Origin of the sequence: Streptomyces sp. NPDC048436, from assembly GCF_043200355.1 — a bacterium.
Taxonomy (GTDB): domain Bacteria; phylum Actinomycetota; class Actinomycetes; order Streptomycetales; family Streptomycetaceae; genus Streptomyces.
Genome location: NZ_JBICXP010000001.1, coordinates 54348 through 165472, shown reverse-complemented (window position 1 = coordinate 165472; position 111125 = coordinate 54348). Strand labels below are relative to the sequence as shown.

Sequence of the window (111125 nt, the reverse complement as noted above, 5' to 3'; positions counted from 1 at the left end):
CTCCACGCTGTACATGTCCAACCAGCACGCGCGCGAGTGGATCACCCCCGAGATGACCCGCCGCCTGATGCACCACTACCTCGACAACTACGGCAAGGACCAGCGCATCACCAAGCTAGTGGACTCCACCGAGCTGTGGTTCGTGCTCTCCGCCAACCCCGACGGCTACGACTTCACGCACGCCCCCGACGGCGATCGCCAGTGGCGCAAGAACCTCCGCGACATCGACGGCGACGGCAAGATAGCCGCGGGCGACGGCGTCGACCTCAACCGCAACTTCACCTACAAGTGGGGCTACGACAACGAGGGTTCGTCCCCGGAGCCCTCATCGGAGACGTACCGCGGCACGGGACCCATGTCCGAGCCCGAGACGAAGGCCCTCGACCGCTTCGAGAAGCGCATCGGCTTCGAGTACGGCGTCAACTACCACTCGGCGGCCGAACTGCTCCTCTACGGAGTGGGCTGGCAGGTAGCCACGCCGAGCCCGGACGACGTCCTGTACAAGGCGCTGAACGGCACTCCCGAGAAGCCCGCCGTCCCCGGATACCACCCGCAGGTCTCCTCCGAGCTCTACACCACCAACGGCGAGGCCGACGGTCACGCGGGCAACGTCAACGGCATGTCGATGTTCACCCCGGAGATGTCCACCTGCCAGACGGCCTCCAACATCGACCCGAACGACGCCTGGAAGCCCGAGGACTGCGCCTCCATCTTCACCTTCCCGGACGACGAGAAGCTGATCCAGCAGGAGTTCATCAAGAACGTCCCCTACGCGCTCGCGGTCGCCGAGACGGCGCTCCACCCCGACCAGCCGGTCTCGGTCAACGGCATCGACGCCCCCGACTTCACCCCTGACGCCTTCACCGCGTCGTACGCGCGCGGCGGAGACCAGGAAGTCGCCGTCACCGCCCGCAAGTCGGTGCGCGACAAGGAGCTCAACTACCGCGTCAACGGCGGCCGTACGCACGACGAGAGCCTCAAGGCCTGGAAGGGCGGCGAGACGTACGGCGGTGAGGACAACCTCCACTTCGACCAGTACCGCGCCGACGTCGAGGGCGCGCGTGTGGGCGACAAGGTCGAGGTGTGGTTCACCGGCCGCACCAAGAACGCGGAGAAGGCGCGCTCGGAGAGCGAGCACTTCACGTACACCGTCACCGAACGCCCCAAGGCGAACACCCTCGTCGTGGCCGAAGAAGGAGCCACCGCGGCCCAGGCCCAGAAGTACGTCGACGCCCTGAAGGCCAACGGGCGCCCGGCCGTCGTCTGGGACGTCGCCAAGCAGGGCGCCCCGCACCCGCTCGGCGTCCTGTCGCACTTCTCCGCGGTCGTGCACTACACCGGCGACCCGGTGCCCGGCGCGGCCACCCAGCTCGCCCTGCGCGCCTACCTCAACGAGGGCGGCAAGCTGATCGAGTCCGGTGAGCGCACCGGCGGCAACGTGGACCTCGGCGAGGCACTCACCGACGACTTCGCGCAGTACTACCTGGGCGCGTACGAACGCCTCTCCGCACCCGGCGCCACCAGCTTCACCGGCAGCGGCGCGCTGAACGGCGTCCAGACGCCACTCGCCGCCGCCGACACCAACCCCCTGGACCGGGCGGGCCGTTACACCGTCACGTCCGACACCCTGCCCGCCGAGGAGTTCCCGCAGTTCAAGAGCGCGGCGGCAGGCACCTACCCCGGTCTCGCCAATCCGTACGCGCCCTTCGCGGGCCAGGGCATGGCGTCGGCGACCCACGCAGACCAGGACTGGAAGCGGCTGACCCGCACCATCGACCTGACCGGGGTCTCGGCCGCGGCCAAGCCGGAGCTGCGGTCCGCGCTCAACTGGAATCTGGAGCCCGGCTACGACCACGGCGTCCTGGAGGCGCACACCACCGGAGCCGACGACTGGACCACGCTCCCCGACCTGAACGGCAACTCCTCCACCGCCGTGCCCGCGGAGTGCGGGGCCGGGTTCTTCATCAACGGCCACCCCTTCCTGCGCCACTACCTGACGCAGTCGGCGACCGGCTGCACGGCGTCCGGCACCAGCGGCGCCTGGAACAGCTTCACCGGGTCATCCGGCGGCTGGAAGACCGTCGCCTTCGACCTGAGCGCCTACGCGGGCAAGAAGGTCGAGGTGTCGCTCAGCTCCATCACCGACCCCTCCAGCGGAGGCCGCGGCTTCTTTGCCGACAACGCGCAGCTTGTGATAAGCGGCAACGCGACGGAGACGGAGGGATTCGAAGCCGGTCTCGGCACCTGGGCGGTCTCGCCGGCACCCGCCGGAAGCCCCAACATCACCGGCGACTGGGCGCAAACGGGCGAGCTCTACAAGCCCCACGCGGCCGTCACAGCGCGTGACAGTGTCCTGCTCGGCTTCGGGTTCGAGCATGTGCCCGGAAGTGCCGAACGGGCCGCTCTTATGGGCGCATCCCTTGCACATCTGCGCCGCTGACGCTGCGTAATCACGACCTAGGTCCCGGTGGCCCGTGCCCCCTACTCGGGGGTACGGGCCATCGCGTCGATCACGGTCCCTGTCGATGTCACCCCAAGGCCTTCAGAGAGGTAGGGTCGGAGGCGGTCGGGGACATCCCATACAACTCGCCGGCGTCTAAAACCGGCGTACCAACGAGGAGATCGGTTTCGTGACGATCCGCGTAGGCATCAACGGCTTTGGCCGCATCGGTCGTAACTACTTCCGCGCGCTGCTTGAGCAGGGTGCTGACATCGAGATCGTGGCTGTCAACGACCTGGGTGACACCGCGACCACAGCGCATCTGCTGAAGTACGACACGATTCTCGGCCGTCTCAAGGCCGAGGTGTCGCACACCGAGGACACCATCACCGTCGACGGCCACACCATCAAGGTGCTGTCCGAGCGCAACCCCGCCGACATTCCGTGGGGCAAGCTCGGCGTCGACATCGTGATCGAGTCGACGGGCATCTTCACCAAGAAGGCCGACGCCGAGAAGCACATCGCGGGCGGCGCCAAGAAGGTCCTCATCTCGGCTCCGGCCAAGGACGAGGACATCACGATCGTGATGGGCGTCAACCAGGAGAAGTACGACGCGGCGAACCACCACGTCATCTCCAACGCGTCCTGCACCACCAACTGTGTGGCGCCGATGGCCAAGGTTCTCGACGAGAACTTCGGCATCGTCAAGGGCCTGATGACGACGGTTCACGCGTACACGAACGACCAGCGCATCCTGGACTTCCCGCACTCGGACCTGCGTCGCGCCCGCGCCGCCGCCGAGAACATCATCCCGACCACGACCGGTGCCGCCAAGGCCACCGCCCTGGTCCTGCCGCAGCTCAAGGGCAAGCTCGACGGCATCGCGATGCGCGTCCCGGTCCCGACCGGTTCGGCCACCGACCTGGTCGTGGACCTGCAGCGTGACGTCACCAAGGACGAGGTCAACGCCGCGTTCAAGAAGGCCGCCGACGACGGCGACCTCAAGGGCTTCCTCACGTACACCGAGGACCCGATCGTGTCCTCGGACATCGTCGGCGACCCGGCCTCCTGCACCTTCGACTCCTCCCTGACCATGGTCCAGGAGGGCAAGACGGTGAAGATCCTCGGCTGGTACGACAACGAGTGGGGCTACTCCAACCGCCTCGTCGACCTCACGGTCTTCGTCGGCGGTCAGCTCTGATCAGCGGAGCAGACACCTCGATGTGAGCACAGGGTCCGGACCGCGTAAAGTCACGCGGTCCGGACCTTCTTGCACGTCAGCCCTCCTAAGGAGTCCTGGAGTCCAGCCATGAAGACGATCGACGAACTACTCGCCGACGGGGTCGAAGGCAAGCGGGTCTTCGTCCGCGCCGACCTCAATGTGCCGCTCGCCGACGGCACCATCACCGACGACGGCCGCATCCGCGCCGTCCTGCCGACGATCACCAAGCTCGCCGAAGCCGGCGCCAAGGTGATCGTCGCCTCGCACCTCGGCCGCCCCAAGGGCGCCCCGGACCCGGTGTTCTCGCTGCTTCCCGCCGCCGAGCGCCTCGGCGAGCTCCTCGGCAAGCCCGTGGCGTTCGCCCAGGACACCGTCGGCCCCGCCGCACACGAAGCGGTCGACGGTCTTGAGCCCGGCCAGGTCGCCGTCATCGAGAACCTGCGCTTCAACGCGGGCGAGACGTCCAAGGACGACACCGAGCGCGGCGAGTTCGCCGACAAGCTCGCCGCCCTCGCCGACGTCTACGTAGGCGACGGTTTCGGTGCCGTGCACCGCAAGCACGCCTCCGTGTACGACCTTCCGGCGCGCCTTCCGCACTACGCGGGCTACCTCATCGCCACCGAGGTCGGCGTCCTGAAGAAGCTCACCGAGGACGTGAAGCGTCCGTACGTCGTCGCGCTCGGCGGCGCCAAGGTCTCCGACAAGCTGGCCGTCATCGACCAGCTCCTCGGCAAGGCCGACCGCCTCCTGATCGGCGGCGGCATGGCCTACACCTTCCTGAAGGCCCAGGGGCACGAGGTCGGCATCTCCCTCCTCCAGGAGGACCAGGTCCCGATCGTCCAGGAGTACATGAAGCGCGCCGAGAAGAACGGCGTCGAGCTCGTCCTCCCCGTCGACGTGCTGATCTCCACCGAGTTCCCGGACCTGAAGACCAAGGCCCCGGCCCACCCCACCACGGTCGCCGCGGACGCCATCCCGGCCGACCAGGAGGGTCTCGACATCGGACCCGAGACCCGCAAGCTCTACGCCTCGAAGCTCACCGACGCGGGCACCGTCTTCTGGAACGGCCCGATGGGCGTCTTCGAGCACCCCGACTACGCCGAGGGCACCAAGGCGGTCGCCCAGGCCCTCCTCGACTCCCCGGCCTTCACGGTCGTCGGCGGTGGCGACTCCGCCGCGGCCGTCCGGACCCTGGGTTTCGACGAGAACGCATTCGGCCACATTTCCACCGGCGGCGGCGCCTCCCTCGAATACCTCGAGGGCAAGACGCTCCCCGGCCTCGCCGCACTGGAGAACTGACACCTGATGACTACGCGTACCCCGCTGATGGCGGGCAACTGGAAGATGAACCTCAACCACCTCGAGGCCATCGCGCACGTCCAGAAGCTCGCCTTCGCCCTGGCCGACAAGGACTACGAGGCCGTCGAGGTCGCCGTCCTGGCCCCCTTCACCGACCTGCGTTCGGTGCAGACCCTGGTCGACGGCGACAAGCTCAAGATCAAGTACGGCGCCCAGGACATCTCGGCGCACGACTCCGGTGCGTACACCGGCGAGATCTCGGGCCCGATGCTGGCCAAGCTGAAGTGCACGTACGTGGCCGTCGGCCACTCCGAGCGCCGCCAGTACCACGACGAGTCCGACGAGATCTGCAACGGCAAGGTGAAGGCCGCCTACAAGCACGGCCTGACCCCCATCCTCTGCATCGGCGAGGGCCTGGACATCCGCGAGGCCGGCCAGCAGATCCAGTACACGCTGGCCCAGCTCGACGGCGGCCTCAAGGACCTGCCGGCCGAGCAGGCCGAGTCCATCGTCATCGCCTACGAGCCCGTCTGGGCCATCGGCACCGGCAAGGTCGCGACCCCCGAGGACGCCCAGGAGGTCTGCGGTGCGATCCGTGGCCGTCTGGCCGAGCTGTACTCCCAGGAGCTCGCCGACAAGGTGCGCATCCAGTACGGCGGCTCCGTGAAGTCCGGCAATGTCGCCGCGATCATGGCGCAGCCCGACGTCGACGGCGCCCTCGTGGGCGGCGCCGCGCTCGACACGGACGAGTTCGTCAAGATCGTCCGGTTCCGCGACCAGTGAGTATGCGGTAGCGCCGATACGTCGTACCCTTGCGGGGGCCGGGCGGCTTCGTACCACGAGGCACCGGCCCCCGTCGTCGATCCAGATCCGAGGAAGTTGGTCCAGCCGTGGTTATGGGGTTCTCGATCGCCCTGATCGTCTTCAGTGGGCTGATGATGCTGCTGGTGCTGATGCACAAGGGCAAGGGCGGCGGTCTCTCCGACATGTTCGGTGGCGGCATGCAGTCCTCCGTCGGCGGCTCGTCGGTCGCCGAGCGCAACCTCGACCGCATCACCGTCGTGGTCGGTCTTCTGTGGTTCGCGTGCATTGTCGTGCTCGGCCTGTTGATGAAGGTGAACAACTGACCGCGAAAGCGGCTTGATTGCTACCTTGCTAAAGCTTCGCTTAAAGCCCCATGTACGGTGCGCGCTCACAAGCGCGGATTATCATGGGGCTTGCGTGTCGGGGTGAGGGTGTAACTCCGAACACTGGACGCGCGTTGGGCCTTACGTAGACTGAGGCGCCCGCAGCAGCACCATCACGCAGGGAGTTACGACCGTGGCAAGTGGCAACGCGATCCGAGGAAGTCGGGTCGGGGCGGGGCCGATGGGCGAGGCCGAGCGCGGTGAGTCCGCGCCGCGTCTGCGCATCTCCTTCTGGTGCTCCAACGGGCACGAGACGCAGCCCAGCTTCGCCAGCGACGCGCAGGTTCCCGATACTTGGGACTGCCCCCGCTGCGGCTTCCCGGCCGGTCAGGACAGGGACAACCCGCCGGACCCGCCCCGCACCGAACCGTACAAGACGCATCTGGCGTACGTGCGTGAGCGGCGCACCGACGCGGACGGCGAGGCGATTCTCGCGGAGGCGCTCGCCAAACTGCGGGGCGAGATCTAGGACTTGCGATGGGGCCGGACATCTAAGGGTGTCCGGCCGCTGTGCTTTTCCGGACCTGTCCGCCTTTCACGTGACGTTTACCGTGACGTGTCCGGACAGACAGCTGCAGACATCTCATACCGGGCCCTGATCAATTAGGTTGGAACGTGCAGCGGGGCAAGGTACGTACACAGGTACGAGAGAAGGCTGAAGTCCGAGATGAACGCAGAAAGCCGCGCCAGGCTCAACCGGACGCCCGAGTGGGCGGCGATCAGCAAGCACCGGGAGCAGCTGGGGGAGGTGCAGCTGCGTGAGCTGTTCGCCAAGGATCCGGCGCGCGGCACGGGGTACACGCTCCAGGTCGGTGACCTGCACATCGACTACTCCAAGCACCTCGTCACCGACGAGACGCTGACGCTCCTGCGCGAGCTTGCCGTGGCGACCGATGTCTTCGGCCTGCGGGACGCCATGTTCCGCGGCGAGAAGATCAACACCACCGAGGACCGCGCGGTCCTGCACACGGCGCTGCGCGCGCCGCGGGACGCGGTGATCGAGGTCGACGGCGAGAACGTGGTGCCCGCCGTGCACGCCGTGCTCGACAAGATGGCCGCCTTCGCCGGCAAGGTCCGCTCCGGCGAGTGGACCGGGCACACCGGCAAGCGCATCAAGAACATCGTGAACGTCGGCATCGGCGGCTCCGACCTCGGTCCCGCCATGGCGTACGAGGCGCTCCGCGCGTTCACCGACCGGGACCTCACCGTGCGCTTCGTGTCGAACGTCGACGGCGCCGACCTGCACGAGGCCGTGCGGGACCTGGACCCGGCGGAGACGCTGTTCATCATCGCCTCGAAGACGTTCACCACAATCGAGACGATCACGAACGCGACCTCCGCGCGCGACTGGCTCCTGACCGGCCTGCGCGCCGACCAGAGCGCGGTCGCCAAGCACTTCGTGGCGCTGTCGACGAACGGCGGGAAGGTCTCCGACTTCGGCATCGACACGGCCAACATGTTCGAGTTCTGGGACTGGGTCGGCGGCCGTTACTCGTTCGACTCGGCGATCGGTCTCTCGCTGATGCTCGCGATCGGCCCGGACGCCTTCCGCGAGATGCTCGACGGCTTCCACCTCGTCGACGAGCACTTCCGCACGGCCCCCGCCGAGTCCAACGTGCCTCTCCTGCTTGGCCTGTTGGGCGTCTGGTACGGCAACTTCCACGACGCCCAGTCGCATGCCGTCCTGCCGTACTCGCACTACCTCTCCAAGTTCACCGCGTACCTCCAGCAGCTGGACATGGAGTCCAACGGCAAGTCGGTAGGCCGTGACGGCGAGCGGGTGGACTGGGAGACGGGCCCGGTGGTCTGGGGCACGCCGGGTACCAACGGGCAGCACGCGTACTACCAACTCATCCATCAGGGTACGAAGTTGATCCCGGCCGACTTCATCGGCTTCGCCGAGCCGGTCGCCGATCTGCTGCCGGGCCTGGTCGCCCAGCACGACCTCCTGATGGCCAACTTCTTCGCGCAGACGCAGGCGTTGGCCTTCGGCAAGACGCCCGACGAGGTGCGCGCCGAGGGAGTGCCGGAGGAGCTCGTCCCGCACAAGACGTTCCAGGGCAACCACCCGACGACGACGATCCTCGCCAAGGAACTCACGCCGTCCGTCCTCGGTCAGCTCATCGCGCTCTACGAACACAAGGTGTTCGTGCAGGGTGCCGTGTGGAACATCGACTCCTTCGACCAGTGGGGCGTCGAGCTCGGCAAGGTCCTCGCCAAGCGCATCGAGCCCGCGCTGACCGAGGGTGCCACCGTGCCGGGCCTCGACGAGTCGACGAAGGCGCTCGTCGCCAAGTACCGGACGCTCCGCGGGCGTTGAGCCGCTGAACAGTACGGCCCGGCCCGCCGAGAGGCGGACCGGGCCGTACTGCTGTGTGAACCGCTCAGGCTCAGGGAGAAGCCGGCGGATACAGGTCGCGCGGCAGCTGCGAGGCCGCCGCCGCGTCGAGCAGCCACAGCGTCCGTGACCTGCCGTACGCGCCCGCCGCGGGCGCCTGGACCTCGCCCGCGCCGGACAGGGCCATCGCCGCGGCGTTCGCCTTGTCCTCGCCCGCCGCGAGCAGCCACACCTCGCGTGCCGCCCGGATCGCCGGGAGCGTGAGCGTGATGCGGACGGGCGGCGGCTTGGGCGCGCCGTGCACGCCGACCACCGACCGCTCCGTCTCACGGACCGCGGGCAACTCCGGGAAGAGCGAGGCGACATGGGTGTCCGGGCCGACGCCCAGCATCAGCACGTCGAACGTCGGGACCGGACCGTGGTCCTCGGGCCCCGCCGCCGCGGTGAGCTCGGCGGCGTACATCTCGGCCGCCGCGTCCACCTCGTACGCGCCGTCCGACGCGGGCATCGGATGCACCCGGGCCGGGTTCAGCGGCACCGAGTCGAGCAGTGCCTCCTTGGCCTGGGTGTAGTTGCGCTCCGGGTCGCCGTCCGGCAGGAAGCGCTCGTCGCCCCACCACAGGTCGAGGCGCGACCAGTCGATCGCGTCCTTGGCCGGAGCCGAACTCAGCGCGGCAAGCAGGCCGTTGCCGTTGCGGCCACCGGTGAGGACCACCGACGCGTAGCCGCGGGCGGCCTGCGCGTCGACGATCTTCGTGATGAGGCGGGCCGCCGCGGCCTGCGCCATCAGCTCCTTGTCGCGGTGCACGACCAGCTGTGGGGCCGCGCTCACTTCGCCGCCGCCTTCTTGGCCGCGGTCTTCTTGGCGGGGGCGGACTTCTTCGCCGCCTCGGCCGGTTCTTCCACCGCGGGGACCGCGCTGCGCTCAGCCGGCTCACCCAGGCGGTCCACGCCGTACTTCAGCGCGGACGCGTAGGTGTCGTCCGGGTCGAGGCGGCGCAGCTCCTCGGCGATCAGCTCGGCCGTCTCGCGGCGCTTGAGCGCCACCGCACGGTCGGGCTGTCCCTGGATGGAGAGCGTCGCCAGCGAGCCGTCGGCCCGGCCGAGCACGATGGGACCGCAGTCGGTGTCCATGCGTACGCCGGTCAGGCCGGGGCCCGCCGAAAGCGAGCGCTTGACCGGGACGTTGAGCCGGCTCGCGAGCCACATGGCGAGCAGCTCGCAGCTCGGGTTGAACTCCTCGCCCTCCACCTCGACCGACGTCACCTTGCAGGCGATCTGGTCGAGGGCCGCCGCGAGCATCGAGCGCCACGGGGTGATCCGGGTCCAGGAGAGGTCCGTGTCGCCGGGGTGGTAGGCCTCGGCGCGCGCGGTCAGCTCGTGGATCGGCTGCTCCGCGGCGTACGTGTCCGTGACGCGGCGCTGGGCGAGCGCGCCCAGCGGGTCGTTGGCCGGGTCGAGCGGCGCGTTGACCGGCCACCACACGACCACGGGTGCGTCGGGAAGGAGCAGCGGCAGGACGACCGACTGGGCGTGGTTGATGACGTCGCCGTACAGCCGCAGGACCACCGTCTCGCCGGTGCCCGCCTCGACACCGACCCGTACCTCCGCGTCGAGGCGCGATGTCGTGCGGTCACGGGGCGAGCGCGCGGCGCGCTTGATGACGACCAGGGTGCGCGAGGGGTGCTCGCGGGACGCCTCGTTGGCGGACTTCAGGGCGTCGTAGGCGTTCTCCTCGTCGGTGACGATGACGAGGGTGAGCACCATGCCGACGGCTGGGGTGCCGATCGCCCTGCGCCCCTTCACGAGCGCCTTGTTGATCTTGCTGGACGTGGTGTCCGTAAGGTCGATCTTCATGGGCGACGCCAGCTCCGTCCGTCTCGTGCGAGCATTTCGTCCGCCTCGGACGGGCCCCAGGTCCCGGACGGGTACTGCGCGGGCTTGCCGTGCTTGTCCCAGTACTCCTCGATCGGGTCGAGGATGTTCCAGGACAGCTCGACCTCCTCCGTGCGCGGGAAGAGGTTGGCGTCGCCGAGCAGGACGTCCAGGATCAGGCGCTCGTACGCCTCCGGGCTGGACTCGGTGAAGGACTCGCCGTACGCGAAGTCCATCGACACGTCACGGATCTCCATCGAGGTGCCGGGCACCTTCGAGCCGAACCGGACCGTGATGCCCTCGTCGGGCTGGACGCGGATGACGATCGCGTTCTGGCCCAGCTCCTCCGTCGCCGTGTGGTCGAAGGGGGAGTGGGGCGCGCGCTGGAAGACGACCGCGATCTCCGTGACGCGACGGCCCAGGCGCTTGCCGGTGCGGAGGTAGAAGGGGACGCCCGCCCAGCGGCGGTTGTCCACCTCCAGCTTGATGGCCGCGTAGGTGTCGGTCTTCGACTTGGGGTCGATGCCCTCTTCCTGGAGGTAGCCGACGGCCTTCTCGCCGCCCTGCCACCCCGCGGCGTACTGACCGCGGACCGTGCTCTCGCCGAGGTCCTTGGGCAGCCGCACGGCGCCCAGGACCTTCGCCTTCTCGGCGACCAGCGCGTTCGCGTCGAAGGAGGCGGGCTCCTCCATCGCGGTCAGCGCCATCAGCTGGAGCAGGTGGTTCTGGATGACATCGCGGGCGGCGCCGATGCCGTCGTAGTAACCGGCACGGCCGCCGATACCGATGTCCTCGGCCATCGTGATCTGGATGTGGTCCACATACGACCGGTTCCAGATCGGCTCGAACATCTGGTTGGCGAAGCGGAGCGCCAGGATGTTCTGGACGGTCTCCTTGCCGAGGTAGTGGTCGATCCGGAACACCTGGTCCGGCGCGAACACCTCGTGCACGATCGAGTTGAGGTCCTTGGCCGAGGCCAGGTCGTGGCCGAAGGGCTTCTCGATGACCGCGCGGCGCCAGGAACCCTCGGGCGCGTCCGCCAGCTCGTGCTTCTTGAGCTGCTGGACGACCTGCGGGAAGAACTTCGGCGGCACCGACAGGTAGAAGGCGAAGTTGCCGCCCGTGCCCTGCGCCTTGTCGAGATCCTGGATGGTGGCCTTGAGCTGCTCGAAGGCGGCGTCGTCGTCGAAGTTTCCCTGGACGAAGCGCATGCCCTGGATGAGCTGCTGCCAGACCTCCTCGCGGAACGGCGTACGCGAGTGCTCCTTGACCGCGTCGTGGACGACCTGGGCGAAGTCCTCGTCCTCCCAGTCGCGACGCGCGAAGCCGATGAGTGAGAAGCCCGGCGGCAGAAGCCCTCGGTTGGCGAGGTCGTACACAGCGGGCATCAGCTTTTTACGGGACAAATCGCCCGTGACGCCAAAGATGACCAGGCCCGACGGCCCCGCGATACGCGGGAGCCGTCGGTCTGCGGCGTCACGCAGCGGATTGCTGCTTGACAAAGTGGTCAGCCCTTCGAAGGAGCGAGGCGCTTGAGCTCGGCCTCGGTCGACTTGAGCAGGTCGGTCCAGGAGGCCTCGAACTTGTCGACGCCCTCGTCCTCCAGGAGCTGCACGACCTCGTCGTACGAGATGCCGAGCTTCTCCACGGCGGCGATCTCGGCACGCGCCTGGTCGTAGGTGCCCGCGATCGTGTTGCCGGTGATCGAACCGTGGTCGGCGGTGGCCTCCAAAGTGGCCTCCGGCATCGTGTTCACCGTGTTCGGCGCGACCAGGTCGTCGACGTACAGGGTGTCCTTGTACGCCGGGTCCTTGACGCCGGTCGAGGCCCACAGCGGACGCTGCTTGTTGGCCTGCGCCTTGTCGAGGGCGGCCCAGCGGTCGGAGGAGAAGACCTCCTCGTACGCCTCGTAGGCGAGGCGGGCGTTGGCGAGTGCGGCCTTGCCCTTGGCGGACTTGGCCTCGTCCGTGCCGATGGCGTCGAGGCGCTTGTCGATCTCGGTGTCCACACGGGACACGAAGAAGGACGCCACCGAGTGGATCTTGGAGAGGTCGAGGCCGCGCTCCTTGGCCTTCTCCAGGCCCGCGATGTACGCGTCCATGACCATGCGGTAACGCTCGAGCGAGAAGATCAGCGTGACGTTGACGCTGATACCGAGGCCGATGACCTCGGTGATCGCCGGGATGCCCGCCTGGGTGGCAGGGATCTTGATGAGCGCGTTCGGACGGTCCACCAGCCAGGCGAGCTGCTTGGCCTCGGCCGTCGTGGCCTTCGTGTTGTGCGCCAGGCGCGGGTCGACCTCGATCGACACGCGGCCGTCCTGGCCGCCCGTCGCGTCGAACACCGGGCGCAGGATGTCGGCGGCGTCACGGACGTCCGCCGTCGTGATCATGCGGATGGCCTCTTCGACCGTGACCTCGCGGGTGGCGAGGTCGGAGAGCTGCGCGTCGTAGCCGTCGCCCTGCGAAATCGCCTTCTGGAAGATCGACGGGTTCGTCGTGACACCGACCACATGGCTCTGGTCGATCAGCTCGGCGAGGTTGCCGGACGTGATCCGCTTGCGCGACAGGTCGTCCAGCCAGATCGCGACGCCTTCGTCGGAGAGGCGCTTGAGTGCGTCTGTCATGGGGGTTACATCTCCTACTTCGTTCGTATGTCGGCGTCAGCGCTGTGCGGCGTCGATCGATTCCCGGGCGGCTGCGGCCACGTGGTCGGCGGTGAAGCCGAACTCGCGGAAGAGCACCTTGCCGTCGGCCGACGCACCGAAGTGCTCCAGCGAGACGATGCGCCCGGCGTCACCCACGAAGCGGTGCCAGGTCAGGCCGATGCCCGCCTCGACCGCCACGCGCGCCCTGACGGACGGCGGAAGGACGCTGTCGCGGTACCCCTGGTCCTGTGCCTCGAACCACTCGACGCACGGCATCGAGACGACACGCGTCGGAACGCCCGCGGCCTGGAGCTGCTCGCGTGCCTCGACGGCGAGCTGCACCTCGGAGCCGGTGCCGATGAGGACGGCCTCGGGAGCGCCGCCGTCGGCCTCGAACAGGACGTAACCGCCCTTGGCCGCGCCTTCGGTGACCTCGCGGTCGTACGTCGGGACGCCCTGGCGGGTCAGCGCGAGGCCGTGCGGGGCGCCCTTGCCGTACTCCTTGGTGAAGCGCTTGAGGATCTCGCGCCACACGACGGTCGTCTCGTTCGCGTCCGCGGGGCGCACGACGTTCAGGCCCGGGATGGCACGCAGCGAGGCCAGGTGCTCGACCGGCTGGTGCGTCGGGCCGTCCTCGCCGAGGCCGATGGAGTCGTGCGTCCACACGTACGTCACCGGGAGGTGCATCAGCGCGGAGAGGCGTACGGCGTTGCGCATGTAGTCGGAGAACACCAGGAAGGTGCCGCCGAAGATGCGGGTGTTGCCGTGCAGTGCGATGCCGTTCATCTCCGCGGCCATCGAGTGCTCGCGGATACCGAAGTGGATCGTACGGCCGTACGGGTCGGCCTCCGGGAGCGGATTGCCCACCGGGAGGAACGACGACGTCTTGTCGATCGTCGTGTTGTTCGAGCCGGCGAGGTCGGCGGAGCCGCCCCACAGCTCGGGGATGACCGGGCCGAGGGCCTGAAGGATCTTGCCGGACGCGGCACGCGTCGCGACACCCTTGCCCGTCTCGAAGACCGGGAGCTTCTCCTCCCAGCCGGCCGGCAGCTCACCCGAGGCGATGCGGTCGAACTCGGCGGCGCGCTCGGAGTTGGCGGTCCGCCAGGCGGCGAAGCTCTTCTCCCACTCGGCCTTGGCGTCACGGCCGCGGTCCAGCGCCGCACGCGTGTGCGTGAGGACCTCGTCGGAGACCGCGAAGTTCTGCTCCGGGTCGAAGCCGAGGACGCGCTTGGTGGCCGCGACCTCTTCGTCGCCGAGCGCCGAGCCGTGCGCGGCCTCGGTGTTCTGCGCGTTCGGTGCGGGCCAGGCGATGATCGAGCGCATCGCGATGAAGGACGGCTTGTCCGTGACGGCCTTCGCGGCCTGGATCGCCTTGTAGAGGGCGGCCGGGTCGAGGTCGCCGTTCTCCTTGGGCTCCACGCGCTGGACGTGCCAGCCGTAGGCCTCGTACCGCTTCATGGTGTCCTCGGACACCGCGGTCTCCGTGTCGCCCTCGATCGAGATGTGGTTGTCGTCCCACAGCAGTACGAGGTTGCCGAGCTTCTGGTGCCCGGCCATGGACGACGCCTCGCCGGAGATGCCCTCCTGGAGACAGCCGTCACCGGCGATCGCGAAGATGTGGTGGTCGAACGGCGACTCGCCCTCGGCGGCCTCCGGGTCGAACAGGCCACGCTCGTAACGGGCGGCCATCGCCATGCCCACGGCGTTCGCGACGCCCTGGCCCAGCGGGCCCGTCGTCGTCTCCACGCCCGTGGTGTGCCCGTACTCCGGGTGGCCGGGGGTCTTCGAACCCCAGGTGCGGAACGCCTCCAGGTCAGCGAGCTCCAGGCCGAAGCCGGCCAGGTAGAGCTGAATGTAGAGGGTCAGGGACGAGTGGCCCGCGGAAAGAACGAACCGGTCGCGTCCGGTCCAGTTGGCGTCCGCGGGGTCGTGCCGCATCACCTTCTGGAAGAGGGTGTACGCGGCAGGCGCGAGGCTCATGGCCGTACCCGGATGGCCGTTGCCGACCTTCTGTACGGAGTCCATGGCCAGGACGCGGGCGGTATCAACGGCCCGCTGGTCCAGTTCGGTCCACTCGAGGTCTGTGGTGGTCGGCTTGGTGCTCACCCTGAGTCAGGGCTCCTCTCCACATGTCGAATGCCGGCGATGTAGATCCCACCGGCCGCTGTCGAGCCTACCGCTGTAAAGACGTGCATTTTTTCGAGTCATTCCAGACTGCGGGTGCCGCCCGCGATCCGCCTCCCGAAAGGGATCCACGGTGTTCACCATGTGATGTCAGGGCCGCTCATCTGGACTGTCGGAACGAGTGCGGGACCGCTCATCTGAATGGGTGGCGGGCCGTGTTTTCGGCTGCCCGACATGTCGCTCAACACGACCCCACCCCCGCGATGGGCGAGGTATGGGCAACGTCTACAGTGGCGTGGTACGCGCGAGCCTTTACCGGATCTTCATGTCTGAACGTCCGACGCGGCTTGCTGGGAAGTCTCTGTCAGGGGTGTGCGTGACGGCCGTTGAATCCCGTCCAGCGGGGTCGCTCGGGACGAGCTCAAGCCCAAGCCACCGGCCGCTCGGGGCCCGTGTCATGGCGTTCGTGGCGCTCACCAAGCCGCGGATCATCGAACTCCTCCTCATCACCACCGTTCCGGTGATGTTCCTCGCCGAGCAGGGGGTGCCCGACCTCTGGCTCGTCTTCGTGACCTGCCTGGGCGGTTACCTCTCGGCGGGCGGCGCGAACGCGCTCAACATGTACATCGACCGTGACATCGACGCCCTCATGGACCGTACGTCCCAGCGGCCGCTCGTCACGGGAATGGTGAGCCCGCGGGAGTGCCTGGCGTTCGGCATCGCGCTCGCCATCGCCTCCACCCTGCTGTTCGGCCTCGCCGTCAACTGGCTGTCGGCCTGGCTCGCGTTGGGTGCGCTGCTCTTCTACGTGGTCGTCTACACGATGATCCTTAAGCGCCGCACCTCGCAGAACATCGTCTGGGGCGGCATCGCGGGCTGTATGCCGGTCCTCATCGGCTGGTCCGCGGTCACCAATTCCATGGCCTGGGCGCCGGTCATCCTCTTCCTGGTCATGTTCTTCTGGACGCCGCCGCACTACTGGCCGCTGTCGATGAAGGTGAAGGACGACTACGCGCGCGTGGGCGTGCCGATGCTGCCGGTCGTCGCCTCGAACAAGGTGGTCGCGCGGCAGATCGTCCTCTACAGCTGGGTGATGGTCGCCGTCTCGCTGCTGCTCCAGCCCCTCGGCTACACCGGCTGGTTCTACACGGCGGTCGCCTTCGTGACCGGCGGCTACTGGCTGTGGGAGGCCCATGGCCTGCAGAACCGCGCCAAGGCGGAGGCCACCGGCGGCAAGCTCAAGGAGATGCGGCTCTTCCACTGGTCGATCACCTACGTCTCGCTGCTCTTCGTGGCGGTCGCGGTGGACCCCTTCCTGCGCTAGGCGCTCCGCTGGGAGACCGGCGCACCCCCTGCGGGCCGTCGGTGGCTGATCGCGCAGTTCCCCGCGCCCCTTACGGGGCGCGGTTTGCTGCGTGGCCCACGCCACGCCACCCGCCCGTCGCCAGACGACCTACCCGTCGGTAGCATCTGCGCATGGCAGAGACGCAGCAGCATGAGGACAGCAAGTACGCCGCCAAGGCCGAGCGCCGAGCGGCCAAGCTGGCCAAGGAGATCGGCGCCTTCGCCCGGGCGCACGGCGGTGCCGAGGGGCAGCTCGCGTACATCGGGCACGAGGGCACCCGCATCGTCCTGGTAGGCGATGACGGCGGCTGGGGCGACCTGGTGGCGCCCAGTTACGCGATCGCGCAGAGCGCCGTCGAGAAGGCCGGGATCACCGTCCACGAGACCTTCGACGGCGAGTTCGCGGCCAAGGTGAAGACCGGCCCCTACGAGTGGACGCGCATGGCGGGCATTCAGGTCGGCGGTCCGAGCAACGGCTGAGGCCGTCACGGACAGACCGGCCGCAAGCAACACCTGACGCCCGGGTCACCCGTTAGGACCGTAGGAGCACGGTCCGCCTACAGGGAGCCCGGATGATCGAAACGCCGTCCCTGGTCGACCAGTACTGCCACGGAGTGCTGCGCACGGAGCTGGGCCTTGGCACCTTCGAGGCCCACCTCGGCCGCGGCGAGGGACCGCCCGCGCCCGGCACCACGTTCTTCGACACCCAGACGGGCTTCGCCGTACGCCGCTGGTGCCCGCCGCTGCTCGGCCTCGAACCGCACTGCCCGCCCGCCCGCTATCTCGCCAGGCGTCGCGAACTCGGCGTACTGGAGTCGGGGCGGCGGCTGTTGCGGGGGAGCGGCATCACCACGTATCTCGTCGACACGGGTCTGCCGGGGGATCTGACGGGGCCCGGCGAGATGGCGTCCACCGGCGACGCCGAAGCCCGCGAGATCGTCCGCCTGGAGTTACTGGCCGAACAGGTGGCCGACACCTCCGGGACCGTCGACTCCTTCCTCGCCAACCTCGCCGAATCCGTGCACGCCGCCGCCGCGGGAGCCGTCGCCTTCACCTCCGTCGCGGGCGTGCGGCGCGGCATCGCCCTGGCCCCCGAACCGCCGGGGCCCGGCGAGGTGCGGGGCGCCGCGGGCCGCTGGCTTGCGGGGCGTCAGGTGGGCGGCGCGCTCCAGGACCCCGTACTGCTGAGGCATCTGCTGTGGATCGCGGTCGCTTCGGGGCGCCCGTTGCAACTGCACGCCGGGACCGGTGACCCGCAGACCTACCTGGGCGGCTTCGCGCGGGCGACCGCGGGGCTCGGCACGGACCTGGTGCTGCTGCACGGCTACCCCTACCACCGCAACGCCGCGGACCTCGCGGGCCTCTTCCCGCACGTGTACGCCGATCTGGGCCCCGCCCTGGTGCGTACGGGCGCCCGCGCGGCGGCCGTGCTCGCGGAGATCCTGGAGCTCGCGCCCTTCGGCAAGCTGCTGTTCTCCAGCGGCGCGCACGGACTTCCCGAGCTGCACGTGGTGGGGGCGCGGCTCTTCGGGGCGGCGCTGGGAAAGGTGCTCGGCGGCTGGGTCGCCGACGGGGCGTGGTCGCTGCCGGACGCGCAGCGGGTGGCGCAGCTCGTCGCGGCGGGCAACGCGCGCCGCGTGTACGGGCTTTCGGAGGGCGGCTGAGCGGCTGGGCTCAGACGGCCGAAAGCCGGGAGTCGCCCGTCTGGGACGGCACATCGGCCGTGACGTAGGGCCGTTCGCGCAGCGAGAGCAGGACGCGCATCACGCCGATCCAGACCACGCACGAGCCGAACATGTGCAGGCCCACCAGGACCTCGGGCAGGTCCGTGAAGTACTGGACGTAGCCGATCGCGCCCTGGGCAAGCAGGATCAGGAACAGGTCGCGGGTGCGGTGCAGCGGGCCCTTGGGGGCGTCGACCGCCTTGAGGACGAACCACAGGGCGAACGTGAGCGTCACCACGATCCAGGCGAGCACGGCGTGCAGTTTGCTGACGGTCTCCCAGTCGAAGCCCATCCTCGGCACCTCGCTGGAGTCGCCCGCGTGCGGCCCCGAGCCGGTCACGACCGTGCCGACGGCGATGAGCAGCACCGAGGCCGCGACCAGGAACCACACCAGCTGCGCCACGGCCGTCCCGACCAGCGGGCGCGCATCGGCGTCGCCCTCGCGGGTGCGCTGCCACATCGTGACGGCGACCGCGATCAGGGCGGTGGAGAGCAGGAAGTGCGCCGCGACCGTGTACGGGTTCAGGCCGACGAGGACCACGATGCCGCCGAGCACCGCGTTGCCCATGACCAGCCAGAACTGGGTCCAGCCGAGCCGCGTCAGGCTGCGCCGCATCGGCTTCTGCGAGCGCGCCGTGATGATGGCCCAGCCGACGGCCGCGCACAGCACGTACGTCAGCATGCGGTTGCCGAACTCGATGGCTCCGTGGAAGCCCATCTCGTGGGTGGCCGTCAGGGAGTCGTCCGTGCACTTGGGCCAGGTCGGGCAGCCGAGGCCCGATCCCGTCAGCCGGACGGCGCCGCCGGTGACCACGATGCACACCGTCATCGCCAGCGAGATGAGGGCCGCGCGCTGGACGGTCCGCTGTGTCGGGGTCCAGCGTTCGGCGATGAAGGCGAGCGGGTTGCGCACGGCGGAGACGGCGTCGGCTCGGGTCACGTTTGGCACGGGCCCCATCGTAGGGGGCCGCTTGTGCACGGCTTCACGAGGGGGACGTATCCGGTGGTTCTGTGACGCGGCTTACGCCGGTCGCCGCTCCCGGACGCTATTCCCAGCGGAAGAACTTGCCCGCCGCCGCGAGCCCCAACACCGCCCAGACCGCGAGGATCCCGAGATCCCCCCACGGCATCCCGGCGCCGTGCTGCAGCACGTCCCGCAGGCCGTCCGAGAGGGCGGAGATCGGCAGCAGGCCGAGCACCGACTGGGCGGCGTCCGGGAACTTGTCGAGGGGCACGATGACGCCGCCGCCGACCAGCAGGAGCAGGAAGACGAGGTTCGCTGCGGCCAGCGTCGCCTCCGCCTTGAGGGTGCCGGCCATCAGCAGGCCGAGCCCGGAGAAGGCCGCGGTGCCGAGGACCAGGAGGAGGAGTACGGCGAAGGGGCTGCCCTGCGGCGACCAGCCGAGCGCGAAGGCGATCACCGTCAGGAGCACGATCTGCAGGACCTCGGTGACCAGGACCGACAGGGTCTTGGCCGCCATGAGGCCCCAGCGGGGCAGCGGCGAGGCGCCGAGCCGCTTGAGCACTCCGTAGCGCCGCTCGAAGCCCGTCGCGATGGCCTGCCCGGTGAACGCCGTGGACATCACGGCGAGCGCGAGGATGCCGGGCGCGAGGAAGTCCACGGCTTCGCCCTTACCCCCCGCAGTTTCAGTAGGCACAGTGACGATGTCGACCGCGCTGAACAGCACGAGCAGGAGGGTCGGGATCACGACCGTCAGGAGCAGTTGCTCGCCGTTGCGCAGCAGCATCTTCGTCTCGAGGGCCGCCTGCGCGCCGATCATGCGGGGGAGCGGGGCGGCGCCCGGCTTCGGGGTGTACGTACCGGCGGCGCTCATCCGCGCAGCTCCTTGCCTGTGAGCTCCAGGAAGACATCTTCGAGTGTGTGGCGTTCGACGGCGATCTTCTCCGGCATCACGCCGTGCTGCGCGCACCAGGAGGTGACCGTGGCCAGCAGCTGCGGGTCGACCGTGCCGCTGACGCGGTAGGCGCCCGGGGTGAGTTCGGCCGCGGCCGAGTCCGGCGGGAGCGCCTTGAGGAGGGAGCCGACGTCGAGTCCGGGGCGCCCGGAGAAGCGCAGGGTGTTCTCGGCGCCGCCGCGGCACAGCTCCTCCGGGGTGCCCTCGGCGATGACCTTGCCCGCGTCGATGATCGCGACCTCGTCGGCGAGCTGCTCGGCCTCGTCCATGTGGTGCGTGGTGAGGATGACGCTGACGCCGTCGGTGCGCAGATCGCGTACGAGATCCCAGGTGGCCCGGCGTGCCTGCGGGTCGAGGCCCGCGGTCGGCTCGTCCAGGAAGACAAGTTCGGGCCGTCCGACCACGGCCATGGCGAGCGCGAGGCGCTGCTGCTGGCCGCCGGAAAGGCGCCGGTAGGTGGTGCGGCCGCAGCTCTCCAGGCCCAGGCGCTCGATCAGCGCGCCCACGTCCAGGGGGTGCGCGTGCAGCTTCGCCATGTGGCGCAGCATCTCGTCGGCGCGGGCGCCGGAGTAGACGCCGCCGGACTGCAGCATCACGCCGATGCGGGGCCGCAGCGCGCCGGCCTCGCGGACCGGGTCGAGGCCGAGGACGCGGACCGTGCCCGCGTCCGGCCTGCGGTAGCCCTCGCAGGTCTCGATGGTGGTGGTCTTGCCTGCGCCGTTCGGGCCGAGGACCGCGGTGACGGTGCCCGCGCGGACGCTCAGGTCGAGGCCGTCCACCGCGGTCTTCTTGCCGTACCGCTTGACCAGTCCCGTGACCTGGACGACGGACTCATTTCCCATGGCGGGAAGTCTAGAGAGCGTCCCGGGTCCGGCGGGCAGGGGGCTGCTGCCCCCGCCGACTACCCGGCCCACTCGGCCCGTGAGCGGTGGGTCTCCAGCCACTTCTCCGCGTACGCGACCGCATCCGCGACCGGGAAGAGCCTGGCCGTCGCCCCGCCCACCGTTCCCCGCACCACGGGGCGGTCCCGCTCGAAGTCGGCGCCGAGTTCGTCGAAGCGCTCCTCGGAGATCGAGGGTTCGCGCACGGTCGTCCAGCGGCGGCCCTCCGGCGTCATGACCGCGAAGGAGTTGGCCACTTCGGGCGCCGGGAGTCGGTACTCGGCCAGGTGGAAGGAGGTGCAGGAGGCGAATCCCGCGCCGAGCAGCAGGACGCGGGCGCCTGTTTCCTCCAGGCGGGCCAGCGGGCTTCGCTCACCGAGGCGGCAGTCAAGGGCGTGCCCCTCCAGGAGGGCCTGCGCGCGGGGGCCGACCGCGGCGAAGGAGGTCTGGGGGTGGGCGCTGCGCAGGGCGCCGGGCCAGGTCCGTACGGTCTCGGGGATCACGCCGACGCCTCGGGTGGGCGTGGTGCGGGGGTCGTAGGCGGGGATGGACGCCCGGATCTCGGGCCACCAGGACTCGGGCACGGGCGGGGCCTGCCACTCGGCCGGGTCGGAGTTGTCGCTGGACTGGGTGGGGACCACCAATGTGCCCTTTTGGCCCAGTGTGTCCAGGAGCGCCTGGACGACCGTTACAGGGCCTCCGCTGACCCACCCAAGGGCGCTCAGCGAGGAGTGCGCGAGGAGGGTCTCCCCGGGGGTCACGCCGAGCGCGCGGAGGTCGGCGGCGAGGGACGCCCGCGTACACAAAGGGCCGGTCGGAGGGGGTGTGGGCATGGTCAGCGAGTCTCCTCGCCCGGGCCTGCCCGCGCCACCCATTTGATCGATCAGTGATCATTTCCGCAGGTCAGCTTAGGTATGCCTAAGTGACACACCGCACCGGACCGTGATCCGGACGCGGGTTGTCAGGCTCTGAGGAATTACGCAACAATGGCGTTGTGAAAAACGTTGGCGAGGCTCCGCAGGAGGAACTCGCGACCGGGGAGCGGTCTACGCGCAACCGGGTCGCGCGCTCCATCCTGGACAACGGCCCGTCCACGGTGGCCGACCTCGCCACCCGCCTCGGCCTGACCCAGGCGGCCGTGCGCAGGCACCTCGACGCACTCGCCCATGAGAACGTCGTCGAGCCCCGTGAGCAGCGGGTCTACGGCGCGCGCACGCGTGGCCGCCCCGCCAAGGTCTTCGCGCTCACCGACTGCGGCCGGGACGCCTTCGACCAGTCGTACGACAAGCTCGCCGCCGACGCCCTGCGCTGGATCAGCGAGCGGCACGGCGAAGGAGCGGTCGTCGAATTCGCCCGCGAGCGGATCGCCGCCCAGGCCCTGGCCTACCGGAAAGCCATCGACGCGGCGCCCCCCGAGCAGCGCACCGAGGCTCTCGCGAAGGCGTTGACCGCCGACGGGTACGCTGCTACGGCTCGCAGCGCCCCGGTAGGTGAGCAGCTGTGCCAGCACCACTGCCCGGTCGCCCACGTCGCCGAGCAGTACCCACAACTCTGCGAGGCGGAGACGGAGATCTTCTCCATCCTGCTGGGGACACACGTCCAGCGGCTCGCCACCATCGCCCACGGCGACGGCGTCTGCACGACGTTCATTCCCCGCAACGCCTCACAGCCCCCGCACACCACTGATATCGCATCCGCAAGCACGGCCGGGAGGAACCCCGCATGACGCTCCCCACGGAGACTGCCCACCCCGAACTCGAGGGCCTGGGTACGTACGAATACGGCTGGGCCGACTCCGACGCGGCTGGTGCCTCTGCCAAGCGCGGCATCAATGAAGACGTCGTCAAGGACATCTCGGCCAAGAAGTCCGAGCCGGAGTGGATGACCAAGCTGCGCCTCAAGGGCCTGCGGCTCTTCGGCAAGAAGCCCATGCCCAACTGGGGCTCCGACCTCTCGGGCATCGACTTCGACAACATCAAGTACTTCGTGCGGTCCACGGAGAAGCAGGCGGCGTCCTGGGAGGACCTGCCCGAGGACATCAAGAACACGTACGACAAGCTCGGCATCCCCGAGGCGGAGAAGCAGCGCCTCGTCGCCGGTGTCGCGGCCCAGTACGAGTCCGAGGTCGTCTACCACCAGATCCGTGAGGACCTGGAGGAGCAGGGCGTCATCTTCATGGACACCGACACGGCGCTGAAGGAGCACCCGGAGCTCTTCAAGGAGTACTTCGGCACGGTCATCCCGGTCGGCGACAACAAGTTCGCGTCGCTGAACACCGCCGTGTGGTCCGGTGGATCCTTCATCTACGTCCCCAAGGGCGTGCAGGTCGAGATCCCGCTCCAGGCCTACTTCCGCATCAACACGGAGAACATGGGCCAGTTCGAGCGGACCCTGATCATCGTGGACGAGGACGCCTACGTTCACTACGTCGAGGGCTGCACGGCGCCGATCTACAAGTCGGACTCCCTGCACTCCGCCGTCGTCGAGATCATCGTCAAGAAGGGCGGCCGCTGCCGCTACACGACGATCCAGAACTGGTCGAACAACGTCTACAACCTGGTCACCAAGCGCGCCGTGGCGTACGAGGGCGCGACCATGGAGTGGATCGACGGCAACATCGGCTCCAAGGTGACGATGAAGTACCCCGCCGTCTACCTCATGGGCGAGCACGCCAAGGGCGAGACCCTGTCCATCGCCTTCGCGGGCGAGGGCCAGCACCAGGACGCCGGCTCCAAGATGGTCCACATGGCGCCGAACACCTCCTCGAACATCGTCTCCAAGTCGGTGGCCCGAGGCGGCGGCCGCACCTCGTACCGCGGTCTGGTCGAGATCGGCGAGGGCGCTCACGGCTCGAAGTCGAACGTGCTCTGTGACGCGCTGCTCGTCGACACGATCTCGCGTTCGGACACCTACCCGTACGTCGACGTCCGCGAGGACGACGTGTCGATGGGCCACGAGGCGACCGTCTCCAAGGTCTCCGACGACCAGCTCTTCTACCTGATGAGCCGCGGTATGACGGAGTTCGAGGCCATGGCGATGATCGTGCGCGGCTTCGTCGAGCCGATCGCCAAGGAGCTGCCCATGGAGTACGCCCTGGAGCTGAACCGGCTGATCGAGCTGCAGATGGAGGGCTCGGTCGGTTAAGACCGGCCGCCGTCCCCCGCAGCAGCGACTGACTTCTTACGCAGAGAGAGAGCACGACGACAGCCATGGCTGAGGCTCAGAATATTCCGGTCGGGTCCACGACCGCCGGGTCCATCGCGGTGGCCGCCGAGTCCACCGTCGCCACCCGCATGAGCGCGCCCCCGTCCTTCGACGTGGCGGACTTCCCCGTCCCCCACGGCCGCGAGGAGGAGTGGCGGTTCACTCCGCTGGAGCGCCTGCGCGGGCTGCACGACGGCACGGCGGTCGCCACCGGCGGCATCCGCGTCGAGGTGAGCGCCCCGGCCGGTGTGGTCCAGGAGACCGTCGGCCGTGACGACGCGCGCGTGGGCAAGGCGGGCAAGCCCGTCGACCGCGTCGCCGCGCAGGCCTTCAGCTCCTTCGAGAAGGCCTCGGTCGTGACCGTCCCCAAGGAGACGGTCCTCACGGAGCCGATCCGGATCGCCGTGCACGGCGAGGGCGGGACCGCCTTCGCGCACCAGGTCATCGAGGTGGGCGCGTTCGCCGAGGCCCTCGTCGTCATCGACCACACCGGTGACGCCGTGCTCGCCGCGAACGTCGACTACCTCCTGGGCGACGGCGCCAAGCTGACCGTCGTCTCCGTCCAGGACTGGGACGACAAGGCCGTCCACGTCGCCCAGCACAACGCGCTTGTCGGCCGGGACGCCTCCTTCAAGTCGGTCGTCGTGACCTTCGGCGGCGACGTCGTCCGCCTGCACCCCCGCGTCGAGTACGCGGGCACGGGCGGCGAGGCCGAGTTCTTCGGCCTGTACGTCACCGACGCGGGCCAGCACCAGGAGCACCGCCTCCTGGTCGACCACAACATGCCGCACTGCAAGTCGAACGTCGTCTACAAGGGCGCGCTCCAGGGCCAGGACGCCCACGCGGTGTGGATCGGCGACGTCCTCATCGAGGCCGCGGCCGAGGGCACGGACACGTACGAGATGAACCGCAACCTGGTTCTGACCGACGGCGCCCGCGTCGACTCCGTGCCGAACCTCGAGATCGAGACCGGCGAGATCGTCGGAGCGGGTCACGCGTCGGCGACCGGCCGCTTCGACGACGAGCAGCTCTTCTACCTCCAGTCGCGCGGCATCCCGCAGGACGAGGCGCGCCGCCTCGTGGTCCGCGGGTTCTTCGCCGAGCTGATCCAGCAGATCGGTCTGCCCGACATCGAAGAGCGCCTCCTCGCCAAGATCGAAGAGGAGCTGGAGGCGTCGGCCGCATGACCTACGTACGCGCCTGTGGACTGAGCGAGCTGACGGAGGACACCCCGAAGCGGGTGGAACTCGACGGCACGCCGGTCTCGGTCGTCCACACCGAGGGCGAGGTGTTCGCGATCAACGACATCTGCTCGCACGCGAACGTCTCCCTCTCCGAGGGAGAGGTGGAGGACTGTCAGATCGAATGCTGGCTGCACGGCTCCGCCTTCGACCTCCGCACCGGCAAGCCGTCCGGCCTCCCCGCGACGCGCCCCGTCCCCGTATACCCCGTAAAGATCGAAGGGGACGATGTGCTCGTCTCCCTCACCCAGGAGTCCTGAGGCACATGGCAACGCTTGAAATCCGAGACCTGCACGTGACCGTCGAGGTCGACAACGGCACCAAGGAAATCCTCAAGGGTGTCGACCTGACCGTGAAGCAGGGCGAGACGCACGCCATCATGGGCCCGAACGGCTCCGGCAAGTCGACGCTCGCCTACTCCGTCGCGGGTCACCCCAAGTACACGATCACGCAGGGCACCGTCACCCTCGACGGCGAGAACGTCCTTGAGATGTCCGTCGACGAGCGCGCCCGCGCCGGCCTGTTCCTGGCCATGCAGTACCCGGTCGAGGTCCCCGGCGTCTCGGTCTCCAACTTCCTGCGTACGTCGGCGACGGCGATCCGCGGCGAGGCCCCCAAGCTGCGCACCTGGGTGAAGGAGGTCAAGGCCGCGATGGAGAAGCTCCACATGGACCCGGCCTTCGCCGAGCGCAACGTGAACGAGGGCTTCTCCGGCGGTGAGAAGAAGCGCCACGAGATCCTCCAGATGGAGCTCCTCAAGCCGAAGATCGCGATCCTCGACGAGACGGACTCCGGCCTGGACGTCGACGCCCTGCGTCAGGTCTCCGACGGCGTCAACCGCATCCGTGAGTCCGGCGAGGTCGGCACCCTGCTGATCACGCACTACACGCGCATCCTGCGCTACATCAAGCCCGACTTCGTGCACGTCTTCGCGAACGGCCGCATCGCCGAGTCCGGCGGCGCCGAGCTCGCCGACAAGCTCGAGGCCGAGGGCTACGAGGCTTACACGAAGGGTGGCGTATCCGCGTGACAGTGGCCCACCAGGGGCTCTCCGGCCTCCTCGACACCGAGGCGATCCGCAAGGACTTCCCGATCCTGGATCGCACGATCCACGACGGCAAGAAGCTTGTGTACCTGGACAACGCGGCCACGTCCCAGACGCCGCGCCAGGTGCTCGACGTACTCAACGAGTACTACGAGAAGCACAACGCCAACGTCCACCGCGGCGTGCACGTCCTCGCGGAAGAGGCCACGGAGCTGTACGAGGGCGCCCGTGACAAGGTCGCGGCCTTCATCAACGCTCCGAGCCGCGACGAGGTGATCTTCACCAAGAACGCCTCGGAGTCGCTCAACCTCGTGGCCAACATGCTCGGCTGGGCCGACGAGCCCTACCGCGTGGACCACGAGACCGAGATCGTCATCACGGAGATGGAGCACCACTCGAACATCGTGCCGTGGCAGCTGCTCTCGCAGCGCACGGGCGCGAAGCTGAAGTGGTTCGGTCTCACGGACGACGGCCGGCTCGACCTGTCCAACATGAACGAGATCATCACGGAGAAGACGAAGATCGTCTCCTTCGTCCTGGTCTCGAACATCCTGGGCACGCACAACCCCGTCGAGGCGATCGTCCGCCGTGCGCAGGAGGTCGGCGCGCTCGTCCTCATCGACGCCTCGCAGGCCGCCCCGCACATGGTGCTCGACGTGCAGGCGCTGCAGGCCGACTTCGTGGCCTTCACCGGCCACAAGATGCTGGCCACGACGGGCATCGGCGTCCTGTGGGGCCGGCAGGAACTCCTTGAGGACCTGCCGCCGTTCCTCGGTGGCGGCGAGATGATCGAGACGGTCTCGATGAGCTCGTCGACGTACGCTCCCGCGCCGCACAAGTTCGAGGCGGGCACGCCCCCGGTCTCCCAGGCCGTCGGCCTCGGCGCGGCCGTGGACTACCTCACCGCGATCGGCATGGACAAGATCGCCGCTCATGAGCACGCGATCACCGAGTACGCGATCAAGCGCCTCCTGGAGGTCCCCGACCTCCGGATCATCGGCCCGGCATCGGCCGAGGACCGCGGCGCCGCGATCTCCTTCGCGCTCGGCGACATCCACCCGCACGACGTGGGCCAGGTTCTGGACGAGGAAGGCATCGCGGTCCGCGTGGGACACCACTGCGCCCGCCCCGTCTGCCTCCGGTACGGAATTCCTGCGACCACGCGAGCGTCGTTCTATCTGTACTCCACGCCCGGCGAGATCGACGCGCTGATCGACGGCCTGGAGCACGTACGGAACTTCTTCGGCTGAGGGGCTGACCGGGATCGTGAAGCTGGATTCGATGTACCAGGAAGTCATCCTGGACCACTACAAGCACCCTCACGGGCGCGGTCTGCGCGACGGTGACGCCGAGGTGCACCACGTCAACCCGACGTGCGGCGACGAGATCACGCTGCGCGTCAAGTACGACGGGTCGACGATCGCCGACGTGTCGTACGAGGGGCAGGGCTGCTCCATCAGCCAGGCCAGCGCGAGTGTCCTGAACGACCTGCTTGTCGGCAAGGAGCTCGCCGAGGCGCAGAAGGTCCAGGAGGTCTTCCTGGAGCTGATGCAGTCCAAGGGCAAGCTGGTGCCGGACGACGCCATGGAGGAGGTCCTGGAGGACGCGGTCGCGTTCGCCGGGGTCTCGAAGTACCCGGCGCGGGTGAAGTGCGCTCTCCTGAGCTGGATGGCGTGGAAGGACGCGACGGCCCAGGCACTTGGTACGGACGACGTCGCTGAGAGGAAGACCGCATGAGCGAGAACGAGACCCTGACCAAGCCGGCTTCGGAAGAAGAGGTCCGCGAGGCGCTGTACGACGTGGTCGACCCCGAGCTGGGCATCGACGTCGTCAACCTCGGCCTGATCTACGGCATCCACGTCGACGACGCGAACATCGCGACGATCGACATGACGCTCACGTCGGCGGCCTGCCCGCTGACGGACGTCATCGAGGACCAGGCGAAGTCCGCCACCGACGGCATCGTCAACGAGCTGCGGATCAACTGGGTCTGGATGCCGCCGTGGGGCCCGGACAAGATCACGGACGACGGCCGCGAGCAGCTGCGTGCGCTCGGGTTCAACGTCTGAGGTGTGACAGGTAGTTCTTGAGGTTCGGCCCCCCGTGCTGGTGCGCGGGGGGCCGAACCGCGTTCAGCTGCCTTGCGTGGACGCGGCCTGCGCCAGCGTGTGCGCGAGGCCCTCCTTGCGGATGCGCTGGTCGATGTAGAGCACGGCGGTCACCAGCGGCAGGAACACGCTGGCGGCCAGTTGCGTGACGAACGAGGCGACCAGCGTGAACACGGCGTACAGGCCGAACTGGGAGCGCAGTTGGTCGAGCAGGACCGCGGAGGTGGAGCTGCCCGGGTCCACCGGATGCGGGGTCGGCGCGGCGAACTGCAAGGGGAGGCGCACGGCCAGGGAGACGGCGCCCACGATCATCCCGGCAAGGAGTGAGATGCCGAATATCCGCCACCAGGCGCCGCGGACCAGGCGTACGGAGCGGCGCAGCGCCTGAAGCGGGCCCGCCGTTTCCAGGGACGCGGCGGCGGGGGCGAAGGCGAAGAGGACGTACAGCCAGGCCGCCAGCGGGGTCACGACGAGCAGCAGCAGGAAGATCAGGCCGAAGGGCACGGCGGACTGCGTCAGGACGGTCACGAAGAAGGAGACGAAGAGCAGTACACACGTCGCCGCCGGCAGCAGCAGGATCACGGCCAGGAGGACGGTCACACCCATGACCGACGGTGTCCGTGACCACGCCCTGCGCCAGATCGCGCCGAACGTCGCCGGGCGGCCGAGCACCGCCTCGTGCAGTGTGGCCGCGCACGAGGCCTGGATGAACGAATTGACGGCCAGGGTGGCGAGCAGGGTGAGCAGCCACACCACGCCGAAGGCGATCAGGACGGGCCTGCCGTCGTCCCAGGAGAACGTGCCCCCGGGTTCGGAGAGGGCGCGCCAGTGGTCCCGGACGGAGACGTACGCGAGGACGGCCGCCGCCGTCATCACCACGGCCACCAGACCGTACGCCGCGACCGCGGTGCCGAACAGCGGCTTCGCGTACCGTCGCATCGTGGCGAAGGTGCCGCCGAGTATGTGATCGACGCCCAGCGGTGCCAGGGGGATGACGCCCGGCTTGGGCGGCGGCGGTGGCGGCGTCCAGCCGTTCCAGCCATACGGGCCATACGGGCCCTGTGGGCCGTACGGCCCGTACTGGCCCCGCGGCCCCTGTGGTCCCCACCCCGATGTGTCCGACATCGCTCTTGTGCTCCGTAGCGTCGTGCGGTTCTCGCCGCGAGTTCTCTGTGGCCCCCCACAGTGATCGCGTCACCTTAACCGGTTGGCCGAGCTCTTTTGCGTACACCCGTACACAACGTTATGTACTCTCGTACACATGGGATACGGACTGCTGGCCGCGGCCATCGCGGCGGAGGTGGCCGGGACGACGGCCATGAAGTACAGCGAGGGGTTCAGCAGGCTCTGGCCTTCGCTGATCACCGTCGCCGGATATCTGATCGCCTTCACGTTGCTCGCGCAGACCCTCAAGACGCTGTCCGTCGGAACCGCGTACGCGATCTGGGCGGGGGCCGGGACCGCCGCTGTCGCCGCCATCGGGATGGTGTTCCTGGGGGAGTCCGCCGGTCTGGTCAAGATCGCGGGGATCGTCCTCGTGATCGCTGGCGTCGTCGTGCTCAATCTGGGCGGTGCCCACTGATGGCCCGCCGGTACGACCCCGAGCGGCGGCAGCGGATCATCGACGCCGCGATCCGGGTGGTGGGGGAGAAGGGGGTCGGCGGGCTCAGCCACCGGTCGGCCGCCGCCGAGGCCGATGTGCCGCTCGGCTCGACCACCTATCACTTCAAGACGCTCGACGAACTGCTGCTCGCCGCCCTGGAGCAGGCCAACGAGGGCTTCGCGAAGGTGGTCGCGAGCCGGGGCGGCTTCCAGGACCCGCGGGTCGACCTCGCCGGTGAGATCGCCGCGGTGCTCGGGATGTGGCTCGGCCAGGAACGCGCGGGCATCGAGCTCGAGTACGAGCTGTATCTGGCCGCGTTGCGCAGGCCCGCGCTGCGGCCGGTCGCCGCCTGCTGGTGCGACGGACTCGCCGGGGTCTTCGCCGAACGCACCGACCCGGCCACCGCGCGTGCCCTGGTCGCGCTGATGGACGGGATCTGTCTGCAGGTGCTGCTCACGGACGGCGTCTACGACGAGGCATACGCGCGTGACATGCTCAACCGGCTGATTCCGTCGGAGGGTTGACCGGCGGGGACGGTGGGCCGTCGGCGGCTTCGACCCGGTGCCCTCGGTGGCGTCCCCTGCCGGGCGCACCGCCCCGTGGCCCGGTCGCTGAGACCGGTTCGCCCGCGCGCCGCACCTCCGGTTAGGTTTCACCCATGACCGACACGACTGCATCTCGCACCACCGGCGCCGTCGCCGCAGGCCTCGCCACCGTCGCCGCCGACGGCACCGTCCTCGACACCTGGTTCCCCGCGCCCGAGCTCTCCGCCGAGCCCGGCCCCGCCGGCACGGAGCGGCTCACCGCCGAGCGTGCCGTGCAGCTGCTCGGTGAGGGCGCCGCCAAGGCCATCCGCCTTGACTCCCGCCGTGGCGTGGAGATCATCGCCGTACGTACGGTCATCGCGTCCCTCGACGACAAGCCGCTGGACGCCCACGACGTCTACCTGCGTCTGCACCTGCTCAGCCACCGCCTGGTCAAGCCGCACGGCGTGAACCTCGACGGCCAGTTCGCCTTCCTCGCCAACGTCGCCTGGACCTCGCTCGGCCCGGTCGCCGTGGACGATGTCGAGAAGGTGCGGCTGAACGCCCGCGCCGAGGGCCTGCACCTCGCCGTGACGTCCGTCGACAAGTTCCCCCGCATGACGGACTACGTCACCCCGAAGGGCGTCCGTATCGCCGACGCCGACCGGGTCCGGCTCGGCGCGCACCTCGCCGAGGGCACCACGGTCATGCACGAGGGCTTCGTGAACTTCAACGCGGGCACGCTCGGCACCTCCATGGTCGAGGGCCGTATCTCCGCCGGTGTCGTCGTCGGCGACGGCTCGGACATCGGCGGCGGCGCCTCCACGATGGGCACCCTCTCCGGCGGTGGCAACGTCCGCATCGTCATCGGCGAGCGCTGCCTGATCGGCGCCGAGGCGGGCGTGGGCATCGCGCTCGGCGACGAGTGCGTCGTCGAGGCCGGGCTCTACGTCACCGCGGGCACCCGCGTGTCCATGCCCGACGGGCAGATCGTCAAGGCCCGCGAGCTCTCCGGCGCCTCGAACATTCTCTTCCGCCGCAACTCGGTCACCGGCGCCGTCGAGGCCCGCCCGAACAACGCAGTGTGGGGCGGCCTGAACGACGTACTGCACAGCCACAACTGATGTGCGGGGCGGCCGCCACCACCGCGGCCGCCCACGCGTCGGGATCCGGTGCGGACGGCGATGTCGAGAATCCGTGCTCTGCTCCGTCCCTGGGGTGAAGCGGCCACAATGGGCCGCACCAGAACCCAGGAGAGACATCATGGCCAAGTACTTGCTGCTCAAGCACTACCGAGGCGCCCCGGCTTCGGTCAACGACGTCACGATGGACCAGTGGACGCCGGACGAGATCTCGGCCCACTTGCAGTACATGAACGACTTCGCGGCCCGTCTCGAGCAGACCGGGGAGTTCGTCGACAGCCAGGCGCTCGCCCCCGAGGGGACCTTCGTCCGCTACGACGGCGAGGGCCGCCCGCCGGTCACCGACGGACCCTTCGCCGAGACCAAGGACCTCATCGCCGGCTGGATGGTCATCGACGTCGACAGTCACGAGCGCGCCCTTGAGCTGGCCGGGGAGCTGTCCGCCGCCCCGGGGGCGGGCGGGAAGCCGATCCACGAGTGGCTTGAGCTGCGCCCGTTCCTGGCCGCGTCGCCCACGGTCACCGAGTGCCCGCACCGATGAACGAGGCCCTGCTCCGGAGCCTCACGCCGAGCGTGCTCGGGGTCCTCGTCCGCCGCGGAGCCGACTTCGCGGCGGCCGAGGACGCCGTACAGGAGGCGCTCATCGAGGCGGTCCGCGGCCGGCAGGACGAGCAGCCGAGGGACCTGAAGGGCTGGCTCGTCACCGTGGCCTGGCGCAAGTTCCTCGACGCCACCCGCGCGGACACCGCCCGCCGCCGGCGCGAGGACCTCGTCGACGAGCAGCCGGCGGCCGGGCCCGCGCCCGCGGTGGACGACACCCTCCAGCTCTACTTCCTGTGCGCCCACCCCTCGCTGACACCGTCGTCCGCGGTCGCGCTCACGCTGCGCGCGGTCGGCGGGCTCACAACCCGCCAGATCGCCCAGGCCTACCTGGTGCCCGAGGCGACCATGGCCCAGCGCATCAGCCGGGCCAAGCGCACCATCTCCGGGGTGCGGTTCGATCAGCCAGGTGATGTCGCCACCGTGCTGCGCGTCCTCTACCTGGTCTTCAACGAGGGCTACTCCGGCGACATCGACCTCGCCGCCGAGGCCATCCGGCTCACCCGGCAGCTCGCGGCCGCGATCGACCACCCTGAGGTGGCGGGGCTGCTCGCCCTCATGCTGCTCCACCACGCCCGGCGCGCCGCCCGCACCGCGCCCGACGGCAGCCTGGTGCCGCTCGCCGAGCAGGACCGCGGCCGGTGGGACACCGGGGTGATCGCCGAGGGCGTCCAGATCTTGCAGGCGGCCCTCGCCCGCGACCGCCTGGGCGAGTTCCAGGCCCAGGCCGCCGTCGCGGCACTCCACGCCGACGCGCCCACCGCCGACGAGACCGACTGGACGCAGATCGTCGAGTGGTACGACGAGCTCACGCGCCTGACCGACAACCCGGTCGTCCGGCTCAACCGCGCGGTGGCCCTGGGCGAGGCGGACGGACCGCGGGCAGGCCTGGCGGCGCTCGCGGCCCTTGATGCCTCGCTGCCCCGACACACGGCGGCGGAGGCGTACCTCCACGAGCGTGACGGCGACCTGGAGACGGCGGCACGGCTGTACGCCGAGGCAGCGCGGAAGGCGTCCAACCTCGCCGAGCGCGACCACCTGACGCGCCAGGCCGCCCGGCTCAACTCCCGCCGCAACCGCTGACGGACGGCGCCTCGAACGCGCACGGTGACTCCCCTGGGGCTGCTGTGCGCCGCTGTGCCTGCGTAAGCTGCGTCTGCGTAAGCTGCGCTGCCACGGGGGCGTAGGCCGCCCGGGACGACAGGAGAGCGACATGCACCGAACGGGGATCCGGGCCCTGGCCCTGGGTGGAGTGGCGGTACTCGGTCTTGTGGCCGGGTGCGGGCAGAGCGCCGGGCAGGCGCAGGACAGCGGGCGGGGGGCGGCGCAGGAGGTCAGCCCGATCTCCACCGGCGGCCACAGCTATCCGCTGCAGAAGAGCGACATTCCCTGGAGCGGGAGCCCGAGCCCGTTCAACGCGCAGGTCAAGCTCCCCGACGGGCGCCGCGTGGCCATGCATTACCTGCGGGACAAGGGGCTCTTCGTGCAGGACTACAGCCCCAAGGCCAAGGGCTGGTCCAAGTCCGCGGTGGTCTACAAGACGAAGACCGACGCCTGCCAGGGCATCACGCTCAAGGCAAAGGACGGCACCGTCGCGGCCTTCGGGGACTTCGGTGTGTACTGCGCGGACGGCGAGCCGCCGACCGAGTCGGTCGCGGCAGTCGCCACGGGCAAGCTGACGAAGTGGGACACGCACCTCACGAAGAACTTCGACGGCTGGGAGAAGATCGCCGTCGCCACCGGGGGGAAGAAGGTCACGTTCAGCAGGGGCGGCGACACCCTCCTCTGGACCAAGGCGAAGGGCTTCCCGAAGGCGCCTGTCGCGGGCTGAGTTGGCGGCGACTTCCGCACGGCGCCGGCCGGCCATCCGGGCCGCCGGTCACCCGTGTTCCCCTCAGGCTGACGCCAGTTGGGCCTGCCGCAGCCCTTCGTACGCGGCGAGCAGCCCGTCGGTCGCCTCGCGTCCGGCGGGCCGCAGCGGTGCGCGGACCGGGCCCGCGGGCAGCCCGAGCGCGCCGAGCAGCGCCTTCGATGTGACCGCGCCCGGCAGGCCCGAGCCCATCATCAACTCGATGAGCTCCATCGCCTGGAGCTGTGACTGCCGGGCCCCTGCCGTGTCACCGGCGTCGAACGCGGCGACAATCGAGCTGAGTTGGCGGGGCACGGCATTGGCCACCGTACTGATGTAGCCGACGCCGCCCGCCGCGTACAGCGCGAGGGTGAACTCGTCGCAACCGCTGTAGTACGCCAAGTCGGTGCGGGCCATGACCTTCTGAGTCCCCATCATGTCGTACGCACAGTCCTTCACGGCGACGATGCGGGGATGCTCCGCGAGCCGCAGCATCGTCTCCGGTTCGATGCGCGTGCCGGTGCGCTCCGGGATGTCGTACAGCGCGAGCGGGAGGCCCGAGGCGTCTGCGACCTCCAGGAAGTGCGCCTCGACGGCGTCCTGGGGCGGCTTGCTGTAATAGGGAGTGACCACCAACAGGCCGTCCGCGCCCGCCTGTTCGGCCTGACGGGCCAGCTCGACGGTGTGCCGGGTGTCGAAGCTGCCGACGCCCGCGACGACGGAGGCCCGGTCGCCGACGGCCTCGGCGACGGCGCGGACGAGCGCGGCCTTCTCGTCGTCGGAGGTGGTGGGTGACTCTCCGGTGGTACCGGAGAGCACGAGCCCGTCGCAGCCCTCGGCCACCAGGCGTGCGGCGAGCGACCGGGCGCCGTCGAGGTCGAGCAGACCCTCGTCCGTGAAGGGGGTGACCATCGCGCAGAGGGCGCGGCCGAAGGGGGCGGAGGGCGCGGAGAGGGAAGAGGGTGAGGTCATAGGGGCAGTGTCGGTACACCGACGCTGAAGCGCCACTTAATTCTGCTACGAGATATGCGACAGGAACGCTACGAGGTGGCCGCGAGCGGGCCAGGCCCGGGCCCGCCGTTGTGAAGAGCCCTACAGGGCCAGCTTGAAACCGTCGTGGCTGCGCGCGAACCCCAGCGAGGCGTAGAAGCGGTGCGCCTCCGTGCGCCGTTTGTCGCTCGTCAGCTGGACCAGCGCGCAGCCACGCGCGCGTGCCCGCGCCACGGCAAGCTCCATCAGCAGCCGCCCGAGCCCGCTCCCACGTCGGTCGGCCCGCACCCGCACGGCCTCTACGAGGGCCCGCTCGACGCCCCCTTTGCCGAGCCCCGGGATGTAGGTGACCTGGAGACATCCGACCACCGGGCCGGGCGCATCGGCCTCCGGGTCCTCCAGCACGAGAACCTCGTTGCGGGGGTCCTCGTCGATCGAGGCGAAGGCGTCCTCGTAGGCGGCGGTGACCACGACCGAAGCCGGGTCCACCACCCGCTCCTCGTCGGAGAGGAGGGCGAGAACGGCGGGCAGGTCGGCGCGGGTCGCGGGGCGCAGGGCAGGCATGGCCGGAGTGTGGCACGGCTCCTGAACGGGCTCGGCTTGACCTCAAGTTGAGTTGAGGTCACAGGGTGTGCGTAACGGGTTCGGCCCATCCGCGCAGGGTTCAGCCCATCCGCGCGGGGCTCGGCCCATTCACGCAGGGCTCTCAGCCCGTCCCCCACGCACCGAAGGAGCCCGCAATGAAGACACGCACCGATGCCGCCACCCTCCCCGACCCGGCCTACGTGGACGGCGGCCTCGTCTTCCTCAGTACCTGGAGCACCGGCACGCCGGAGCGGCAGCGGGCCGCGGCCGACGCGATCGCCGAGGCCTGGGAGAGCCGTCCGTGGCCGCATGAGGGGCTGCTCTCGTACACCGTGTACGCCGGAGCGGACGGCTCGACGCTGGCCCACCGGTCGCACTGGCGGGACGAAGAGGCGTACGAGGACTTCTTCGCCCACGGCAGGGACGCGCGGAACGCCGACATCGACCGGGCCGTGCCGGGCATCGAGCGGCTCGGGCTGCACAAGACGCGGCTGCGGGGCGGGGTGGCGCGGGCGGACGGTGACGACCGGGTGGCCGGGGCGATCGTGATCGGGGAGGTGGACGCCGAAGCGCAGGATTCTGAAGCGACGGCGGGGACGGCGCCGGGGCTGATCTCCGTGCACTTCCACGTGACGACGGACGGCGCGCGGGTCATCCGGTACGCGGAGTGGGCGAGCGGCGAGGGGCTGCCCGAGGCGGGCAGGTACCGCTTGGCGTACGGCTTCACGCCGCGCTGAGGCGTTACCGCAGGAGCGCACGTCACCCTCCCTGCCCGGTAACCACGCCGCGACCACCCTGCACTCCATCACCGACAACAACGTTCCCCTGGACGAAAATAATTGTCGGTGAGACGGTGGGGTCATGTTGGACGTCACGGTGATCGAGGACCCGGCCGCCGCCGCCGCGTCACTCGACCCCATCAGGGCAGGGATCCTTGCCGAGCTGGCAGCGGGGCCCGCGTCGGCCGCGATGCTCGCGGGCCGGGTCGGGCTGCCCCGGCAGAAGATCAACTACCACCTCAAAGCGCTGGAGCGGCACGGGCTCGTCGAGCTGGCGGGGGAGCGGCGCAAGGGGAACGTGACGGAGCGGCTGATGCGGGCGTCGGCTGCCTCGTACGTCATCTCGCCGACCGCCCTCGGCGCCGTCCAGCCCGATCCCGGGCGGGCAAGGGACCAGCTCTCCGCTCGGTGGCTCCTCGCGGTGGCCGCGCGGCTCGTGCGGGACGTCGGAGCGCTGATCACGGGGGCGGCGAAAGCGCGGCAGGGGCTTGCCACGTACGCCTTGGACGGCGAGGTCCGGTTCGCGTCGGCGGCGGACCGGGCGGCGTTCATCGCGGAACTCACCGACGGCGTCGGGAACTTGATCAGCAAGTACGGCGCGGAGGCGGGGGCCGAGGGCGGCCGGGACCACCGCGTGGTGGTCGCCGTGCACCCCTCGGTCCGCGACCCGCAGCAGGCTCCCCCGGCGGGCCACGCCATGGACCCGCAGCCCCCCACCCCCGCAGAAAGCAGCAACGGAGTCGCACAGCACAGACGGAACCGCACCCCTAGGGAGTCGCCATGACCACCGGCAAGGAGTTTGAGATCGCGCGGGAGTTTGAGGTCGACGCCTCGCCCGCGGAGGTCTGGGACGCGCTCACCACCGGCACCGGCGGCTGGCTGTGGCCCATGGAGTACGAGCCCCGGGAAGGTGGCGCCGCCCCCTTCGGCGGCACCGTCACCCGCTGGGAGCCCTCGCGCCGCCTCACCGCCCGCGTCGAAGACCCCGCGGGGCTCCCGCCGGGCCAGACCGTCAACGAGCTCGACCACACCATCGAGCCCCGCGACGGCGGCCGGCGCTCCTGGGTGCGCTACGTGCACAGCGGCATCCTCACCGAGGACTGGGACAACCAGTACGACGGGGCCAGCAAGCACACCGACTTCTACCTGCACACCCTGCGCGAGTACCTGACGCACTTCGCGGGGGACTCCGTCGTCTTCACCACCCTCGACGCCCCCGCCCCCTCCGCGGCCCCGGACGCCTTCGCCAAGCTGGGCCGCCGCCTCGGCCTCCCGGACGACGCGGCGGAAGGCGCCCGCGTGCGCGTGGACGCTCCTGGCGGTGAAGTCCTCGACGCGGTGGTCGACTTCCGCAGCCGGCACTTCATCGGCCTGCGCACGGACACCGCGCTCTACCGCTTCTTCGGCCGCAACCACTTCGGCGCCCCCGTGGGCATCAGCGTCCACGACTTCGCCCCGCAGGCGGACGCCAAGCACACCGAAGTGGCCTGGCGGGACTGGCTGCACCGGCTCTACGCGTAGCCGGCCGACGGGCCCGGCGGCGCCGCCGTAGAACGGTGCTGCCGGGCCCGCGTCATCCCTCCGGCCCTACGGCCGGAACCGCAGCACCTGCGGGTCATGGTCACTGTTCTGCTCGGCGAACTCCGCGTTGATGTGCACGCTGTCGAAGGAGAAGTCGCCCTTGCCGCCCACCCCGGGACTGGTCAGGATCTGGTCCAGGACCTGGGCGTTGCCCTGGTAGACGTACGAGTAACGCTCAGCCCTCGCAAGGGACTTGACGGCCGACTTCAGCGCGCCGCCCGCCTCAAGGGCCTTGGTCGTCGCCGAGAATTCAAAGTCGTTCACGTCCCCCACGACCACCACGTCGGCGTTCTTCTGCACCTCGCGGACATCCCGTACGAAGGAGTTCACGGCCTCGGCCTGCCGCAGCCGCTTCGCCTCCGAGGACCGCACCGGCGGCTGGTGCTGCGACGTCAGACCCTCGTCGCCGCCCTTCGACCCGAAGTGGTTGGCGACCACGATCACACTGCGGCCCCGGAAGCTGAACTCTCCGGCCAGCGGCTTGCGGCTGTCCGCCCAGGCGGTGTTCGCCGGGTCGACGCGGCCGGGGGAGAGGGTCAGCGCGGCGTGCTTGTCAGAGGAACGTACGACACCCGTGCCCGTCGTCGCGTCCCCGGCGCCCCGGTCGGTGAAGGAGACCCGCTCGGGGTTGAAGAGGAACACCTGGCGGATGTTGCCGCCCGGCTCCCCGCCGTCCTTGTTGTTCTGCGGGTCGATGGACCGCCACGCGTACCGGGGCCCGCCCGCCGCGACGATCGCGTCCGTGAACTTCTTCAGGGTCGCCTCCGCGGAGACGGTCCCGTCGTTCTTGGCGCCGTTGTCGTCCTGGATCTCCTCCAGGGCGAGGATGTCGGGCGATGCGAGGTTCGAGACGACGGCCCCGGCCAGCGCGTCGAACTTCGTCTGCGGGTCGGTGGGGTCGAGGTTCTCGACGTTGTACGTCGCGACGGCGAGCTCACCCTTGGCCTGCCGCCGCGTCTTCTCCCGTTCGAGGCCCTTGTCCGTGACCGTGCCGAGAGTGCGCGCGGCGAGGGTGTAACCGCCGAACTGGTTGAAGTCCAGAGGGCCTTGGGCGCCGCCGGAGAGCACATCGCCGACGTTCGCCTTCGGGAAGGGCTGCTCGGCCAGGGGGGCGAGCTGCTGGATCTGGAGGCGGCCGGTGTTCTGGTCGGCGTAGGACCCGTAGACCGCGCCGCCCCGCCGGGCGGCGTTCTCGTGCGGCTTCACCGTGATCCACAGCTCCGCGTACGGATCCGTGGCGCCGACCACGCGCGAGGTGCCGACGCGTACGTTCATGCCCTCCAGGGACTCGTACAGGTCGAGGGCGTACGAGCGGGGCCGCAGCACCAGCGCGTTGATGCTGCCGCCGTTCGCCGGGTCGCCGTCGGGTGCGTACGCCGAGGGCACCGACTTGGCGTTCACCGTGACCGGCGCGGGCAGCGCGTTGCCGGACGACTCGACCGTCACCGTCGGCTTGGTGAGCTGGGTGAGGGACTGGTTGCCGGAGTTGGCGCCGCCGGGGACGTACTCGCCGACGGTTCCGGAGACACGTACGGCGTCTCCGGCCTTGACCGTCAGGGCGGCCGACCCGGTGAAGACGAAGATGCCCTCGCTGGTCGCGGGGTCGGTGTCGGCCTTCGTGTCCTGGATCCAGAAGCCCTTGGAACCGTAGGAGCGGACGCCCGTGACGATGCCGGTCACGTCCGTGACCTGCTGTCCGGCGAGGGGCGAGAGACGGGTGGTGCCCTGGATGTCGTGGACGCGGACCTGGTCGGCGGACGCGGACGAGGAGCCCGCGGCGAGCAGACCGGCCGCGAGAGCGGTGGCCACGACGGTGGAGACGGCGGCGGATCTCACGGTGGACCGGGTGGCACCGGATATGTGCGGCATGCGAAGACTCCGGGAGGTAAGGGTGAGGTGCGGGAGGCAAGTGTGAGGTGCGGGCAAGGAGGTGAGGGGCGGACGGACGCAGCACGCCGGACCAGCGGACATCCGGCGCTCTACGCGCGTCAATCTCTTGCGTGGCCAGGGGAGTTGTCAAGGTTCGGCGGGTGTTCTCGCCGTGTATGTCTTCTGACAGGGACATGAACCGGGCGGCATGCGTCCAAATCCGTCTAGGCTTCGTCCCAGCCGACCCTTCCCCAGGCTCTCGACCCCGTTCGAGCAGGGGAGGCCCCATCCTTCGGAGGAGAACCAGCCGATGTCCGTAAGTCCCGCCACCCTGCCGCCGGTGCTGCTGCACTCCGAAGCGGAACTCGCGCGGGCCGCGCTCGCCACTCCGCTGCTGTCCCGCGCCGCGCGGCTCGCCCGCTGGGCGGGCCCCGGGACGCGGGTCGGGGCGGCCGGCGAACTCATCGAGGAGCAGCTGCCGGCCGCCGCGGCGGAGCTCGGCCTTGCCGCGGACGACCCGGACGCCGCCGCGTACGCGAGCGAGGCGTGGCGGGTGGCCGTCGACACGGGCCTGGTGGACGTCACGGACGGGGACGAGGCGGAGGGGGAGGACGCGCTCGGCACGGTGACCGCGGGCGAGGACCTCGCCGCGCTCACCTCCGGCAGCCCGCAGGACATCCTCGGCGTCTGGCTCGCCGCCCTGGACACCGTGTACGCGGACGCCACCGTGCCCGACATGGACAACCTCCTGGACGTCCTGGAGGAGAAGGGCGAGGTCGACTTCGAGGAGCTCGGCTGGGACCCGCAGGCGGAGGCGGACTTCCTGGACGGCGTACTCGGCAACCTCTACCTGCTGACCGCGGGCGACGCCGGGGCGGGCGAAGGCCCCGTACCGCTGCCCGCGCTCGCCGCGTCGATGATCGTGCCCGACGACATGGGGGAGCCGACCGACGACGTCCTGGAGCAGGTCTCGGACGCGATGATGAAGCTCGACGACCAGTTCCGGCTCTTCGAGCCGCTCGGGCTCGTCGAGTACCAGCCGGTCGACGAGGCGCTCATGGTCGACATCGACGAGGCCGAGGCGCCGCTGCCCGCCGACGACGAGGACGTCACGCGCTACGGCATGGTCCGTCTGACGCCGCTCGGCGTCTACGGCGTACGGGCGCGGATGCTGGAGGCGGGCGTGGACGCCCCCGCGGTCGGTGATCTCGCGGACAAGGGCGCGGACACGCTGCTCGACGGGACGGCCGGGTTCCCGCAGGCCGCCGCGGAGGCCGAGATCCAGCTGTGGCTCGCCCGGCACGAACCGCTGGGCGCGGCACGGGAGTTGCTGGCCGCCGCGCGGGGCGCGGACGAGGGGGCGCCGCTGCGGCGGCTGAGGTGCCAGCAGGCGCTCTCGCTGGTGGGCACCGAGGCCGAGCCCGCCCTCCGGGAGGTGCTCGACGACGCGGAGCTCGGCGGTCTTGCCCGGGTGTGGCTGGCCGAGCACGGGGCCGCGGACGTGCCCGCGCCCTCCGAGGCGCTGGTCTTCTGGCTGACCATCGACACGATCGCCGCGCAGCTCGCCGCCGAGGGCAACTCGGACGAGCTGCAGGGCCTGGTCGAGGGGCTCTCCGAGCAGCACAGCGGGTTCTTCGCCGCCGCGTGGCGGGTCGAGCACCCCGCCACCGCGGAGGTCCTTGAGGCGATGGGGCGGCTCCACCCCGACAAGAAGGTGGCGAAGGAAGCCAGGAAGGCCGCCTTCAAGGCGCGTTCGCAGCACGGGATCTGACACCGGCCGGTGAGCCGCACGGAGTACCGGGCGGGCCGGACTTTCCGGCCCGCCCGGCAGTCGTGTCAGCTCAGCACTGATACTTCGTCGTGTGCTTGAACGACGACGTCGCGCCGTCGAAGCCGTACGTCCCCCGGTACGCCGGAGGGTTCTGGTAGTCGCCGACGATCGTGATCGTGTCGGCGCAGGAGCCCTGACCCGTGCGCTTGGCGTCCAGGCGCATGTTGTCGCCTATGAAGCCACCCGTGATGTCCCACGGTGCGCCGCAGATGCCGGACGTGATCTGACCGCCCGTCACCACGTGCGGATAGGTGTTGGGGTTGTACTTCACCTCGATGGCGAAGGTGATCGCGCCGTTGTGCAGCTCAAGCTTGCAGTCGGTGGAGACCGCCTCTGCGGACACGTCCTGGGGCGCGGCGAACGCCTCGTCACGCGTCTTGACCTCGGCGCCCTGCGGATTGTGGAAACGGCGCTCCGCGCGGGCCTGGCCCTTCTGCTTGCGTGCCTGAGTGGTCATGGAAGCCCTCCTCTCGTGGTGGGTCCGGTCAGGCCAGCTGCTCGGAGACCTCCACCCGCAGCAGCGCGCGGACGTTCTCGAAGTGGTTGAGTACGGTCACCGTCGAGGACCCGGCGAACAGCAGACCCGTCGCGACGTTGTCGAGCGAGGTCACCAGGGACCCCGAGTCGCCGCCCGCCGAGATGCTCGTCGTCAGGATCTGGTCCTTGAAGCGGGCCGTGCCCGCCGTGCCGTAGTTGACGTCGATGGTCGCGTCGACCGCGATGATCCGGCCGAAGGAGATGTTGGTCGTACGGCCGGTCTTCTTCACCAGGTCGCCGACCGCGACGTTCGCCTTGCGGCGCCATGCGCGCGGCGCGCCGCTGAAGTACGTCTCACGCGTCGCGTCCTGGAAGTCGACCGTGCCAAGGGCCGCGTCCACGACGTTGTTGTGCCGCTCCAGCGGGATCTGCGGGGCGAACTGGATCGTGATGAACCGTTCCAGCGTCGCGATGCGGTCGGCGGGGTCCTGGCCGCCGTCGAAGACACCCGGCTGCACGATCGCGCTGCCCAGCTGGGCGCGGTTGGAGTCGGCGAGCACGTGGTTGTTGGAGAGGATGTAGAACTTCGCCGGTACGCCGAGGCCGGGGCCCGGCGGGTCGACCGTGGCGCCGGGCAGGAAGTCGTAGACCACGCTGCCGAGCGTGCCCGCCGTCACGCGCACGTTGCCGACCGAGAAGCCGGAGGGGCACGGACGCATCCGGCGCTTGAGGAGCTGCGGCTCGAACGCGCCGAGCCCGCCGAGTTCTTCGAGCAGGGGCTGCGACAGGCCGGCGAGCTGCTCGCTGACGCTGCCGTCGGGGTCGTACGTCACCGAGGAGCGGTCGTCGGAGCGTCCCGTCCTGCGCTGCTGGCGCTGGGCGGCGACATGGCCGACCGCGACGACGTCGGTGGGGGTGCCGTCGTCCATCTGGCGCGGGATGACGTCGCGCTCAGGAAGCATGGACTCGGGGACCTTCTGGGTGACGAACACGATGACGGCCGGTTCGCCGGTGGGCTCTCCTTCGCTCCACTTCACGCCGTGGCCGAAGCCGACGACGTTGGCCAGCGGAGACTGGGGCCGCAGGAAGTCGGATGTCGCCTGCTGGCGGGAGCTGTCGCTGAGCTGACCGCCGGTGGGTCCTCGCATCATTTCGGGCTGGCTCACGCCAGACCACCTCTTCCCCTTGGGCTGCAGGGTCGGAGTTCCGGTTCGTGCGGTGGGTCGCCCCGCGGACCGATGTCGGTCCTATGGCTTGTCCTGGGCGTCGACGCCACCGATGGCCAGTACACGCACGGGTACACCGTCGAGCACTGCCGGAACCACATCTTCGTCACGGAGCCGGTCACGGGACACCTTGCGGGTGACGAAGACGACGATCACGTCCGTCCCCGCGTTCTCGTCCCTGCCGGTGCCGACGCCGGTGACATTGGCCAGCTTCATCAGCCGGTCCTCATGGAGGCTGCGTGCCTGCTGTGCGTCCACGCGGCTCGCCTCCCCCTACGGGTGATAGGGGATGTCTATTGCCGTGTGGAGGGCGGGTCAAGGCATTCCGCACGAAATCTTGGCCTTACAGGTGATCCGCGCCTGTTGACCTTGTTTACGAAGACTCTTCCGAGTTTACGAAGACTCCGCCGACCAGTGGCTCATGTGCGCAGATGTGAAGCGCCGTTGAGGTCGAGGACCGTGCCCGACGCCCACTCCGCGACCGGTGAGGCGAGCCACAGCACCGCCGCCGCGATCTCGTCCGCCGTGCCCGCACGCCCGAACGGGCTCTGCGCGCGGATCGCCTCACCCTCGTCGCCGCTCAGCCGGTGTGCCACCCGCTCCGTCTCGAAGAAGCCGGGCGCCACCGAAGCCACCGCGATGCCGTGCGGCGCGAGCGACACCGCGAGGGACTGGCCGAGCGCGTGCACCGCCGCCTTCGTCGCCCCGTACGCGGGGTGATCGGGCTCTCCCCGGAACGCGCCGCGCGAGCCGATGTTCACGATCCGGCCACCCGTGCCCTGGTCGATCATGCGGCGGGCCGCCAGATGGCTGAGATTCGCCGTGGCCAGCAGGTTCACCGACACATGCCGCTGCCAGAGCGCCGCCCAGTCCTCGTACGACGTGTCGGCGAGGGGGTGCGGAAGGTTCACGGCGGCGTTGTTCACCAGGACGTCGAGACCGCCGAGCGCGGTGGCCGCCCGCCCGGCGACGTCCGCGGCGCCCGCCGCGTCCGACAGGTCGCCGCCCACCAGCGCATGGCCCTCACCCTTGAGCGAGGCGAGCGTCTCGCGTGCCTCCTCCTCGCGCGAGCCGTAGTGCACCGCGACACGGTCGCCGTTCTCCGCGAAGGCCTGCGCGAGGGCCCTCCCGAGGCCGCGTGAGGCCCCGCTGATCAGGATGCGGCGATCGGTGGCCGGCAGGTTCATGGAAGGAAGCCCCTCGACGTCGGACAGCGTTCAACCGCTGTTTATACGTGAGCGGGAACGTGACGCCGACAGCAGCCCGGCCGAATCCGCGCACCAGGAGACATCATGTCGCTCACCCGCAGGGACTTCGCCAGACGCTCCGCGCTCACCGGCGCCGGCGTCGCGCTGGCCGGCAGCGTCGGCGCGCTCGCCACCGCGCCAGGCGCGCTCGCCGCCCAGGAGACGACCGACGCCGACGCCGACACTGACGCGCTCGGCGGCGCTCCCGGCTACGGCCCCCTCGTCCCCGACCCGGAGGGCCTGCTCGCGCTGCCCGCCGGATTCTCGTACCGCGTCCTGACGTACAGCGGCAGGACGAAGCTGGAGAGTGGCGAGTTCACGCCCTCCAACCACGACGGCACGGCCACCTTCGAGGGCCCGCGCGGCACGACGCTGCTCGTCAACAACCACGAGCTGGGCGGCCCCCGCTCCAAGTGGCCGCACCCCGTCCCGCTCACCGAGGGGCTCGTCTACGACCCGGCCGCGTCCGGCGGCTGCACGGTCGTCGAGGTGCGCCGCGACGGACACGTCGCCGAGTGGGTCGGCATCGCGGGCACCGCCACCAACTGCGCGGGCGGCAGCACCCCTTGGGGCACCTGGCTCACCGGCGAGGAGACCGAGGACCGGGCAGGCCACAACGGCATGACCAAGGACCACGGCTACGTCTTCGAGGTCGACCCCCACGACAGGCGGGCCAACCGCGCCCCCAAGCCCCTCAAGGCGCTCGGCCGCTACGCCCACGAGGCCGTCGTCGTCGACCCCAAGCGAGGCCACCTCTACCTCACCGAGGACGCCTCGGGACCCAACGGCCTGCTCTACCGCTGGACCCCGCCGCACGGTTTCCGCCACGGCCGCGGCAAGCTGCGCACGCTGGCCGACGACGCGGGCGTCCTGAAGGCCCCCAAGTGCTATGACTCCGGCGGCCGTTTCGTGGACGACCTGTCCCGCGCCACGAAGACCGGCACCGTGTACGGCGTGGACTGGGTCGAGGTCCCGGACCGCGACGCCCGCACTGTCTCGGTGCGCGAGCAGTTCGACGACGGCGACATCACGCGCGCCCGCAAGCTCGAAGGCATGTGGTGGGGCGACGGCGGCGTCTACATCGTCGCCTCGTTCGCCCGCGACGAGAGCCCCGTCCAGCACGACGGACAGGTGTGGTTCTACCACCCGGCCCGCCGCACCCTCACGCTCAAGGTCCTCCTCGGCGTCAACAAGGACCCCGACAAGGACGGCGCCTTCGACGGCCCGGACAACATCACCGTCTCGCCGTACGGCGGCCTGGTCATCGCCGAGGACGGCGACGGTGTCCAGCACCTCTTCGGGGCGACCGACCGCGGCCGTACGTACCCGATCGCGCGCAACGAACTCAACGCGGGCACCCCCGAGAAGCCCTCCTACAGCGAGTTCACCGGCGTCACGTTCTCGCCCGACGGCAAGACGCTCTACGCCAACATCCAGACGCCCGGCATCATGCTGGCGATCACCGGGCCGTGGCGGCGTCAGCGTCACTGAACGGAAGGGTGCGCGGCGGGTCAGGGTCCGCCGCGCACCTCTCGCATGTCTGCCCCGTCCGGACCGTCAGGACTCTTGCCCGCTCCAGGAATTGGTATCTAACATTTCAGTTCATGGGAGCCATGCAACCGGTCCGCCGCACCCTCCTCAGGGATCAGGCGTACGCATCGATCCGTGACGCGATCGTCGGCGGGGACCTCCCGCCGGGCAGCGTCGTGCGGGACGCCGACCTCGCCGCCTCGCTCGGCCTCTCCCGCGCGCCCGTCCGCGAGGCGTTCTCGCGCCTCGTCGACGAGGGCCTCCTGGAGACCAAACCGCAGAGCCACACCCGTGTGACGTCGCTCGACGCGGGCGGCGTCAGGGACGCGGCGGCCGTCGTCCGCGCCATGCACGAACTCGCCGCACGGGGCGCGGTGCCCCGGCTCGAGCCCTCGCACCTCTACGCGATGCGGGAGGCCAACCGCCGGTTCACCGTGGCCGTCGCGTCCGGCGACGTGGAGGGGGCTCTGCGGGCCGACGACGACCTGCACGGCGTCCTCGTCGAGGCCTGCGGCAACAGCGCCGCAGCCGCCACCATCGCCCGCTACACCCCCCTCATCCGCCGCCTGGAGAGGCAGCGCTTCGGCCAGGGCGTGACCTGCGGCTCCGCCGAGCTGCACGAGCGGCTGATCGACGCCTGCGCCGACGGCGACACGGAGGCGGCGGTGGCCGTCACCACGGAGATCTGGCGCGTCCTGGAAGAGCTCCCCCACCCCTGAATCCGCCGGAGGACTTATGCGCACGCCCCTCGACTCCTACGCCCGCTACCCCCTCCTCTTCGGCCCCTCGCCCGTCCACCCTCTGGACCGCCTCACGCACCACCTCGGCGGCGCCGCGCTCTGGGCCAAGCGGGAGGACTGCAACTCCGGCATCGCCTACGGCGGCAACAAGACGCGCAAGCTGGAGTTCCTGGTCGCCGACGCCCTCGCGCAGGGCTGCGACACCCTCGTCTCGATCGGCGGCGTCCAGTCCAACCACACCCGCCAGGTCGCCGCCGTCGCCGCCCGCGCCGGGCTCAGGTGCGTGCTCGTCCAGGAGAGCTGGGTCGACTGGCCCGACTCCGTGTACGACAAGGTCGGCAACATCCTCATCAGCAGGCTCGCGGGCGCCGACATACGCCTCGTACGCGCCGGATTCGGCATCGGCGTCAAGGAGAGCTGGGAGCAGGCGGTGCGCGAGGTCGAGGAGGCGGGCGGCAAGCCGTACGCGATCCCGGCGGGCTGCTCCGAGCACCGCCTCGGCGGCCTCGGCTTCGCGCGCTGGGCCTATGAGGTCGCCGAGCAGGAGGAGGAGCTCGGCGTCTTCTTCGACACCGTCGTCGTCTGCTCGGTGACCGGGTCGACCCAGGCGGGTATGGTCGCCGGGTTCGCCGCACTGGCGGAGGAGGGCGCCCGTCCCCGCCGCGTCCTCGGCATCGACGCCTCCGCCGACCCCGACCGCACCCGCGAGCAGATCGCCAGGATCACCCGTGGAACGGCCGAACTCATCGGCGTACAAGCGGCGGTGAAGGACGCGGACATCGAGCTGGACGCGCGCTATCACGCGGGCACCTACGGGCTCCCCGACGAGGCCACCCTCGACGCGATGCGGCTGGCGGCCCGCACGGAGGGCATGATCACCGACCCCGTCTACGAGGGAAAGTCGATGGCCGGGATGATCGATCTGGTGGACAGGGGAGAGATCGCCCGCGACGCGACCGTCCTCTACGCCCACCTCGGCGGGCAGCCCGCCCTGAACGCCTACAGCGCCTTGTTCTGATGCTTCTGGTGACCGGGAGGCGGCGGAGCCCACCGGGCACAGATGTGCGCGTGGTGCCACGGAACAACTACGCACCGCAATGGGAAACCGTCGATTGTGTGTCGGTTTGATGCCGATGTGAGGACCGTGTGAGCTCGGAGCATGGTGCGCCGGGGTTCGGAGGGCGCATACTCGGAACATGACGAGGCCCCCCGGTACCCGACGCCACCTGCCGAACAGTCCTTTCAACGTTCCGCCGCCCCCCGCACCGCCCATCGAGCAGTTCGCCGTGGGCGACCGGGTGTCGCACGATCAGTACGGACTCGGACGCATCGTCGGAGTCGAAGGCGAGGAAGCAGTGGTCATCGACTTCGCAGGTCGCCAGGGCAGGTTCCTGAGCCCCTATCCCAAGCTGTCCAAGCTCTGATCCGACGTACGCCAGCGCGCGCGTCCCCAGCACGACAAGGGGCGGTCGGCGGGAAGGTTCACCCCTTCCCCGCCGACCGCCCCTGCGCGTGTCCGGGCGGCGTCCGCGCGGCAGTGTGGTGTCCGTGCGGCGGCTACAGCGCCTGGGCCGCGGCTACAGGGCCTGCGCCGCGGGCTTCACCATTCCGCGCACGGTCCGTGACTTGACGAAGTCACCCATGCCGGTCATTTCCCACTCGCCCGTGAACTGCTTGATCAGCTTGGCCATCATCACGCCCGTCTGCGCCTCGGCGTTCGTCAGGTCGAAGCGGACCAGCTCCTCGCCCGACGCCGCGTCCAGGAGGCGGCAGTACGCCTTGGCGACCTGCGTGAACTTCTGGCCCGAGAACGAGTTCACCGTGAAGACGAGCCCCGTCACCTCCTGCGGCAGGCGGCCCAGGTCCACGACGATCACCTCGTCGTCACCGCCGCCCTCGCCCGTGAGGTTGTCGCCGGAGTGCTTGATGGCGCCGTTGACGATCGACAGCTTGCCGAAGTAGCAGCTGTCCACGTGGTTGCGTTGCGGGCCGTAGGCGATGACCGAGGCGTCCAGGTCGATGTCCTTGCCGCCGTACGCGGGCTCCCAGCCGAGGCCCATCTTGACCTGCGAGAGCAGCGGCTTGCCGCCCTTGACCAGGGACACGGTCTGGTTCTTCTGGAGGCTGACCCGGCCCTTGTCCAGGTTGATCTTCCCGGCGCCGGGCGCGGGGGCGGCCGGCGCCGGGGGAGCGGCGGGTGCGGCCAGCCGCGGGTCCGCCACCGGCGGGGGCGGGCCCTGCACCGGGGCGCCGGACGGGGGCGCCATGGGCGCGGCGGGCGCGGCGGCGGCCGGAGCGGCCGGGGCCGCGGGCTCCTCGACCGAGACGCCGAAGTCCGTCGCGATGCCGGCCAGGCCGTTCGAGTACCCCTGTCCGACGGCGCGCGCCTTCCACGCGCCGTTGCGCAGATAGACCTCGACGATCACCAGGGCGGTCTCGCCGCCGAGCTGCGGGGGCGTGAACGTGGCGAGGACGGAGCCGTCGTCCGCGTTGCGGATGGTGGCGGTGGGCTCGACGCCCTGGAAGGTCTGGCCCGCCGCGTCCGGGCTCGCGGTGACGACGATCTTCTCGATGCCCGCGGGCACGGCCGTGGTGTCCACCGTGATCTTGTCGGGGGTGGTGCCGCCGCCGGACTGGTAGGTCACGCCGGGCCCCGAGGGCTGGTTGAAGAAGATGAAGTCGTCGTCGGAGCGCACCTTGCCGTCGGCGGTGAGCAGCAGGCCCGACACGTCGAGCCGCACCGGTGCGGCGACGTCCACCGCTACACGGGTGGCGGTGAGGGGGATGTTCGAGCCGGGTGTCATAGCGGTCATGCATGGGGTAACGAACGTCCCGGCTTTGCCGTTCCCTTACCTACGGAGATTTCTTGCCCGCGTTTCCCGGACGCCGGACGAACCGGTTCTCGGCCCGTCCGGCATCCGAGGACCTGCCCCTACGGCACGACCACGATCTTCCGCCCCACGCCGGAGGCGAACCGCTCCAGGGCCTGCGGGTACTCGTCCAGCGGCATCCGGTCACTGATGAACACATCGGGGTCCAGCACACCCCCGGCGAACAGCTCCGCCGCCCGCTCGTAGCTGTGCAGGACCGCCATCGACCCGGTGATGGTGATCTCCTGGTTGTAGATGCGGTAGGGGTCGATGCTGACCCGCGTCGCGTAGTCGGCCACCCCGAACTGCAGGAACGTACCCGCCTTGGCGACCCGCCCCAGGCCGTCCTGAATGGCCCCCGCGTTCCCCGTGGCGTCGACCACGATGTCCCAGCCCTGCGGCCGGTCGAGATCGTCCGCGCCGGCGGCCGACCCCGAGACACCCAGCTGCCGCGCGGTGGCCAGGCGGTCCGGGTTGAGGTCGACGACGTCCACGCTCGCCGCTCCCGTCCGCTTGGCGAGCTCCAGCATCATCAGGCCCATCGTCCCCGAGCCGTAGATCAGGACGTGGGCGCCCAGCCGCGCCCGCAGCACGTCGTAGCCGCGCACCGCGCAGGACAGCGGCTCGATGAGGGCCGCGTCCTGGGTGCGTACGTTCTCCGGGAGCCGCACGCAGTTGGCGACGGGTGCGAGCGCGTACTGGGCCGCGCCGCCCGCCGTGGTGACACCGATGGCGGCCCAGCGCTCGCAGAGGTTGTTGTGGCCGGTGCGGCAGTAGCGGCACTCGTAGCAGTAGAGCGAGGGGTCGACGGCCACCTGGTCGCCTACGGAGAGCTCCGTCACCTCGCTGCCGAGCCCCACCACCTCACCGGCGAACTCGTGCCCCGGCACCACCGGCAGCGTGGGCGCGAACTCGCCTTGCAGGATGTGCAGATCGGTCCCGCACAGACCGCACGCGGCGACCTCGACGACGACCTCGCGCGGCCCCGGCGTGGGGTCGGGCACCTCGCCGACGACAGCCTTGCCAACGGACTCGATGATGGCGGCCTTCACTTGACGGCTCCCAACGACAGGCCCTGGACCAGCTTGTCCTGGGCGGCGAACCCCGCGGCGAGCACCGGCAGGGAGATCACGAGCGACGCGGCGCACACCTTCGCCAGGAACAGGCCCTGGCTGGTGATGAAGCCGGTCAGGAACACGGGCGCGGTCTGGGCGACGACACCCGTCAGCACCCGCGCGAAGAGGAGTTCGTTCCAGCTGAAGATGAAGCAGATCAGGGAGGTCGCCGCGATCCCGGGCAGCGCGATGGGGGCCACCACGCGCGCGAGGATGGTCGGCAGGCGCGCCCCGTCGATCTGTGCGGCCTCGATGATCGCGACCGGCACCTCGGAGAGGAAGGACTGCATCATCCACACCGCGATCGGCAGGTTCATCGACGTGTAGAGGATGACGAGCAGCCAGATGTTGTCGAGCATCTCGGTGTTCTTGGCGAAGAGATAGATCGGCAGCAGGCCCGCCACGACCGGCAGCATCTTCGTCGACAGGAAGAAGAACAGGACGTCCGTCCACTTCTTCACCGGCCTGATGGAGAGCGCGTACGCGGCGGGCAGCGCCAGGAGCAGCACAAGCAGGGTCGAAGCGACCGATGCCACCGTCGAGTTGATGAGCGAGGGCCAGGGGCTCGCCCCGCCGCCCGTGCCGAAGAAGTCGCGGTAGCCGTCCAGGGTGAGCGAGGCGGCGAGCGAGGGCGGGTTGGTGGCGGCGTCCTCCTCCGAGTGGAAGGAGGTCAGCGTCATCCAGGCGATGGGCAGGAAGAACAGGATCCCGGCCAGCCAGGCGGCGAGGCCGAGGCCCGCGGAGCCGCGGATGCGAAAGCGGCTCCCGGGCTGTGCACGTACACGCGTCACGTCGGTGCTCATGAGCGGGACGCCTCCTCACGGAACAGGGACGAGACGACCCGCAGCGCGAAGGTCGCGATGATGAGGGAACCGATGACGACGAGGACACCGGCGGCGGACGCCAGGCCGTTCTCGTGGGCCTGGTAGAAGCTCTGGTAGACGGTGTAGGGCAGGTTGGCCGTGCCCAGGCCGCCCGAGGTGATCGTGAAGACGGCGTCGAAGTTCTGCACGATGTAGATCGAGCCGAGCAGCGCCCCCAGCTCCAGATAGCGGCGCAGATGCGGCAGCGTCAGATAGCGGAACACCTGCCAGCTGCCCGCGCCGTCCATGCGGGCCGCCTCGATGAGTTCGCTGTCGCGGCTCTGCAGCCCGGCGAGCAGGATCAGCATCATGAAGGGCGTCCACTGCCAGATCAGGGAGGCCTCGATGGCGATCAGAGGCGTGTTGGAGACCCAGTCGGGCTGGGTGGCGCCATCACCGCCGACCCAGTGCAGCAGGCCGTTGAAGAGGCCGTACTCGGGGTTGTAGAGCACGTGCTTCCACAGCAGCGCCGCGGCCACCGGCACCAGGAGGAACGGCGCGATGAGCAACGTACGCACCAGGCCACGGCCGCGGAACTTCCGGTCGAGGAGCAGGGCGAGACCGAGCCCGATGACGAGGCTCGCGAGCACGACGGTGGCCGTGAGCACGATGGTCGTCAGGACGGACTTGCGCAGGTCCGGGTCGGTGAGGACCTCGGAGTAGTTGGAGAGGCCGGTGAAGCTGCGGGCGTCGGGGTAGAGGGCGTTCCAGTCGAAGAAGGAGATCACCAGCGTCGCCACGAAGGGCAGCTGGGTCACGACGACCATGAAGATCAGGGCGGGCAGCAGCGGGCCCCTGGTGGCCCAGGCGCGCAGCCGTCCTCCTGGTGGCCTGGCTCCGGACACGCGCACGGTTTTCGGCGCGACGGTGGTGGTACTCGCGGTGGCGGTCATCGTCCCTCGTACTCCTCGGCGATCTTCTCGGCGAGCTTCTGTGACTTCCTGAGGGCCGATTCGACGGACTGGCGACCGGCGATGGCCGCGCTGATCTCCTGGGAGACCTTCGTGCCGAGGTCGGTGAACTCGGGGATGCCGACGAACTGGATGCCCGGCGCGGGCCGGGGCTGCACGCCCGGGTCACGCGGCCGTGCGCCCTCAATGGCGGCGCGTGTGACGTCCTGGAAGGCGGCTGCTTCCTTGCGGTACTCGGGGTTGGCGTACGTGGAGGCGCGCTTGCCCGCGGGGACGTTGGACCAGCCGATCTTCTCGCCGACCAGCCGCTCGTACTCCTTGCTGGACGCCCAGGAGACGAACTTCCAGGCCTTGTCGGGGTTGCGGGAGGCCTTCTGCAGGCCCCACGCCCACGTGTAGAGCCAGCCGGAGCTCTTGGTCTTCTCCACCGGCGCGGGTACGTAGCCGATCTTGCCCTTGACCGGCGACTTGGCGGATTCGAGCGAACCGGCGGCGGCCGTCGCGTCGTACCACATGGCGGTCTTGCCCTGGGTGAGGTTGTTCAGGCACTCGGCATAGCCGGACTGGGCGGCTCCGGACTCTCCGTGGTCGCGAACGAGGTCTACGTAGAAGCGAGTTGCCTTTTCGAACTCGGGGGAGTCGAGGCGGGCCTTCCACCCTTTGTCGAACCACGTCCCTCCGAAGGTGTTCACCACGCTGGTCAGGGGCGCGATCAACTCGCCCCAGCCGGGGAGGCCGCGCAGACAGATGCCCTTCATCCCGGACTCGACGCCGGCACCTTCGACGTCACCCGCGAGCTTCGCCACCTGCTGCCAGGTGGGGTGCTTCGGCATGGTCAGTCCGGCCTTGTCGAACACGTCCTTGCGGTACATCAGGAAGGACGACTCCCCGTAGAAGGGCTGTCCGTAGAGCTTGCCGTCGTCGCCGGTGAGGGACTGGCGCATGGGCGGCAGGACGTCCTTCTCGTCGTACGCCTTGTCCTCGCGGGTGTACGAGCCGACTTCGTGCAGCCAGCCGTTCTTGGCGTAGATCGGTATCTCGTAGTTACTGAGCGTCGCGACGTCGTACTGACCGGCCTGGTTGGCGAAGTCCTGGCTGATCTTGTCGCGGACGTCGTTCTCGGGCAGGACCGTGAAGTTCACCTTGATGCCCGTCTTCTTGGTGAAGTGGGCGGCGGTGAGCTTCTGCAGTTCGACCATCTGCGGGTTGTTCACCATCAGTACGTTGATGGAGTCGCCGCCTGAACCGGTCCCGCCCGCTCCGGCCCAGCAGCCGGAGAGCAGCGGGGCAAGCAGCGTCCCTGCGGCGGCCGCGGCCAGTGCGCGCGACCTCCGTCGGCTCTGGGTTCGCATGAATGCTCCTGGACGTATGGGGACTTATGGGATGCGTGAGGGCGTGCGGGATCGCTAGAGGGACAGGGACAGGGACAGGGACGGGGAGTTGGGGAAGAGGGGGGGCTTGTGGGCGTCAGACGCGGATGACCTGCGGGCCCTGGAGCGAGTAGCGGTGTGCCTCGGACGCGGGCAGGTGCGTGCTCGTGACGATCGCCTCCAGCTCGCCGACGTGCCCGAACCGGCAGAAGCTCGACGCCCCGAACTTGGTGTGCACGCCCGCGAACACGGTGCGCCGTGACGCGCGGATGGCCTGGGTCTTGACCTCGCTGACCGCGGGGTCGGGTGTGGTCAGGCCGTGCTCACGGGAGATGCCGTTGGCCCCGATGTACGCCAGGTCGATCACGAACCCGGCCAGCATCCGGGTCGTCCAGTGGTCGACGGTCGCGAGGGTGCCCGGGCGGACCCGGCCGCCGAGGAGAAGGACGGACATGTTCTCCGCCTCGGCGAGGGCGCCGGCGGTCGCGAGGGACGCGGTCACCACGGTCAGGGCGCGGCCCTTGGCCGCTTCGGGGAGCGCTTCGGCGATGAGCTGCGGGGTGAAGCCCTCGTCCACGAAGACCGTTTCGGCGTCGCCGAGGAGGTCGGCGGCGGCGGTGGCGATCCTGCGCTTCTCCGGGACGTGCATGGTGGTGCGGAACGCGAGGGTCGTCTCGAAGCCCGCGCTCTCCACGGGGTAGGCGCCGCCATGGGTGCGGCGGACCAGGCCGTGGTCCTCCAGGGCGCGCAGGTCGCGGCGGACGGTCTCCTTGGCGACGCCCAGTCTGTCGGCGAGTGCGGTGACGTCCACGGAGCCGGAGTTCCGTGCCGCCCGGACTATTTCCCGCTGGCGCTCTTCCGCGGTCATGGGTGCCGCCTCCTTCCCTCACTGTGCCCGTTCGGGCCCTGTGGGGAAGTTCTACAGCGGGGGACGGTGTGTGAACAGGCTCGGAGCGGGGGTGATGGTGCCCGTCTCTGCCCGTTTGCCGGGGCGGCGGCCTGTGGGTCGGGCGTGAGGGGTGCCCGTTCGGGGGGTGGTGGGTGCCCGTTCGCTGCCTGCTTCGGCTCAGCGGGGTCTGGGGCGGAGCCCCAGGAGCCCCTCAGTAAGGCCACACCGGAGGGTTCGTACAGAAGTGCCCCCCGAGGTTCGCGTGATCCGGGTTGGCCGGGTCCAGCTCACCCCCCTGGGCGACCAGCTTCTCCGCGTACTCCTCGGAATCGTCCTCCGGCGAATAACCCAGTGCCCGCGCCGACGAAAGGTCCCACCACAGCCGGGTGTTGGCGGACGAGCCGTAGACCACGGAATGCCCCACCGTGGGAGCGGTCAACGCCGCGTGGAAGAGCCTGGCGCCGTCCCCCGGCGACATCCACACGGACAGCATCCGCACACTCGTCGGCTCCAGGAAGCACGAGCCGATCCGCACCGAGACCGTCTCGACCCCGTACTTGTCCCAGTAGAACTGGGCGAGGTCCTCGCCGAAGGACTTGGACAGCCCGTAGAAGGTGTCGGGGCGGTGCGGTGTGTCGACCGGGATCAGCGGGTCGTCGCCGACCGGGCGTGGCGTGAAGCCCACCGCGTGGTTCGACGAGGCGAACACGATCCGCGGGACGCCCTCCTCGCGCGCGGCCTCGTAGAGGTTGTACGTCCCCTCGATGTTCGCCCGCAGGATCTTGTCGAAGGAGGACTCCAGGGAGATGCCCGCGAGATGGATGACCGCGTCGACGCCCCGCACGGCCTCCCGCAACGCCTTCTTGTCGGCGAGGTCCGCCGTGATCGCGTCCGGCTCGCCGTCGACGGGCCGCACGTCGAGCAGCCGCAGGTCGTAGCCGTAGGCGGGCAGCAGCCCCCGCATCAAGGTGCCGAGGCCGCCGGCGGCGCCGGTGAGCAGGACGGTGCGGGGAGCGGGCATGAGGGTCTCTCCTGGTATCAGCGGCTGCATTCGTGTGCACGTACAGCATTCACATCTGTAGACACGCTAGGGATCAACGGCTCGCCACGTCAAGTGTCGTACGGAGAGTCAAGTGTCGTACGGAGGCGGGGAATCCGCTCTCGAATCGCAGTTCTCTCGGAGTTCTCTCGTGGACCTTCGAGCTTGACCAGGGCTCAAGAGGCGGCTTAGCGTGGGTGCGTTCAGAAATATGGACGTGGATCAGAAACGTGCACGCTAAGGGAGAGCCCGTGACGTCAGCACCCCTCGCCGCTCGACTCAGCATCCCCAGCGGGCCGCTGTTCTTTCCGGTCACCGCCTACGCGCCGGACGGCACCCTCGACCTCGGAGCCTTCCGTACGCACGTACGGGCGGGGATCGAAGCGGGCGCCGCGGCCGTGTTCGCGTGCTGCGGCACCGGCGAGTTCCACGCCCTGACGCCCGAGGAGTTCCAGGCGTGCGTCACCGCCGCCGTCGACGAGTCGGCGGGACGCGTGCCGGTGGTCGCGGGCGCCGGGTACGGCACGGCGCTCGCCGTGCGGTACGCCAAGGCCGCCGAGGAGGCGGGCGCCGACGGGCTGCTCGCGATGCCGCCCTATCTTGTCGTCGCCGGGCAGGAGGGGCTGCTGCGGCACTACGCGGAACTGGCCGCGGCGACCTCACTCGACGTCATCGTCTACCAGCGCGACAACGCCGTGTTCACCCCGGAGACGGTGGTCGAGCTGGCCAGGACCGAGGGCGTCATCGGCTTCAAGGACGGCCTCGGCGACATGGACCTGATGCAGCGCATCGTCAGCGCCGTGCGCGCGGAAGTCCCGGAGGAATTCCTCTACTTCAACGGTCTGCCCACCGCGGAGCTGACCGGGCTCGCCTACCGGGGCATCGGCGTGACGCTCTACTCGTCCGCCGTCTTCTGCTTCGCCCCCGACATCGCGCTCGCCTTCCACCGCGCCTTCAATGCCCGGACCGCCGAGGGCGACGCGACCGTGAACCGGCTCATCGACGGCTTCTACCGCCCCTTCGTGGAGCTGCGCAACGAGGGCCGCGGATACGCCGTCTCCCTCGTCAAGGCGGGCGTACGTCTGGCCGGGCTCGACGTCGGCTGGGTGCGGACGCCGCTGCACGAACCCGCCGACGAACACATCAAGCGCCTCGCCGAACTGACCGAGCGCGGGCGCGCCCTGCTGCGGGAGGAGGGCGCGTGAGAACCTCCGCCTTCCTGTACCCCTGGGACATCGTCGGCGACCCCGAGGCGCCCGCGCGCATCGCGGACCTCGGCGTCCAGCAGGTCACCCTCGCCTCCGCCTACCACTCCACACGCGCGCTCACCCCCCGCCACCCCCGCCACCGCATCGTCACCGCCGAGCACGCGGCGGTGCTCTACGAGCCCGGTGAGCGGTGGGAGGGGCGCGAGCTGCGCCCGTACGCGGCGGGGAGCTGGGCCCCGGGGGGCGCCTACGGAGAGGCCGCCGACGCGCTGGCCGCCGCCGGGCTCGACGTACACACCTGGGTGGTCCTCGCCCACAACTCCCGCATGGGCGCCGACCATCCGGGCACCTCCGTCGTCAACGCCTACGGAGACCGCTACCCCTGGGCCCCCTGCGTCGCACAGCCCGCCACGCGCGCGTACCTCGTCGACCTCGCGGCGGAAGCCGCCGTGCGCCCCGGCGCGGGCGGCACCGAACTGGAGTCCCTCGGCTGGTACGGCGTCGCGCATCTGCACGCCCACGACAAGATCGCGGGGGTGCCGCTCGGGGAGGCCGGGCAGTACCTGATGTCGCTGTGCTTCTGCCCCACATGCCGTCAGGGGTACGCGGGGCATGGCCACGAGCCGGGCGAATTGGCGGCCGGGGTCCGCCGCGCCCTGGAACCCGTATGGCGCGGCGAGGAGCCCGCGGGCGGCTGGGAAGCCGTCGAAAAGCTCCTCGGCGCCGAGGCGGCGGCCGCCACGCGCGCGTGGCGCGAGGAAACCGCCCGCACCCTCCAGGAGACGACGATCGCGGCGGTGCGAGCCGCCGCCCCGGAGGGCTTCCGCGTCCTGCTGCACGCCGACCCGGTGGCCTACCACTGCGGCGCCAACGCCGGAGTCGACCCGCGCCACATCCTCTCCGTGGCCGACGGCGTGGTCGTGCCCTGCACGGGCGGCGCCCAGTCGCTGACCCCCTTCGACGCACACCGCACGGACCGCACCACCCTCGCCGCGAACCTCACCGTCGTCTCCGGCATGGGCGGCAGCCCCGCCACCCTCGCCACCGACGCCGCACGGGCGGCCACCCTTGGCGCCGACGAACTGCGGCTGTATCACGCAGGTTTGGCGTCCGACGCGGATCTGGCACACGTGAGGACGGCCCTGACACAGCTGGCTTGACCGGGCGTGTGCGCCCCCGCACTCTCTGTCGCCCGCGAAGTGGAAGCGGTTACCATCCGCGCAACCATTTCGCTCCAGTACGAGGAGACAAGGTGCGCAACAAGGGGATAGCGGCGCTGGTCTGTGCCGGGATCATGGCGGGCGCCGCGGTACTGGGCGGGGCCGTGCCCGCCGCCGCGCAGACCGACGGCGGACAGGCCGCCGCCGCACCCGACATCCGGGAGCGACTTGAGAAGATCCCGGGCATGAAGGTCGTCTCCGTGGTGGACAGGGAGGGCTACCCCTTCTACACGCTCTCGTACACGCAGCCCGTCGACCACGCCCACCCCGGTGCCGGCACGTTCACGCAGCGCGCCACGCTCTGGCACAAGGCCACCGACAAGCCGACCGTCCTCTACACCGGCGGCTACACCCTCGCATCGAACACCACCGCCCTCACCAAGCTGATCGACGCCAACCAAGTCAGCGTCGAGCACCGCTACTTCGCGCAGTCCCGCCCCTCGGGCGCGGCCGGCTCCGACTGGTCCAAGCTCACCGTCCAGCAGGAGGCCGCCGACGAGCACCGCCTCACCCAGGCGCTGCGCGGCGTCGAGAAGGGCAAGTGGCTCGGCACGGGCGCCAGCAAGGGCGGCATGACGGCGACGTACCACGAGCGTTTCTACCCCGACGACCTGGACGCGGTCGTCGCGTTCGTGGCGCCCAACGACGCCGACAACAAGGATGACAGCGGCTACGAGCGGTTCTTCAAGACCGTGGGCACGGCCGAGTGCCGGACCGCGCTCGACGCCGTGCAGCGCGAGATGCTCGTACGCCGCGACGCGCTGATCCTCAAGTTCGAGGCGGACGCCAAGGCGAACGGCGACACCTTCGAGGAGACACTCGGCACCACCGACCGCGCCTACGAGTTCGCCGTGCTCGACCAGGTGTGGAACTTCTGGCAGAGCGGCACCATCGACAACTGCCCGACTGTGCCCGACGCCAAGAAGGCGACCGACGACGAGCTGTACACGTGGTCGAAGGCGCACGGCTTCAGCGTCTACCAGGACGAGACCCTCGGCACGAACGGCACCGGCCCCTATTACCGGCAGGCGGCGACCCAACTCGGCTGGGCCGACCTGAAGTTCAAGCACCTCAAGGACGTCCGCCACTACCCGGACATCTATCAGCCCAACTCGGTGCTGCCCGAGGCGATGCGCGGCTCATACAACAACAGGACCATCGCGGACGTCGACCGCTGGGTGAAGACGCGCGGCCAGCGGATGATGTTCATCTACGGCGAGAACGACCCGTGGAGCGCGGAGAAGTTCACTCCCAGCCACCGCGACTCCTACCGCTACGAAGCACCCGCCTCCAACCACGGCGCCTCCATCGCCAAACTGCCCGCCGCCGAGCAGGCCGAGGCCATCGCGACCATCAAGCGCTGGGCCGACGTGAAGTAGCGTCGCGGGCGATTAGTTCTGGGTCCCAGGCCGGTCTACAGGGCAGGACAAGCGGCCCACGGCACAGGGCCGCCCGGATTCGGGAGGAACCCATGACAGAGACGATCGACTTCGCTCCGCAGGCGCGGCTCGTAGCGGGCATCGCGCAGGGCGTCGGCGACGGGCAGCTCTCGGGGCCCACGCCCTGTCCGGAGTACGAGGTGCGGCATCTGCTCGGCCATCTGGTCGGTCTCACCGGCGCCTTCCGGGACGCCGGGCGCAAGGATCTGGGTGTGCACCTCGACCAGAGCCCGGGGGACTCCCTTCCGGATCTCGGCCCGGACTGGCGTGCCGAGCTGCCGAAGCTGCTCGACGAGCTGGTGGAGACGTGGCGTGACCCGGCCGCGTACGAGGGCATGACCCGGGCGGGCGGAATCGACCTGCCGGGAGCCGTCGCGGGCGCCGTGGCCATGGACGAACTCGTCGTGCACGGCTGGGACCTGGCGCGGGCGACGGGCCAGGCGTACGCCCCTGACGAGGCGAGCCTCGCGGTGGCCCAGGGGTTGCTCACGCCCGCGGAGGGCGACGACTCCGGGAACGGCCTGTTCGGGGCCGTGGTCCCGGTGCCGGACGACGCCCCGCTGCTCGACCGCGTGATCGGCCTCAGCGGCCGGGACCCGGGGTGGAAGCCCGGGGTGTGACCCCCGGGCTTTCTCCGGATCGGGTATCGATCGGGTAAAGGGTCTCGCGGGGTGCCGTGTGATGCGCGTAGACAGTGCGCGTAGACAGGTGTTGACCTGCTCTGACCTGGTGCCCCTTACAAAGCCCTGACAGGCCCCGATCCGGAGAAAACGACCTATGCGGAAGTCCCTACGGGTGGCGGGTATCGCCACCGCCTGTGCCGTCGCCGGCGCCGCGCTGTACGGCACCGGCGCCGCCACCGCCGACAACGCCGAGGCGCGGCACACCGCCGAACCCCAGAACATCGGCCTGCTCGTCGGCGAGATCGACGACTACTACGGCGCCTACCAGGACGACGAAGGCGTCTGGCGGTCGTCGTCCGACAGTCCGTACGCCAAGGACCTGGCGCGTATCCAGGCGAAGGCGAAGAAGGACATCAGGAAGGCCGCCGCGCACGGCGCGAAGAGCGGCTCGCACACCGCCAAGGGCGCCTCGCGCGGCAAGAAGCCCGCGATCGTCCTCGACGTGGACGACACCTCGCTGCTCAGCTTCGACTACGAGAAGACCACCAACTACACCTACAACGGCGCCACCTGGGACGCCTACGTCAAGGCGGCCAAGCGCCCCGCCGTCTTCGGCATGCCCGAACTCGTCGCGTACGCCAAGAGCAAGGGCGTCGAGGTCTTCTTCCTGACCGGCCTGAGCGAGTCGCAGCGCGAAGGCGCCGTCACCAACCTCGCCAAGGCCGGGTACGACACGAAGCTCGACACCACGCACGTGTTCACCAAGAACAAGACCAACCCGCCCGCCTACCTGAGCGGCTGCGCCACGCCCGCCAAGTGGGAGTGCACCACCGTCCAGTTCAAGGAGGGCACGCGCAAGTACATCGAGTCGACCGGTTACGACATCGTCGGAAGCTTCGGCGACCAGGTCTCCGACCTGGCGGGCGGGTACGCGGACAAGACGTACAAGCTGCCGAACCCGACGTACTTCGTCGGGTAGTCGTCACCGCGAGATAGGTTGCATTCCTGACTAGGTCGCTCTACGGTCTAGGTAGCTCACATGCTCATGGGGTCGCGGCGGGCACGCCCGCCGCGACCCCTTCGGGAAGGGGGATCCCACCCATGACCATCTCGCTCTCACCGGACTTCTCGGCCGCGTCCACGGCCGTCACCGCCGCGCTCGGCGCCTATCTGCTGTTCGGCGAGCCCTGGCTCGGCCGCCGCCTGTACGCCTCGCTCGCCCGCCGCCGCGAGACCGAACCAGGCGCCCTGATCGGCTACTTCACCTTCGTGCTCGTCTTCTGGTGGGCCTTCGCCGCGCTCGCGGTGGCGGTGCTGCTGCTCTCGCCGGGCATGGCCGCCGCCGACCTCGGCATCGTGTCGCCCGCGTCGCCCGTGGGCACGGCCGTCGTCATCGTCTTGGTGGCGGCGGTGTCCGTCAGGACGGGGCGCAGAATGCGGGCCCTCGCCAAGGGCGGCAAGAACGTACCCGGGCTCGCCTCCGTCCAGGCCATGCTGCCGCGCACCCGGCAGGAGCGCCGCCTCGCCATCGCGGTCGCCGTGACCGACGGCCTCTGCGCCGAACTCGTCTACCGCGGGCTCCTGATCGCCTTCGGCGTAGGCGTACTCGGCCTCAACCTCTATATGGCGGCGGCTCTTTCGGCCCTTGTGTACGCCGCAGCGGGTTTCTATCAGGGCCGCAGCGGTGTCATCGTCTTCGCCGGTGTCGGCGTGCTGTTCGCCGGGCTCTATGTGGCGACCGGCAGCCTGGTGCTGCCCATCGCCGTCCATATCGCCGTATCCGTACGTGACTTGACGCTGCCGGTGCCGGAGCCACTCGGCTCCGTTCCGTCGTACGCGCCGACCCCGAAGGGCAGTTGACCGTGACCGCACCCGCCTCCGGAGGCGCGAAGAGTGACCGCAGAGCCAGCTGGTTCAAGGGCGTCCTCGACCTGCTCGTGCTCGCGAGTCTCACCGACGGCGAGAGCTACGGCTACGAGATCGCCAAGCTGCTCGGCGCCGCGGGCTTCGGCCAGATCAAGGGCGGCACGCTCTACCCCGTGCTCAACCGCCTGGAGGAGGCGGGCCTGGTCGCCGCCGAGTTCCGGGCCACGGAGAAGGGCCCCGGCCGACGCTACTACTCGCTCACCGACGCGGGGCGCGCCACCCTCGGCGAGCAGGGCGGGCTGTGGCTCGCCTTCGACGGATCCGTACGTGAGGTGCTGGCAAAGGCGGGTGTGCGATGAACGAAGGCTACGTACGCGACAGTTATCTCCTCGACCTCGCTGACCGGCTCCGGGAACACGGCCTGCCCGCCGACCGCATCGAGGCCACCGTCGCGGACCTGGGCGCGCACCTGGACGAGTCGGAAGGGGCCGACCCGGAAGCCGAGTTCGGCCCGGTCGAGGAGTTCGCCCGCGAGCTGGCACCGGCCGGAGGGCAGCCGCACGACGCCCCCGAAGCGCACGTCGAGACGTGGCGATGGACCGCCGACACCTACGTCGACGAGGAGCTCCTGAACCGCTTCGGCGGCGAAGGCTGGGAGGTCGAACGCGTCGACGCGCTCGGGCGCTTCGTCAGCCACCGGGACCTCGACAGGCCGCAGCGCTGGGAGTACCGGCGCGAGCTGGTCACGCGGGGACGTGAGGGGATCGACGAACGGCTGGCCCCCGAGGGCTGGGAGGCCTGCGGGAACTGGATCGTCTACGCGTGGTTCAAGCGGCCGGTGGCGGCGAGCCTGGGCCCCGAGGCGGAGATCCCCGCACCGCCCGCGGCGCCCGAGCGGTGGAACTTCCTGAGCGCCAAGTTCTATGTGCTGCTCGCGGTCGCCCTGGTGGCCGTCGTCCTGACGGGCATCGGAGCCGCCGTAGACGACGACGGCGATTCGAGCACGGGGCTCGGCTTCGCAGGGGGACTGCTGGTGGGGGCCGCGGTGGCCGTGGCCGCCCTGGTGGCCCTGCAAGTCCGGCGGCGCGGACGCCGCTGAGACCGGACCCCACACGACCCGCACCGCCGCCGGAAGCAGGCCCCGGCGGCGGTGCGGGACGGCTACGACTTGAGAGCCGCCTGCATCATCGCCTTGGCGATCGGCGCCGCCAGACCGTTGCCGCTGACCTCCGACCTCGCCGCGTCAGAGGACTCGACGATGACCGCCACCGCGACCTCCTTGCCGTCACTGCCCTTGGCGTACGAGGTGAACCAGGCGTACGGCGTCTTGCTGTTGTTCTCGCCGTGCTGAGCCGTACCGGTCTTGCCGCCCACGTCCGCGCCACTGATCTGCGCGTTCGTGCCCGTGCCCTTCTCGACGACCGTCTGCATCGCGGACTGGAGCTCGCTCGCCGTGCCCTCGCTCATCACCCGCTCGGAGTCCGGGTCGTCGAACGACTCCAGGACATCGCCGTCCGAGTCGGTGATCTGGGACACCATGTGGGGTGACACCAGCTCGCCGCCGTTGGCGATCGCCCCCGAGACCATCGACATCTGCAGCGGCGTCGCCGTCACGTCGAACTGGCCGATGCCGGTCAGAGCCGTCTGCGCCTTGTCCATGTCCGAGGGATACACGCTCTCGGAAGCGCGCACCGGCACGTCCAGCTTGTCGGTGTTGAAGCCCATCTTCTCGGCCATCGCCTTGACCTTGTCCTGGCCCAGGTCGACGGCCATCTTCCCGAAGACGTTGTTGCACGAGTACTGCAGCGCCGTACGGATCGTCGCGTCCTCGCAGGGCGCGGACGCGCTCTCGTTCTTCAGCGGGGTGGTCGAGCCGGGCAGCATGTACGGGTTCGGGCTGTCGGTCCTGGTGTCCGCCGAGCCGTAGAGCCCGTCCTCCAGAGCCGCCGCCGCGACGACCAGCTTGAACGTCGAACCGGGCGGCAGCGGCTGCCGCAGCGCGCGGTTGACCATCGGCTTGTCCTCGTCCTTCAGCAGCGCCGCCCACTCCTTGGAGTCCGTGGAACCGCTGATCTTCGAGGGGTCGTACGAGGGTGTGGACACCATGCCGAGGATCTTGCCCGTCTTCGGGTCGACGGCGACCGCGGCGCCCTTCTTCTCGCCGAGAGCCTTGTACGCGGCCTTCTGCACGGACGGATCGATCGTCGTGACCACGTCACCCGGGTCGGCGCGCTTGTTCGTGACCGTGTCCAGGGGGTTCTTCAGACGCGTGTCCGTGCCGTCGAGGACGTCCTTGTAGATGCCCTCCAGCTGTGTCGCCCCGTAGACCTGCGAGCTGTAGCCCGTGACGGCCGAATACAGGTCGCCGTCCTTGTAGGTGCGCTTGTACGCGAGGTCGCCGCCCTTCGTCCGTTCGGAGCCGGTGACCGCGTCGCCGCCCACGATGATGTCGCCCAGCGGGTTCGCGTACTGCTCGATCACGTTGCGCCGGTTCAGGTTGTCGTCCGCGAGAGCCTTCGAGTCGTAGAACTGCACCCACGTCGCCCGCGCAAGGAGGGCGAGCACGAGCAGCAGCGTGAAGACCGAGGCCTGCCTGATCGTCTTGTTCATCCCGTGAAAGGACGAGCGGCGCGGATGCTTTCGTTCCGTTCTGCGTGGTTTCTCAGACATTTTTCATAGTCGGCGGAGGAGAGGCGCGGGGCCGGGCGGGGGCTCAGACGTCGTTCATGAAGCCGGCTTCGTACGCCGCGATCACGGCCTGCGTACGATCCCGCGCCCCCGTCTTGGCGAGCACCGAGGCCACATGCGTCTTCACCGTCGCGGGGCCCACGCCCATCCGCCCGGCGATCTCCGCGTTGGTCAGGCCCGCCGCCATCAGCCGCAGCACCTCGCTCTCGCGCCCGGTCAGCCTGGCCACCCAGGCCGGCGCCGCGGGCTTCTCGCGCGCGTGCTCGGCGGCAAGGGCGCGCACGGCAGCCGGGAAGAGCAGCGAGTCGCTGCGCGCGACGAGCCGCACGGCCTGCACGAGCGAGTCCGCGTCGGAGCGCTTGAGCAGGAACCCGGAGGCTCCCGCGCGCAGCGCCTCGTACACATAGGAGTCGTTCTCGAAGGTCGTCACGACGATGATGCGCGGCGGATCGGCGTGCGAGCGGAGGATCTGCTCGGTGGCCCGGATGCCGTCGATCTCCGGCATGCGTACGTCCATGAGCACCACGTCGGGCGACAGCTCGCGCACCACGGACACCGCCTCGGCGCCGGTCGCGGCCTCGCCCACGACCTCCAGGTCGGGCTCCGCGGAGAGGATCACGCGCAGGGCGGTGCGCACCATGCGCTCGTCGTCGGCGAGCACGATGCGGATGGGGGCCGCGGCTGTTGCGGTCATGTGGGCAGGCCTTTCAGGGGAAGTCGTACGTTCACTCGCCACACCCCGGCGCCGGGTCCTGCCCGCACCGTGCCGCCAAGGAGCCTGGCCCGGTCGGTGATGCCGCGCAGGCCGTGGCCGCCGCCGGGGCGCGGGGCGGGGGCGTCGCGGGGCAGCGGGTTCTCCGCGAGGATCTCAAGGGCGGTGCCGTCCAGGGCGATCCGCAGGGTCACCGGGGCGTCGGGGCCCGCGTGCCGCAGCGCGTTGCTCAGGCTCTCCTGGACGATGCGATAGGCCTCGCGGGACACCATCGGCGGCAGGGCGGCCGGGCCGGGCGGGCCGAGGTCGACCGTGGCCTTCACGCGCAGGCCGCCCGCGCGGGTGCGGTGGAGGAGGCCGTCCAGGTCGGCGTCGAGCGTGGGCGCGGGAGCGGTGGGGCTCGCCTGGTCGCCGCCCTCCCTCAACACTCCGAGTACGGCGTCGAGTTCACCCACCGTGCGCCGCGTCGTCTCCTCGATGGCGGCCAGCGCCTCGCGGACGAACTCCGGATCGCGGTCGAGGACCCTGCGGGCCGCGCTCGCCTGCAGCGTGACCGCGCTCAGGGCGTGCCCCACCGAGTCGTGCAGCTCCCGCGCGAGCCGGTTGCGTACGGCGAGGTCCGCCGCGCGCTGCTCGGCCGCCGCGAGCCGGTCGGCGGACGAGGGCCCGAGGAGTCCGGGCGCCCAGCGCGCGAGGAGGCTGCCTGCGAGGGCCGCGCAGCCCGCGAGCGCCGTCAGGGAGAGGACCCCGATGACCGGTGAGAGGGCCTGCATCCAGACCTCGCCGAAGACCTCGGGCATCCCGATCCGGCTGTCCCGCAGCGTCGCGACGAACGGCAGCGCGATGAGCATCACCGCGAACGGCGGCAGGGCGAGGGACATCCCGCTGATGATCCCGCCGAAGCCGAGGTGCAGCGTGAACCACGCGACGGTGTGCCCGCGGGCCTGCCGGGACCGTGCGGGCCCCTCGGCGAGCGCCTCGCCGGGCACGTCGCACAGGGCGCGCACGGCGGCCACCGACATGGGCCGGGTGAGCGGGAAGAGCGCGGTGACCGCCGCGAGCGGCAAGCCCATGGCGAACGCGCTGAGTTGGGAGGTGAGCGAGCCGAAGACCTTGTCCTCGCCGAGCAGCGGTCCGACGATGACGGAGCCCACGAAGACGTACGGCATGGCGAGCGCGCCGCCGAGGATGAGATGGATCCACCGGCGTCGGGCCCGCCGCCCGAACAGCGCCGTGGCACAGGCCTTCACGCCGGGTGCCGGTGCTGATGGGCACGGACCTGGGTGGCGGCCCCCGCCCGCTCCCTGAGGAAGCGCACCCCGACGGTTGCCACAAGCGTCCCGACGATCATCTGGACAGAGTAAGGCAGGAGCATCGCCGCCGTCGGCGTGGTCATGAGCGCGAGGGCGAGGATGGCGAGGACGCGCAGGGCGGGGACGAGTGTCTGGCGCATGTCCCCTACGCTCCCGGCGCGGAGCCCGGGGCGCCTCCTGCGTGACGATGATCCAGGTCCGCCGTGCGGGGGAGGGGAGTTCAGCCCGTCCGAGTCAGCCCGCCCGCCCCTCAGCCCTCCAGCACCAGGACGTCCTCCGGGATCTCCGCCCCGCGGGCATGCGCGAACCCGCTGGCCCGGGCGGTAACCCGGAAGCCACACTTCTCAAGGACCCGCAGGGACCCCGCGTTGTCCGCCGCCGCCCGGGCGTAGAGCGGCCGCTCCGGCACCTCCACCAGCAGTGACCGCAACGCGGCGGTCGCCAGGCCCCGGCCCCAGTACGCGCGGTCGATCCAGTACGTGACCTCCCGCTCGCCCGGCTCCCCGTACACCGCGGCGCTCCCCACGACATCCCCGTCCGCGAGGACCGTACGGACGACGTCGTCCGACGACCGGAGCTTCTTCCAATGGGCCTCGAAAAGTGACCAGTCGGACGCCTTAGGCGACGTGAACGCGGCGACGCGGCTCGCCTCCGGATCGTTCATCTGCCGGTAGAACACCGGGAGATCGCTGTCGTGGACCGGGCGGAGACTGACTTCCATGCTCACCATGTTCAAAGCCTACGAGTCGCCAGTGTCAGCCGGTCCCGCGCGTCGAACAACGCGTCCTTCACCATCTGTTCGTGCGCGGGCGTGAGCCGCGCGACCGGCACGGAGCAGCTGATCGCGTCCCGCGCGGGCGTGCGGTAGGGGATCGCGACACCGAAGCAGCGCAGGCCGAGCGTGTTCTCCTCGCGGTCCACCGCGATGCCCTGCTCGCGGACCATCCGCAGCTCCTCGATCAGCTTCTCGCGGTCGGTGATCGTGTGCTCGGTCAGCGCGGGCAGCGTCTCCGGGAGCATCTTGCGGACCTGCTCGTCGGTGTGGGTGGCGAGCAGCGCCTTGCCCAGGGACGTCGAGTGCGCGGGGAGGCGGCGGCCCACCCGGGTGAAGGGCCGCAGATAGTGCTGGGACTGGCGCGTGGCCAGGTAGACGACGTTCGTGCCGTCGAGGCGCGCCAGGTGGATCGTCTCCGTGGTGTCGTCCGAGAGGCGGTCGAGCGTCGGCCGCGCCGCCGCCACCACCTCGTCGCCGTCGATGTACGAGGTGCCGACCAGCAGGGCCCGTACCCCGATCCCGTACCGCGTGCCCGTCGCGTCCGTCTCCACCCAGCCCAGCTCCACCAACGTACGCAGGAGCATGTAGAGGCTGGATTTGGGGTACCCGACGGCTTCCTGGACGGCGGCCAAAGAGTGCATACCGGGACGTCCCGCAAAGTATTCGAGCAACTCAACCGTCCGCACAGCGGACTTGACCTGTGCCCCGCCAGTCTCGCCAGCCGACATCGCCCTTGACCCCTTAGTTCGACGAGAAATAGTCTCCGAAGTCTCCGCTATTCATCATCGGAGACAGCGTTCAGCATATCGAACAGCCCAGGTGGGTGGCAGCACATCTGTGGCATCACCTCTTGAGGAGCCCGCGGTGGCAGCAGCACCAGTCTGGAGTGTCGACCCCCGAACCGGGAAGCAGCGCGAGCAGGTTGCGGTCGAAGCCACGGTCCAGGAGGTGGATCAGGCGGTACGTGCCGCGCTGGCCGCCCAGGACGCCTTGGCCGACCGCACCGTACGCGCCGCGTTCCTGCGCAGCGCGGCCGAACTGCTCGACGGCGCCAAGGATCACCTGGTGGAGGCCGCGGACGCGGAGACCGCGCTCGGTCCCGTCCGGCTGACCGGCGAACTCGCCCGCACCTGCTTCCAGTTGCGGGCCTTCGCGGACGTGGTCGACGAGGGCGCCTTCCTCGGCGTCGTCATCGACCACCCGGACAGCAGCGCGACGCCGCCCATCCCCGACCTGCGGCGCTACAAGATCCCGCTCGGTGTCGTGGCCGTCTACTCCGCGTCCAACTTCCCCTTCGCCTTCTCCGTCCCCGGCGGCGACACCGCGAGCGCGCTCGCCGCGGGCTGCCCGGTGGTCGTCAAGTCCCACCCGGACCACCCGGGGACTTCCGAGCTCGTGGCGTCGCTGCTGCGGCGGGCCGCGGCCCGGCACGACATCCCGGAGGGCGTCGTCGGCCTCGTGCACGGCTTCGAGGCGGGCGTCGAGCTGGTCAAGCACCCGCTGGTCTCCGGCGCGGGCTTCACGGGCTCGATCCGCGGTGGCCGCGCCCTCTTCGACGCGGCGGCGGCCCGTCCCGTGCCGATCCCCTTCCACGGCGAGCTCGGCTCCCTCAACCCGGTCGTCGTGACCGAGGCCGCGGCGGTCGAGCGCGCGGAGGAGATCGGAGCGGGCCTCGCGGGCTCGATGACGATGGGCGTCGGACAGTTCTGCGTGAAGCCGGGCCTGGTGTTCGCCCCGGCGGGTGCGGGCGGCGACCGGTTCCTCAAGTCTCTGACGGAGGCGGTCAGCGACACCGAGTCCGGGGTGCTCCTGGACCACCGGATGCGGGACAACTTCGTGGCGGGCGTGCGTGAGCGGGCCCAACTGCCGGACGTGGAGGCGCCGGTCACGCCGGGCGCGGGCAGCGAGCACACGGTGAGCCCCGGGTTCCTGACGGTCCCGGCGGCCAAGCTCGCCGCCGATGGCGAGCACGATCTGCTCCTGGAGGAGTGCTTCGGGCCGGTGACGGTCGTCGCGCGCTACGAGGACGAGTCCGAGATCTCCAGCGTGCTCACGCGGCTTCCGGGCAACCTCACGGCCACGGTGCAGCTGTCCTCCGACGAGGCCGCGGGCGAGGGGCGCGGGGCCGCGCTGCTCGCCGAACTCACGCCGCTGGCCGGCCGCCTGCTGGTCAACGGCTGGCCGACGGGGGTCGCGGTGGCGCCCGCGCAGCACCACGGCGGGCCGTACCCCGCGACGACGTCGACCTCCACCTCCGTGGGCGGCACGGCGATCGAACGCTGGCTGCGCCCCGTGGCGTACCAGAACACGCCCCCCGCCCTGCTGCCGCCCGAGCTGCGGGACGAGAACCCGCTGGGGCTGCCCCGGCGCTATGACGGCCGCCTGGAACACTGACCGGCATGGACCTCAACATCCCGGGACTCCCCTTCTCCCTTCGCACGTACGGCCCTGACGGCAACTGGTCGTACGAGGACGGGGTCCTCACCGGCTGGGCGGGCGCCCGGCAGGACCGCTTCGTCCCTCCGACGGGCGAGGCCTTGGACCCGGCCTCGGACGCGCCGCGTCTGCTCGGCGCGCCCGAGGGGGACTTCCAGCTGATCGCCCGCGTGACGGTCGGTTTCGCGGCGGCGTTCGACGCGGGCGTCCTCTACCTGCACGTGGGCGACCGCGAGTGGGCGAAGCTCTGCCTGGAGCGGTCGCCGGACGAGGCGACGGTCTGCACGGTCGTCACCCGGGGCCGCTCCGACGACGCGAACGCGTTCGTGGTGGACGGAAGCAGCGTGTGGCTCCGCATCAGCCGCACGGGTTCGGCGTTCGCGTTCCACGCGTCCCTGGACGGCGAGCGCTGGACGTTCATCCGGATCTTCTCCCTGGGCGACGAGAAGTCGGCGGGCGCGGCCCTGGTGGGGTTCATGGCGCAGTCGCCCGTGGGGGAGGGGTGTGTGGTGACGTTCGATTCCTTGGAGTTCCGCCCGAACTGGCCCCTGGGCCTCAGGGACGGTTCCTAGTTGCCCCGCGGGACGCGCACCGTACCTGGGGCTCCGCCCCGGACCCCGCTCCTCACACGCCGGAGGGGCTGAAATGTGCCACGCCGGACGGGGCTGATTTTTTTCAGCCCCGTCCGGCGCATGGAACACAAGGGCCGCGGAAAACGTCTATCGCAGCATGATCCACTCCGCGCTCCCCCAGACTCCGCCTCCGCCTCCGACCCCGGCTCTCCCCCCGACGATGCGGACCGTGATGCCGCCCATGACGCCCACCGTCATACGCACCGCGCTCCCGGCCGACGCCCCCGCCCTCGCGGCCCTCCATGCCAGGGCCCGCGCCACGTACTACCCCCAAGGGCTGCCGGACGAAGGCGGCGTCGACCGGACGGCGATGTGGGAGCGGGCCGTCGAACGCCGGGAGGGGCATGTGCTGTGCGCGGTCCGCGAGGGCGTGATCGTGGGCCTCGCGTCCTTCCGTACGCCCGAGGGCGAGCCCCGGGACACGGTCACGCTCTTCCAGTTCCACGTCGATCCCGGCCACTGGCGCGCGGGCGTCGGCACGGCCCTGCACGCCGCGTGTGTGGAGCAGTGGCGGGCCGACGGCGTCCGGGAGGCCGTCCTGGACGTCCACCGCGACAACGGGCGCGCCCAGGCCTTCTACGCCCGCCACGGCTGGCAGCCCGCGGAGCCGGGGGAGGGCGCGGACAGTCACCAGCGGATGCGGCTCTCCCCGGCCGCCGGGGAATGAGCGGGCCACATCGTACGTTCTTCGACTGACCGGAGGGATCCTCCGCACTACCGTTCGACCTGAAGAGAGCTAGTCACATGCGCGTCGAGATCTGGAGCGACATCGCCTGCCCCTGGTGCTACGTGGGCAAGGCCCGCTTCGAGAAGGCACTCGCCGCCTTCCCGCACCGCGACGACGTCGAGGTGGTGCACCGCTCCTTCGAGCTCGACCCCTCGCGCGCCAAGGGTGACAGCGGGCTCGTGATCCCGATGCTCGCCAAGAAGTACGGCATGAGCGAGGACCAGGCCCAGGAGGCCGAGCGGAACCTCGGCGTGAACGCCGCCTCCGAAGGCCTCGACTACCTCACCGAGGGCCGCGACCACGGCAGCACCTTCGACATGCACCGTCTGCTGCACCTCGCCAAGGAGCAGGGCAGGCAGGACGAGCTGGTCGGCCTGCTCTACCGGGCCAACTTCGCCGAGGAGCGGTCCGTCTTCGACGACGACGAGCGGCTCGTGGAGATCGCCGTCGCGGCCGGCCTCGACGCGGCCGAAGCCCGCGCGGTCCTCGCCGACCCCGAGCGGTACGCCGACGACGTACGCGCCGACGAGCGCGAGGCCGCCGAACTCGGCGCGAACGGCGTGCCGTTCTTCGTCCTCGACCGCAAGTACGGGGTCTCCGGTGCCCAGCCGGCGGACGTCTTCGCGCAGGCCCTGGAACAGGCGTGGGGCAGCCGATCGCCGCTCACTACGCTCGCGGGCGGCGAGGCGGACGGCGACGCCTGCGGCCCCGACGGCTGCGCGGTTCCGCAGGCCTGAGCCCTGGGGCGGCGACGCGTTAGCGTCGCTAACAGGACCCCTCCACACATCCGCGATGGACGTGGGCGCGAACGGGCGCGAGAGTTGATCCCATGGGGAACATCAACGGTGCCGAGTTCGCGCCCACGTCGACGTACCTGAACACGGCGAGCTGCGGCCTGCTGCCCGCCCGCGCCGTCGAGGCCATCCAGGGCCTCGCGGCCGAGAACGGCACGGGCAGACGCGGCGGCGCGGGAGACTTCGAGATCGTGGACGCCGCGCGTGCCTCCTTCGCGCGGCTCGTCGGCGTACCGCACGCGCGCGTGGCCAACGGCGGCTCGGTCGCCGTGCACGTCGGCCTGATCGCCGCCTCGCAGCGGCCGGGCTCCGAAGTCCTCTTCCCTGAAGGGGACTTCAGCTCGATCATCAACCCCTTCGTGGTACGCGGCGACCTCAAGATCCGCTACGCGCCGTTGGAGGACCTCGCCGAGGCGATCCGCCCGTCCACCGCCCTCGTCGTGTACTCCGGCGTGCAGTCGGCCGACGGCAGGATGGCCGACGACCCCGCGATCCGCGAGGCCGCCGCCGCCCACGGCGCCCGCACCCTCAACGACGCTACCCAGGCGGCGGGTTGGCTGCCCTTCGACGCGAGTCTGTACGACTACACGGTCACCGGAGCCTTCAAGTGGCTGCTCTGCCCGCGTGGCACGTCGTTCCTGACGGTGAGCGAGGAGGCGCAGGAGTCCCTCGTGCCGCTGCACGGGGGCTGGCTGGCCGCCGCGGACACCTGGAACTCCACGTACGGCCCGCTCGCCGAACTGGCCCCCGACGCCCGGCGTTTCGACGAACCTCCGTCCTTCCTCGCGTACTACGGCGCGGCGGCAGCCCTGGCCCACCTGGAGGAGACCGGCGTCGAAGCGGTGCACGCCCATGACACGGCGCTGGCGGCCCGCTACCGCGCGGGGCTCGCGGAGCTCGGCCACGAGCCCGTTCCCGGTGCCTCGCCCATCGTCTCCGTACCCGGACTCGCCGACAAGGAGCCGGAGTTGAGCCGGGCCGGGATCATCACGTCCGCACGGGCGGGACACCTGCGGGCCTCGTTCCATCTGTACAACACGGAGGCGGACGTGGACCGGATCCTCGACGTGCTGTCCGGCTGATCCCAGAGCGGCATCCCCGGCCTGGCTCCAGCCCCCGGGAACGCCCCGCGAGCGACGCCCTATCCGCACTCACCCGCCCCGGCACACAGATTCGCCTCCACCAGCCCCAGCAACCGCGCCAGCTCCCCCCGCTCCTCCGGCGCCAGCCCCGTCAGCGTGTGCTCCTCGAGATCGCCCCACGCCCGCTCCACCTGCGCCAGCAGAGCGCAGCTCGTGTCCGAGGCCTCCACCAGCACCGACCGGCGGTCCTCCGGGTCCGGGTGGCGTGTGACGTGGCCCGCCTGTTCGAGGCGTTGCAGCATCTTCGTGACCGTCGAGGGGTCCAGGTCGACCGCCTTGATGAGCTCGGACTGCCGCACAGGGCCCGCGTCCCACAGGTACATCATCACGAACTCCTGGCCGGGGTAGAGCCCCACCCCCTTCAGCACCTTGCCCGCCGCGATCCGGTGCAGCCGGGCCACCCGGCTCACGGTGTGGCTCACGGGGCCCCGCCGCGCCGCGGTGGGGAGCTCGGTACAGACGGGGTCGGCCGAGGCCTTCATCGGGACTCCAGGGGTAGTGGGAGCGGCGGTACACCGAGAATAGCTTGGTCGGCCAAGGAATGCGTTACAGTGGCCCCGCGTTGAATTACTTGGCCGACCAATTACGGCGGCAGCAGCCAGGCAGTAACCAGGCGCTAACCAGGCACCACCCAGTCTTCAGCCCCGGGAGCCCACCGATGACCACCGCCTCCGCCTTCACCCCGATCGACCTCCGCGGCACCCCCCTCAGCAACCGCATAGCCATGGCCCCCATGACCCGCAGCCGCGCGGGCGCGGGTGCCACCGCCACGGAGTTGACCGCCGCGTACTACGCCCAGCGCGCATCAGCAGGCCTGATCATCACCGAGGGCATCCAGCCCTCCGCAGTCGGGCAGGGCTATCCGGACACCCCGGGGCTGCACTCCCGCGACCAGATCGCTTCCTGGCGCGAGGTTACCGACGCCGTCCACGCCGCAGGCGGCAAGATCTTCGCCCAGATCATGCACACCGGCCGCATCGGCCACCCCGTACTGCTCCCCGAGGGCCTGGTGAACGTCGCCCCCTCCGCCGTCCCGGCGAAGGGGCAGGTGTACACGGCCGAGGGTCCGAAGGACTTCGTCACGCCCCGCGAGCTGACCGGCGACGAGGTCCGCGCCACCATCGCCGACTTCGTGACCGCGTCCCGCAACGCGATCGACGCGGGCTTCGACGGAGTCGAACTGCACGGCGCCAACGGCTACTTGATCCACCAGTTCCTCGCCCCCGGCTCCAACCGGCGCACCGACGAATGGGGCGGAACCCCGGAGAACCGCATCCGCTTCGCGGTCGAGACCGCCAAGGCCGTCTCCGCGGAGATCGGCGCCGCCCGCACCGGCCTGCGCCTCTCGCCCGGCAACCCCTTCAACGACATCTCCGAACCCCAGGACGAGCTCGAAGCGACGTACACCGCCCTGGTGAAGGAGATCGGCGCCCTGGACCTGGCGTACCTGCACATCATGGAGGTCGGACCGATCCGCGACCTCGTGTCCACCCTGCGCGCCGGCTTCAACGGGCCCTTCATCCTGAACCCCGCGACCGAGGGCCCCACCGGGCACGACGCACTCGCGCTCGTCGAGGACGGCACCGCGGACATCGTGTCCTTCGGCGCGCTGTTCCTGGCCAACCCCGACCTGCCGGCCCGCCTCAAGGCCGAAGGCCCGTACAACACGCCTGACACGTCGACGTTCTACGGCGGCACGGACAAGGGCTACACGGACTACCCGGCGCTGTAAGCGCAGATCCCCCGGGCCCCCGGCTCCCGCCCCCTCGGCCCCTCGGCCCCGAGCCAAGCGTGGCCCGGCACCCCCAGGTGCCGGGCCAACTCTCGTACAAAACCGCTTACTTCACCGGAGTGAAGTCCCGAGCCCCAATGTATTCCGGCCGCCGGATCGGCGCCGCGAACGGCTCCACCGCTTCATTTTCCACGCTGTTGAAGACGATGAAGACGTTGCTGCGCGGGAACGGCGTGATGTTGTCCCCCGAACCGTGCATGGCATTGCAGTCGAACCAGGTCGCGGAGCCCGCCTCACCGGTGAAGAGCCGGATGCCGTAGTCCGAGGCGAGGCTGGTCAGCGTCTCGTCCGAGGGAATGCCCGCGTCCTGCATCTGCAGGGACCGCTTGTAGTTGTCCTTCGGCGTGGCGCCCGCACAGCCGAGGAACGTCTTGTGCGACCCCGGCATGATCATCAGGCCGCCGTTGGTGTCGTGATTCTTGGTGAGCGCGATCGAGACCGAGACGGTCCGCATGTTCGCGAGGCCATCCTCCGCGTGCCAGGTCTCGAAGTCCGAGTGCCAGTAGAACCCCGAGGCCCCGAAGCCCGGCTTCACGTTGATCCGGGACTGGTGGACGTAGACGTCGGAACCCAGGATCTGCCGGGCCCGGCCCACGACCCGCGGGTCCGCGGCGAGCTTCGCGAACAGCTCGCTGATCTTGTGCACCTCAAAGATGGTACGGATTTCCTGGGAACGCGGCTCCACGATCGAGCGCTCGTCCGCCCGCATCGTGGGGTCGTCCATCAACCGCGCCAGCTCGGCGTGGTAGACGCTCACCTCGTCAGGTGTGATCAACTGGTCGATCGCCAGGAATCCGTCCCGGTCGAACCCCGCCAGTTCGTCGGCCTCGATGGGCCCCGGCGTACCCGGCGCGGACCACACGACGGGGTCCTTGCGCTCGATGAGGACCTCTTCGGCGCCTCGGGTCGGGTACAGGTCGGCGGTGCGTTCGGGTGCGGTGGTCATGGTGTTGCCTGCCTCTCCTCTCGTACGGCCCTTTCCGGGATGTACACCCCCGCCGCCCAGAGGAAGAGGGCGACGGGGGAGTTTCAGGGGCGTGCCGCCGTCAGGCGGATTCCGGCACCCTCGGGCGGATTCGGATCCTCAGGCGGATTCCGGCTCCGGCTCCGTGAGCAGCGGGTAGACGCCGTTCTCGTCGTGGTCCTCACGACCCGTGACGGGCGGGTTGAAGACACAGATGCAGTGGAAGTCCTCCTTGATCCGCATCGTGTGCTTCTCGTGCCCGTTCAACAGGTACATGGTCCCCGGCGTGATCGTGTACTTCTCGCCGGTCGTGTCGTCGGTCAGCTCGGCCTCACCCTTGGTGCACACGACCGCCTCGATGTGGTTGGCGTACCACATCGACGTCTCCGTACCCGCGTACAGGATGGTCTCGTGGACCGAGAAGCCCACCCGCTCCTTGGCGAGGACGATGCGCTTGCTCTCCCAGGTGCCCGAGGCGGCCTTGACGTGCCGGTCGGTGCCTTCAATGTCCTTGAACGAACGGACGATCACGGTGAGTTGGTTCCTTTTCTCTTACGGGGGTGAAGACGCGGAACGAGATCCGCTCAGGCGGTCTCGCGCACCGCGCGGGCCAGCGTGCGAAGCCCCTCGTCCAGCTCGTCGGCGGTGATCGTCAGCGCCGGAAGGAGCTTGACGACCTCGCTCTCGGGGCCGGAGGTCTCGATGAGCAGACCCAGCTCGAAGGCCCGCTTGGCGATGGCGCCCGCGCGCGCCTTGTCCAGGAACTCCATGCCCCAGACGAGGCCGCGACCGCGGTACTCCTTGATGGCGCCCGGGTTCTCGTCGACGATCGCCTTGAACGCCTCCTCGACCTGCTCGCCGCGGGCGCGGGTCTGCTTCTCCATGGCCGGGCCGTCGGACCAGTAGGTCTCAAGGGCGGCGGCGGCCGTGACGAACGCGGGGTTGTTGCCGCGGAAAGTGCCGTTGTGCTCGCCCGGCTCCCAGATGTCCAGCTCGGGCTTGAACAGCGTCAGCGCCATCGGCATGCCGTAGCCGCTGATGGACTTGGACACCGTCACGATGTCCGGCGTGATGCCCGCCTCCTCGAAGGAGAAGAACGCGCCGGTGCGGCCGCAGCCCATCTGGATGTCGTCGACGATCAGCAGCATGTCCCAGCGCTCGCACACGTCGGCGAGCTTGCGCAGCCACTCGGCGCGGGCGACGTTGATGCCGCCCTCGCCCTGCACCGTCTCGACGATCACGGCGGCGGGCTGGTTGAGGCCGGAGCCCTGGTCCTCGAGCAGCCGCTCGAACCAGACGAAGTCGGGGGTCGTGCTCTCGAGGTAGCGGTCGAAGGGCATCGGCGTGCCGTGCACCAGCGGGATGCCGGCGCCGGCGCGCTTGAAGGCGTTGCCGGTCACCGCGAGCGAGCCGAGCGACATGCCGTGGAAGGCGTTCGTGAACGACACGATCGACTCACGGCCCTTGACCTTACGGGCCAGCTTCAGCGCGGACTCGACGGCGTTGGTGCCCGTCGGGCCCGGGAACATGACCTTGTACGGCAGGTCACGGGGGCGCAGGATGATGTTCTGGAACGACTCGAGGAACGCGCGCTTCGCGGCCGTCGACATGTCGAGACCGTGAACGACGCCGTCGCGCTCCAGGTAGTCGATCAGGGCGCGTTTGAGGACCGGGTTGTTATGGCCGTAGTTGAGCGAGCCGGCCCCGGCGAAGAAGTCGAGGTACGAGTGGCCGTCCTCGTCGAACATGCGGCTGCCCTGCGCACGGTCGAAGATGGTGGGCCAACCGCGGCAGTAGCTGCGCACCTCCGACTCCAGGGTCTCGAAGACGCTCAGGTCGGGCTGGGTGATGGTCACAGCAAATCTCCTGGGAGATGGAAAGGCGTGGGAGGTGGGGGAGTTGACGGGCGGAGCATGGGGGGAGGTGGAACTCAGCGCGTGCTCGACCGGATCGGTCCGCGTGGCCTACCCGGGCTGCGCGGCTTCACCGGTCTGCGTGATCGGCTCGATCAGGAACAGCACTTCGGGCTCGTGCCCGCCGTCGGGGAAAAGCCCCGCGTCGAAGAGCACCGTGCGTTCGACCGATGCGCCGTGGCGCTGTGCGTAGGAGGTGAAGAGCCGCTCGGACGCGGTGTTGTCCGGCGTGATGGTCGTCTCGACCGAGACCAGCTCCCGGTCGGCGGCGACCTTCGAGGTCAGCCCGTCGAGCAGCGCACCGGCAAGGCCGCGGCCGCGGTGCTCCTGGTCGACGGCCACCTGCCAGACCACCAGGGTGCGCGGCCGCTCGGGCCGGATGTATCCGGTGATGAACCCCGCGGGTTCACCGTTCGAGTCCCTGGCCACCACGGAGGTCGCCGCGAAGTCGCGACACCACAGCAGGTAGCTGTACGACGAGTTGAGGTCGAGCACCTTCGAGTCGCGGGCGATCCGCCAGATTGCGGCGCCGTCGGCGACGTCGGGGGTGTCCAGTCGCAACCCCTCGGGCATTTGCAGGGAATTCGCTTGCAGGTCGGTCGGTAGATCGGCTTGTGCAGCGGTCATGCGGATTGAATTTACCGAGCAATTTCTTTAATTGCATCGGCGGGAGGGGTTACATGGGAGCGCTTCATGTGTTATCAGGCGGGGGTGCGCGCCCGCGGGAGGTCCCGGCTGTTTGGCCGGATTTGAGCGGGTCATAGGGGTACATCTCGGACATGATGTGGAGTACGTCACAGAACCGTAACTCCCTCGAAGCGTGTCCGAATTGTGGGATTGGTGCTGTCGAAATCTTAGCGTTTAGGTCCCGGAAAAGCGGGCAGAAGAATACGGGAAGCTGTGCTGAAAAAGTGGATAAAGGCGCGGTGAGAATGCATCCGTAAATTTACGTAGAGCATTTACGGCCCGGTCACTCCGTCGATTCCCTCCCGGAGGAGATCGGCGTGTCCGTTGTGCCGTGCGTACTCCTCGATGAGGTGGACCAGGATCCAGCGCAGGCTGACCTCGGCGTCGCCCGTCACGGCCGCGTCCGGCTCGCTCAGCCGCCCGGTGTCGTCCGGCGAACGCCCTTCGCACAGCTCCCGGCTCACGGCCACCTCGCGCCGCCACACGTCCAGGGCCTGGCCGAACGTCCACCGCGGATCGAGCGCGAAGCCGCCGTCCGCGTCCCCGTACACCGTCGGTACGTCCCGTCCGGCGAGCACCCGCTGGAACCAGTTCCGCTCCACCTCGGCCAGATGCTGCACGAGGCCGAGCAGGGTCAGCGACGAGGACGGGACGGACGCGATACGGGTCTGTGCGTCATCGAGGCCGGCGCACTTGACGGCGAGCGTCTCGCGGTGGAAATCGAGCCAGTGCGCCAGCATCGCGGGCTCGTCCGCCTTCGGGGCGGGAACAGTGCGGCCGTCCGGAAGCGAGGTCATGGCGCTCACGCTGCCACGCCGGTCGCGGGGGACGGCCGCTGTTCGCTCTGAGCTTGGCCCGGGGCGGGGCTGGGGGCATTCCTACTGCCAGGCGGCCGTCACCGCGCGCCGGGCCGCTTCGAGGTCGACCACGAGGCCTGCCTCGCCCATCGCGGCGCCCAGAGCGGCGAGCGAGGCGTGCACGACGCCGCGGGTCGCGTCCGGGCCGTAGTGGTTGACCCGGATCATCTCCTTGGCGAGCGCACCGCCACCGGCGACCAGCGGAAGCACCGGGTCCGCGGCGAGCGCCTTGGCGACGAGCTCCGAGGCGTCGACGCCCTGAGGGGCCCGCAGCGTGGTGGCGACCGGGGCGGCGTCCCCCGCCTCATGGACGTACGGCGAAAGGCCGCCGCCCAGGGCGAGCGCGCCCGCGCGGGTCGCCGCGGCGGTGGTCGCGTGCCGCGCCATGAGCGCGTCGAGCCCCTCCGCCTCGATGCGCTCCACGCACGCTTCGAGGGCGAGCATCTCCAGCTGGGCGGGCGCGTGCAGCAGCGCCTTCCTGCCTCCGTCGATCCAGCGCTCCTTCCAGTCCAGGAGGGAGAGGTAGGAGCGGCGCGGCGCCTGCGGGTTGGCGGCCAGGCGCGCCCAGGCCCGCTCGCTCACGGAGACGGCCGAGACGCCCGCCGGGCCGCCCATCGCCTTCTGCGCGCCGATCACACACAGGTCCACGCCCCACGCGTCCGGCAGCAGCGGCTCGGCGGCCACCGAGGCGACGGCGTCGAGCATGAAGAGGGCGCCGTGCTCGCGCACGACCTCACCGATCTCGGCGACGGGATTGGTGTTGCCGGTCGCGGCCTCGGCGTGGACGAGCGAGACGAAGTCGATCTCGGGGTGCTCGGCGAGCGCCTGGCGCACCTGCTCGGCGGTGACGGCGGTGTGGAAGGGCACGGCGAGGTCGACGACCGTCGCACCGCAGTCCCGCAGCCAGTTCCCGAAGGTCTGCCCGTAGGGCCCGGTGATGACGTTGAGGGCGGTCGTCCCGGGCTGTGCCGCGCCCCGGATACAGCCCTCCAGGGGCAGCAGCGCCTCACCCTGCATGATCACGACGTCCTGCGAGGTGGAGAGAAGACCGGCGACCCGCTCCTCGATGGAGGCGAAGTGCTGGGCGCTCAAGGGGGCCAGGTCAAGGAATGGATGCGTCGTCACGGTGCTGCTCACTTCGCTGCTCACTTCGCTCACGAGTTCGTTCGGGCTGCCGGACCGAGCGTACCGACAGCCTCATAAGCTGCCGTACATGAGCGATCACACGGTGCTGCACGTGAAGGGGCGGGTGCTCGTCGGCCCTGACGACGTCCGGGACGAATTGTGGGTGGTCGGGGGCAGGGTGACGTACGACCGCCCGTCGGCGGCGCCGGACGTCACGATCGACGGCTGGACGCTCCCGGGCCTGGTCGACGCGCACTGCCACGTCGGTCTCGACGCGCACGGCCCGGTGGCACCGGAGGTGGCGGAGAAGCAGGCGCTGACCGACCGGGAGATCGGCGCCCTGCTGATCCGGGACGCCGGCTCCCCGTCCGACACCCGCTGGATCGACGACCGCGAGGACCTCCCGAAGATCATCCGGGCGGGCCGCCACATCGCGCGCACGCGCCGCTACATCCGCAACTACGCCCACGAGATCGAGCCCTCCGACCTCGTCGCGTACGTCGCCCAGGAGGCGAGGCGCGGCGACGGCTGGGTCAAGCTCGTCGGCGACTGGATCGACCGCGACGCCGGTGACCTGACGGCGTGCTGGCCTCGCCCCGAGGTGGAGGCGGCGATCGCCGAGGCGCACAGCCTTGGCGCGCGCGTGACGGCACACTGCTTCGCCGAGGACTCCCTGCGGGACCTGGTGGAGGCGGGCATCGACTGCATCGAGCACGCCACCGGCCTCACCGAGGAGACCATCCCGCTCTTCGCCGAGCGGGGCGTAGCGATCGTCCCGACACTGGTGAACATCGCGACGTTCCCACAGCTCGCGGACGGCGGCGAGGCGAAGTTCCCCCGCTGGTCGCAGCACATGCGGCGGCTGTACGAGCGGCGCTACGACACGGTGCGGGCCGCGTACGACGCGGGGGTGCCGGTGTACGCGGGCACGGACGCGGGCGGTTCGCTGGCCCACGGCCTGGTCGCCGCGGAGGTGGCCGAACTGAGGCGCGCCGGGATCCCGGCGGTGGACGCGCTGTCGGCGACGACGTGGGGGGCGAGGTCCTGGCTGGGGCGCCCGGGCCTTGACGAGGGCGCACCGGCGGATTTGGTGGTGTACGGGGCGGATCCGCGGGAGGACGTGGGGGTGTTGGGGGCGCCGCGGAGGGTTGTGTTGAACGGGAGGGTGGTGGGGTAGGTGGAATTCAGCCCGGCCGGCGATTGAGGCCATCTTGTACGGGGGGCCGGGGGCGGAGCCCACAGTCCCGCGAGGCGGGAGCGGGGGAGGAAAAAGCCCCGTCCACCAGCACCGGCACCCCCTCCGACGCATCCAGCTCCACCGCCACCGCTACGTCCCCGGCGAAGCCGTAAGAGGCGAGTTCCCGCCCCGACGCACAGTCGGCGACGGCCGAGGCGACATCCGCGCAGGATGCGTACGAGGCGGCCGCCACGGCAGCCTCCGGCGAGACCTCCGCCCCCGGCACCGCCGAGACGATCGCCCCCGCCCCCAGCAGATCCTCCACGGCGGGACGCAGACTCCCGTCGGCCCAGCGCTCACCGGCGGCCACGACGGCGACCGGCCGATCGGACCCTCCGTACCCCTGCACCGCCAGCCAACTCCCCACCGCGGCCGCGTTCCTGAGGGACCCCGCGACGACCGTGCCGGACGCGCCCGCCGCCGCGGCGATCGCCGAACCGTTGGGTGAGGGCAGCACAAGCCGAGGCGTGAAGGGCGCCCGGCGCAGTGCGGCGGGGGAGAGCGACCACGGGGACCCCTCGGTCACCCCGCGCCGCCCCACCGCCAGCGCGGCGTCCCGCTCCCGGGCGTAGGCGACGGCGCTCTCGTCCCGCCACGCGTAGGGGAAGACCCGCGTCCCCGCGTCCACCGCGACCGACACGGCCGTCGTGAACGACAGCACGTCGACGACGACCAGGCACGCCACGTCGCCGCCCGCCATGAGCCGCCGAGCCCCTTCGGGCCCCCACTCGAACCGCACCCCGTACCCGCGCTGCGCGAACCACTCTCCGTCGTTCAACTGCCGCACCCCTTCCACAGGACCCATGTTGACGGAGCGTTACGTGTACCACCCTCGGTTCGTTGCACACCATTCGGCCACGCGCCAGGCGTCAACCCGCCTGTTCGAGACAGGGAGTTGTCCGGGTGGCTGAAGGGAACGTCCGTGCCGGGAGATTCGAAAGCAGGGGCGGAAACGTCCCTTTGGAGTGAACTCACGCTTGGTCGCTGGCTATTCACTCTCAGTGCGTAAAGATTCCCCCTGTCGATGTTGCCGACGGCGCGCTCATGCGATGTCCCCATCCAGCGAACGCGCGTCGTCCAGCGGCTCCGTAACTCTTGTGGGGGTTCCACCACCTTGAACAGCAACACCTTCCGCATGCCCGCACGCCGTCTCGGCGTGATCGCCGTCGCCACGGCCCTCGCCGCTGGTCCCGCGGCGCTCGCCACCGCGGGCCAGGCGTCGGCGACGGGCGGCGACAAGGGCCGCGCCGGCGCCGTCGTACTGCGCACCGGGCTCGATGTGTCCCTGCTCAACAAGACCTTGAACGTCCCGCTCAAGACCTCGCTCAACGAGGTGCAGGCCCCGGCGAGCGCCGAGAAGACCGCGCTCACCGCCACGCTGGACGGGGTCAACGGCGGGCAGCCGTTCAGCGTCCTGCGGGCGGACGTCGCCACCGCGAAGGCGACCGTCGAGGGCGGGAAGGCGGAGGGGTACAGCAACATCGCGCGGGCGAAGGTGCACGTGCCGGGGCTGCCGCTGCTGTCCCTGATCGAGGTGGAGCAGGTGACGTCCAAGGCGGTCTGCCGCGCGGGCAAGCGGCCCGTCGCCGAGGCGAATCTGCTGGGTGGAGTGACGGTGCTCGGCAAGAAGGTCACGTTGTCGGCCGGGGGGACGACTCGGGTGACTGTGCCGGGGGTGGGTGAGGTGCGGCTCGATCTGTCGAAGACGCGTACGACGTCGCGTACGGCGGCGGCGTCCGCGCTTGAGCTGAAGGTGTCCGTGAATCCCCTGAAGCTGAATGTGGCGGAGGTGGAGGGAGTGGTGACGTTGGCGGGGGTGTCTTGTGAGACGCCTGCGGCGGCTGCGAAGGCCGAGCCTTCGCCTTCAGTGAAGCCGCAGGGGGGTGCGGGGGAGAGGCCGGTCGCGGAGAAACCTGCCGAGGCCAACCTCGCGGAGACCGGGGGGAACTCGGCTACTCCGTATCTGGTGGGTGGCGGAGCGCTGCTGCTCGCCGCGGGTGGCGGGGCGGTGGCGATGACTCGGCGGGGGCGGAAGGGCTGAGGTAGGGGCGGACCCTGCGGGGCTTTCCCCGATCCCGCCCCTTCCCGGAACCATGGGGCTCCGCCCCCTGGACCCCTGAAAAGATGTCCTCAAGCGCCGGACGGGCTGGATCTCTCCAGCCCGGCCGGATAGATCCAGCCCGTCCGGCGTTTGAGGACGAAGACGGCGAAGCCGGTGATGACGGCACGCAAGGCCCTCGCGCCGAGCGAGTTTTCGGGAAGGGGCGGGGTTGGGGAAAATCAACTCCCCAATACCCCCCGCACCGCCTCCCAGAGCCGATCCGTCGTCCCCCGGTCCCGCACCGCCACCCGAAGCCACTCGGCCCCCAGCCCCGGAAACGTATCGCCCCGCCGCAAGGCGAACCCCCGCTCCCTGAGGCGTTCGCGGAGGGCGGTGGCCTCAGGAGCCCGGAGCAGGATGAAGGGGCCCTCCGCGGGCTCTACCGCCCGCACCCCGAAGGGGGCGAACTCCCCAATCCCCGCAAGGAGATAGGCCCGATCGGCGGCAATCCGCAGAGCCGCCCCCGCCGCCTCCGCCAACGCCGCAGGCGCCACGCACGCCTCCGCAGCCGCGAGCGCGGGGGAGGACACCGGCCACAACGGCTGGGCCCGCGACAAGGTGGCGATCGTCTCCGGGTCGGACAGGACGTAGCCGATCCGCAGCCCCGCCAGACCCCACGTCTTGGTGAGGCTTCGCAGGACGACCAGGCCCGGTATGTCCCTGCGGCCCGCCAGCGCCTCCCGCTCACCCGGCACCGCGTCCATGAACGCCTCGTCCACCACCAACACCCGCCCGGGGCGGGCCAGTTCGGCGATCGAGGAGGACGGGTGGAGGACCGACGTCGGGTTCGTCGGGTTGCCGATCACGACCATGTCCGCGTCCCCTGGGACCTTCGCCCCCGAGAGGCGGAACCCCTCCTCCTCCCGCAGCAGGACCCGGCCCACCGCATGCCCCGCGTCCCGCAGCGCCGCCTCCGGCTCCGTGAACTGCGGGTGGATGACGACGGGCCGACGCACCTTCAGGGCGCGCGCGAGGAGCACGAAGGCCTCCGCCGCGCCTGACGTCAGGAGCACCCGGTCCGGCGTCACGCCGTGCCGCTCCGCCACCGCCGCCCGTGCCGCCCGGCCGTCCGGGTAGGCGGCAAGGCCGTCGAGCGAGGCGGCGATGTGCTGTTTCAGCCAGGCGGGCGGAGTGTCCGCGCGGACGTTCACCGCGAGGTCGGTGAGGCCCGCGGCGCCCCGGACCTCGGCATCCCCGTGATGCCGCAGGTCAAGGCCGCCGTCGTACCCGGTCTCGTACCCGGTCTCGGGCTCGGGCTTGGTCTCGGTCTGCGTCTCAGTGCGAGTGCGCATGGGATCCGTGGTGGTGGCCGTGCCCGTGGCCATGGCCGTGCGCGTGGTCCCCGTCGTCGTCCGGGTGGAAGTGCGGCTGCTGCGGAAGCCCCACCTTGTCCTCGAAGCCGGGCAGCGCGATGCGGTAGACGCAGGAGTCGCAGTTCATCCGCAGATCGCCCTTGACCGCCTCCTGGTAGCGCTCCATGACCAGGTCGAGGAGCTCCTCCTCCGGGCCGATCACGTCCGCCGAGAGCACCTCGGTCCCGGGGTGCGCCGCGGCCCAGCCTTCCGTCTGGTGGCGGACCCGGTCCGGCAGGATGCCGGTGAACAGGAAGTAGGGCAGGACCACGACACGCTTCGCGCCCAGGCGTACGCAGCGGTCCAGGCCCGAGGGCACGTCCGGCGCCGCCAGCGACACGAACGCCGTCTCCACGCCCGCGTAGCCACGCCCCTCCCAGAGCAGCCGGGCCGCCTTGTGCACCTCGGCGTTCGCGTCCGGGTCGGTCGAGCCGCGGCCCACGAGCAGCACCGTGACGTCAGCGCGGTCCTCGGGCGTGCGGGCCGAGCCGCCGAGCGCCTCGTCCAGACGGCGCTCAAGGACCTTCAGGAGCGAGGGGTGCGGGCCGAGCGGGCGGCCGTAGGTGTACGAGATGCCGGGGTGGCGCTCCTTCTCGCGGGTGAGCGCCGCGGGGATGTCGCCCTTGGCGTGCCCGGCGGACACCAGCATCAGCGGGACGGCGGCGAAACGTTTGACGCCCCGCTCCACGAGATCGGTGACGGCGTCGCCCAGCGGCGGCGGCGACAGCTCGATGAAGCCGCCGGCGACCGGGAGTTCGGGGTTGCGGCGGGCGAGCTCCTGAACGAAGTCCCGGAAGGCTGCCGCCCCGGCCTCGTCACGGGTGCCGTGTCCGGCGATGAGCAGTGCGGGCGGGGTGGTCACTGGGACTCCTTGGATGCTTCGGTTGTCGTTGTCGTTGCCGTTGTTGCTTCGTTCACGCCGGGCTTCGGCGCGGGCGTCGGCCCGGACGTCTGCCCGGACGTCGGCGCCGGGTGGTACAGCAAAGCGTTCAACGCCGCCGCGGCCACCGCCGAACCGCCTTTCTCCGACACGTTGCTGACAGCGGGAAGACCGCTCTCGCGCAGCGCCGCCTTGGACTCCGCGGCGCCCACGAAGCCGACCGGCAGGCCGATCACCAGGGCGGGCGCCGCGTCCAGGACGAGCAGTTCCTCCAGGGCGGTCGGAGCGCAGCCGATCACCCAGAGCGCTCCGGGGCCCACTTCCTCGTACGCGAGGCGGATCGCGTGGGCCGAACGGGTGAGCCCCGCATGGGACTTGGCGTCCTTGAGGCGGCAGACCGTCCGCCGCTTGGTGATGCCCGCCGCGACCATCTCCACGTCGGCGACGACGGGCGCTCCCGCGTGCAGCGCCGCGTGGGCGGCCACGAGGGCGGCCTCGTCCGTGACGAGGTCCGTCGCGTAGTCGAGGTCGGCGGCGGAGTGGATGACGCGCTCCACCACCGCACGGGTCAGCGGCGCGAAGTGCGAGGTGTCAAGGCGGGACCGCAGCCGCCGGAACGACTCCTGCTCGATGGGGTGGACGACGCGGGTCACTTGGACACCTCCGAAGGGTCCGTGTGCTGCCAGCGGTAGCCGCGCGGGGTCACCATGCGTCCTGCGATCTCGCGGGTCGCGGTGTTGCCGACCGTCACCACCGTCATCATGTCGACCACCGCCGGGTCGAGTTCGCCGATCGTGCTCAGGCGCGCCGACTCGTCCGGACGCGAGGCGTTGCGCACGACACCCACGGGTGTGGAGGGCTCACGGTGCTCGGCGAGGATCGACAGGGCCTTCGGGAGCTGCCAGTCGCGGCCACGGCTGCGCGGGTTGTAGAAGGTGACGATGATGTCCGCCTCCGCCGCCGCGCGCACCCGGCGCTCGATGACCTCCCACGGAGTGTGCAGGTCGGACAGGCTGATCGACACGTGGTCGTGGCCGAGCGGCGCGCCCAGGATCGCCGCCGCCGCGAGCGCCGCCGTCACGCCGGGTACGCCGATGACGTCGATGTCGTCGCTCGCCTCGGCGAGCGCGGGCGAGGCCATCGCGTACACGCCCGCGTCACCGGAGCCGATCAGCGCGACCGCCTGACCCTTCTGGGCCTCCGCGACGGCCGTACGAGCCCGCTCCTCCTCGGCGCCGAGACCGGACTCGATGAGCTTCGTGCCGGGCCGCAGCAGGTCACGGATCTGGTCGACGTACTGGTCGAGGCCGACAAGGACCGATGCCCTGCGCAGCTCCTCGCGGGCGCGCGGCGTCAGCAGATCGCGCGCGCCGGGCCCGAGCCCGACCACGGCCAGCCGCCCACGGGGCGCCTTGCGCACCACCGCGCAGGTCGCCATCGGGGCACGGCCCTCGGGCGCCGACTTCCGCTTCGGTACGAGGAGTTCACCGCCGCCGCGCAGTGCGGAGGCCTCCGCCACGGAGGGCGTACCGACGGCGGCGAGCGGTGCGTCCGAGGGGTTGGGGACGTCGATCCCGGCCAGCTCGTCGGCCGCGTACGTCACCACCGGCACCCCGAGCCGTGCGGCGGCCTCGACGATGCCGGGCTCCTCGGCCTTCGCGTCGACGGTAGTGAGCGCCGCGACGGAGGCGGGAGAGAGCCCGGCGTCCCGCAGGGTGTCCTCGATGAGCCCGAGAACCTCCTCGACGGGCGCGCCTTTGCTGGCGCCTATGCCCACGGTCAGCGAACCGGGCCGCAACACGACCTCGCCCGCAGCGAGTTCGAGCACCCGGTCCGTCACGTGGACGACCGGCCGCCCCGGAGCCCCCTGCCCCGGCGTGACGTTGGGCGGCAGCGCGGGCAGCGGATAAGCCAACTCCGCGTGCAGAGCGACCTGTTCGCCGTCGAGGATCGCACGGGCGACCCCGGCGACATCCCCCTCGACCGGCAGGCCCAGCGTGTCGAGCCCGGGGACGTCCACGGCGTCGGTGGCCGTCGTCACGACGGGCGTGGCCTCCAGCACCTCGGCCACCTCGTGGGCCAGCGCGTTCGCGCCCCCCTCGTGGCCGCCGAGCAGGGCGACGGCGAAGCGGCCCGCCTCGTCGACGCACACCACACCGGGGTCGACGTCCTTGCCCCGGAGGAGCGGCGCGGCGAGGCGGACCACCGCGCCGGTGGCGAGGAAGCACACCACTTGCTCGCATTCGCCGAAGGCCCGCTCCAGCGCCTCCCGAACGGGACCTTCGTACACCCGCGTCCGCGAGGGCCACGACGCGGCGAGACGGTCGCGTGCCGCGCCGCCCGCCGCCGTGGCGGAGATCAGGCCGATCACTGAACTACTCCTTCAGGCAAGGAAGATGAGGGGCGGTCGCCCCACACCAGGAAGACCGGATTGGCCGCGGCGAGCCGCGAGACCCCGCCCGGCAGCGGCGCGAGCCGCGAGGACTGCAGCAGGACGCCGTCGCAGTCGAAACCGGCGCCGGCCAGCGCGGCCCGCACCGCGGGCACCCGGTCCATCGCCGCCATGGCGACCACCACGGTCCGCCGGGCGCGCCGTGCGCACGCCGTCACGATGTCGGGCAGCTCACGGCCGCCCCCGCCGATGAACACGGCGTCCGGGTCCGACAGGTCGGAGAGGACGGTCGGCGCGGCCCCGTGGACGGCGCGTACGTCGACGCCGTGCGCGGCGGCGTTGGCGCGGACGCGCTCGACGCCGTCGGAGGTCTTCTCCACGGCGACGACGGCCGCGCCGAACCGCGCGCACTCCACGGCGACCGAGCCGGAGCCCGCGCCGATGTCCCACACCAGGTCGCCCGTGCGCGGTCCGAGCCGGGCAAGCGCGAGCGCCCGCACCTCGAACTTGGTGATCATCGAGTCGCGGTGCGTGAACTCGCCCTCCTCCAGGGCCCATCGGGTGGGGGAGAGGTGGGGCCCCGCGAAGGTGCGCACGGGCGCGAGGGCCCGCTCCTCGTCGAGGCAGAGCACGACGCTCACCCCGTCGCCCCAGTCGCGGGCGGCGGCCTCCGCGAGCGTGACCCGCTCGACGCGCTCGTGCTCGGGGTCGCCCAGGGCGTGGGCGACGACGAGGACCCGGTTGTCGCAGCGGCGCGCCAGCTCGGCGCCGAGTTCGGCGGGCCCGCTGCCGGGGCCGGTCAGGACGGCGACCTTGGGGTGCGCGCGGCAGGCGTTCACGGCGGTGCGCAGCTCACGCCCGTGGGCGCTCACCACCACCGCGTCGTCCCACGGCAGGCCGATCCGCGCGAAGGCGGTGGCGACGGACGAGACGCCGGGCCGGATGTCGAGCGCCTCGGGCCCGAACCGCTCGGCGAGCGCCCGCACGATGCCGAAGAACCCGGGGTCCCCGGAGGCGAGCACGACGACACCGCCGCTCGCTGTGTCCTTCGCGGACAGAGCCGGCTGCTCCTCGATGGCGTCCAGGGCGGGCGCGAGCGGCCCGAGCACCACCCGGGGCGTCCCCGGCGGCGGCCCGGCGGCGTCGATGTGCCGCCGGGCGCCCACGACGAGCCCCGCGGTGCGCACGGCTTCGAGGGCCGTCGCGTCGAGCGGCGCCCCCGTCCCCGTACCGACGACAGTGATCACGACTTGGCCTTCTCGGCACGTAGCGCGGCCCGCGCTTCGGGGTCGGCCTTGCGGAAACCGTGGAAGTGGCCCGGGTGGTACAGGTGCGAGCGGGTGCCGTGCGCGGCCAGGGCGGGGCCGACCAGGAAGAGCGTGTGCTTCCAGAGCCGGTGCTCCTTGACCGTCTCTTCGAGGGTCTCGATGGTGCAGCTGAGGACGAGCTCCTCGGGCCACGTCACCTGGTACGCGACGACGACGGGCGTGGTCGACGGGTAGCCGCCCTCAAGGAGCTCCCGGACCAGCTGGCCGCTGCGCGCCGCGGAGAGGAACAGCGCCATCGTCGTGCCGTGCCGCGCGAACTCCCGCACCTCCTCGCCGGGCGGCATCGGCGTCTTGCCGCCGCCGAGCCGGGTGAGGATCACGGACTGCGCGACCTCGGGGATCGTCAGCTCGCGCTGCGCGATCGCCGCGACCGCCGAGAAGGACGAGACGCCGGGCACGATCTCGGTCTCCACGCCGAGGTCGGCGCACCGGTCGACCTGCTCCTGGGTGCCGCCCCACAGGGCGGGGTCGCCGGAGTGGATGCGGGCCACCTTCAGGCCTTCGGCGGCGGCCCGTTCGTAGACGGCGACCACGTCTTCGAGTGACATCGTCGCCGAGTCGAGGATCTCCGCGCCCGCGCGCGCGTGTTCGAGAACCTCCTCCTGCACGAGGCTGGCCGCCCAGATGACGACATCGGCGTCCGCGATGGCACGGGCGGCACGGAACGTGAGCAGGTCGGCGGCGCCGGGCCCTGCCCCGACAAAGGTCACCTTGCCGGTGGTGGCTTCGGCGTCGGCCATGGGTGGGGGTTCCTCTCGTACGCAACAGAAAAAACAGTGGGTGTGTCCCGCGCCGGATGTGCGGAGCGGGGGGTCAATCGGCTAGCAAGGGCGCATGGCGGTGTTCGTGGCGCTCGGCGCCTTTGTGATGACCCTGGTGGGCGGCTGGACGGCCCAGCGGGTCACCGACCGGCGCCACCTCGTGCTCGGGCTCGCGGGCGGTCTGATGCTCGGCGTGGTCGGCCTCGACCTGCTCCCCGAGGCGCTGGAGGCCGCGGGCGGCCCGGTCTTCGGCGTACCGGCGGCGCTGCTCCTGTTCGTCGCGGGCTTCCTCACCGCACACCTGGTCGAACATCTCCTCGCGGGCCGTCACGCGGCCCACGGCGCGGAGGAGGGGGCAGGCGGCCGGGTTCCGCAGGTGGGGCTCACGGCTGCCGCGGCGATGGTCGGCCACAGCGTGATGGACGGCGTCGCGATCGGCGCCGCGTTCCAGGTGGGCGGCGGCATGGGCCTGGCGGTCGCGGTCGCGGTCGTCGCCCACGACTTCGCGGACGGCTTCAACACGTACACGATCACCAGCCTGTACGGGAACGCCCGCCGCAAGGCCCTCGCGATGCTCTTCGCGGACGCGGTGGCCCCGGTGGCAGGCGCCGCCTCGACGCTCCTGTTCACCATTCCGGAGCAACTGCTCGGCGGCTATCTCGGCTTCTTCGGCGGCGCGCTGCTCTACCTGGCCGCGGCGGAGATCCTCCCGGAGGCACACCACGAGCACCCGGCGCGCTCGACGCTGCTGTGCACGGTGGCGGGAGCGGCGTTCATCTGGCTGGTGGTGGGCATCGCGGAGTGAGGCGGCGGGGGCGGGGGCCGAGGTAAGGGATCCGGTCATAGTTTCCCGCCCCGGCCGCTGTCGCGCCGCGCGGGAGCGATGAGCGTGGAGAGGTAGGGCAGGGGAGCGTCACCCAGCTCGGCGGCGCCCTGGATGGACTCCTCGGCGAGCCCGAGCGCGGACCCCCACACGGCGTCCTCGGTCCGCCCGGTCTCCCGCAGCGCGGCGGCCACCTCATGCGCGAGCCGCCCGAACTTGTACGCGACGACCGTGCCGGGCCCGGCGAGCGCGTCCTTGAGCACGGCGGCGCCCGCGGTCACCGGAACCAGCGTCAGCGGCTCGGTGCCCTCGGTGAGGACGGCGCCGCTGCGTGCGGCGAGGTCCTGCATGGCGGTGATGCCGGGCACGGTCTCCACCACGACGCCCGGCACGAGTTCGGCGATGGTCTGCGCCAGATAGGTGAACGTGGAGTACACGTTGGGGTCACCGATCGTCGCGAACGCCACCGAGCCCCGGTCGCGAAGGAGTTGGGCGACCCGCTCGCCCGCGGCGTCCCATGCCGCCTCGCGCCGCTGCCGGTCACTGCGCTCGTTGAGCGCGAACACGACACGTACGACCTTGTCCTCGGGCACGTAGTGCAGCACGGTCGCCTCGGCGCGCCCGCGCTCGCCGCCGTCTGTCCCGTCGGACGCGGCCATGACGGGTACGACGACGACATCGGCGGCGCGCAGCGCGTTGACGCCCTTGACGGTGACGAGCTCCGGGTCTCCGGGACCGACCCCGACGCCCACAAGCCTGCTGGTCATCCCCTGCACCTCTCTACGAACCGACGGGCGATACCGGGTTCGGCGGCCCAATGCGTGTGCAGGTAACTCGCGTGCACACCTTGTTGTACGAATCCTTCGAGGCGCCGTTCAGGGGCGTGCAGGCCCCAGGCGGCGACCTCCCCCGCGCCCGGTTCGACGACGGTGCGGTGGAACTCGTGTCCCCGCATCCGGGTCCCGGCGACGGCAAGGGAGCTGTCGGACACGGCGACGGCCTCGCGGTAGCCGAGGGTGAGCCGCTCGGACATCCGCGCGTCCGCGTCAAGCACGCCGCACATCGGCTTTCCGTCCAACTCCCGTGTCAGGTAAAGGAGTCCGGCGCATTCGGCGGCGACGGCGGCCCCGCTCCGGGCCAGCTCGGCCACGGCCTTGCGCAGCGGCTCGTTGGCGGACAGCTCGGGCGCGTAGACCTCGGGGAACCCGCCGCCGATGACAAGGCCTGCGGTGCCGGGCGGCAGTTCCTCGTCGTGCAGCGGATCGAAGGTGACGACGTCGGCGCCCGCCGCGGTGAGCAGTTCGGCGTGCTCGGCGTAGGAGAAGGAGAAGGCGGCTCCTCCGGCGACGGCGACGACGGGCCTGGTCAGCCCGTCTTGCCCGTCCGGCCCGTCCGCCCCGTTCGGCACCGGAGCATCGCCGGCGGCCGGATCCCACGGGTCGGCGTCCAGCGCGGGAGCGCTGCGCGCAAGCGCCAGGATCGCCTCCAGGTCGCACCCCTCGCGGACCTGGGAGGCCAGCGCCGCGACGGACTCGACGGCTTCGGACTGCCGCTCGGCGACGGGGACAAGGCCCAGATGCCGGGAGGGGGCCCGGACCTGCCGCACTCGCCCCAGCGAACCGAGGACCGGCACCCCGGACTCGTCGAGCGCCTCCCGCAGCAGCTCCTCGTGCCGCGCCGAGCCCACCTTGTTGAGGATCACGCCCCCGATCCGGACCTCCGGATCCCAGGACGCGAAGCCGTGCACCAGCGCGGCCACGGACCGGGACTGGGACGACGCGTCGACCACGAGCACGATCGGCGCGCGTAGCAGCTTCGACACCTGTGCGGTGGAAGCGAGTTCACCCTGCCCCGAGGCGCCGTCGTAGAGCCCCATGACGCCCTCGACCACGGCGATGTCGCACCCCCGCGCCCCATGGGCGAACAGGGGCGCGACCTTCTCCGGCCCGCAGAGATACGCGTCGAGGTTCCGCCCGGGGCGCCCCGTGGCCAGCGCGTGATACCCGGGATCGATGTAGTCGGGCCCCACCTTGTGCGGGGACACGGCGAGCCCGGCCGCCGAGAACGCGGCCATGAGACCCGTGGCGACGGTCGTCTTCCCGCTTCCGGAAGACGGCGCGGCGACGACGAGCCGGGCTACCACTCGATGCCCCTCTGGCCCTTCTGCCCTGCGTCCATCGGATGCTTGACCTTGGACATGTCGGTGACGAGATCGGCGAACTCGACCAGGGCTTCGGGCGCGTTGCGTCCCGTGATGATCACGTGCTGGTTCCCGGGCCGCTCCCGGAGCGTCTCGACGACCTCGTCCGTGTCGATCCAGCCCCAGTGCATGGGGTAGGCGAACTCGTCCAGGACGTACAGCTGGTACGTCTGCGCGGCGAGGTCCCGCTTGACCTGCTCCCAGCCCTCGCGGGCCTTGTCCTCGTTGCTCTGCTCGCCGTCGGCGGGCGCGCGCTGGATCCACGACCAGCCCTCGCCCATCTTGTGCCAGTCGACGGACCCGCCCTCACCGGAGGCCCCGAGGACCTTCAGGGCGTTCTCCTCGCCGACCTTCCACTTCGCCGACTTCACGAACTGGAAGACCCCGATCGGCCAGCCCTGATTCCAGGCCCGCAGCGCGAGCCCGAACGCGGCGGTGGACTTCCCCTTGCCGATCCCGGTGTGCACCACGACCAGCGGACGGTTGCGCCGCTGACGCGTGGTGAGCCCGTCGTCCGGCACCACACTCGGCTGCCCCTGCGGCATCAGGCCACGCTCCTCATACGAGTTCCCTGTACGTCCTTGACGAGCCCCGCGATGGACTCCGCCCGCAGTTCGTCGAGCGTCACGGCACTCCCGCCGAGCTCACCCGCCAACTGTCCCGCGAGGCCGAGCCGCACGGGCCCCGACTCGCAGTCCACGACCACCGAAGCGATCCCCGCGGCCCCGAAGAGCCGGGCGGCGCGCCCCGCCTGGGCCACCGGCTCCACGCCTCCCGTGGCCCGCCCGTCCGTCACCACCACGACCAGGGGCCGCCTTGCCGGATCCCGCAGCCGCTCCACCCGCAGCACCTCGTGCGCCTTGAGCAGTCCGGCCGCGACCGGGGTGCGGCCACCCGTGGGCAGCGACTCCAGGCGGGCGGCGGCGGCATCCACGGAGGAGGTGGGAGGCAGCGCCACGGCGGCGTCCGCACCCCGGAAGGTGACGAGCCCGACCTTGTCCCGCCGCTGATACGCGTCGAGCAGCAGGGAGAGCACCGCGCCCTTCACGGCGCTCATCCGCTGCCGGGCGGCCATCGACCCGGAGGCGTCCACGACGAAGAGCACGAGGTTCCCCTCACGCCCCTCCCGCGTCGCCTGCCGCAGATCGTCCCGCCGTACGACGAGCCCTCGCCCGGAGCGCCCGCGCGCCAGCTGATGCGGGGCCGCCGCCTGCACGGTGGCCGCCAGGTGCAGCTTGGTGAGCGCCCCTTGGGGCCGCCGGGCCCCGGTGGTCCGCCCGTGCTCGGTCCGCGCCCGTGACCTGCGCCCCGCGGCGCCCTCACCGAGGCCGGGCACGGTCAGCATCTTCGTACGGAACGGCTCGGCGGCCCGGACGGCCTGCTGCTCGCCGCCACCGGCCGCGGGGGCCTGGGAGGGGGCAGAGTCGTCGTCCTGGCCCGCTTCCTGCTCCTCGGAGGGGGCTCCGGAAGCCTCGGGCGCCTCCGGGCCGCTCTCGGGCGCCTCCGGCCCGCTCTCCGGCGGCTGCCCGCCGCCCCCGGGGCCGTTGCCGCCGCCGTCGGGGTCGTCGTCACCGCCGTCGCCCTCGTCGTCACCGGAAGCCTGCTCCAGCGTGTCGTCGAGCTTGTCCTCGTCGAGCCCCGGCGCGTCGAAGGGGTTGCGCCGGCGCCGGTGCGGCAGCGCGAGAAGCGCCGCCTGCCGTACGTCCTCCGCGAGCACGTCCTCGCGCCCGGCCCAGGCGGCGAGCGCCGTCGCCGTACGCGCCATGACGATGTCGGCCCGCATGCCGTCGACCTCGAAGGCCGCACAGGTGGCGGCGATCTGCCGCAACGCGCCGTCACCGAGCCGCACTTGGGGCAGCAGGGCGCGCGCCGCGACGATCCGGGCCCGCACCGCGGACTCCTCGTCGTGCCACCGCGCGGCGAACCCCTCCGTGTCGTCGTCGTACGCGAGGCGCCGCCGCACGACCTCCACGCGCTGGTCGGTCTCGCGCGACGCGGCGACCTCCACGGTCAGCCCGAACCGGTCGAGCAACTGCGGGCGCAGCTCGCCCTCTTCGGGGTTCATGGTGCCCACGAGCAGGAACCGTGCCGCGTGCCGCACGGATACGCCCTCGCGTTCCACGTACGAGGCGCCCATCGCGGCGGCGTCGAGCAGCAGGTCGACCAAGTGGTCGTGCAGCAGGTTGACTTCGTCGACGTAGAGGATGCCGCGGTGCGCGTCGGCGAGCAGGCCTGGCTCGAAGGCCTTCACGCCCTCGGCCAGCGCGCGCTCGATGTCGAGCGCGCCGACGAGCCGGTCCTCGGAGGCGCCCACGGGCAGTTCGACCATGCGGGCGTCCCGCAGGGAGTCCCCGCCCGCCTCGTGCGGACCGTCGGGGCACGCGGGGTCGGCGGCGGCCGGATCACAGGAGAACCGGCACCCGGCGACCACGGAAACCTGCGGAAGCAGCGCCGAAAGGGCGCGCACGGCGGTGGACTTGGCCGTGCCCTTCTCGCCGCGCACCAGCACGCCGCCGACAGCGGGGGAGACGGCGTTGAGCAGCAGGGCCAGGCGCAGGTCGTCCTGCCCGACGAGCGCGGTGAACGGATAGGGGGTACTCACAAGGCCTCCATGACGTCATTCAGGGCGGGGCGGGGGCGAAGGGCGTCGCAACTCATCCGTCCCCCTCCAGCTCACCCTCAAGTTCGAGGTACGTGGCCCGCAGCCGCTCCAGGGTCTGGGCGTCCGGCTCGGCCCACAGCCCCCGCTCGGCGGCTTCGAGCAGCCGCTCGGAAATCCCGCGCAGCGCCCAGGGGTTGGACTTCTGCATGAACTCCCGGTTCTCCGGGTCGAAGACGTACTCGGCGGAGAGCTTCTCGTACATCCAGTCGTCGACCACGCCCGCCGTGGCGTCGTACCCGAAGAGATAGTCCACGGTGGCGGCCATCTCGAAGGCCCCCTTGTAGCCGTGCCTGCGCATGGCCGCCATCCAGCGGGGGTTGACCACCCGGGCCCTGAAGACCCGGTGCGTCTCCTCGCCGAGCGTGCGGGTCTTGACCTGGTCGGGAGTGGCGGAGTCGCCCACGTAGGCCTCGGGGGACTCCCCGGTCAGATGCCGGACCATGGCGACCATGCCGCCGTGGTACTGGAAGTAGTCGTCGGCGTCGACCAGGTCGTGCTCCCTGGTGTCCACGTTCTTCGCCGCCACGTTGATGCGCCGGAAGGCCGTCTCCATGTCGCCGCGGGCCGCCCGCCCGTCGAGCCCGCGTCCGTAGGCGTAGCCGCCCCAGACCGCGTACACCTCGGCGAGGTCCGCGTCGCTGCGCCAGTTCCGCGCGTCGATCAGCGGCAGCAGGCCCGCGCCGTAGGCCCCCGGCTTGGAGCCGAAGATCCGGGAGGTGGCGCGGCGCCGGTCACCGTGCTCGGCGGTGTCCTCGTCGGAGTGCGCCCGTACGTAGTTGGACTCCGGGGCCTCGTCCAGTTCCGCGACGGCCCGCACCGCGTCGTCGATCAGGCCGATGACATGCGGGAACGCGTCACGGAAGAAGCCGGAGATCCGCACCGTCACATCGATGCGCGGCCGGCCGAGCTCCTCCACCGGCACGATCTCGAACCCGGTCACGCGCCGCGACGCGTCGTCCCACACGGGACGGCAGCCGAGGAGCGCAAGGATCTCCGCGATGTCGTCGCCCTGCGTCCGCATCGCCGACGTACCCCACACGGTCAGGCCGACCGACTTCGGGTAGTCGCCGGTGTCGGCCAGATAGCGCGCGATCAGCGAGTCGGCGAGGGACTGGCCGACCTCCCACGAGAGGCGCGAGGGGATCGCCTTGGGGTCGACGGAGTAGAAGTTGCGGCCGGTCGGCAGGACGTTCACGAGTCCGCGCGTGGGCGATCCGGAAGGACCGGCCGGCACGAACCCGCCGTCGAGCGCCAGCAGGATGTGCCCGATCTCGTCCGTGGTGCGGGCGAGCCGCGGCACGACCTCCTCGCAGGCGAAGCCGAGGACGGCGACCGCGGGCGGCAGTTCGACGCCGATCGTCTCCCGCACCAGCTCACGCACCGCGGCGAGCTCCCAGCCGCGCTCCTCCATGCCCTCGGCGAGGCGGCGGCACAGCTGCTCCAGGAGGTCGATCGCGTCCGCGCCGGACCGTGCGGGGCCATCGACCAGCGAGGTAAGGCCGTCGGCGACCTTCACCGCGGCGCCCGGCTCGGCGAGCAGCTCCTTCTCGCTGAGCCCGAAGTGCTCGGCGAGACAGGCCCGCAGACCGGGCAGGGCGTTGGCCTGACCACCCCACACCTGCGAGGCCCGCAGCACGGCGAGGACCAGATTGACGCGGGCCTCACCCTCAGGGCCGCCGCCGAGGATGTGCAGGCCGTCGCGGATCTGAACGTCCTTGATCTCGCACAGATAGCCGTCGATGTGCATGACGAACTCGTCGAAGGCCGTGTCGTCGGGCTGCTCGTCCACGTGCAGGTCGTGGTGGAGCTCGGCGGCCTTCACCAGCGTCCAGATCTGCGCCCGCACGGCAGGCGCCTTCGTCGGGTCGAGGTCGCTGACGAGTGCGTACTCGTCGAGGAGCTGCTCCAGCTTCGCCAGATCCCCGTACGTGTCCGCGCGGGCCATCGGCGGCACCAGGTGGTCCACCACCGTCGCGTGCCCGCGCCGCTTGGCCTGCGTGCCCTCACCCGGGTCGTTCACGATGAAGGGGTAGATCAGCGGCAGCTCGCCGAGCACCGCGTCCGGGGCGCAACCCCCGCTCAGGCCGAGGCCCTTGCCCGGCAGCCACTCCATCGTGCCGTGCTTGCCCATGTGGACGACCGCGTCGGCGCCGAAGGACATTTCCAGCCAGCGGTAGGCCGCCATGTAGTGGTGCGAGGGCGGCATGTCGGGGTCGTGGTAGATCGCGATCGGGTTCTCGCCGAAGCCACGCGGCGGCTGGATCATCACGACGACGTTCCCGAACTGCAGGGAGGCGAGCACGATGTCGTCGCCGTCCACGTACAGATTGCCGGGCGGCTCGCCCCACGCCTCCAGCATGGAGTCGCGCAGCTCCGGGGCCAGCGTGTCGAACCACGCCCGGTAGTCCGCGAGCGGCACGCGCGCGGGGGCGGCGGCCAGCTGCTCCTCGGTGAGCCACTCGACGTCGTGGCCACCGGCGTTGATGAGCCGGTGGATCAGCTCGTCACCGTTGTCCGGGTGGCCCTCGACGACGTACCCGGCGTCCCGCAGCGAATCCAGGACGCGGATCGCCGACGCGGGGGTGTCGAGACCGACCGCGTTGCCGACGCGCGAGTGCTTGGTCGGGTACGCGGTGAAGACCAGCGCGAGCTTTTTCTCAGCGTTCGGCTTGTGCTTCAACTGGGCGTGACGCAGGGCGATTCCGGCGACGCGGGCAGCCCGCTCGGGGTCGGCCACGTACACCGGTACGTCATCGGGGCCCTGCTCCTTGAAGGAGAACGGCACGGTGATGATGCGGCCGTCGAACTCGGGGATCGCCACCTGCATGGCCGCGTCCATGGGGGACAGCGCGGCATCCGACGCGTCCCACGTGGCGCGCGAGGAGGTCAGGCAAAGCCCTTGCAGGACAGGGATGTTGAGGTCGGCGAGCGCGCCGATGTCCCATGCCTCCTCGTCGCCGCCCGCGCTCGCGCCCGACGCGTGCGTGCCGCCCGCCGCGAGGACGGTGGCGACCAGCGCGTCCGCCCGCCCCAGGATCTCGTACAGGCCCGAGTCGGCGCCGCGCAGCGAACCGCAGTACACGGCAAGGGCGTTGGCGCCCCGCGCCTCGATCGCGTCGCACAGCGTGTCCACGAAGCCGGTGTTCCCGGAGAGGTGGTGCGCCCGGTAGAAGAGCACGCCCACCGTCGGGCGGCCCTCGACATACGCGCGGTCGCCGTGCACCCCGTACTCGGGCATCTTCCGCGGCTCGGCGCTCTGCCGCTCATGCGCGTCACCGGACCGCGCCTGTCCCGCCGCGAGGACGTCCTCCTTGAGGAACCGCGCCAGCTCGCGCAGATTCTCCGGGCCGCCCTCGACGAGATACCGCAGCGCCTCCGCCACGGACCCCGCGTGCACGCTCGACTCGGCCATCAGCTCCGCGTCCGGCACGGCCTCGCCGCCGAGCAGCACCGTCGGGATTCCGACGGCCTTCAGCGCGGCGAGCCCGTCCTCCCAGGCGCGTTTGCCGCCGAGCAGGCGTACGACGGCGATGTCCGCGTCCTCGACGAGCGCGGGCAGCTCGTCCTGCACGTCGACCCGGGTCGGGTTGCCGATGCGGTACGGGGCGCCGCAGGCACGGGCCGCGAGCAGATCCGTGTCGGCGGTGGACAGAAGCAGGACGGTCATGAGGGTGCCCCCGGTGCGATGAAGGGGAGACCGGCGGGTGCGCCGGTCTCGATGAGGCTGAGCAGCGCGTCCGTGTCCGCGTGTTCTTCGATCAGGTCGCCGAGCAGGTCGAGCTGCTCCTCGCGCAGCGCGCCGAAGCTGGTGTCGGGCGCGGGCACGAAACGTCTGCCGGACGCACGGGCGACCTCGGCGAGGAAGCGCCGCCGGAACGCGTCGGACTCCAGGGAGCCGTGCCAGTGCGTGCCCCACACCTCGCCGACGCGGCAGCCGTCCAAGAACGGCTCCCCGCCCAGGACTTGGGCGACGCCGTGATGGATCTCGTATCCCTCGACGGGTTCACCGAGGGCCTCGCCGACCGGCCGCGCGAGGGTCTTCTCGCGCGCGAACCGGACACGCACGGGCAGCAGCCCGAGCCCTTCCACGGCTCCCGCCCGCGACTCGACGTCGTCCTCGATGTGCTCGCCGAGCACCTGGAAGCCGCCACAGATCCCGAGCACGGGACGTCCCTCGGCCGCGCGTCGCGCGAGGGCGGCGGCGAGGCCACGCTCGCGCAGCCACTCCAGGGCGCACACGGTCCCGCGCGTCCCCGGCACGATCACGAGGTCCGCGTCGACGAGTTCCTCTGCCCGGTCCACGAACCGCACGACGACGCCCGGTTCGGCGGCCAGCGCGTCCACGTCCGTGAAGTTCGACATCAGGGGTACGGCACAGACGGCGACCCGCAGCACGTCATCGCCGACCGGGGGAGCGACCACGGACTCCCGCACGGCGCCCCGCAGGGAGACCCGGAGCCCGTCCTCCTCGTCGATGCCGAGGCCGTGCTGGAACGGCAGCACACCGAACGTCCGGCGCCCGGTGAGCTCGTGCAGCATGTCGAGCCCCGGTTCGAGCAGCGAGACGTCGCCCCGGAACTTGTTGACGAGATACCCGGCTATCAGCTCCTGGTCCGCGGCACTGAGCAGCGCGGTGGTCCCGAAGAAGGAGGCGAAGACGCCGCCGCGGTCGATGTCGCCGACGACGACGACGGGGAAGCGGGCGGCCCGCGCGATCCCCATGTTCACGATGTCCGTACGCCGCAGATTGATCTCGGCGGGACTGCCCGCGCCTTCGCAGATCACGGCGTCATAGCTGCCCCGAAGTTCCTCCAGGCATCCCACGACGGTGGAGAGCAGCGCTTCCTGCCGCCCTCCGTGGTAGCCGCGGGCGCTCATCTCGCCCACGGGCTTGCCCATGAGGACGACCTGGCTGCTGCGGTCGCTGCCCGGCTTGAGCAGCACGGGGTTCATCAGCGGGCTCGGCTCGACGCGGGCCGCCTGCGCCTGCATGGCCTGGGCGCGCCCGATCTCGGCGCCCTCACGCGTGACGAAGGAGTTGAGGGACATGTTCTGCGCCTTGAAGGGCGCGACGGAGACCCCCTTGCGGGCCAGCCACCGGCAGATGCCGGCGGTGACGACGCTCTTTCCCGCGTCGGAGGTGGTTCCGGCGACGAGCAGTCCACCACTCATGAGGCCCTGCCTTTCCGCATGGTGCTCACGGCCGCGGCGACCCCGAGGGCCAGCACCCCGACCCGCCGCGACAACCGCACGGCACGCTCGATGTCCGCGACTTCGACGCCGCGTCCTTCCGCGTTCAGGACGGGCCGGTGCTCGATGCGCCCCGCGTAGGAGAGGCTCCCCCCGAGCCGCACGCCCAACGCCCCCGCGAAGGCGGCCTCGACGGGCCCGGCGTTGGGGCTCGGATGCTTCGCCGCGTCACCCCGCCAGGCGCGCAGGGCGCCGCGCGGCGAGTCACCGGCGGCAGCCGCGAGTACGGCGGTGAGCCGGGCCCCCGGCCATCCCATGACGTCGTCGAGCCGCGCGGAAGCCCACCCGTAGCGCCGGTACTTCACGGACTTGTGCCCGACCATCGCGTCCAGCGTGTTGACGGCCCGGAACCCCGCGAGACCGGGAACTCCCCCCAGAGCCCCCCACACCAGGGCGCCGACCACGGCATCGGAGGTGTTCTCGGCGACGGACTCGACCACGGCCCGCGCGATGCCATCGGCGTCAAGGGCCTGCGGATCGCGCCCGCACAGATGCGGCAGCCGCTCCCGCGCCACCTCGACGTCCCCGGCGGCGAGCGCACCGCCGATGGCCCGCGCCTCACGCCCCAGCGAGGTCCCGCCGACCACGGCCCAGGTCGCGGCGGCGGTCAGCGCGAGCGATGCGGCGCGCGAGTCACGTACAAGAGAAGAGGCCAGGACGGCGGCGCCCGCAGCGCCCCCGGCGCACACCACGGTGTGCAGGGCGCCCCACCCGCGGTGGTCCCGCCACAGCACACGTTCGACGGCACTCGCGGCGCGGCCGAACGCGGCGACCGGATGCCCGCGGCGAGGATCGCCCAGGAAGAGATCACCGAGGAGGCCGGCGGCGGCGCCGTACGCGAAGTCGCGATCGGCACACATGGGTTCAGCCGGTCGCTGTGCCGTGAGGAGAGCTCACGCTCGGGAACTGGTCCGGCAACGGGCGGCCGCGCATGGCGATATGTCCTCACTCAGGGTGTCCGCGCCCTGGTTCGACGTGATCGGCGGCGAGAGTTCCTGGCTTCCGAGGAGTCAGCTCCTCGATGACAGTGGCGGGACCGCGCCGGATTCGCACCGGCTTCCTCTCTTGCTGCCGTATTGGCTCCGGCAGTCCACCACGGCCCGCGAAGGCCCGTCAACTCGCCGTTGACCTGCGACGGGAGAGTGTGCTGAGGCCCACAGCCGGGCTCATCGCCGGGCCCCTCGTCGCGCCTGACACAGGGCCCGCACGCGAAAGCGGGGTGCGGGCCGCCGAAGCGTCCCGCACCCCACCCGAAACGTGGACCCGAAAGCTGTCGTCAGGCGACGATCAGATAGATCCCGTACGCCACGGCCGCCGCGCAGAGCGCGAAGCACGCGTACGCACCCGTGCGCGCCGCCGCCGGGGCGCTGCCCGCGGAAGCGGTGGCGGCGGACGTCGCCGCGTCGCGCTTGGAGAGGGCGACGATGCCGAGGGTGAACAGGCCCACCAGGGCCACCGTCACGCCGAGGCTGACTCCGAAGACGGAGCTGAGAGCTGCCCAGTCGATGTTCATGGTGATCTGTCCTTACACCGTGGCGCGGGCGGAATCCGCCACAGAGCCGGTCGGGGCCGGGATGGTGGCCTTGACGAGGTCGACGTCGCTCGACGGCACCGGGCCGGTGGGCGGCGGCGTGACGGCGGCGATCGCGGTGGTCACGACACCGGCGGGCTCGGCCTCAAGGGCGTCGTCCTCGTCGTCCGTGACGTTCGTGTGGTCGACGGAGTTGCGGCGGGACAGCGACCAGATGACGGCCGAGCCGCCCACCAGGAGCGCGGCCGTCGCCGCGACGCCCCAGGGGCCCTGCTTGGTGAGGAACTCCGCGCCCGCGCCGACCAGACCGGCGGCCGGCAGGGTGAGGCCCCACGCGACGAACATGCGGGTCGCGGTGGACCAGCGGACCACACCGCCCTTGCGGCCGAGGCCCGCGCCCATCACGGCGCCCGAGCAGACCTGGGTGGTGGAGAGCGAGAAGCCGATGTGCGAGGAGGCGAGGATCGCGGTCGCGGCGCTGGTCTGGGCGGCGAAGCCCTGCTGCGGCGCGAGGTCCGTGAGGCCCTTGCCCATGGTGCGGATGATGCGCCAGCCACCGAGGTAGGTGCCGAGCGCGATGGCGATGCCGGCCGAGACGATGACCCACATCGGGGGGTTGGCGCCGGGGTTCAGGACGCCGCCGGTGATCAGGGCGAGCGTGATGATGCCCATGGTCTTCTGCGCGTCGTTCGTGCCGTGCGCCAGCGAGACGAGGCCCGCGGAGGCGATCTGACCGGTGCGGTAGCCCTTGGCGGTCGCCCTGCCGTCGGTGTTGCGGCCGATGCGGTACGTCAGGCGCGTGGCCAGCGTCGCGGCGATACCGGCGACGAGGGGCGCGGCGAGAGCGGGGATCAGGATCTTGGTGACGACCGTGCCACCGTTGATCGAGGACCAGCCCATCGACATGACCGCGGCGCCGATCAGGCCGCCGAAGAGTGCGTGGGAGGAACTGGAGGGCAAGCCCACCAACCAGGTCAGCAGATTCCAGAGAATCGCGCCGACCAGGGCCGCGAAGATCACCTCTGTCTTCAGTCCGTCCTCGTTGACGATGCCGCCGGAGATCGTTTTGGCGACTTCGACGGAGAGGAAGGCTCCGACGAGGTTCAGCACGGCGGACATGGCCACCGCCGTCTTGGGCTTGAGAGCGCCAGTCGAGATGGTGGTGGCCATCGCGTTGGCTGTGTCGTGGAAACCGTTCGTGAAGTCGAACACGAGAGCGGTAACGATCACGATCCCGAGGAGAAGCGTGATGTGTTCCATTTACCCAGGCTTCTGTTGGACGTCAGTGGCAAGTGGAACGTAGGCAATCCGAGTGAACGGAAAGTGAACTGGGCCGGGCCGTGCGGTGACCCGTTCCGGGGCATCGCCACTCCGGTTGTGCCGGGGTTCTGGAGAAGATCGCCGGCAGTGGTGCCACGAACCCCGGAATCTGGGCTTCCAGAGGCTCTGTGGGGCTGCCCGGGACTCCTGCCCCAGCCACGGGCAGCCCCGTTCGGACGACGCGGCGATCCGTTGAGGAGATCCTGATCACCTGCTGTCGACGCATGAGCTCCGCACCACCGCGCCGCAGCCCGCGGGTGACAGGATCGCGTCATGACGGAGCAGCTGGGTGGCGGTCGGCAGGACGGGATCGAGCAGGACGGGTCCGAGCGGGACGCGATCCAGCAGGACGGGATCGAGCAGGCGTGGGGCGAGCTGGTGGCGGCGGCCCGCAGGACGGTGACGGACGGCCTGGTGGTCGGCACGTCGGGCAACGTCTCGGTGAAGGTCGGCGACACGATCCTGGTCACCCCGAGCGGCGTCCCGTACGACCGGCTGAGGCCCAAGGACGCGGTCGGCGTCGACACGGACGGCAATCAGCTCTTCGGCACCCTCACCCCGACCAGCGAACTGCCCATGCATCTCGCGATCTACCGCACCACCGACGCCGAAGCCGTGGTCCACACCCACGCGGTGCACGCCACCGCCGTCTCCACCCTCGTCCCTGAGCTCCCGCCCATCCACTACATGACGGGCGTCCTCGGCGGTCCGGCCCGGGTCGCCCGGTACGCGCCGTACGGATCGGACGAGTTGGCCGAGAACATGCTCCGGGCCCTGAGGGAGCGCACCGGCTGCCTGCTGCAGAACCACGGCACCATCACCTACGGCACCACCCTCGACCAGGCGTACGACCGCACCGCGCAGCTGGAGTGGATGTCCCGCCTCTGGCTGACGGCCAGCGCGGTCCCGGGCCACACCCCGACCCTCCTGTCCCCAGGTCAGCTGAGGGAAGCGGAGGACCGACTGCGGGGTTACGGCCAGCGGTGAGGCGGGCCCCGCGCCCCCTCAGGACCCCGGGAGGACTTCACTCCGCGGGCACCGCCCACTGGCCGTACCCCTGCCAGGGCCGGACACTGGGCGGGTGCGCCCAGCCAAAGCGACAGCAACCGCCGTCACCGCCGTCACCTCCGCCCTCCTGGGCGGCGCAGCCGCCGTCGCCGCGGGCCGGTTCGCCAGCAACGCGGCCCTGAAGGCCCCGGCCGGCCGGCCGCTGCCGACCGAGCCACGCCTCACGGTCCACGCCACGGCCGCGGGCCAGATCACCCTGACCCGCGCCCTGGCGAGCCTCCGCCCCGGCACGTACGGCCTGAGCGGCAACGGCAGCCACGCCGTGATCGGTCCCGTCCTGGACTCCGCGCCGCACGAGGCGGACACCGTCGTACGCCGCCTCGAGCGCGTCACGCACGGCTCCCTTGAACCCGGCGCGAAGGTCTGGCTCACCCCGCAGGTCCACATCGGCGACCCGCACGCCGCCCTGGGCATCGACCACGCGGACGTCGACATCCCCGGCGAACTGGGCGGTCTGCCCGCCTGGTTCGTGCCCGGCGTCCGCGACACCTGGGTGATCACCGTGCACGGCCTCGGCACGACCCGTGAGCACCCGATGGTCGTCATGGACTTCCTGCACCGCCAGCAGTTCCCGGTGCTCGACCTCGCCTACCGCGGCGACCTCGGCGCGCCCCGCTCGCCCGACGGCCTCGGTCACCTCGGCGAGACCGAGTGGCGCGACCTGGACGCGGCCATCCGCTACGCCGTGCGCAACGGCGCCGAGAACGTGATCCTGCACGGCTGGTCCACCGGCGCCGCCATGGCCCTGCACGCCGCCGCGTACTCGGCCCTGCGCGACCGCATCAGCGGACTCGTCCTGGACTCCCCGGTGCTCAACTGGGAGACCACCCTGCGCGCGCTCGCCGCGGCCCGGCGCACCCCACGCCCGCTCCTGCCGCTCGCGGTGCGCGCCGCCCAGGGCCGCACCGGCCTGCGCGGCGACCGCATCCTGGAGGCCGCCGACCCCGAGGTGCTCAAGGTCCCCACACTGGTCGTCCACGGCCCCGATGACGTCATCGCCCCCTGGTCCCTCTCCCGTCAACTGGCCGAACGGCGCCCGGAACTGGTCACTCTGCACACCGTTCCGGATGCGCCCCACGGCGCCATGTGGAACGCCGACCCGGCAGGCTATGAAGAGGCGCTGCGGCGCTTCCTCACGCCCCTGATGTAGCGCGCGAAAGCTCCCCCGGGCAGCGCTCCGGAGCGTCACGAAGGCATTCCGTTTGGGTTTTCGGACCGTCAACAGGAAGACTGCTCCCGTGACGTCCCGTATCCCGCGCGACTCAAGGCTCCGACTCGTCCGCGCCCAGTCCCCGAGGGCCGAGAGGCGAACGGGGGCCGATCGCGGCACAGCGCGACCCCTGACCGCCCCCGGCGCAGTGACACAGCAGCGCTCGCGCCGGCCCGCGCCCCGGCCACCCGAGGGCACACCCGCCCCGGGCGAGCTGGCGCGGATGGCACGCAAAGGCCTCGCCGACGCCGTACGGGTCGCCCGCTGGGCCGATGCCTCCCTGCGTACGGGAGGGCCCAGCCGCACGGCGCCGAGCGGCGCGGGAGCATCCGATACCCGGGGCGCCCGTGGCACCCTCTCCGACGCCACCGCCGAACGGGCCGCGGCGGACCTCGCGCTGACCCCGGATCAGGTCCGCGCCGACTGGGACACCGCACGGCTCGCCGGCCTCATCGAGGTGCACGGCGACAGCGCGCGCCCCGGCTGGCGGCTGCGCGCCTGGGACCGTGACGACGCGGCCGTGCTCCGCGGCTGGGTCGCCCTCTTCGACGCCTGGTCGCTCTCGCACGCGGCATCGTGCGAACTGGCGCCCGCCCTGGTGGCCGAGACCGTCGAGGCCATGCCGCAGCTCCTCACCCTGCTGCAGCTCTCGGCGGGTCCCGTCCCTGTGCCCCAGCTCCTCGACCTCCTCGACCAGCGCGTCACGGAACTGCGTACGGAGCGCTGCGAGATCCCCTACGGCCCGCAGCCCGAGCCGGTCGACCCCGCGGACACCCCGTCCCTTGCGACCCTCCTCGACTGGGCGCTGCGTGCCCTCGCCGTCGTCGGCGCGCTGACGTACGCAGACGGGCAGGCCACCCTGACGCCGCTCGGCAGTTGGGCGGTCTGGGTCAAGCTGGAGCAGATCTGCGTGGCCGCGCAGAGCCCGGCGGGCAACATCGAGCAGTCCGCCGATGACATGCTCCGGGGCTGCGCACGGCTGCGCCCGAACGCGGCCCGCTCCGAATACCGTGCCTGGCTCGCCGCCCGCCCCGTCGGCAGCGCCGTCACCGAGCTCCTGGACGCCGCCCGCGGCGAGGACGCCCTGCTGCGCGGCCTCGCCTTCGAAGCCCTGCGGGTGGTCGGCGCCCCGGCCGAGGCGGAGGTGCGGGCCGTCGTGGACGAGACCCCGCTGCGGCCCTACGCCCTGATCTGGCTCGCCGAGCAGGAGGGCGCCGACCCCGAGGACGTCCACCGGGTCCTGACGCGGGACGAGTCGACGTGGCTGTGGGTCGACACCGCCGCGGCCGTCGCCGACCACGGGGAGATCCATCTCCTCGTACGGCACCTGGAGTCCGCGGTGCAGCCCACGGTGCCCGCCCTCCTGGACGAGGTCCGGCGCATCGGCCACCCCCGCACCGTGCAGGTCCTGGTCGCCCTCGCCGCCGCTCACCCCGACCCGGCGCTCGCCAAGGCCGTGCGCCGGGCGGCGTTCCAGGTGCACACCGGCGGCGTCTGAGTCACTGGGGGAGAGGCGCTCACCGGAAGGTGTCGCACTGCCCCATGTCGCCGGTGCGGTAGCCCTGGTAGAACCACTGCTGGCGCTGTTCGGCCGAGCCGTGCGTCCAGGACTCGGGGGTGACCCGGCCCTGGAACTTCTCCTGGATGCGGTCGTCGCCGACCGCGGCCGCCGCGTCCAGGCCGTCACGGATGTCCGCGTCGGTGAGGCTGGTGATCAGCGGCTTGCCGGTCTTGTCGTCGGCTGTGCGGGTCGCGTGCCGGGCCCAGACGCCCGCGTAGCAGTCGGCCTGCAGCTCGACCTTCACGGCGTTGCTGTTCCGGCCCGTACGCCCGTCCTGGGCGCGCTGCAGCGTCCCCATCAGGTTCTGCACGTGGTGCCCGTACTCGTGCGCCACCACGTACGCCTGCGCGAACGGACCGCCGCTGGAGCCGAACTTGGTCCGCAGCTCGTCGAAGAAGCCCAGGTCCAGATAGACCTGCCGGTCACCGGGGCAGTAGAACGGCCCGACCGCCGACGTGGCCGCGCCGCACGCCGTTCCCACCCTGCTGGTGAACAGGACGGTCCGCGCGGGGGAGTACGACGCCTGTCTGCGCTGGAACTCCGGGCGCCAATAGTCCTGCACGCTGTTGACCACCGCCACCATGCGGCAGTCCCCCTTGGTGTTCGCGTCCTCACCCGTACGGCAGCTCTGCTGGACCTGCCCGAGGGACGAGGAGGTCGCGAGGGGCTCCTCGTCGCCGGAGGAGAGCCCGAGCTGGTCGGGGCCGACCCCGAAGAACAGTCCGATGAGCAGCGCGATCAGGCCCGCGATGCCGCCGCCGACCGTCGCCCTGCCGCCGGGAACCCGGCTGCCCCGCACATCCCGCACCTCGGACGTGTCCAGATCGGCGTCGTCGTCGAACTGCATGGGCGCACCACCCTCTGCCTCGCGTCCCGGGGCGGCGTCACACCGCCCTGCGCCGAGAAGTCGGCGCCTTCATCCTGATATGCCCCACACCGCGCGGCCCCGGACGGAGGGCCGAACGGGGGACCCTCACGGTCCGGCACGCCGTGTCGCGGCGGACGGCCCGGCCCCGGCGGCGAGGCCGCCGCTACGCTCTGCGCCTGTTCCGTGGGCAACGGAACCGGCTGAAGTACCGAAGGGGGCGGCATGTCCGTTGTGCCGATCACGGTGACCGGGCTTGGGAGGGGTTCGGGCCAGCCGAGTGTCCCGCCAACCACCCCGCCAAGCACCGCACCCCCCCGCCGCCGCGGCTCCCGCTTTGCTCTCCCGATGGCCCTCGCCCTCCTGGCCCTGCCGCTCATCACCGCCGCCCACCACTCGCGACCGTCCCCCTACGGAGACCACGTCACCGTCCACGCGCGCGTGGACGGCGCTACAGCGGCGGCAGCGGCCCCTGCGCTCCGTACGACGGGCCGCGCGGTCCAGGCGTACGACCCCGAGACAGGCCACCCCCGCTGGACGTACAGCCGCGAGGGCAGCCGTCCGCTGGCCCTGCTGCCCGCCCCCGGGCACGCCATCGCGCTCTGGAGCGACGGCCTGGTCACCGACACCGCCCGCGCCGACGGCGGCGCCGTCCGCTGGCACCGCGCCATCCCCGACGCCGCCCCCTGGCTGCGCACCCCCGCCGCCCACGGCGCCACCGGCGTCCTGCAGCCGCTCGACCCGCGTGGCCGGATGCTCGCCGTCGTCACCCCGCGGCGCATCGCCGCCTACCGCAGCGCCGACGGCGATCTGCGCTGGGTGCTCCCCGCCCGCGGCGGCTGCGCCTTCGAGCCCGCCCGCTCCACACGCCGCGGCGACGCCCTCCTGGTGGCTCAGCCCTGCGAGGACGCCGCCACGGCGTGGACGGCCCAGCTGATCGCGGTGGACGACCTCGGCCGGATCGTGCCCCGCCGCACCCCCCTGGGCAACGAGCTGCCGGGCGGCGCCCCCGGGGACGTACGAACCCGGGCAGAAAAAGTGCTTGCACGTCCCCGTTAGAATTGGCCGTATGGCCATTCTCCTCGTGCATTAACGGCGTGATCGCCTTCAGCCACCCATCCGCCGTCCTTCCCCCCTGCCCTGGAGTCTGTCCGTGATCACCGCTTCCGGCATCGAGCTGCGCGCCGGCGCCCGCATGCTCATCGAGAACGCCACCTTCCGCATCGCCAAGGGCGACCGCATCGGCCTGGTGGGCCGCAACGGAGCGGGCAAGACCACGCTCACCAAGTGCCTGGCCGGTGAGGGCACCCCGGCCGGCGGCACCATCAGCCGCTCCGGCGAGGTCGGCTACCTCCCGCAGGACCCGCGCACCGGCGACCTGGACGTACTCGCCCGCGACCGCATCCTCTCCGCCCGCGGACTCGACACCCTCATCCGCAAGAT

108 protein-coding genes and 1 riboswitch (2 of these 109 cut by a window edge) are annotated in these 111125 nt (G+C 70.8%); of the genes, 54 read left to right on the top strand and 54 right to left on the bottom strand.

Going from position 1 to position 111125, the window contains the following annotated elements; all coding sequences use genetic code 11:
• From ACGFX9_RS00830 to pgi, 7 genes are all read left to right on the top strand, one after another.
• Window positions 1-2440: the 3' portion of a M14 family zinc carboxypeptidase gene (locus tag ACGFX9_RS00830; RefSeq protein ID WP_393463055.1), read on the top strand. 542 nt of this gene lie to the left of the window's left edge; the window shows 2440 of its 2982 coding nt (coding positions 543-2982); its start codon lies beyond the left edge, outside the window; the stop codon is at window positions 2438-2440.
• Window positions 2441-2630: 190 nt separating this feature from the next.
• Complete coding sequence (gene gap / locus ACGFX9_RS00825; RefSeq protein WP_393463054.1) at window positions 2631-3641, top strand: type I glyceraldehyde-3-phosphate dehydrogenase; 1011 nt, start codon at window positions 2631-2633, stop codon at window positions 3639-3641.
• A 108-nt stretch (window positions 3642-3749) separates the two neighbouring features.
• Complete coding sequence (locus ACGFX9_RS00820) at window positions 3750-4961, top strand: phosphoglycerate kinase (RefSeq protein WP_393463053.1); 1212 nt, start codon at window positions 3750-3752, stop codon at window positions 4959-4961.
• Between the two features lie 6 nt (window positions 4962-4967).
• On the top strand, window positions 4968-5744 hold the full coding sequence (tpiA, locus tag ACGFX9_RS00815) for a triose-phosphate isomerase (RefSeq protein ID WP_393463052.1): 777 nt from the start codon (window positions 4968-4970) through the stop codon (window positions 5742-5744).
• 113 nt (window positions 5745-5857) lie between these two features.
• A complete protein-coding gene (secG, locus tag ACGFX9_RS00810; protein ID WP_067430519.1) occupies window positions 5858-6088 on the top strand; it encodes a preprotein translocase subunit SecG in 231 nt (76 codons plus the stop codon).
• Window positions 6089-6281: 193 nt separating this feature from the next.
• Window positions 6282-6617, top strand: coding sequence for an RNA polymerase-binding protein RbpA (locus ACGFX9_RS00805; protein ID WP_267241347.1), 336 nt, complete (start codon window positions 6282-6284; stop codon window positions 6615-6617).
• Window positions 6618-6815: 198 nt separating this feature from the next.
• Window positions 6816-8468 (top strand): glucose-6-phosphate isomerase, encoded by a 1653-nt coding sequence (gene pgi, locus ACGFX9_RS00800; protein ID WP_393463051.1) that lies wholly within the window; start codon window positions 6816-6818, stop codon window positions 8466-8468.
• Between the two features lie 70 nt (window positions 8469-8538).
• Here pgi and pgl read toward each other — a convergent pair whose 3' ends face one another.
• Genes pgl through tkt form a run of 5 tightly spaced genes read right to left on the bottom strand, consistent with a single transcriptional unit; the run spans window position 8539 to window position 15117 of the window.
• Window positions 8539-9318 (bottom strand): 6-phosphogluconolactonase, encoded by a 780-nt coding sequence (gene pgl, locus ACGFX9_RS00795; RefSeq protein WP_393463050.1) that lies wholly within the window; start codon window positions 9316-9318, stop codon window positions 8539-8541.
• On the bottom strand, window positions 9315-10343 hold the full coding sequence (gene opcA, locus ACGFX9_RS00790) for a glucose-6-phosphate dehydrogenase assembly protein OpcA (protein ID WP_393463049.1): 1029 nt from the start codon (window positions 10341-10343) through the stop codon (window positions 9315-9317). The genes pgl and opcA overlap by 4 nt, the downstream gene beginning before the upstream one ends.
• Window positions 10340-11863, bottom strand: a complete 1524-nt coding sequence (zwf, locus tag ACGFX9_RS00785) for a glucose-6-phosphate dehydrogenase (RefSeq protein WP_393463048.1) — start codon at window positions 11861-11863, stop codon at window positions 10340-10342. Before zwf ends, opcA begins: the two co-directional genes overlap by 4 nt.
• Window positions 11864-11868: 5 nt before the next feature.
• Window positions 11869-12987 carry a transaldolase gene (tal, locus tag ACGFX9_RS00780; RefSeq protein ID WP_393463047.1) on the bottom strand — a complete coding sequence of 373 codons (1119 nt, stop codon included), beginning with the start codon at window positions 12985-12987 and terminating at the stop codon, window positions 11869-11871.
• Window positions 12988-13023: 36 nt separating this feature from the next.
• Window positions 13024-15117: a transketolase gene (tkt, locus tag ACGFX9_RS00775; protein ID WP_393463046.1), complete on the bottom strand. Its 2094-nt coding sequence runs from the start codon at window positions 15115-15117 to the stop codon at window positions 13024-13026.
• A 388-nt stretch (window positions 15118-15505) separates the two neighbouring features.
• Between tkt and ACGFX9_RS00770 the strand changes: the two genes are divergently transcribed.
• The 3 genes from ACGFX9_RS00770 (at window position 15506) to ACGFX9_RS00760 (ending at window position 18143) form a co-directional block, all read left to right on the top strand.
• Window positions 15506-16459 carry a heme o synthase gene (locus ACGFX9_RS00770; protein ID WP_393465483.1) on the top strand — a complete coding sequence of 318 codons (954 nt, stop codon included), beginning with the start codon at window positions 15506-15508 and terminating at the stop codon, window positions 16457-16459.
• 152 nt (window positions 16460-16611) lie between these two features.
• Window positions 16612-16959 (top strand): hypothetical protein, encoded by a 348-nt coding sequence (locus ACGFX9_RS00765; protein WP_393463045.1) that lies wholly within the window; start codon window positions 16612-16614, stop codon window positions 16957-16959.
• A gap of 92 nt (window positions 16960-17051) precedes the next feature.
• Window positions 17052-18143: an amidohydrolase family protein gene (locus ACGFX9_RS00760; RefSeq protein WP_393463044.1), complete on the top strand. Its 1092-nt coding sequence runs from the start codon at window positions 17052-17054 to the stop codon at window positions 18141-18143.
• A gap of 10 nt (window positions 18144-18153) precedes the next feature.
• On the opposite strand, the gene ACGFX9_RS00755 is transcribed toward ACGFX9_RS00760, so the two are convergent.
• The 4 genes from ACGFX9_RS00755 to ACGFX9_RS00740 all read right to left on the bottom strand — a co-directional run bounded on the left by ACGFX9_RS00755 (window position 18154) and on the right by ACGFX9_RS00740 (window position 21833).
• Window positions 18154-19161 (bottom strand): heme A synthase, encoded by a 1008-nt coding sequence (locus ACGFX9_RS00755; protein ID WP_393463043.1) that lies wholly within the window; start codon window positions 19159-19161, stop codon window positions 18154-18156.
• An 88-nt stretch (window positions 19162-19249) separates the two neighbouring features.
• Window positions 19250-20038, bottom strand: coding sequence for an ABC transporter permease (locus tag ACGFX9_RS00750; protein WP_393463042.1), 789 nt, complete (start codon window positions 20036-20038; stop codon window positions 19250-19252).
• Complete coding sequence (locus tag ACGFX9_RS00745) at window positions 20035-20961, bottom strand: ABC transporter ATP-binding protein (protein ID WP_393463041.1); 927 nt, start codon at window positions 20959-20961, stop codon at window positions 20035-20037. The genes ACGFX9_RS00750 and ACGFX9_RS00745 overlap by 4 nt, the downstream gene beginning before the upstream one ends.
• A gap of 59 nt (window positions 20962-21020) precedes the next feature.
• Entirely contained in the window at window positions 21021-21833 is an 813-nt protein-coding gene (locus tag ACGFX9_RS00740; protein ID WP_393463040.1) for an aminoglycoside N(3)-acetyltransferase, read from the bottom strand.
• A gap of 161 nt (window positions 21834-21994) precedes the next feature.
• Between ACGFX9_RS00740 and ACGFX9_RS00735 the strand changes: the two genes are divergently transcribed.
• The 8 genes from ACGFX9_RS00735 (at window position 21995) to ACGFX9_RS00700 (ending at window position 28559) form a co-directional block, all read left to right on the top strand.
• On the top strand, window positions 21995-22726 hold the full coding sequence (locus tag ACGFX9_RS00735) for a helix-turn-helix transcriptional regulator (RefSeq protein ID WP_393463039.1): 732 nt from the start codon (window positions 21995-21997) through the stop codon (window positions 22724-22726).
• Window positions 22723-24144 carry a Fe-S cluster assembly protein SufB gene (gene sufB, locus ACGFX9_RS00730; protein ID WP_393463038.1) on the top strand — a complete coding sequence of 474 codons (1422 nt, stop codon included), beginning with the start codon at window positions 22723-22725 and terminating at the stop codon, window positions 24142-24144. The genes ACGFX9_RS00735 and sufB overlap by 4 nt, the downstream gene beginning before the upstream one ends.
• A 65-nt stretch (window positions 24145-24209) precedes the next feature.
• Window positions 24210-25391 carry a Fe-S cluster assembly protein SufD gene (gene sufD / locus ACGFX9_RS00725; RefSeq protein WP_393463037.1) on the top strand — a complete coding sequence of 394 codons (1182 nt, stop codon included), beginning with the start codon at window positions 24210-24212 and terminating at the stop codon, window positions 25389-25391.
• Window positions 25388-25705: a bifunctional 3-phenylpropionate/cinnamic acid dioxygenase ferredoxin subunit gene (locus tag ACGFX9_RS00720; RefSeq protein WP_393463036.1), complete on the top strand. Its 318-nt coding sequence runs from the start codon at window positions 25388-25390 to the stop codon at window positions 25703-25705. Before sufD ends, ACGFX9_RS00720 begins: the two co-directional genes overlap by 4 nt.
• A 5-nt stretch (window positions 25706-25710) precedes the next feature.
• Window positions 25711-26475: a Fe-S cluster assembly ATPase SufC gene (gene sufC / locus ACGFX9_RS00715; RefSeq protein WP_393463035.1), complete on the top strand. Its 765-nt coding sequence runs from the start codon at window positions 25711-25713 to the stop codon at window positions 26473-26475.
• Window positions 26472-27740 carry a cysteine desulfurase gene (locus ACGFX9_RS00710; protein WP_393463034.1) on the top strand — a complete coding sequence of 423 codons (1269 nt, stop codon included), beginning with the start codon at window positions 26472-26474 and terminating at the stop codon, window positions 27738-27740. The genes sufC and ACGFX9_RS00710 overlap by 4 nt, the downstream gene beginning before the upstream one ends.
• 16 nt (window positions 27741-27756) lie before the next feature.
• Window positions 27757-28227 carry a Fe-S cluster assembly sulfur transfer protein SufU gene (gene sufU, locus ACGFX9_RS00705; RefSeq protein ID WP_393463033.1) on the top strand — a complete coding sequence of 157 codons (471 nt, stop codon included), beginning with the start codon at window positions 27757-27759 and terminating at the stop codon, window positions 28225-28227.
• A complete protein-coding gene (locus ACGFX9_RS00700) occupies window positions 28224-28559 on the top strand; it encodes a metal-sulfur cluster assembly factor (RefSeq protein WP_160504340.1) in 336 nt (111 codons plus the stop codon). The genes sufU and ACGFX9_RS00700 overlap by 4 nt, the downstream gene beginning before the upstream one ends.
• Before the next feature lie 63 nt (window positions 28560-28622).
• Here ACGFX9_RS00700 and ACGFX9_RS00695 read toward each other — a convergent pair whose 3' ends face one another.
• Window positions 28623-29723, bottom strand: coding sequence for a hypothetical protein (locus ACGFX9_RS00695; RefSeq protein ID WP_393463032.1), 1101 nt, complete (start codon window positions 29721-29723; stop codon window positions 28623-28625).
• 136 nt (window positions 29724-29859) lie between these two features.
• On the opposite strand from ACGFX9_RS00695, the gene ACGFX9_RS00690 reads away from it, so the two are divergent.
• The 6 genes from ACGFX9_RS00690 (at window position 29860) to ACGFX9_RS00665 (ending at window position 34298) form a co-directional block, all read left to right on the top strand.
• Complete coding sequence (locus ACGFX9_RS00690) at window positions 29860-30180, top strand: DMT family transporter (RefSeq protein ID WP_393463031.1); 321 nt, start codon at window positions 29860-29862, stop codon at window positions 30178-30180.
• Entirely contained in the window at window positions 30180-30725 is a 546-nt protein-coding gene (locus tag ACGFX9_RS00685; protein WP_393463030.1) for a TetR/AcrR family transcriptional regulator, read from the top strand. The genes ACGFX9_RS00690 and ACGFX9_RS00685 overlap by 1 nt, the downstream gene beginning before the upstream one ends.
• A gap of 134 nt (window positions 30726-30859) precedes the next feature.
• A complete protein-coding gene (gene dapD, locus ACGFX9_RS00680; RefSeq protein WP_393463029.1) occupies window positions 30860-31849 on the top strand; it encodes a 2,3,4,5-tetrahydropyridine-2,6-dicarboxylate N-succinyltransferase in 990 nt (329 codons plus the stop codon).
• A 139-nt stretch (window positions 31850-31988) separates the two neighbouring features.
• A complete protein-coding gene (locus tag ACGFX9_RS00675; RefSeq protein ID WP_393463028.1) occupies window positions 31989-32408 on the top strand; it encodes a YciI family protein in 420 nt (139 codons plus the stop codon).
• On the top strand, window positions 32405-33550 hold the full coding sequence (locus ACGFX9_RS00670) for an RNA polymerase sigma factor (protein WP_393465479.1): 1146 nt from the start codon (window positions 32405-32407) through the stop codon (window positions 33548-33550). Before ACGFX9_RS00675 ends, ACGFX9_RS00670 begins: the two co-directional genes overlap by 4 nt.
• Window positions 33551-33680: 130 nt before the next feature.
• A complete protein-coding gene (locus ACGFX9_RS00665) occupies window positions 33681-34298 on the top strand; it encodes a hypothetical protein (protein WP_393463027.1) in 618 nt (205 codons plus the stop codon).
• A 63-nt stretch (window positions 34299-34361) separates the two neighbouring features.
• Here the strand turns inward: ACGFX9_RS00665 and dapA are convergent, their stop codons facing one another.
• Window positions 34362-35288: a 4-hydroxy-tetrahydrodipicolinate synthase gene (dapA, locus tag ACGFX9_RS00660; protein WP_393463026.1), complete on the bottom strand. Its 927-nt coding sequence runs from the start codon at window positions 35286-35288 to the stop codon at window positions 34362-34364.
• Between the two features lie 120 nt (window positions 35289-35408).
• Window positions 35409-35870 carry a GNAT family N-acetyltransferase gene (locus tag ACGFX9_RS00655; RefSeq protein ID WP_393463025.1) on the bottom strand — a complete coding sequence of 154 codons (462 nt, stop codon included), beginning with the start codon at window positions 35868-35870 and terminating at the stop codon, window positions 35409-35411.
• Between the two features lie 176 nt (window positions 35871-36046).
• On the opposite strand from ACGFX9_RS00655, the gene ACGFX9_RS00650 reads away from it, so the two are divergent.
• From ACGFX9_RS00650 to ACGFX9_RS00640, 3 genes are all read left to right on the top strand, one after another.
• Entirely contained in the window at window positions 36047-36628 is a 582-nt protein-coding gene (locus ACGFX9_RS00650) for an antibiotic biosynthesis monooxygenase (protein ID WP_393463024.1), read from the top strand.
• Between the two features lie 124 nt (window positions 36629-36752).
• The gene (locus tag ACGFX9_RS00645; protein WP_393463023.1) at window positions 36753-37454 is read left to right on the top strand and encodes an ArsR/SmtB family transcription factor; all 702 of its coding nucleotides are present in this window, start codon (window positions 36753-36755) and stop codon (window positions 37452-37454) included.
• Entirely contained in the window at window positions 37451-38191 is a 741-nt protein-coding gene (locus ACGFX9_RS00640; RefSeq protein WP_393463022.1) for an SRPBCC domain-containing protein, read from the top strand. The genes ACGFX9_RS00645 and ACGFX9_RS00640 overlap by 4 nt, the downstream gene beginning before the upstream one ends.
• Before the next feature lie 66 nt (window positions 38192-38257).
• On the opposite strand, the gene ACGFX9_RS00635 is transcribed toward ACGFX9_RS00640, so the two are convergent.
• Window positions 38258-40120 (bottom strand): endonuclease/exonuclease/phosphatase family protein, encoded by a 1863-nt coding sequence (locus ACGFX9_RS00635; RefSeq protein WP_393463021.1) that lies wholly within the window; start codon window positions 40118-40120, stop codon window positions 38258-38260.
• Between the two features lie 310 nt (window positions 40121-40430).
• Between ACGFX9_RS00635 and ACGFX9_RS00630 the strand changes: the two genes are divergently transcribed.
• The gene (locus ACGFX9_RS00630; RefSeq protein WP_393463020.1) at window positions 40431-41891 is read left to right on the top strand and encodes a hypothetical protein; all 1461 of its coding nucleotides are present in this window, start codon (window positions 40431-40433) and stop codon (window positions 41889-41891) included.
• A 70-nt stretch (window positions 41892-41961) separates the two neighbouring features.
• Here ACGFX9_RS00630 and ACGFX9_RS00625 read toward each other — a convergent pair whose 3' ends face one another.
• From ACGFX9_RS00625 to ACGFX9_RS00610, 4 genes are all read right to left on the bottom strand, one after another.
• Window positions 41962-42408, bottom strand: a complete 447-nt coding sequence (locus ACGFX9_RS00625; protein WP_393463019.1) for a hypothetical protein — start codon at window positions 42406-42408, stop codon at window positions 41962-41964.
• 28 nt (window positions 42409-42436) lie between these two features.
• Window positions 42437-43594, bottom strand: coding sequence for a hypothetical protein (locus ACGFX9_RS00620; RefSeq protein ID WP_393463018.1), 1158 nt, complete (start codon window positions 43592-43594; stop codon window positions 42437-42439).
• 81 nt (window positions 43595-43675) lie between these two features.
• Window positions 43676-43912 carry a hypothetical protein gene (locus ACGFX9_RS00615; protein WP_393463017.1) on the bottom strand — a complete coding sequence of 79 codons (237 nt, stop codon included), beginning with the start codon at window positions 43910-43912 and terminating at the stop codon, window positions 43676-43678.
• Window positions 43913-44073: 161 nt separating this feature from the next.
• Window positions 44074-44841: an SDR family NAD(P)-dependent oxidoreductase gene (locus tag ACGFX9_RS00610; RefSeq protein ID WP_393463016.1), complete on the bottom strand. Its 768-nt coding sequence runs from the start codon at window positions 44839-44841 to the stop codon at window positions 44074-44076.
• A gap of 105 nt (window positions 44842-44946) precedes the next feature.
• Here ACGFX9_RS00610 and ACGFX9_RS00605 point away from each other — a divergent pair, with 105 nt between their 5' ends.
• From ACGFX9_RS00605 to ACGFX9_RS00590, 4 genes are all read left to right on the top strand, one after another.
• Window positions 44947-46392 (top strand): alkaline phosphatase PhoX, encoded by a 1446-nt coding sequence (locus ACGFX9_RS00605; RefSeq protein WP_393463015.1) that lies wholly within the window; start codon window positions 44947-44949, stop codon window positions 46390-46392.
• A gap of 113 nt (window positions 46393-46505) precedes the next feature.
• Entirely contained in the window at window positions 46506-47150 is a 645-nt protein-coding gene (locus ACGFX9_RS00600) for a GntR family transcriptional regulator (RefSeq protein WP_393463014.1), read from the top strand.
• A gap of 16 nt (window positions 47151-47166) precedes the next feature.
• Window positions 47167-48189 carry a 1-aminocyclopropane-1-carboxylate deaminase gene (locus ACGFX9_RS00595; protein WP_393463013.1) on the top strand — a complete coding sequence of 341 codons (1023 nt, stop codon included), beginning with the start codon at window positions 47167-47169 and terminating at the stop codon, window positions 48187-48189.
• Window positions 48190-48367: 178 nt separating this feature from the next.
• Window positions 48368-48595 carry a CarD family transcriptional regulator gene (locus tag ACGFX9_RS00590; protein WP_249590658.1) on the top strand — a complete coding sequence of 76 codons (228 nt, stop codon included), beginning with the start codon at window positions 48368-48370 and terminating at the stop codon, window positions 48593-48595.
• 153 nt (window positions 48596-48748) lie between these two features.
• Here ACGFX9_RS00590 and ACGFX9_RS00585 read toward each other — a convergent pair whose 3' ends face one another.
• From ACGFX9_RS00585 to ACGFX9_RS00555, 7 genes are all read right to left on the bottom strand, one after another.
• Entirely contained in the window at window positions 48749-49975 is a 1227-nt protein-coding gene (locus tag ACGFX9_RS00585; protein ID WP_393465476.1) for a TerD family protein, read from the bottom strand.
• A 128-nt stretch (window positions 49976-50103) separates the two neighbouring features.
• Window positions 50104-51093, bottom strand: coding sequence for a zinc-dependent alcohol dehydrogenase family protein (locus ACGFX9_RS00580; protein ID WP_393463012.1), 990 nt, complete (start codon window positions 51091-51093; stop codon window positions 50104-50106).
• Window positions 51090-51959 (bottom strand): carbohydrate ABC transporter permease, encoded by an 870-nt coding sequence (locus ACGFX9_RS00575; protein WP_393463011.1) that lies wholly within the window; start codon window positions 51957-51959, stop codon window positions 51090-51092. The genes ACGFX9_RS00580 and ACGFX9_RS00575 overlap by 4 nt, the downstream gene beginning before the upstream one ends.
• Window positions 51956-52912: a carbohydrate ABC transporter permease gene (locus tag ACGFX9_RS00570; protein WP_393463010.1), complete on the bottom strand. Its 957-nt coding sequence runs from the start codon at window positions 52910-52912 to the stop codon at window positions 51956-51958. The genes ACGFX9_RS00575 and ACGFX9_RS00570 overlap by 4 nt, the downstream gene beginning before the upstream one ends.
• Window positions 52909-54282: an ABC transporter substrate-binding protein gene (locus tag ACGFX9_RS00565; RefSeq protein ID WP_393463009.1), complete on the bottom strand. Its 1374-nt coding sequence runs from the start codon at window positions 54280-54282 to the stop codon at window positions 52909-52911. Before ACGFX9_RS00565 ends, ACGFX9_RS00570 begins: the two co-directional genes overlap by 4 nt.
• Before the next feature lie 115 nt (window positions 54283-54397).
• A complete protein-coding gene (locus ACGFX9_RS00560) occupies window positions 54398-55168 on the bottom strand; it encodes a DeoR/GlpR family DNA-binding transcription regulator (RefSeq protein ID WP_393463008.1) in 771 nt (256 codons plus the stop codon).
• 232 nt (window positions 55169-55400) lie between these two features.
• Window positions 55401-56210, bottom strand: a complete 810-nt coding sequence (locus ACGFX9_RS00555; protein ID WP_393463007.1) for an NAD-dependent epimerase/dehydratase family protein — start codon at window positions 56208-56210, stop codon at window positions 55401-55403.
• A 269-nt stretch (window positions 56211-56479) separates the two neighbouring features.
• Between ACGFX9_RS00555 and ACGFX9_RS00550 the strand changes: the two genes are divergently transcribed.
• From ACGFX9_RS00550 to ACGFX9_RS00515, 8 genes are all read left to right on the top strand, one after another.
• Window positions 56480-57433: a 5-dehydro-4-deoxyglucarate dehydratase gene (locus ACGFX9_RS00550; protein ID WP_393463006.1), complete on the top strand. Its 954-nt coding sequence runs from the start codon at window positions 56480-56482 to the stop codon at window positions 57431-57433.
• On the top strand, window positions 57430-58596 hold the full coding sequence (locus tag ACGFX9_RS00545; protein WP_393463005.1) for a hypothetical protein: 1167 nt from the start codon (window positions 57430-57432) through the stop codon (window positions 58594-58596). The genes ACGFX9_RS00550 and ACGFX9_RS00545 overlap by 4 nt, the downstream gene beginning before the upstream one ends.
• Before the next feature lie 92 nt (window positions 58597-58688).
• A complete protein-coding gene (locus ACGFX9_RS00540; protein WP_393463004.1) occupies window positions 58689-60035 on the top strand; it encodes a S28 family serine protease in 1347 nt (448 codons plus the stop codon).
• A 92-nt stretch (window positions 60036-60127) separates the two neighbouring features.
• Window positions 60128-60715 (top strand): TIGR03086 family metal-binding protein, encoded by a 588-nt coding sequence (locus ACGFX9_RS00535; RefSeq protein ID WP_393463003.1) that lies wholly within the window; start codon window positions 60128-60130, stop codon window positions 60713-60715.
• A gap of 157 nt (window positions 60716-60872) precedes the next feature.
• Window positions 60873-61697, top strand: a complete 825-nt coding sequence (locus tag ACGFX9_RS00530) for an HAD family acid phosphatase (RefSeq protein ID WP_393463002.1) — start codon at window positions 60873-60875, stop codon at window positions 61695-61697.
• Between the two features lie 122 nt (window positions 61698-61819).
• A complete protein-coding gene (locus tag ACGFX9_RS00525; protein WP_393463001.1) occupies window positions 61820-62578 on the top strand; it encodes a CPBP family intramembrane glutamic endopeptidase in 759 nt (252 codons plus the stop codon).
• 2 nt (window positions 62579-62580) lie between these two features.
• Window positions 62581-62943 (top strand): PadR family transcriptional regulator, encoded by a 363-nt coding sequence (locus tag ACGFX9_RS00520; protein ID WP_393463000.1) that lies wholly within the window; start codon window positions 62581-62583, stop codon window positions 62941-62943.
• Window positions 62940-63683, top strand: coding sequence for a hypothetical protein (locus tag ACGFX9_RS00515; RefSeq protein ID WP_393462999.1), 744 nt, complete (start codon window positions 62940-62942; stop codon window positions 63681-63683). Before ACGFX9_RS00520 ends, ACGFX9_RS00515 begins: the two co-directional genes overlap by 4 nt.
• Window positions 63684-63745: 62 nt before the next feature.
• On the opposite strand, the gene ACGFX9_RS00510 is transcribed toward ACGFX9_RS00515, so the two are convergent.
• The 6 genes from ACGFX9_RS00510 to ACGFX9_RS00485 all read right to left on the bottom strand — a co-directional run bounded on the left by ACGFX9_RS00510 (window position 63746) and on the right by ACGFX9_RS00485 (window position 68800).
• Window positions 63746-65194, bottom strand: coding sequence for a peptidoglycan D,D-transpeptidase FtsI family protein (locus ACGFX9_RS00510; RefSeq protein WP_393462998.1), 1449 nt, complete (start codon window positions 65192-65194; stop codon window positions 63746-63748).
• Window positions 65195-65297: 103 nt separating this feature from the next.
• Window positions 65298-65966 (bottom strand): response regulator, encoded by a 669-nt coding sequence (locus ACGFX9_RS00505; protein ID WP_393462997.1) that lies wholly within the window; start codon window positions 65964-65966, stop codon window positions 65298-65300.
• Complete coding sequence (locus ACGFX9_RS00500) at window positions 65963-67234, bottom strand: sensor histidine kinase (RefSeq protein WP_393462996.1); 1272 nt, start codon at window positions 67232-67234, stop codon at window positions 65963-65965. The genes ACGFX9_RS00505 and ACGFX9_RS00500 overlap by 4 nt, the downstream gene beginning before the upstream one ends.
• Window positions 67231-67437 carry a hypothetical protein gene (locus ACGFX9_RS00495; RefSeq protein ID WP_393462995.1) on the bottom strand — a complete coding sequence of 69 codons (207 nt, stop codon included), beginning with the start codon at window positions 67435-67437 and terminating at the stop codon, window positions 67231-67233. Before ACGFX9_RS00495 ends, ACGFX9_RS00500 begins: the two co-directional genes overlap by 4 nt.
• A gap of 110 nt (window positions 67438-67547) precedes the next feature.
• On the bottom strand, window positions 67548-68018 hold the full coding sequence (locus ACGFX9_RS00490; protein ID WP_393462994.1) for a GNAT family N-acetyltransferase: 471 nt from the start codon (window positions 68016-68018) through the stop codon (window positions 67548-67550).
• An 11-nt stretch (window positions 68019-68029) separates the two neighbouring features.
• A complete protein-coding gene (locus tag ACGFX9_RS00485) occupies window positions 68030-68800 on the bottom strand; it encodes an IclR family transcriptional regulator (RefSeq protein ID WP_393462993.1) in 771 nt (256 codons plus the stop codon).
• 136 nt (window positions 68801-68936) lie between these two features.
• On the opposite strand from ACGFX9_RS00485, the gene ACGFX9_RS00480 reads away from it, so the two are divergent.
• From ACGFX9_RS00480 to ACGFX9_RS00460, 5 genes are all read left to right on the top strand, one after another.
• Entirely contained in the window at window positions 68937-70466 is a 1530-nt protein-coding gene (locus tag ACGFX9_RS00480) for an aldehyde dehydrogenase (NADP(+)) (protein ID WP_393462992.1), read from the top strand.
• Between the two features lie 5 nt (window positions 70467-70471).
• On the top strand, window positions 70472-71080 hold the full coding sequence (locus tag ACGFX9_RS00475) for a DUF1349 domain-containing protein (RefSeq protein ID WP_393462991.1): 609 nt from the start codon (window positions 70472-70474) through the stop codon (window positions 71078-71080).
• Window positions 71081-71321: 241 nt separating this feature from the next.
• Window positions 71322-71807 carry a GNAT family N-acetyltransferase gene (locus tag ACGFX9_RS00470; protein WP_393462990.1) on the top strand — a complete coding sequence of 162 codons (486 nt, stop codon included), beginning with the start codon at window positions 71322-71324 and terminating at the stop codon, window positions 71805-71807.
• A 77-nt stretch (window positions 71808-71884) separates the two neighbouring features.
• Window positions 71885-72604 carry a DsbA family oxidoreductase gene (locus ACGFX9_RS00465; RefSeq protein ID WP_393462989.1) on the top strand — a complete coding sequence of 240 codons (720 nt, stop codon included), beginning with the start codon at window positions 71885-71887 and terminating at the stop codon, window positions 72602-72604.
• Window positions 72605-72696: 92 nt separating this feature from the next.
• Window positions 72697-73743, top strand: a complete 1047-nt coding sequence (locus ACGFX9_RS00460; protein ID WP_393462988.1) for an aminotransferase class V-fold PLP-dependent enzyme — start codon at window positions 72697-72699, stop codon at window positions 73741-73743.
• Between the two features lie 59 nt (window positions 73744-73802).
• Here the strand turns inward: ACGFX9_RS00460 and ACGFX9_RS00455 are convergent, their stop codons facing one another.
• Window positions 73803-74285 (bottom strand): MarR family winged helix-turn-helix transcriptional regulator, encoded by a 483-nt coding sequence (locus ACGFX9_RS00455; RefSeq protein ID WP_393462987.1) that lies wholly within the window; start codon window positions 74283-74285, stop codon window positions 73803-73805.
• 176 nt (window positions 74286-74461) lie between these two features.
• On the opposite strand from ACGFX9_RS00455, the gene ACGFX9_RS00450 reads away from it, so the two are divergent.
• Window positions 74462-75535 carry an alkene reductase gene (locus ACGFX9_RS00450; protein ID WP_393462986.1) on the top strand — a complete coding sequence of 358 codons (1074 nt, stop codon included), beginning with the start codon at window positions 74462-74464 and terminating at the stop codon, window positions 75533-75535.
• Between the two features lie 106 nt (window positions 75536-75641).
• Here the strand turns inward: ACGFX9_RS00450 and thpD are convergent, their stop codons facing one another.
• From thpD to ACGFX9_RS00420, 6 genes are all read right to left on the bottom strand, one after another.
• On the bottom strand, window positions 75642-76541 hold the full coding sequence (thpD, locus tag ACGFX9_RS00445) for an ectoine hydroxylase (protein WP_393462985.1): 900 nt from the start codon (window positions 76539-76541) through the stop codon (window positions 75642-75644).
• 138 nt (window positions 76542-76679) lie between these two features.
• The gene (locus ACGFX9_RS00440; RefSeq protein ID WP_393462984.1) at window positions 76680-77090 is read right to left on the bottom strand and encodes an ectoine synthase; all 411 of its coding nucleotides are present in this window, start codon (window positions 77088-77090) and stop codon (window positions 76680-76682) included.
• A 53-nt stretch (window positions 77091-77143) separates the two neighbouring features.
• On the bottom strand, window positions 77144-78415 hold the full coding sequence (ectB, locus tag ACGFX9_RS00435) for a diaminobutyrate--2-oxoglutarate transaminase (RefSeq protein WP_393462983.1): 1272 nt from the start codon (window positions 78413-78415) through the stop codon (window positions 77144-77146).
• A 108-nt stretch (window positions 78416-78523) separates the two neighbouring features.
• Window positions 78524-79099, bottom strand: coding sequence for a diaminobutyrate acetyltransferase (gene ectA, locus ACGFX9_RS00430; RefSeq protein ID WP_393462982.1), 576 nt, complete (start codon window positions 79097-79099; stop codon window positions 78524-78526).
• Between the two features lie 332 nt (window positions 79100-79431).
• On the bottom strand, window positions 79432-79956 hold the full coding sequence (locus ACGFX9_RS00425) for a DinB family protein (RefSeq protein ID WP_393462981.1): 525 nt from the start codon (window positions 79954-79956) through the stop codon (window positions 79432-79434).
• A gap of 81 nt (window positions 79957-80037) precedes the next feature.
• Window positions 80038-81141: a pyridoxal-phosphate-dependent aminotransferase family protein gene (locus ACGFX9_RS00420; protein ID WP_393462980.1), complete on the bottom strand. Its 1104-nt coding sequence runs from the start codon at window positions 81139-81141 to the stop codon at window positions 80038-80040.
• A gap of 88 nt (window positions 81142-81229) precedes the next feature.
• Between ACGFX9_RS00420 and ACGFX9_RS00415 the strand changes: the two genes are divergently transcribed.
• On the top strand, window positions 81230-82318 hold the full coding sequence (locus ACGFX9_RS00415) for an amidohydrolase family protein (RefSeq protein WP_393462979.1): 1089 nt from the start codon (window positions 81230-81232) through the stop codon (window positions 82316-82318).
• A 7-nt stretch (window positions 82319-82325) separates the two neighbouring features.
• Here the strand turns inward: ACGFX9_RS00415 and ACGFX9_RS00410 are convergent, their stop codons facing one another.
• Window positions 82326-83183: a 2-phosphosulfolactate phosphatase gene (locus ACGFX9_RS00410; protein WP_393462978.1), complete on the bottom strand. Its 858-nt coding sequence runs from the start codon at window positions 83181-83183 to the stop codon at window positions 82326-82328.
• A gap of 330 nt (window positions 83184-83513) precedes the next feature.
• On the opposite strand from ACGFX9_RS00410, the gene ACGFX9_RS00405 reads away from it, so the two are divergent.
• Window positions 83514-84419: an SCO1860 family LAETG-anchored protein gene (locus tag ACGFX9_RS00405; protein WP_393462977.1), complete on the top strand. Its 906-nt coding sequence runs from the start codon at window positions 83514-83516 to the stop codon at window positions 84417-84419.
• Between the two features lie 239 nt (window positions 84420-84658).
• Here the strand turns inward: ACGFX9_RS00405 and cobC are convergent, their stop codons facing one another.
• The 6 genes from cobC to cobM are packed head-to-tail and all read right to left on the bottom strand — an operon-like array spanning window position 84659 to window position 91171.
• Entirely contained in the window at window positions 84659-85771 is a 1113-nt protein-coding gene (gene cobC, locus ACGFX9_RS00400) for an Rv2231c family pyridoxal phosphate-dependent protein CobC (protein ID WP_393462976.1), read from the bottom strand.
• Window positions 85755-86693, bottom strand: a complete 939-nt coding sequence (locus tag ACGFX9_RS00395; protein ID WP_393462975.1) for a sirohydrochlorin chelatase — start codon at window positions 86691-86693, stop codon at window positions 85755-85757. Before ACGFX9_RS00395 ends, cobC begins: the two co-directional genes overlap by 17 nt.
• Window positions 86690-87364, bottom strand: coding sequence for a precorrin-8X methylmutase (locus ACGFX9_RS00390; protein ID WP_393462974.1), 675 nt, complete (start codon window positions 87362-87364; stop codon window positions 86690-86692). The genes ACGFX9_RS00395 and ACGFX9_RS00390 overlap by 4 nt, the downstream gene beginning before the upstream one ends.
• Window positions 87361-89082 (bottom strand): precorrin-3B C(17)-methyltransferase, encoded by a 1722-nt coding sequence (cobJ, locus tag ACGFX9_RS00385; protein ID WP_393462973.1) that lies wholly within the window; start codon window positions 89080-89082, stop codon window positions 87361-87363. The genes ACGFX9_RS00390 and cobJ overlap by 4 nt, the downstream gene beginning before the upstream one ends.
• Window positions 89079-90350, bottom strand: coding sequence for a precorrin-6y C5,15-methyltransferase (decarboxylating) subunit CbiE (cbiE, locus tag ACGFX9_RS00380; protein WP_393462972.1), 1272 nt, complete (start codon window positions 90348-90350; stop codon window positions 89079-89081). The genes cobJ and cbiE overlap by 4 nt, the downstream gene beginning before the upstream one ends.
• Window positions 90347-91171, bottom strand: coding sequence for a precorrin-4 C(11)-methyltransferase (cobM, locus tag ACGFX9_RS00375; protein ID WP_393462971.1), 825 nt, complete (start codon window positions 91169-91171; stop codon window positions 90347-90349). The genes cbiE and cobM overlap by 4 nt, the downstream gene beginning before the upstream one ends.
• Window positions 91172-91265: 94 nt before the next feature.
• Between cobM and ACGFX9_RS00370 the strand changes: the two genes are divergently transcribed.
• Window positions 91266-91997 (top strand): ZIP family metal transporter, encoded by a 732-nt coding sequence (locus tag ACGFX9_RS00370; protein ID WP_393462970.1) that lies wholly within the window; start codon window positions 91266-91268, stop codon window positions 91995-91997.
• 35 nt (window positions 91998-92032) lie between these two features.
• Here ACGFX9_RS00370 and cobI read toward each other — a convergent pair whose 3' ends face one another.
• From cobI to ACGFX9_RS00325, 9 genes are all read right to left on the bottom strand, one after another.
• Window positions 92033-92782 (bottom strand): precorrin-2 C(20)-methyltransferase, encoded by a 750-nt coding sequence (cobI, locus tag ACGFX9_RS00365; protein WP_393462969.1) that lies wholly within the window; start codon window positions 92780-92782, stop codon window positions 92033-92035.
• Window positions 92779-94158, bottom strand: a complete 1380-nt coding sequence (locus ACGFX9_RS00360; protein WP_393462968.1) for a cobyrinate a,c-diamide synthase — start codon at window positions 94156-94158, stop codon at window positions 92779-92781. Before ACGFX9_RS00360 ends, cobI begins: the two co-directional genes overlap by 4 nt.
• Window positions 94152-94760 carry a cob(I)yrinic acid a,c-diamide adenosyltransferase gene (cobO, locus tag ACGFX9_RS00355; protein ID WP_393462967.1) on the bottom strand — a complete coding sequence of 203 codons (609 nt, stop codon included), beginning with the start codon at window positions 94758-94760 and terminating at the stop codon, window positions 94152-94154. Before cobO ends, ACGFX9_RS00360 begins: the two co-directional genes overlap by 7 nt.
• On the bottom strand, window positions 94760-96817 hold the full coding sequence (locus ACGFX9_RS00350; RefSeq protein ID WP_393462966.1) for a putative cobaltochelatase: 2058 nt from the start codon (window positions 96815-96817) through the stop codon (window positions 94760-94762). The genes cobO and ACGFX9_RS00350 overlap by 1 nt, the downstream gene beginning before the upstream one ends.
• 52 nt (window positions 96818-96869) lie before the next feature.
• Window positions 96870-100544 carry a cobaltochelatase subunit CobN gene (cobN, locus tag ACGFX9_RS00345; RefSeq protein ID WP_393462965.1) on the bottom strand — a complete coding sequence of 1225 codons (3675 nt, stop codon included), beginning with the start codon at window positions 100542-100544 and terminating at the stop codon, window positions 96870-96872.
• Window positions 100541-102049 (bottom strand): cobyric acid synthase, encoded by a 1509-nt coding sequence (locus ACGFX9_RS00340; RefSeq protein WP_393462964.1) that lies wholly within the window; start codon window positions 102047-102049, stop codon window positions 100541-100543. Before ACGFX9_RS00340 ends, cobN begins: the two co-directional genes overlap by 4 nt.
• Complete coding sequence (locus tag ACGFX9_RS00335; RefSeq protein ID WP_393462963.1) at window positions 102046-102987, bottom strand: cobalamin biosynthesis protein; 942 nt, start codon at window positions 102985-102987, stop codon at window positions 102046-102048. Before ACGFX9_RS00335 ends, ACGFX9_RS00340 begins: the two co-directional genes overlap by 4 nt.
• A 108-nt stretch (window positions 102988-103095) precedes the next feature.
• A riboswitch (cobalamin riboswitch) is annotated at window positions 103096-103238 on the bottom strand.
• A gap of 165 nt (window positions 103239-103403) precedes the next feature.
• Window positions 103404-103640, bottom strand: a complete 237-nt coding sequence (locus ACGFX9_RS00330) for a hypothetical protein (RefSeq protein ID WP_393462962.1) — start codon at window positions 103638-103640, stop codon at window positions 103404-103406.
• Window positions 103641-103652: 12 nt separating this feature from the next.
• A complete protein-coding gene (locus tag ACGFX9_RS00325; RefSeq protein ID WP_393462961.1) occupies window positions 103653-104918 on the bottom strand; it encodes an anion permease in 1266 nt (421 codons plus the stop codon).
• 333 nt (window positions 104919-105251) lie between these two features.
• Between ACGFX9_RS00325 and ACGFX9_RS00320 the strand changes: the two genes are divergently transcribed.
• From ACGFX9_RS00320 to ACGFX9_RS00310, 3 genes are all read left to right on the top strand, one after another.
• The gene (locus ACGFX9_RS00320; protein WP_393462960.1) at window positions 105252-105965 is read left to right on the top strand and encodes a class II aldolase/adducin family protein; all 714 of its coding nucleotides are present in this window, start codon (window positions 105252-105254) and stop codon (window positions 105963-105965) included.
• Window positions 105966-106059: 94 nt separating this feature from the next.
• A complete protein-coding gene (locus ACGFX9_RS00315) occupies window positions 106060-107196 on the top strand; it encodes an alpha/beta hydrolase (RefSeq protein WP_393462959.1) in 1137 nt (378 codons plus the stop codon).
• 88 nt (window positions 107197-107284) lie between these two features.
• Entirely contained in the window at window positions 107285-108754 is a 1470-nt protein-coding gene (locus ACGFX9_RS00310) for a hypothetical protein (protein WP_393462958.1), read from the top strand.
• A 19-nt stretch (window positions 108755-108773) separates the two neighbouring features.
• Here ACGFX9_RS00310 and ACGFX9_RS00305 read toward each other — a convergent pair whose 3' ends face one another.
• Window positions 108774-109664, bottom strand: coding sequence for a neutral zinc metallopeptidase (locus ACGFX9_RS00305; protein WP_393462957.1), 891 nt, complete (start codon window positions 109662-109664; stop codon window positions 108774-108776).
• A 366-nt stretch (window positions 109665-110030) separates the two neighbouring features.
• Between ACGFX9_RS00305 and ACGFX9_RS00300 the strand changes: the two genes are divergently transcribed.
• Together ACGFX9_RS00300 and ACGFX9_RS00295 are read left to right on the top strand one after the other, a co-directional pair.
• Window positions 110031-110741: a hypothetical protein gene (locus ACGFX9_RS00300; protein ID WP_393462956.1), complete on the top strand. Its 711-nt coding sequence runs from the start codon at window positions 110031-110033 to the stop codon at window positions 110739-110741.
• A 94-nt stretch (window positions 110742-110835) separates the two neighbouring features.
• Window positions 110836-111125: the 5' end (the start) of an ABC-F family ATP-binding cassette domain-containing protein gene (locus ACGFX9_RS00295; protein ID WP_393462955.1), read on the top strand. It continues 1309 nt past the right edge of the window; the window shows 290 of its 1599 coding nt (coding positions 1-290); the start codon lies at window positions 110836-110838; its stop codon lies off the right edge, out of view.

What these genes read in the sequence shown, in the direction of transcription:
- ACGFX9_RS00765 (WP_393463045.1), top strand. Translation starts at nt 16,612, where the DNA reads ATGGCAGAGACGCAGCAGCATGAGGACAGCAAGTACGCCGCCAAGGCC.
- ACGFX9_RS00590 (WP_249590658.1), top strand. Translation starts at nt 48,368, where the DNA reads ATGACGAGGCCCCCCGGTACCCGACGCCACCTGCCGAACAGTCCTTTC.
- sufB (WP_393463038.1), top strand. Translation starts at nt 22,723, where the DNA reads ATGACGCTCCCCACGGAGACTGCCCACCCCGAACTCGAGGGCCTGGGT.
- ACGFX9_RS00690 (WP_393463031.1), top strand. Translation starts at nt 29,860, where the DNA reads ATGGGATACGGACTGCTGGCCGCGGCCATCGCGGCGGAGGTGGCCGGG.
- ACGFX9_RS00760 (WP_393463044.1), top strand. Translation starts at nt 17,052, where the DNA reads ATGATCGAAACGCCGTCCCTGGTCGACCAGTACTGCCACGGAGTGCTG.
- ACGFX9_RS00600 (WP_393463014.1), top strand. Translation starts at nt 46,506, where the DNA reads ATGGGAGCCATGCAACCGGTCCGCCGCACCCTCCTCAGGGATCAGGCG.
- ACGFX9_RS00695 (WP_393463032.1), bottom strand. Translation starts at nt 29,723, where the DNA reads ATGTCGGACACATCGGGGTGGGGACCACAGGGGCCGCGGGGCCAGTAC.
- ACGFX9_RS00610 (WP_393463016.1), bottom strand. Translation starts at nt 44,841, where the DNA reads ATGAACCTGCCGGCCACCGATCGCCGCATCCTGATCAGCGGGGCCTCA.
- ACGFX9_RS00670 (WP_393465479.1), top strand. Translation starts at nt 32,405, where the DNA reads ATGAACGAGGCCCTGCTCCGGAGCCTCACGCCGAGCGTGCTCGGGGTC.
- ACGFX9_RS00700 (WP_160504340.1), top strand. Translation starts at nt 28,224, where the DNA reads ATGAGCGAGAACGAGACCCTGACCAAGCCGGCTTCGGAAGAAGAGGTC.
- ACGFX9_RS00820 (WP_393463053.1), top strand. Translation starts at nt 3,750, where the DNA reads ATGAAGACGATCGACGAACTACTCGCCGACGGGGTCGAAGGCAAGCGG.
- thpD (WP_393462985.1), bottom strand. Translation starts at nt 76,541, where the DNA reads ATGACCACCGCACCCGAACGCACCGCCGACCTGTACCCGACCCGAGGC.
- ACGFX9_RS00410 (WP_393462978.1), bottom strand. Translation starts at nt 83,183, where the DNA reads ATGGGTCCTGTGGAAGGGGTGCGGCAGTTGAACGACGGAGAGTGGTTC.
- ACGFX9_RS00740 (WP_393463040.1), bottom strand. Translation starts at nt 21,833, where the DNA reads ATGCCCACACCCCCTCCGACCGGCCCTTTGTGTACGCGGGCGTCCCTC.
- ACGFX9_RS00510 (WP_393462998.1), bottom strand. Translation starts at nt 65,194, where the DNA reads ATGAACAAGACGATCAGGCAGGCCTCGGTCTTCACGCTGCTGCTCGTG.
- ACGFX9_RS00665 (WP_393463027.1), top strand. Translation starts at nt 33,681, where the DNA reads ATGCACCGAACGGGGATCCGGGCCCTGGCCCTGGGTGGAGTGGCGGTA.
- ACGFX9_RS00505 (WP_393462997.1), bottom strand. Translation starts at nt 65,966, where the DNA reads ATGACCGCAACAGCCGCGGCCCCCATCCGCATCGTGCTCGCCGACGAC.
- ACGFX9_RS00470 (WP_393462990.1), top strand. Translation starts at nt 71,322, where the DNA reads ATGACGCCCACCGTCATACGCACCGCGCTCCCGGCCGACGCCCCCGCC.
- secG (WP_067430519.1), top strand. Translation starts at nt 5,858, where the DNA reads ATGGGGTTCTCGATCGCCCTGATCGTCTTCAGTGGGCTGATGATGCTG.
- sufC (WP_393463035.1), top strand. Translation starts at nt 25,711, where the DNA reads ATGGCAACGCTTGAAATCCGAGACCTGCACGTGACCGTCGAGGTCGAC.
- ACGFX9_RS00405 (WP_393462977.1), top strand. Translation starts at nt 83,514, where the DNA reads ATGCCCGCACGCCGTCTCGGCGTGATCGCCGTCGCCACGGCCCTCGCC.
- ACGFX9_RS00525 (WP_393463001.1), top strand. Translation starts at nt 61,820, where the DNA reads ATGACCATCTCGCTCTCACCGGACTTCTCGGCCGCGTCCACGGCCGTC.
- ACGFX9_RS00460 (WP_393462988.1), top strand. Translation starts at nt 72,697, where the DNA reads ATGGGGAACATCAACGGTGCCGAGTTCGCGCCCACGTCGACGTACCTG.
- ACGFX9_RS00585 (WP_393465476.1), bottom strand. Translation starts at nt 49,975, where the DNA reads ATGACACCCGGCTCGAACATCCCCCTCACCGCCACCCGTGTAGCGGTG.
- ACGFX9_RS00450 (WP_393462986.1), top strand. Translation starts at nt 74,462, where the DNA reads ATGACCACCGCCTCCGCCTTCACCCCGATCGACCTCCGCGGCACCCCC.
- ectA (WP_393462982.1), bottom strand. Translation starts at nt 79,099, where the DNA reads ATGACCGCTGCACAAGCCGATCTACCGACCGACCTGCAAGCGAATTCC.
- ACGFX9_RS00555 (WP_393463007.1), bottom strand. Translation starts at nt 56,210, where the DNA reads ATGCCCGCTCCCCGCACCGTCCTGCTCACCGGCGCCGCCGGCGGCCTC.
- ACGFX9_RS00300 (WP_393462956.1), top strand. Translation starts at nt 110,031, where the DNA reads ATGGCCCTCGCCCTCCTGGCCCTGCCGCTCATCACCGCCGCCCACCAC.
- ACGFX9_RS00455 (WP_393462987.1), bottom strand. Translation starts at nt 74,285, where the DNA reads ATGAAGGCCTCGGCCGACCCCGTCTGTACCGAGCTCCCCACCGCGGCG.
- ACGFX9_RS00330 (WP_393462962.1), bottom strand. Translation starts at nt 103,640, where the DNA reads ATGAACATCGACTGGGCAGCTCTCAGCTCCGTCTTCGGAGTCAGCCTC.
- ACGFX9_RS00650 (WP_393463024.1), top strand. Translation starts at nt 36,047, where the DNA reads ATGAAGACACGCACCGATGCCGCCACCCTCCCCGACCCGGCCTACGTG.
- ACGFX9_RS00745 (WP_393463041.1), bottom strand. Translation starts at nt 20,961, where the DNA reads ATGGGAAATGAGTCCGTCGTCCAGGTCACGGGACTGGTCAAGCGGTAC.
- sufD (WP_393463037.1), top strand. Translation starts at nt 24,210, where the DNA reads ATGGCTGAGGCTCAGAATATTCCGGTCGGGTCCACGACCGCCGGGTCC.
- ACGFX9_RS00320 (WP_393462960.1), top strand. Translation starts at nt 105,252, where the DNA reads ATGACGGAGCAGCTGGGTGGCGGTCGGCAGGACGGGATCGAGCAGGAC.
- cobM (WP_393462971.1), bottom strand. Translation starts at nt 91,171, where the DNA reads ATGGCCGACGCCGAAGCCACCACCGGCAAGGTGACCTTTGTCGGGGCA.
- ACGFX9_RS00720 (WP_393463036.1), top strand. Translation starts at nt 25,388, where the DNA reads ATGACCTACGTACGCGCCTGTGGACTGAGCGAGCTGACGGAGGACACC.
- cobC (WP_393462976.1), bottom strand. Translation starts at nt 85,771, where the DNA reads ATGCGCACTCGCACTGAGACGCAGACCGAGACCAAGCCCGAGCCCGAG.
- ACGFX9_RS00515 (WP_393462999.1), top strand. Translation starts at nt 62,940, where the DNA reads ATGAACGAAGGCTACGTACGCGACAGTTATCTCCTCGACCTCGCTGAC.
- ACGFX9_RS00495 (WP_393462995.1), bottom strand. Translation starts at nt 67,437, where the DNA reads ATGCGCCAGACACTCGTCCCCGCCCTGCGCGTCCTCGCCATCCTCGCC.
- ACGFX9_RS00750 (WP_393463042.1), bottom strand. Translation starts at nt 20,038, where the DNA reads ATGAGCGCCGCCGGTACGTACACCCCGAAGCCGGGCGCCGCCCCGCTC.
- dapD (WP_393463029.1), top strand. Translation starts at nt 30,860, where the DNA reads ATGACCGACACGACTGCATCTCGCACCACCGGCGCCGTCGCCGCAGGC.
- tpiA (WP_393463052.1), top strand. Translation starts at nt 4,968, where the DNA reads ATGACTACGCGTACCCCGCTGATGGCGGGCAACTGGAAGATGAACCTC.
- dapA (WP_393463026.1), bottom strand. Translation starts at nt 35,288, where the DNA reads ATGACCTCACCCTCTTCCCTCTCCGCGCCCTCCGCCCCCTTCGGCCGC.
- ACGFX9_RS00570 (WP_393463010.1), bottom strand. Translation starts at nt 52,912, where the DNA reads ATGACCGCCACCGCGAGTACCACCACCGTCGCGCCGAAAACCGTGCGC.
- ACGFX9_RS00605 (WP_393463015.1), top strand. Translation starts at nt 44,947, where the DNA reads ATGTCGCTCACCCGCAGGGACTTCGCCAGACGCTCCGCGCTCACCGGC.
- ACGFX9_RS00370 (WP_393462970.1), top strand. Translation starts at nt 91,266, where the DNA reads ATGGCGGTGTTCGTGGCGCTCGGCGCCTTTGTGATGACCCTGGTGGGC.
- pgi (WP_393463051.1), top strand. Translation starts at nt 6,816, where the DNA reads ATGAACGCAGAAAGCCGCGCCAGGCTCAACCGGACGCCCGAGTGGGCG.
- ACGFX9_RS00755 (WP_393463043.1), bottom strand. Translation starts at nt 19,161, where the DNA reads ATGGGGCCCGTGCCAAACGTGACCCGAGCCGACGCCGTCTCCGCCGTG.
- ACGFX9_RS00335 (WP_393462963.1), bottom strand. Translation starts at nt 102,987, where the DNA reads ATGTGTGCCGATCGCGACTTCGCGTACGGCGCCGCCGCCGGCCTCCTC.
- ACGFX9_RS00325 (WP_393462961.1), bottom strand. Translation starts at nt 104,918, where the DNA reads ATGGAACACATCACGCTTCTCCTCGGGATCGTGATCGTTACCGCTCTC.
- ACGFX9_RS00675 (WP_393463028.1), top strand. Translation starts at nt 31,989, where the DNA reads ATGGCCAAGTACTTGCTGCTCAAGCACTACCGAGGCGCCCCGGCTTCG.
- ACGFX9_RS00655 (WP_393463025.1), bottom strand. Translation starts at nt 35,870, where the DNA reads ATGCCTGCCCTGCGCCCCGCGACCCGCGCCGACCTGCCCGCCGTTCTC.
- cobI (WP_393462969.1), bottom strand. Translation starts at nt 92,782, where the DNA reads ATGACCAGCAGGCTTGTGGGCGTCGGGGTCGGTCCCGGAGACCCGGAG.
- ACGFX9_RS00465 (WP_393462989.1), top strand. Translation starts at nt 71,885, where the DNA reads ATGCGCGTCGAGATCTGGAGCGACATCGCCTGCCCCTGGTGCTACGTG.
- tal (WP_393463047.1), bottom strand. Translation starts at nt 12,987, where the DNA reads ATGACAGACGCACTCAAGCGCCTCTCCGACGAAGGCGTCGCGATCTGG.
- cobN (WP_393462965.1), bottom strand. Translation starts at nt 100,544, where the DNA reads ATGACCGTCCTGCTTCTGTCCACCGCCGACACGGATCTGCTCGCGGCC.
- cobO (WP_393462967.1), bottom strand. Translation starts at nt 94,760, where the DNA reads ATGCCGCAGGGGCAGCCGAGTGTGGTGCCGGACGACGGGCTCACCACG.
- ACGFX9_RS00625 (WP_393463019.1), bottom strand. Translation starts at nt 42,408, where the DNA reads ATGACCACTCAGGCACGCAAGCAGAAGGGCCAGGCCCGCGCGGAGCGC.
- ACGFX9_RS00490 (WP_393462994.1), bottom strand. Translation starts at nt 68,018, where the DNA reads ATGGAAGTCAGTCTCCGCCCGGTCCACGACAGCGATCTCCCGGTGTTC.
- ACGFX9_RS00640 (WP_393463022.1), top strand. Translation starts at nt 37,451, where the DNA reads ATGACCACCGGCAAGGAGTTTGAGATCGCGCGGGAGTTTGAGGTCGAC.
- ACGFX9_RS00635 (WP_393463021.1), bottom strand. Translation starts at nt 40,120, where the DNA reads ATGCCGCACATATCCGGTGCCACCCGGTCCACCGTGAGATCCGCCGCC.
- ACGFX9_RS00560 (WP_393463008.1), bottom strand. Translation starts at nt 55,168, where the DNA reads ATGACCGCGGAAGAGCGCCAGCGGGAAATAGTCCGGGCGGCACGGAAC.
- ACGFX9_RS00535 (WP_393463003.1), top strand. Translation starts at nt 60,128, where the DNA reads ATGACAGAGACGATCGACTTCGCTCCGCAGGCGCGGCTCGTAGCGGGC.
- ACGFX9_RS00645 (WP_393463023.1), top strand. Translation starts at nt 36,753, where the DNA reads ATGTTGGACGTCACGGTGATCGAGGACCCGGCCGCCGCCGCCGCGTCA.
- ACGFX9_RS00575 (WP_393463011.1), bottom strand. Translation starts at nt 51,959, where the DNA reads ATGAGCACCGACGTGACGCGTGTACGTGCACAGCCCGGGAGCCGCTTT.
- ACGFX9_RS00340 (WP_393462964.1), bottom strand. Translation starts at nt 102,049, where the DNA reads ATGAGTGGTGGACTGCTCGTCGCCGGAACCACCTCCGACGCGGGAAAG.
- ACGFX9_RS00305 (WP_393462957.1), bottom strand. Translation starts at nt 109,664, where the DNA reads ATGCAGTTCGACGACGACGCCGATCTGGACACGTCCGAGGTGCGGGAT.
- ACGFX9_RS00630 (WP_393463020.1), top strand. Translation starts at nt 40,431, where the DNA reads ATGTCCGTAAGTCCCGCCACCCTGCCGCCGGTGCTGCTGCACTCCGAA.
- ACGFX9_RS00425 (WP_393462981.1), bottom strand. Translation starts at nt 79,956, where the DNA reads ATGACCTCGCTTCCGGACGGCCGCACTGTTCCCGCCCCGAAGGCGGAC.
- ACGFX9_RS00530 (WP_393463002.1), top strand. Translation starts at nt 60,873, where the DNA reads ATGCGGAAGTCCCTACGGGTGGCGGGTATCGCCACCGCCTGTGCCGTC.
- ACGFX9_RS00475 (WP_393462991.1), top strand. Translation starts at nt 70,472, where the DNA reads ATGGACCTCAACATCCCGGGACTCCCCTTCTCCCTTCGCACGTACGGC.
- ACGFX9_RS00685 (WP_393463030.1), top strand. Translation starts at nt 30,180, where the DNA reads ATGGCCCGCCGGTACGACCCCGAGCGGCGGCAGCGGATCATCGACGCC.
- ACGFX9_RS00565 (WP_393463009.1), bottom strand. Translation starts at nt 54,282, where the DNA reads ATGCGAACCCAGAGCCGACGGAGGTCGCGCGCACTGGCCGCGGCCGCC.
- ACGFX9_RS00415 (WP_393462979.1), top strand. Translation starts at nt 81,230, where the DNA reads ATGAGCGATCACACGGTGCTGCACGTGAAGGGGCGGGTGCTCGTCGGC.
- ACGFX9_RS00595 (WP_393463013.1), top strand. Translation starts at nt 47,167, where the DNA reads ATGCGCACGCCCCTCGACTCCTACGCCCGCTACCCCCTCCTCTTCGGC.
- opcA (WP_393463049.1), bottom strand. Translation starts at nt 10,343, where the DNA reads ATGAAGATCGACCTTACGGACACCACGTCCAGCAAGATCAACAAGGCG.
- ACGFX9_RS00485 (WP_393462993.1), bottom strand. Translation starts at nt 68,800, where the DNA reads ATGTCGGCTGGCGAGACTGGCGGGGCACAGGTCAAGTCCGCTGTGCGG.